General features: G+C 69.7%; 95 protein-coding genes and 1 pseudogene (1 of these 96 running past the window's edge). 22 read left to right on the top strand and 74 right to left on the bottom strand.

From position 1 onward, the window contains the following. The 3 genes from ACX938_RS03530 to ACX938_RS03520 all read left to right on the top strand — a co-directional run. Positions 1-431 carry the 3' portion of a metal-dependent hydrolase gene (locus tag ACX938_RS03530; RefSeq protein WP_459430003.1) on the top strand. The gene continues 262 nt to the left of window position 1, outside the view, so 431 of the gene's 693 nt are visible here — the last part of the coding sequence; its start codon lies off the left edge, out of view; the stop codon is at positions 429-431. 238 nt (positions 432-669) lie between these two features. Continuing rightward, entirely contained in the window at positions 670-1674 is a 1005-nt protein-coding gene (locus ACX938_RS03525) for a hypothetical protein (protein ID WP_459430002.1), read from the top strand. 72 nt (positions 1675-1746) lie between these two features. After that, positions 1747-3030 carry an O-acetylhomoserine aminocarboxypropyltransferase/cysteine synthase family protein gene (locus ACX938_RS03520; RefSeq protein ID WP_459430001.1) on the top strand — a complete coding sequence of 428 codons (1284 nt, stop codon included), beginning with the start codon at positions 1747-1749 and terminating at the stop codon, positions 3028-3030. A 127-nt stretch (positions 3031-3157) separates the two neighbouring features. Here the strand turns inward: ACX938_RS03520 and ACX938_RS03515 are convergent, their stop codons facing one another. The 4 genes from ACX938_RS03515 to ACX938_RS03500 form a co-directional block, all read right to left on the bottom strand. Further along, a complete protein-coding gene (locus ACX938_RS03515) occupies positions 3158-4060 on the bottom strand; it encodes a fructose bisphosphate aldolase (RefSeq protein WP_459430000.1) in 903 nt (300 codons plus the stop codon). 83 nt (positions 4061-4143) lie between these two features. Continuing rightward, complete coding sequence (locus ACX938_RS03510; RefSeq protein ID WP_459429999.1) at positions 4144-5514, bottom strand: cytochrome P450; 1371 nt, start codon at positions 5512-5514, stop codon at positions 4144-4146. Next, positions 5511-6740, bottom strand: a complete 1230-nt coding sequence (locus ACX938_RS03505; RefSeq protein ID WP_459429998.1) for a hypothetical protein — start codon at positions 6738-6740, stop codon at positions 5511-5513. Before ACX938_RS03505 ends, ACX938_RS03510 begins: the two co-directional genes overlap by 4 nt. A 142-nt stretch (positions 6741-6882) precedes the next feature. Next, a complete protein-coding gene (locus ACX938_RS03500; RefSeq protein ID WP_232754960.1) occupies positions 6883-7638 on the bottom strand; it encodes a cytochrome c biogenesis CcdA family protein in 756 nt (251 codons plus the stop codon). A 140-nt stretch (positions 7639-7778) separates the two neighbouring features. Between ACX938_RS03500 and ACX938_RS03495 the strand changes: the two genes are divergently transcribed. Next, complete coding sequence (locus ACX938_RS03495) at positions 7779-8000, top strand: sulfurtransferase TusA family protein (protein WP_232754959.1); 222 nt, start codon at positions 7779-7781, stop codon at positions 7998-8000. A gap of 325 nt (positions 8001-8325) precedes the next feature. Here ACX938_RS03495 and ACX938_RS03490 read toward each other — a convergent pair whose 3' ends face one another. Together ACX938_RS03490 and ACX938_RS03485 are read right to left on the bottom strand one after the other, a co-directional pair. After that, positions 8326-11199 carry an Rne/Rng family ribonuclease gene (locus tag ACX938_RS03490; protein WP_459429997.1) on the bottom strand — a complete coding sequence of 958 codons (2874 nt, stop codon included), beginning with the start codon at positions 11197-11199 and terminating at the stop codon, positions 8326-8328. Between the two features lie 455 nt (positions 11200-11654). After that, positions 11655-12527, bottom strand: coding sequence for an NAD(P)-dependent oxidoreductase (locus tag ACX938_RS03485; protein ID WP_232754957.1), 873 nt, complete (start codon positions 12525-12527; stop codon positions 11655-11657). A gap of 135 nt (positions 12528-12662) precedes the next feature. On the opposite strand from ACX938_RS03485, the gene ACX938_RS03480 reads away from it, so the two are divergent. Continuing rightward, positions 12663-15125, top strand: a complete 2463-nt coding sequence (locus tag ACX938_RS03480; protein ID WP_459429996.1) for a penicillin acylase family protein — start codon at positions 12663-12665, stop codon at positions 15123-15125. Positions 15126-15613: 488 nt separating this feature from the next. Here ACX938_RS03480 and hflX read toward each other — a convergent pair whose 3' ends face one another. The 9 genes from hflX to dusB form a co-directional block, all read right to left on the bottom strand. After that, positions 15614-16888: a GTPase HflX gene (gene hflX / locus ACX938_RS03475; RefSeq protein ID WP_459429995.1), complete on the bottom strand. Its 1275-nt coding sequence runs from the start codon at positions 16886-16888 to the stop codon at positions 15614-15616. Continuing rightward, complete coding sequence (gene hfq / locus ACX938_RS03470; RefSeq protein WP_232754954.1) at positions 16885-17127, bottom strand: RNA chaperone Hfq; 243 nt, start codon at positions 17125-17127, stop codon at positions 16885-16887. The genes hflX and hfq overlap by 4 nt, the downstream gene beginning before the upstream one ends. 128 nt (positions 17128-17255) lie before the next feature. Next, on the bottom strand, positions 17256-18770 hold the full coding sequence (locus ACX938_RS03465; RefSeq protein ID WP_232754953.1) for a potassium transporter TrkG: 1515 nt from the start codon (positions 18768-18770) through the stop codon (positions 17256-17258). Positions 18771-18779: 9 nt separating this feature from the next. Beyond that, positions 18780-20156 (bottom strand): Trk system potassium transporter TrkA, encoded by a 1377-nt coding sequence (trkA, locus tag ACX938_RS03460; RefSeq protein ID WP_232754952.1) that lies wholly within the window; start codon positions 20154-20156, stop codon positions 18780-18782. Between the two features lie 324 nt (positions 20157-20480). After that, positions 20481-21914 (bottom strand): nitrogen assimilation response regulator NtrX, encoded by a 1434-nt coding sequence (ntrX, locus tag ACX938_RS03455; RefSeq protein WP_232754951.1) that lies wholly within the window; start codon positions 21912-21914, stop codon positions 20481-20483. Positions 21915-21931: 17 nt separating this feature from the next. After that, on the bottom strand, positions 21932-24160 hold the full coding sequence (locus tag ACX938_RS03450; RefSeq protein ID WP_459430066.1) for a sensor histidine kinase NtrY-like: 2229 nt from the start codon (positions 24158-24160) through the stop codon (positions 21932-21934). Positions 24161-24314: 154 nt separating this feature from the next. Beyond that, a complete protein-coding gene (locus tag ACX938_RS03445) occupies positions 24315-25685 on the bottom strand; it encodes a response regulator (protein WP_232754950.1) in 1371 nt (456 codons plus the stop codon). Next, the gene (locus tag ACX938_RS03440; protein WP_232754949.1) at positions 25685-26770 is read right to left on the bottom strand and encodes a two-component system sensor histidine kinase NtrB; all 1086 of its coding nucleotides are present in this window, start codon (positions 26768-26770) and stop codon (positions 25685-25687) included. The genes ACX938_RS03445 and ACX938_RS03440 overlap by 1 nt, the downstream gene beginning before the upstream one ends. After that, positions 26767-27744: a tRNA dihydrouridine synthase DusB gene (gene dusB, locus ACX938_RS03435; protein ID WP_459429994.1), complete on the bottom strand. Its 978-nt coding sequence runs from the start codon at positions 27742-27744 to the stop codon at positions 26767-26769. Before dusB ends, ACX938_RS03440 begins: the two co-directional genes overlap by 4 nt. A gap of 189 nt (positions 27745-27933) precedes the next feature. On the opposite strand from dusB, the pseudogene ACX938_RS03430 reads away from it, so the two are divergent. The 4 genes and pseudogenes from ACX938_RS03430 to ACX938_RS03415 all read left to right on the top strand — a co-directional run bounded on the left by ACX938_RS03430 (position 27934) and on the right by ACX938_RS03415 (position 31387). After that, positions 27934-29065 (top strand): annotated as a pseudogene (locus ACX938_RS03430) (bifunctional 2-C-methyl-D-erythritol 4-phosphate cytidylyltransferase/2-C-methyl-D-erythritol 2,4-cyclodiphosphate synthase). Further along, complete coding sequence (locus ACX938_RS03425) at positions 29062-29550, top strand: phosphatidylglycerophosphatase A family protein (RefSeq protein WP_459429993.1); 489 nt, start codon at positions 29062-29064, stop codon at positions 29548-29550. The pseudogene ACX938_RS03430 and the gene ACX938_RS03425 overlap by 4 nt, the downstream one beginning before the upstream one ends. Beyond that, positions 29547-30014: a CinA family protein gene (locus ACX938_RS03420; RefSeq protein WP_459429992.1), complete on the top strand. Its 468-nt coding sequence runs from the start codon at positions 29547-29549 to the stop codon at positions 30012-30014. The genes ACX938_RS03425 and ACX938_RS03420 overlap by 4 nt, the downstream gene beginning before the upstream one ends. A 194-nt stretch (positions 30015-30208) precedes the next feature. Next, positions 30209-31387 (top strand): ammonium transporter, encoded by a 1179-nt coding sequence (locus ACX938_RS03415; protein ID WP_459429991.1) that lies wholly within the window; start codon positions 30209-30211, stop codon positions 31385-31387. 211 nt (positions 31388-31598) lie between these two features. On the opposite strand, the gene ACX938_RS03410 is transcribed toward ACX938_RS03415, so the two are convergent. Next, positions 31599-32042, bottom strand: a complete 444-nt coding sequence (locus ACX938_RS03410) for a type II toxin-antitoxin system RatA family toxin (RefSeq protein WP_459429990.1) — start codon at positions 32040-32042, stop codon at positions 31599-31601. Between the two features lie 68 nt (positions 32043-32110). Between ACX938_RS03410 and hpt the strand changes: the two genes are divergently transcribed. After that, positions 32111-32650, top strand: a complete 540-nt coding sequence (gene hpt / locus ACX938_RS03405) for a hypoxanthine phosphoribosyltransferase (protein ID WP_459429989.1) — start codon at positions 32111-32113, stop codon at positions 32648-32650. Positions 32651-32652: 2 nt separating this feature from the next. Further along, the gene (locus ACX938_RS03400) at positions 32653-32832 is read left to right on the top strand and encodes a hypothetical protein (protein ID WP_459429988.1); all 180 of its coding nucleotides are present in this window, start codon (positions 32653-32655) and stop codon (positions 32830-32832) included. Between the two features lie 132 nt (positions 32833-32964). Here the strand turns inward: ACX938_RS03400 and ACX938_RS03395 are convergent, their stop codons facing one another. From ACX938_RS03395 to ACX938_RS03340, 12 genes are all read right to left on the bottom strand, one after another. After that, the gene (locus ACX938_RS03395; protein WP_459429987.1) at positions 32965-34131 is read right to left on the bottom strand and encodes an NAD(P)/FAD-dependent oxidoreductase; all 1167 of its coding nucleotides are present in this window, start codon (positions 34129-34131) and stop codon (positions 32965-32967) included. After that, positions 34128-34904, bottom strand: a complete 777-nt coding sequence (locus ACX938_RS03390) for an SDR family NAD(P)-dependent oxidoreductase (protein ID WP_459429986.1) — start codon at positions 34902-34904, stop codon at positions 34128-34130. The genes ACX938_RS03395 and ACX938_RS03390 overlap by 4 nt, the downstream gene beginning before the upstream one ends. A 720-nt stretch (positions 34905-35624) precedes the next feature. Further along, positions 35625-37526, bottom strand: a complete 1902-nt coding sequence (locus ACX938_RS03385; protein WP_459429985.1) for a beta-galactosidase — start codon at positions 37524-37526, stop codon at positions 35625-35627. 41 nt (positions 37527-37567) lie between these two features. Continuing rightward, positions 37568-38173, bottom strand: a complete 606-nt coding sequence (locus tag ACX938_RS03380; protein WP_459429984.1) for a 2-dehydro-3-deoxy-6-phosphogalactonate aldolase — start codon at positions 38171-38173, stop codon at positions 37568-37570. Further along, positions 38170-39081 (bottom strand): 2-dehydro-3-deoxygalactonokinase, encoded by a 912-nt coding sequence (locus ACX938_RS03375; protein WP_232754937.1) that lies wholly within the window; start codon positions 39079-39081, stop codon positions 38170-38172. The genes ACX938_RS03380 and ACX938_RS03375 overlap by 4 nt, the downstream gene beginning before the upstream one ends. Next, complete coding sequence (locus tag ACX938_RS03370; RefSeq protein ID WP_232754936.1) at positions 39081-39851, bottom strand: SDR family NAD(P)-dependent oxidoreductase; 771 nt, start codon at positions 39849-39851, stop codon at positions 39081-39083. The genes ACX938_RS03375 and ACX938_RS03370 overlap by 1 nt, the downstream gene beginning before the upstream one ends. Next, a complete protein-coding gene (locus ACX938_RS03365) occupies positions 39851-41566 on the bottom strand; it encodes an IlvD/Edd family dehydratase (RefSeq protein ID WP_459429983.1) in 1716 nt (571 codons plus the stop codon). Before ACX938_RS03365 ends, ACX938_RS03370 begins: the two co-directional genes overlap by 1 nt. A gap of 170 nt (positions 41567-41736) precedes the next feature. Further along, positions 41737-43077: an alpha-galactosidase gene (gene melA / locus ACX938_RS03360; protein WP_459429982.1), complete on the bottom strand. Its 1341-nt coding sequence runs from the start codon at positions 43075-43077 to the stop codon at positions 41737-41739. Between the two features lie 16 nt (positions 43078-43093). Then, positions 43094-43942, bottom strand: coding sequence for a carbohydrate ABC transporter permease (locus ACX938_RS03355; RefSeq protein ID WP_232754933.1), 849 nt, complete (start codon positions 43940-43942; stop codon positions 43094-43096). Continuing rightward, positions 43942-44304 (bottom strand): MmcQ/YjbR family DNA-binding protein, encoded by a 363-nt coding sequence (locus tag ACX938_RS03350; protein WP_459429981.1) that lies wholly within the window; start codon positions 44302-44304, stop codon positions 43942-43944. The genes ACX938_RS03355 and ACX938_RS03350 overlap by 1 nt, the downstream gene beginning before the upstream one ends. A 1-nt stretch (position 44305) precedes the next feature. Further along, positions 44306-45166, bottom strand: coding sequence for a carbohydrate ABC transporter permease (locus ACX938_RS03345; RefSeq protein ID WP_370634982.1), 861 nt, complete (start codon positions 45164-45166; stop codon positions 44306-44308). A gap of 180 nt (positions 45167-45346) precedes the next feature. After that, complete coding sequence (locus ACX938_RS03340) at positions 45347-46639, bottom strand: ABC transporter substrate-binding protein (protein ID WP_459429980.1); 1293 nt, start codon at positions 46637-46639, stop codon at positions 45347-45349. A 138-nt stretch (positions 46640-46777) separates the two neighbouring features. Here ACX938_RS03340 and ACX938_RS03335 point away from each other — a divergent pair, with 138 nt between their 5' ends. From ACX938_RS03335 to ACX938_RS03325, 3 genes are all read left to right on the top strand, one after another. Continuing rightward, the gene (locus ACX938_RS03335; RefSeq protein ID WP_232754929.1) at positions 46778-47575 is read left to right on the top strand and encodes an IclR family transcriptional regulator; all 798 of its coding nucleotides are present in this window, start codon (positions 46778-46780) and stop codon (positions 47573-47575) included. 13 nt (positions 47576-47588) lie between these two features. Continuing rightward, complete coding sequence (locus tag ACX938_RS03330) at positions 47589-48650, top strand: ABC transporter ATP-binding protein (protein WP_459429979.1); 1062 nt, start codon at positions 47589-47591, stop codon at positions 48648-48650. Positions 48651-49068: 418 nt separating this feature from the next. Beyond that, complete coding sequence (locus ACX938_RS03325) at positions 49069-49617, top strand: hypothetical protein (RefSeq protein ID WP_459429978.1); 549 nt, start codon at positions 49069-49071, stop codon at positions 49615-49617. Positions 49618-49746: 129 nt separating this feature from the next. On the opposite strand, the gene ACX938_RS03320 is transcribed toward ACX938_RS03325, so the two are convergent. From ACX938_RS03320 to ACX938_RS03250, 15 genes are all read right to left on the bottom strand, one after another. Next, positions 49747-50589 (bottom strand): CE1 family esterase, encoded by an 843-nt coding sequence (locus tag ACX938_RS03320; RefSeq protein WP_459429977.1) that lies wholly within the window; start codon positions 50587-50589, stop codon positions 49747-49749. A gap of 50 nt (positions 50590-50639) precedes the next feature. After that, complete coding sequence (locus tag ACX938_RS03315; RefSeq protein ID WP_459429976.1) at positions 50640-51161, bottom strand: YHS domain-containing (seleno)protein; 522 nt, start codon at positions 51159-51161, stop codon at positions 50640-50642. A 963-nt stretch (positions 51162-52124) separates the two neighbouring features. After that, complete coding sequence (gene mdoH / locus ACX938_RS03310; protein WP_459429975.1) at positions 52125-54011, bottom strand: glucans biosynthesis glucosyltransferase MdoH; 1887 nt, start codon at positions 54009-54011, stop codon at positions 52125-52127. Further along, on the bottom strand, positions 54008-55555 hold the full coding sequence (locus ACX938_RS03305) for an OpgD/OpgG family glucan biosynthesis protein (RefSeq protein ID WP_459429974.1): 1548 nt from the start codon (positions 55553-55555) through the stop codon (positions 54008-54010). Before ACX938_RS03305 ends, mdoH begins: the two co-directional genes overlap by 4 nt. Before the next feature lie 7 nt (positions 55556-55562). Next, the gene (locus ACX938_RS03300; protein WP_459429973.1) at positions 55563-56786 is read right to left on the bottom strand and encodes an OpgC family protein; all 1224 of its coding nucleotides are present in this window, start codon (positions 56784-56786) and stop codon (positions 55563-55565) included. A gap of 22 nt (positions 56787-56808) precedes the next feature. Continuing rightward, a complete protein-coding gene (locus tag ACX938_RS03295; protein WP_459429972.1) occupies positions 56809-58167 on the bottom strand; it encodes a tetratricopeptide repeat protein in 1359 nt (452 codons plus the stop codon). A 115-nt stretch (positions 58168-58282) separates the two neighbouring features. Next, a complete protein-coding gene (locus ACX938_RS03290; RefSeq protein ID WP_459429971.1) occupies positions 58283-59497 on the bottom strand; it encodes a CaiB/BaiF CoA transferase family protein in 1215 nt (404 codons plus the stop codon). Then, positions 59481-61094 carry a thiamine pyrophosphate-binding protein gene (locus ACX938_RS03285; RefSeq protein WP_459429970.1) on the bottom strand — a complete coding sequence of 538 codons (1614 nt, stop codon included), beginning with the start codon at positions 61092-61094 and terminating at the stop codon, positions 59481-59483. The genes ACX938_RS03290 and ACX938_RS03285 overlap by 17 nt, the downstream gene beginning before the upstream one ends. Positions 61095-61363: 269 nt before the next feature. Beyond that, complete coding sequence (locus tag ACX938_RS03280; RefSeq protein ID WP_459429969.1) at positions 61364-62365, bottom strand: ABC transporter substrate-binding protein; 1002 nt, start codon at positions 62363-62365, stop codon at positions 61364-61366. 41 nt (positions 62366-62406) lie between these two features. Then, entirely contained in the window at positions 62407-63252 is an 846-nt protein-coding gene (locus tag ACX938_RS03275) for an ABC transporter permease (RefSeq protein WP_459429968.1), read from the bottom strand. 103 nt (positions 63253-63355) lie between these two features. Beyond that, positions 63356-64357 carry an ABC transporter permease gene (locus ACX938_RS03270; RefSeq protein WP_232754916.1) on the bottom strand — a complete coding sequence of 334 codons (1002 nt, stop codon included), beginning with the start codon at positions 64355-64357 and terminating at the stop codon, positions 63356-63358. Continuing rightward, on the bottom strand, positions 64354-65136 hold the full coding sequence (locus tag ACX938_RS03265; protein WP_232754915.1) for an ABC transporter ATP-binding protein: 783 nt from the start codon (positions 65134-65136) through the stop codon (positions 64354-64356). The genes ACX938_RS03270 and ACX938_RS03265 overlap by 4 nt, the downstream gene beginning before the upstream one ends. A 45-nt stretch (positions 65137-65181) precedes the next feature. Beyond that, entirely contained in the window at positions 65182-66642 is a 1461-nt protein-coding gene (gene hydA, locus ACX938_RS03260; protein ID WP_232754914.1) for a dihydropyrimidinase, read from the bottom strand. 77 nt (positions 66643-66719) lie between these two features. Beyond that, entirely contained in the window at positions 66720-66944 is a 225-nt protein-coding gene (locus ACX938_RS03255; protein ID WP_232754913.1) for a hypothetical protein, read from the bottom strand. Continuing rightward, positions 66941-68191: a Zn-dependent hydrolase gene (locus ACX938_RS03250; protein ID WP_459429967.1), complete on the bottom strand. Its 1251-nt coding sequence runs from the start codon at positions 68189-68191 to the stop codon at positions 66941-66943. The genes ACX938_RS03255 and ACX938_RS03250 overlap by 4 nt, the downstream gene beginning before the upstream one ends. A gap of 184 nt (positions 68192-68375) precedes the next feature. On the opposite strand from ACX938_RS03250, the gene ACX938_RS03245 reads away from it, so the two are divergent. Together ACX938_RS03245 and ACX938_RS03240 are read left to right on the top strand one after the other, a co-directional pair. Further along, positions 68376-69053: a TetR family transcriptional regulator C-terminal domain-containing protein gene (locus tag ACX938_RS03245; protein ID WP_459429966.1), complete on the top strand. Its 678-nt coding sequence runs from the start codon at positions 68376-68378 to the stop codon at positions 69051-69053. A gap of 36 nt (positions 69054-69089) precedes the next feature. After that, a complete protein-coding gene (locus ACX938_RS03240; protein WP_459429965.1) occupies positions 69090-69326 on the top strand; it encodes an N-(5'-phosphoribosyl)anthranilate isomerase in 237 nt (78 codons plus the stop codon). A 329-nt stretch (positions 69327-69655) separates the two neighbouring features. On the opposite strand, the gene preA is transcribed toward ACX938_RS03240, so the two are convergent. The 3 genes from preA to ACX938_RS03225 all read right to left on the bottom strand — a co-directional run bounded on the left by preA (position 69656) and on the right by ACX938_RS03225 (position 72755). Then, entirely contained in the window at positions 69656-70963 is a 1308-nt protein-coding gene (gene preA / locus ACX938_RS03235) for an NAD-dependent dihydropyrimidine dehydrogenase subunit PreA (protein ID WP_459429964.1), read from the bottom strand. A gap of 24 nt (positions 70964-70987) precedes the next feature. After that, entirely contained in the window at positions 70988-72316 is a 1329-nt protein-coding gene (locus ACX938_RS03230) for an NAD(P)-dependent oxidoreductase (RefSeq protein WP_232754908.1), read from the bottom strand. A 289-nt stretch (positions 72317-72605) separates the two neighbouring features. Further along, the gene (locus ACX938_RS03225) at positions 72606-72755 is read right to left on the bottom strand and encodes a hypothetical protein (RefSeq protein ID WP_232754907.1); all 150 of its coding nucleotides are present in this window, start codon (positions 72753-72755) and stop codon (positions 72606-72608) included. An 88-nt stretch (positions 72756-72843) separates the two neighbouring features. Here ACX938_RS03225 and ACX938_RS03220 point away from each other — a divergent pair, with 88 nt between their 5' ends. Further along, entirely contained in the window at positions 72844-73344 is a 501-nt protein-coding gene (locus ACX938_RS03220) for a toxin-activating lysine-acyltransferase (RefSeq protein ID WP_459429963.1), read from the top strand. 285 nt (positions 73345-73629) lie between these two features. On the opposite strand, the gene ACX938_RS03215 is transcribed toward ACX938_RS03220, so the two are convergent. The 20 genes from ACX938_RS03215 to ACX938_RS03120 form a co-directional block, all read right to left on the bottom strand. After that, positions 73630-74736, bottom strand: coding sequence for a TauD/TfdA family dioxygenase (locus ACX938_RS03215; protein ID WP_459429962.1), 1107 nt, complete (start codon positions 74734-74736; stop codon positions 73630-73632). Between the two features lie 477 nt (positions 74737-75213). After that, complete coding sequence (locus tag ACX938_RS03210) at positions 75214-75579, bottom strand: response regulator (RefSeq protein ID WP_459429961.1); 366 nt, start codon at positions 75577-75579, stop codon at positions 75214-75216. Then, the gene (locus tag ACX938_RS03205; RefSeq protein WP_459429960.1) at positions 75557-77635 is read right to left on the bottom strand and encodes an ATP-binding protein; all 2079 of its coding nucleotides are present in this window, start codon (positions 77633-77635) and stop codon (positions 75557-75559) included. Before ACX938_RS03205 ends, ACX938_RS03210 begins: the two co-directional genes overlap by 23 nt. Further along, on the bottom strand, positions 77619-78560 hold the full coding sequence (locus ACX938_RS03200) for a response regulator (RefSeq protein WP_459429959.1): 942 nt from the start codon (positions 78558-78560) through the stop codon (positions 77619-77621). The genes ACX938_RS03205 and ACX938_RS03200 overlap by 17 nt, the downstream gene beginning before the upstream one ends. Before the next feature lie 3 nt (positions 78561-78563). Beyond that, a complete protein-coding gene (locus tag ACX938_RS03195) occupies positions 78564-79979 on the bottom strand; it encodes a hypothetical protein (protein ID WP_459429958.1) in 1416 nt (471 codons plus the stop codon). Continuing rightward, a complete protein-coding gene (locus tag ACX938_RS03190) occupies positions 79976-81865 on the bottom strand; it encodes a glycosyltransferase family 2 protein (protein ID WP_232754900.1) in 1890 nt (629 codons plus the stop codon). Before ACX938_RS03190 ends, ACX938_RS03195 begins: the two co-directional genes overlap by 4 nt. Positions 81866-81869: 4 nt before the next feature. Next, positions 81870-83864, bottom strand: a complete 1995-nt coding sequence (locus tag ACX938_RS03185) for a cellulose biosynthesis cyclic di-GMP-binding regulatory protein BcsB (protein ID WP_459429957.1) — start codon at positions 83862-83864, stop codon at positions 81870-81872. After that, positions 83861-84193, bottom strand: a complete 333-nt coding sequence (locus ACX938_RS03180) for an Hpt domain-containing protein (RefSeq protein WP_459429956.1) — start codon at positions 84191-84193, stop codon at positions 83861-83863. Before ACX938_RS03180 ends, ACX938_RS03185 begins: the two co-directional genes overlap by 4 nt. A gap of 153 nt (positions 84194-84346) precedes the next feature. Further along, a complete protein-coding gene (locus ACX938_RS03175; protein ID WP_459429955.1) occupies positions 84347-85927 on the bottom strand; it encodes an ATP-binding protein in 1581 nt (526 codons plus the stop codon). Positions 85928-86321: 394 nt separating this feature from the next. After that, positions 86322-87242 (bottom strand): sensor histidine kinase, encoded by a 921-nt coding sequence (locus ACX938_RS03170; protein ID WP_459429954.1) that lies wholly within the window; start codon positions 87240-87242, stop codon positions 86322-86324. A gap of 544 nt (positions 87243-87786) precedes the next feature. Beyond that, complete coding sequence (locus ACX938_RS03165; protein ID WP_459429953.1) at positions 87787-89118, bottom strand: MmgE/PrpD family protein; 1332 nt, start codon at positions 89116-89118, stop codon at positions 87787-87789. Further along, a complete protein-coding gene (locus ACX938_RS03160) occupies positions 89115-90836 on the bottom strand; it encodes an acyl-CoA dehydrogenase family protein (RefSeq protein ID WP_459429952.1) in 1722 nt (573 codons plus the stop codon). The genes ACX938_RS03165 and ACX938_RS03160 overlap by 4 nt, the downstream gene beginning before the upstream one ends. A gap of 17 nt (positions 90837-90853) precedes the next feature. Then, complete coding sequence (locus ACX938_RS03155) at positions 90854-91825, bottom strand: NAD(P)H-dependent flavin oxidoreductase (protein ID WP_459429951.1); 972 nt, start codon at positions 91823-91825, stop codon at positions 90854-90856. Further along, positions 91822-92670, bottom strand: coding sequence for an HTD2 family dehydratase (locus tag ACX938_RS03150; RefSeq protein WP_459429950.1), 849 nt, complete (start codon positions 92668-92670; stop codon positions 91822-91824). The genes ACX938_RS03155 and ACX938_RS03150 overlap by 4 nt, the downstream gene beginning before the upstream one ends. Further along, positions 92667-93491, bottom strand: coding sequence for an HpcH/HpaI aldolase/citrate lyase family protein (locus ACX938_RS03145; RefSeq protein ID WP_459429949.1), 825 nt, complete (start codon positions 93489-93491; stop codon positions 92667-92669). The genes ACX938_RS03150 and ACX938_RS03145 overlap by 4 nt, the downstream gene beginning before the upstream one ends. A 7-nt stretch (positions 93492-93498) precedes the next feature. Continuing rightward, positions 93499-94662 (bottom strand): acyl-CoA dehydrogenase family protein, encoded by a 1164-nt coding sequence (locus tag ACX938_RS03140; protein ID WP_459429948.1) that lies wholly within the window; start codon positions 94660-94662, stop codon positions 93499-93501. 98 nt (positions 94663-94760) lie between these two features. Then, positions 94761-95447 (bottom strand): 3-oxoacid CoA-transferase subunit B, encoded by a 687-nt coding sequence (locus ACX938_RS03135; RefSeq protein ID WP_459429947.1) that lies wholly within the window; start codon positions 95445-95447, stop codon positions 94761-94763. Next, positions 95444-96109 (bottom strand): 3-oxoacid CoA-transferase subunit A, encoded by a 666-nt coding sequence (locus ACX938_RS03130; protein ID WP_459429946.1) that lies wholly within the window; start codon positions 96107-96109, stop codon positions 95444-95446. Before ACX938_RS03130 ends, ACX938_RS03135 begins: the two co-directional genes overlap by 4 nt. A gap of 11 nt (positions 96110-96120) precedes the next feature. Further along, positions 96121-98097: a TRAP transporter permease gene (locus ACX938_RS03125; protein ID WP_459429945.1), complete on the bottom strand. Its 1977-nt coding sequence runs from the start codon at positions 98095-98097 to the stop codon at positions 96121-96123. 75 nt (positions 98098-98172) lie between these two features. After that, positions 98173-99300, bottom strand: coding sequence for a TAXI family TRAP transporter solute-binding subunit (locus ACX938_RS03120; protein WP_459429944.1), 1128 nt, complete (start codon positions 99298-99300; stop codon positions 98173-98175). A 179-nt stretch (positions 99301-99479) separates the two neighbouring features. Here ACX938_RS03120 and ACX938_RS03115 point away from each other — a divergent pair, with 179 nt between their 5' ends. Together ACX938_RS03115 and ACX938_RS03110 are read left to right on the top strand one after the other, a co-directional pair. Next, positions 99480-100406 (top strand): LysR family transcriptional regulator, encoded by a 927-nt coding sequence (locus ACX938_RS03115; protein WP_459429943.1) that lies wholly within the window; start codon positions 99480-99482, stop codon positions 100404-100406. Between the two features lie 150 nt (positions 100407-100556). Further along, a complete protein-coding gene (locus ACX938_RS03110; RefSeq protein ID WP_459429942.1) occupies positions 100557-101747 on the top strand; it encodes a CaiB/BaiF CoA transferase family protein in 1191 nt (396 codons plus the stop codon). Here the strand turns inward: ACX938_RS03110 and ACX938_RS03105 are convergent. From ACX938_RS03105 to ACX938_RS03070, 8 genes are all read right to left on the bottom strand, one after another. Further along, positions 101725-103179 (bottom strand): hypothetical protein, encoded by a 1455-nt coding sequence (locus ACX938_RS03105; RefSeq protein WP_232754883.1) that lies wholly within the window; start codon positions 103177-103179, stop codon positions 101725-101727. The two genes, ACX938_RS03110 and ACX938_RS03105, sit on opposite strands and share 23 nt — an antisense overlap. Positions 103180-103196: 17 nt before the next feature. Further along, a complete protein-coding gene (locus ACX938_RS03100) occupies positions 103197-103958 on the bottom strand; it encodes an enoyl-CoA hydratase/isomerase family protein (RefSeq protein ID WP_459429941.1) in 762 nt (253 codons plus the stop codon). Further along, positions 103955-104821: a MaoC/PaaZ C-terminal domain-containing protein gene (locus ACX938_RS03095; protein WP_459429940.1), complete on the bottom strand. Its 867-nt coding sequence runs from the start codon at positions 104819-104821 to the stop codon at positions 103955-103957. The genes ACX938_RS03100 and ACX938_RS03095 overlap by 4 nt, the downstream gene beginning before the upstream one ends. 1 nt (position 104822) lies before the next feature. After that, on the bottom strand, positions 104823-106919 hold the full coding sequence (locus ACX938_RS03090) for an acetate--CoA ligase family protein (protein ID WP_459429939.1): 2097 nt from the start codon (positions 106917-106919) through the stop codon (positions 104823-104825). Continuing rightward, positions 106916-108076: a thiolase gene (locus ACX938_RS03085; protein ID WP_459429938.1), complete on the bottom strand. Its 1161-nt coding sequence runs from the start codon at positions 108074-108076 to the stop codon at positions 106916-106918. The genes ACX938_RS03090 and ACX938_RS03085 overlap by 4 nt, the downstream gene beginning before the upstream one ends. Next, a complete protein-coding gene (locus ACX938_RS03080; protein ID WP_232754878.1) occupies positions 108073-108453 on the bottom strand; it encodes a Zn-ribbon domain-containing OB-fold protein in 381 nt (126 codons plus the stop codon). Before ACX938_RS03080 ends, ACX938_RS03085 begins: the two co-directional genes overlap by 4 nt. Positions 108454-108807: 354 nt before the next feature. Beyond that, a complete protein-coding gene (locus ACX938_RS03075) occupies positions 108808-109239 on the bottom strand; it encodes a PaaI family thioesterase (protein ID WP_232754877.1) in 432 nt (143 codons plus the stop codon). A gap of 2 nt (positions 109240-109241) precedes the next feature. After that, positions 109242-110408, bottom strand: a complete 1167-nt coding sequence (locus ACX938_RS03070) for an acyl-CoA dehydrogenase family protein (protein ID WP_232754876.1) — start codon at positions 110406-110408, stop codon at positions 109242-109244. A gap of 89 nt (positions 110409-110497) precedes the next feature. Here ACX938_RS03070 and ACX938_RS03065 point away from each other — a divergent pair, with 89 nt between their 5' ends. The 3 genes from ACX938_RS03065 to ACX938_RS03055 all read left to right on the top strand — a co-directional run bounded on the left by ACX938_RS03065 (position 110498) and on the right by ACX938_RS03055 (position 113417). After that, positions 110498-111295 (top strand): IclR family transcriptional regulator, encoded by a 798-nt coding sequence (locus tag ACX938_RS03065; protein ID WP_459429937.1) that lies wholly within the window; start codon positions 110498-110500, stop codon positions 111293-111295. Positions 111296-111324: 29 nt separating this feature from the next. Further along, positions 111325-112245: an SDR family NAD(P)-dependent oxidoreductase gene (locus tag ACX938_RS03060; RefSeq protein WP_232754874.1), complete on the top strand. Its 921-nt coding sequence runs from the start codon at positions 111325-111327 to the stop codon at positions 112243-112245. Positions 112246-112583: 338 nt separating this feature from the next. Continuing rightward, positions 112584-113417, top strand: coding sequence for a bifunctional allantoicase/(S)-ureidoglycine aminohydrolase (locus ACX938_RS03055; protein ID WP_459429936.1), 834 nt, complete (start codon positions 112584-112586; stop codon positions 113415-113417). Positions 113418-114097: the final 680 nt, after the last annotated feature.

The following is a 114097-nucleotide window of genomic DNA, read 5'->3' as shown; positions in this document are numbered from 1 at the left end:
ACACGCTGGGCTTCAACAAGGGCGGCACGGTGGATCTCGACGGCGTGAAGATCACCATGGTGCATGCGGTGCACAGCTCGACCATGCCGGGCGAGGGCGTGCTGCAATCGGCGGGCTCGGAATGCGGCTACATGATCGAGGCCGAGGGCCGGGTGATCTACCTCTCGGGCGACACCGACGTCATGGCCGACATGAAGGTCTTCAACGACCTGCACGCCCCGGAGATCGGCATCCTCTGCGCCGGCGGGCATTTCACCATGGACATTAAGCGCGCGGCCTATGCGGCCAAGACCTTCTTCGACTTCAAGACGGTGATCCCCTGCCATTACAAGACCTTCCCGCTTCTTGAGCAATCTGCCGAGGCGCTGGTCGAGGCGCTGCCGGGGGTGGATGTGATCGAGCCCGAGGTGATGCGCGCGATCGAGCTTTGAGCTAGGCGAGTGGCAGGCGCACCCTGCCCGCGGACAAAGGCAACGCCCCGTCGGTTTCGGCGGGGCGTTGGTATTCGCGCGGTGCGCCCAAGCGCACCCACCCCGGCACTCTGCGCCTTTCAGGGCTCCAGCCACCCCACCCCAAACCGACACGCTCCCTCTCCCCGCCAGCCCTTCCCCTCGCTCACCGCTCTCGTCTAGGCTCGCACCCAGAAAACGCGGCAGGGACAGCGGCAGGATGGCCGGAACAGGCAGCGACCCCGACCGGGTCAATCTTCTCATCGTGGGCCAGGAGGGCCGGCTCGGCTACGAGGCCGCGCTCTTTGCGCTCTCGCTCAATGCCCGCACCACCGGCACACGCTTCCGGCTCTTCGTGGCCGAACCGCAGCCGGGGCCGCTCTGGCCCGATGATCCGCGCATCAAGGAGCCCGCGCTGCGCGAGCTGATCGAGGCCCAGGGCGCGACCTTCCTGCCCTTCGAGAGCCGCCACTTCGGCGCCGATTACCCCTATGGCAACAAGATCGAGGCGCTTTTCGCCCTGCCACCGGACGAGCCCTTCGTCTTCTTCGACACCGACACGCTGGTGACCGGCGACCTCGCGCGGGTGCCCTTCGATTTCACCCGGCCCTCGGCCTCGCTCCGGCGCGAGGGCACCTGGCCGGTGATCGAGCTTTACGGGCCGGGCTATACCGCCACCTGGAAAAGCCTCTACGACCGCTTCGGGCTCGACTTCGAAAGCTCGCTCGACAGGGGCCAGCCGGACGAGCACTGGCGGCGCTACCTCTATTTCAACGCGGGCTTCTTCTACTACGCCGCCGCCCGGCCCTTCGCCGAGCGTTTCCTCGAGACCGCGCTGTCGATCCGCGACGACCCGCCGGCGGAGCTGGTCTGCCAGAGCCTCGACCCCTGGCTCGACCAGGTGGCGCTGCCCCTGGTGATCCACGGGCTCGGCGGCGGGCGCGACACGCTGGAGCCCGGCTGGCTCGACGGCGAGACCACCTGCCACTACCGGCTCCTGCCGCTCCTTTACGCCCGCGAACCCGACTACGTGGTCGAGACGCTGGAAGAGATCACCGCGCCCAACAAGGTGAAGAAGGTGCTCAAGGGCTCCGAGCCGATCAAGCGCATGGTCTACCAGGGCCGCGGCGCCAAGGTGCGCGCGCTCTTCGACCGGGACGACCTGCCGCGCAAGGAACAGGCGATCCGCAACCGCATCAAGAAGCACGGCTTCTGGATGCGCTAGGACCCAAAGCACCTTCCCTGTTCCGGGCAGTTCCCCTAGCGTCGGGGCCAACCCAGACGAGGAGGGATTTCCATGAGCGATTACGGGTTCGACACGCTATTGATCCACGCCGGCGCCCGGCCCGACCCGGCCACCGGCGCGCGGCAGACGCCGATCTACCAGACCACGGCCTATGTCTTCCGCGACGCCGACCACGCGGCGGCGCTCTTCAACCTGCAGGAGGTGGGCTTCATCTACTCGCGGCTGACCAACCCCACGGTCGCCGTCCTGCAGGAGAAGATGGCCACCCTCGAGGGCGGCGCCGGGGCGGTCTGCTGCTCCTCGGGCCATGCGGCGCAGATCATGGCGCTGTTCCCGCTCATGGGGCCGGGCAAGAACGTGGTGGTCTCGACCCGGCTCTACGGCGGCTCGGTCACCCAGTTCAGCCAGACCATCCGGCGCTTCGGCTGGTCGGCGACCTTCGTCGATTTCGACGACATGGCGGCGGTCGAGGCGGCCATCGACGAGGACACCCGCGCGATCTTTTGCGAATCGATCGCCAACCCGGGCGGCTATATCACCGACCTCGACGCCGCCGCGAAAGTGGCCGACAAGGCGGGCCTGCCCTTGATCGTCGACAACACCTCGGCCACCCCCTATCTCTGCCGCCCGATCGAGCATGGCGCCACGCTGGTGGTGCATTCCATGACCAAGTTCCTGACCGGCAACGGCACGGTCACCGGCGGCTGCGTGGTCGACTCAGGGAAATTCGACTGGTCGGCCTCGGGCAAGTTCCCCTCGCTCAGCGAGCCCGAGCCCGCCTATCACGGGCTGAAGTTCCACGAGACCTTCGGGCCCCTGGCCTTCACCTTCCACGGCATCGCCGTTGGGCTGCGCGACCTCGGCATGACGCTGAACCCGCAGGCGGCGCATTACACGCTCCTGGGTATCGAGACGCTGTCGCTGCGGATGAAGAAACACGTCGAGAACGCCGAGCGCGTGGCCTCCTGGCTCGAGGGCCATGACGCCGTGGCGGCGGTGACCTACGCGGGCCTGCCCTCCTCGCCCTACCACGACCGGGTGGCGCAGATCTGCCCCAAGGGCGCGGGCGGGCTCTTCACGGTGACGCTGAAGGGCGGCTACGCGGCCTGCGTGAAGCTCGTCGACAGCCTCGAGCTCTTCAGCCATGTCGCCAACCTCGGCGACACCCGCAGCCTGGTGATCCATTCCGCCTCGACCACCCACCGCCAGCTCACCGAGGAGCAGCAGAAGGCCGCGGGCGCCGCGCCGGACGTGGTGCGGATCTCGATCGGGATCGAGGACGCCGAGGACCTGATCCGCGACCTCGACCAGGCGTTGGCCAAGGCCACGGGCTAAGCGCGGCCCGTCCGCGCAGGGCGCGACATATCCAGAACCGAAACGGGCGGCCCCGAGGGGCCGCCCGTTTCATGTCCTGCGCGCGGGGGGCCGCAAGGGCCCGCGCGCTCCGCCGGATCAAGGTCGATCAGGAGGAGGCGGCGTAGATCTTGTCGATGTTCGATCCCAGCGCGCGGCGGAACTCGAGGTCCGACTGGTCCTTCGAGAGCCCCTCGGTCAGCGCGCGGCTGAAGCTCGCGATCATCTTGGGGTTCTTCGAAAGCCGCTCGCAGGCCTCGTCGGTCGAATAGCCGCCCGAAAGCGCCACCACGCGCAGCACCCGGGGATGATCGGCCAGCGCGTCGTAGAAGCCGGGCTCGGTCGGGATCGTCAGCTTCAGCATGACGTCCTGGTCCTCGGACAGCTCGGAGAGCCCCGAGAGAATCTCGTCGCGCAGCATGGCCTCGGCCTCGGCCTTGGTCTCGGAATGGATGTCGACCTCGGGCTCGAGGATCGGCACCAGCCCCGCCGCCATGACCTGGCGGCCGATCTCGAACTGCTGGGTCACGATCTTGGCGATGCCACCCGCGTCGGCGTGCTTGATGACCGAGCGTTCCTTGGTCCCGAAGATACCGTAGCCGCGCGCCTCCTTCAGCAGGTCGTCGAGCCCCGGCATGGGCTTCATCAGCTGCACGCCCTCGGCCTCGTCCTCGAGGCCCTTGTCGATCTTCAGGAAGGGCACCACGCCGCGTGCGCTCCAGAGCGCCTCCGAGGTGGGCCGGTCCTCGACCTCGCCGCGCATGGTCTTCTCGAAGAGGATGGCGCCGAGGATCTTGTCGCCGGTGAACTCGGGCGCGGTGATGATCCGGGCGCGCATGGCGTGGATCTCGGCGAACATCTCGTCCTCGCCGTCATAGGCGCTTTCCTCGACGCCGTAGAGGCGCAGCGCCTTGGGGGTCGAACCGCCCGACTGGTCGAGCGCGGCGATGAAGCCGGCGCCCTCGCCCATGCGGGTCTTCTGTTCCTGGAAGGTGCTGTCGTTCCGTGCCATCCGCATCCTCGCATCTTTCGGAATTTATCTGGTGATAGCCGGAAGCCGCCCGGGAAGATAGATGCGCGCCCAGGAGGTTAGCGCTAAAACTGGGGGCGCGCCCGGGCGTCCCGTGGCGTCAGCCGCAGGTGGATGCCGTCGCGGGCACGCACGGTCAGATGCGCCACCGGCTCGGGCAGGCGGCCGGCGACCGGGGTGATCTCGAAGTCCCGCGCGATCAGCGACAGCAGGAGCGGCCCCTCGACCATGGCAAAGCCCGCCCCGGTGCAGACCCGCGCCCCGGCGGAGAAGGGAATATAGGCCTCGCGCGTGCAGGCCTTGCCGTTCTCGGTGCCCCAGCGGGCGGGGTCGAAGTCGTCCGGCGCCTCCCAGAGCCGCTCGTGGCGGTGCAGGTGCCAGGGGCTGAGGACCAGCTGGGAGCCCTTGGCGATCTCGCGGTCGCGGAAGCGCTCCGGGCAGCTCGCCTCGCGCACGATCATCGGCACCGGCGGATAAAGGCGCAGCGTCTCGCGGAAGACGTCGCGGCTGACCTTCAGGCGCGAGACATCGGCGAAATCGCCGGTCAGCGCATGGGCCTCCTCGGCGAGCCGCGCCTGCCACTCGGGATGCGTGGCCAGCAGATACAGCGCCCAGGCCAGGGCCGAGGCCGAGGTCTCGTGCCCGGCCAGGAAGAAGATCGCCACCTGGTCGACCATCTCGGCGGGGGTGAAGGTCTCTCCGGTCTCGGGGTCGCGGGTGGTCATGATCTTGGTGGCAAGGTCGTCCGGCGCGGTGCCCGCCTCGATCTCGGCCTGCCGCGCCTCGCAGAGCCCGGTGATCAGCGCCCGGATCCGCCGGGCCGCGGCCTTGGTGTCGCGCCGGAAGAAGCGCGGCAGGAAGCGCAGCCGCGGCAGGAAGGCCGCGAGGTTCAGGATCGGCTGGCTGCGCTGGTAGGCGCGGAACTCCTCGAAAACCGCCTGGGCGGTCTGATCCTCGATCGGGATCGAGAAAAGCGTGCGGAAGATCACGTCGGCGGCGGCATGGCTGGTCTCGGCCTCGATCTCGAGCGGCGCGCCGCTGCGCGCCTCAAGCCGCGCCAGCATGGCCTGCCCCGCCGCCCACATCGGCGCCCAGGTGTCGCGCAGCCGCCCGCCCTCGAAGGCCGGGTCGATGATCCGCCGCTGCCGCTCCCAGGTGGCGCCATTGGTCAGGAAGACGCTTTCGCCCAGGAGCGGGCGCAGCCCCGCGCCGATGCGGTCGGACTTCGGGAAGTCGCGGGGGCGATCCTTCAGGACCAGCTTCACCAGCTCGGGCTGGTTCAGCAGGTAGGAGCGGAAGAAAGGCGTGCGGAACTCGGCCATCCAGGCGCGGTAAAGCCGCGCCGGCTGGGCCGAGAGGATGTCGGCGCGAAAGAGCTTGGCGTAACGCCAGAGCGAGACGCGCGCCGGGCGCGAGGGCGGCTTCGGCGGCCTCATGCCGCCATGGAGGTGAATTTCGACACCGCCGCGTCGATCCGGCTCATCGAGGGCGGCCGGTCGGCGTAGCGGCTGGCCAGGCTCACCGGCCCGGCGGTGATCTTGAAGTAGTCGTAATCGAGCGGTCGGTCGAAGGCGCAGAGATACTGGAAATGCAGCCGGAAGAAGCGCCAGCGCAGGGCGCGCCAGCGCTCGGCGCTGAGCGAGCGGGTGAACTGCGCCGAGAAGACCAAGGGCCAGCGCTTGCCCTCGGGCGCCACGCCCGAGACCGAGACCGGATCGCAAAGCGCGAAGGCGCAGCCGTCGCCCGGCGCGGTGACATCGACCCAGGTCAGCTCGTCCCGGGCGGCCAGGTAGTGCAGATCGGCGCGCAGCCGGTGCGCATCCGGCAGGAAGGAGACCATGGGCACCACCTGCCCCAGCGACAGGAACGCCAGGCGCGGGCCGTCCTTGGGCACGCGCCCTGCGCGGATGAGGTCCGCCAGGACCGAGACGCCGAGATGCGCGCCCGAGGAATGGCCGACCACCAGCACCTCGTCGGCATGGCTGTCGAGCGCCCCGGCGATGGCCTCGCCGAACTCCGCCAGCCGCGCCTCGAGGTCGGGCGGCGTGGCGCCGCGGTGGCGCGCGGAATAGGAATAATCGTGCATCAGGTAATAGGCGAAGAACTTGCCGTCCTGGCGCTTGAACCAGCGCAAAAGCGCCACGGCGAGCGCCAGCCCGGCCAGCGCGCCGATCAGCGTCGCCAGAAGCCCGGGCCCCGGCAGCAGCATCTGCGCGCCGCGCAGGATGCCCCAGCCCGCCAGCACCGCGATCAGCGCCTGCAGGAGCAGCATCCCGATCGGATAGAGCGCCGCGATCACCGGCCCCTTGCGCAGCCGCATCAGCCGCCAAAGCGCGCCCGAGCCGATATAGGCCCAGGCGGTGCGCACAAGGTTCAGATAGGTCGCGGGGATCGAGTCGGACATGCTGCTGCGCACGATGTCGGACCAGACCAGCACCTCGATGTCGGTGCCGGTGACCTCGCCGTCGAAATCGCTGTCGACATGCCAGCCGTAGGGGCCGTCCGTGGTCTTGGGCCGCAGCGTGATCCCGTAACCCGAGATCGCCGCCTGGGCCGCGCCCTCCTTGCGGTAGAGCTCGCGGTAGCGGCGCGGATGGATCGGGTCGTAGCCGGGGATATAGAACACCCGCCGGCGGCGCACCTCCTGTCCGGTCAAAGCCATGGCTCCACTCCTCTCGCCCAAGGGGGAGGCTAGCCCGGCTTTCCGGCAGGTTTAAGGCGAATTTCGGGACAGTTCCGGCGCCTGTGGCGCGATTGTCCCCGTGCTGTCCGGGGGCACGGCGGTGTGGCCCGCACGCGGGGCCTCAGCCCAGCAGCGCCAGCGCCGGGAAGGTCTCGAGCAGCCAGAAGGAGAAGGCGGTGAAGGCCCCGGTCACCAGCGCCAGGCCCACGGCCACCAGAAGCCCGCCCATGATCCGCTCGATCAGCGTCATATGCCGCTTCATCCGGTTCATCAGCCCCATCGCGCGGGTCAGGAAAAGCGCGGCCAAGAGGAAGGGAATGCCGAGGCCCGCCGCGTAGACGCCGAGAAGCGCCGCGCCCCGGCTCGCATCGGCCTCGGAGGCCGCCAGCGACAGGATCGCGCCCAGCTGCGGGCCGATGCAGGGGGTCCAGCCGAAGGCGAAGGCGAGCCCGAGGATATAGGCGCCAAAGGCCGAGCCGCCGCGCTCGCCAACCTCGAAACGCGCCTCGCGGTCGAGGAAGGGGATGCGGAAGACGCCCAGAAAGTGCAGCCCGAAGACGATCACCACCACGCCCGAGATACGCGCCAGAAGCACCTGGTTCTGCAGGAACAGCGTGCCGAGCCAGGAGGCTGTGAAGCCCAGCAGAATGAAGACCGTCGAGAGCCCCAGCACGAAGAACAGCGCCGCGAGGCCCGCCTTGCGCCGGGCCGCGCCCGCGCCCTCCTGCATCTCGGAGATGCTGACGCCCGACATGAAGGCCAGGTAGGGCGGCACGATGGGCAGGACGCAGGGGCTGAGGAAGGACAGCCCGCCCGCCAGCAGCGCCACGAACATGGCCGGCATCAGGCCCGCGTCGATGATCTCGATTCCGAACATGCCCCCTGCCTAAGCCATCGCGCGGGCACCGTCACCCAGCGGGGCTCTCACATGCGCGTGGCGATGGTGAAACAATCTGGCGCAGCCCGGCGCGGCGGCGGGCGCTGGACAGCGCCTGGGCCTCCGATTAGGCAGCGGATATGGATCACGAGCTCGATGCCCGGGGCCTTTTGTGCCCCCTGCCCGTCCTGAAGACCCGCAAGCGCCTCTCGGCGCTGGAGGCCGGGGCGCGCATCCACGTGATGACCGACGATCCGGCAGCGGTCGTGGACATGCCGCATTACTGCACCGAGAGCGGCCACGCGCTGGTCGAACGCCGCGAGGACGGCGCGGTGATGCACTGGGTGATCGAGAAGCGGTGAGGGCTGTGGGGCGGCGGGTGTCGTGGCGGTTTGGCTGAAGCGCTGACGGCTCTAGGTCGGCGGGCCGTGCACCCACTATTCCCGAGACTTCTGTTGCCGAGCAATGGAGTGCGCCTTTCGTCCGCGCAGGTCGCAGGTCGAAGGTCGAAGGGTCCGCTGGCGCTTCACGCGCCACTAACCGCCTTTTCTAAGAAAACCTGACAGCCGTTTGCGCGACGCACTTATCGGCGCGCAATCTTCTGCGTTCAACACCTGCCCCCCGCAAAAGAAAAGCGGCGGATGTCGCTCTGACACCCGCCGCTCTCAATCTGCAAAGTCGGAGAGATTACCGACCGAGGTTCCACCAGCCGCGCCGCTTGGGCTTGGGCTTGTCGTCCTCGGCGCCGCTGCCGGTCTCGGCGGGCTCGAGCGGACGCTCGGCCTCGGGTTCCGGCGCGGGCTCGGCGACCGGGGCTTCCGGCTCGGGCGTCACCGCCACCTCGGGCTCGGGCGCGGGCTCCGCCGCAACCTCGGGCGTCACCTCGGTGGCGGGATCTGCCGCCGTCTCGGTGCCGGTCTCGGTCGCCTCGGGCTCGGGTGCCGCCGGGGTCTCCTCGATCTTCTGATCGACCGGGGCCGCCGCGGGTTCCTCGGAAGGCTGGGCCTCCGCCGCCTCGTCCGAGGCTTCCTCGGCCAGCTCCGGGGTCGGCTTCTTGCGCGACCGCGAGCGGGTGCTGCGCTTGGGCTTCGGCGCGGGCTCCGCCTCGGCCTCGGCCTCGGCCGGCGCGGCTTCTGCGGCCTCACCTTCACCCTCGACCGCCGGGGTCTCGGCGGCCTCGGCAGGCTCGGGCTTCTTGCGCGAACGCGAGCTGCGGCTGCGGGTGGGCTTCTTCTTCGGCGTCTCCTCTTCGGCTGCCGGGGCGGGCGTCTCGCCGCCTTCGGTCACCTCGGAGGATGCGGGGGCCGTCTCGGCCTCGGTCGGAGCGGGTGTGCCCTCGGCCTCGGCGCCCTCGGCGGGCGTCTCCGCCGCGGCGTCCTCGCCGTTGCCGTTGCCGTTCTGCTCACCGTTGCCCTCGCCCTTGCCGGACTTCTTCGACCGGCGGCGGCGGCGGCGCTTCTTCTTGGGCTTCTGGTCGCCCTCGCCCTCCTCGGAGGCACCCGGCGCCGGGGGCGCCTCGGCGGGATCCGGCGCGGCGGCGGCTTCCGCCTCGGCCTCGGCCTCCGCGGCGGCATCGGCGTCGGCGTCGATCGCGGCCATGATGGCGTTATCCGCCGAGACCACGGGGCTCGTCGCCTCGGGCACCGCGCGCGAGGCGGTCTTGAACTTCTCGAGCGAGAAGTCCGGCGAGACCAGCGAGGGGTCGCCCTCGATCTGCACGGCCATGCCGTAGCGCAGCTCGATCCCGGCGATATGCTCGCGCTTCTGGTTCATCAGGAAGTTGGCGATGCCGACGGGGCATTTCACCAGCACCTCGCGCGAGCGGCGGCGGGTGCCCTCCTCCTCGATCTGGCGCAGGATCTGCAGCGCCATGTTGTCGTCCGAGCGGATCAGCCCGGTGCCGTGGCAGGCCGGGCACGGCTGGGTCGTCGCCTCGATCATGCCGGGGCGCAGACGCTGGCGCGACATCTCCAGAAGGCCGAAGCCCGAGATCCGGCCCACCTGGATGCGGGCGCGGTCGGTCTTGAGCTTCTCCTTGAGCTTCTTCTCCACGGCGGCGTTGTTCTTGCGCTCGTCCATGTCGATGAAGTCGATCACGATCAGACCCGCGAGGTCGCGCAGACGCAGCTGGCGGGCCACCTCCTCGGCGGCCTCGAGGTTGGTCTTCAGCGCGGTCTCCTCGATCGAGCCTTCCTTGGTGGCCCGGCCGGAGTTCACGTCGATCGCCACCAGCGCCTCGGTCACGCCGATCACGATGTAGCCGCCCGACTTCAGCTGAACCGTCGGGTTGAACATCGAGGACAGGTAGGACTCGACCTGGTAGCGCGCGAAGAGCGGCATCGGGTCGACGTAGTGTTTCACGTTCTTGGCATGGGACGGCATGATCATCTTCATGAAGTCCTTGGCGATGCGGTAGCCGCGGTCGCCCTCGACATGCACCTCGTCGATGTCGCGGTTGTAGAGGTCGCGGATCGACCGTTTGATCAGGTCGCCTTCCTCGTAGATCTTCGCCGGCGCGATCGATTGCAGGGTCAGCTCGCGGATCTGCTCCCAGAGGCGCTGCAGGTATTCGTAGTCGCGCTTGATCTCGGTCTTGGTGCGCTTGGCGCCCGCGGTGCGGATGATCAGCCCCGCGCCCTTCGGCACGTCGATCTGGCCCGCGATCTCCTTGAGCTTGGAGCGGTCCGCGGCATTGGTGATCTTGCGGCTGATGCCGCCGCCGCGCGCGGTGTTGGGCATGAGCACGCAGTAGCGGCCCGCCAGCGACAGATAGGTGGTCAGCGCCGCGCCCTTGTTGCCGCGCTCTTCCTTGACGACCTGCACCAGGAGGATCTGGCGGACCTTGATCACTTCCTGGATCTTGTAGCGCCGGGTGCGCGACTTGCGCGCCGGGCGAATGTCTTCCTCGGTGTCGTCGTCGGCGACGGATTCGATCGAGTCGTCGTCGGCCTTGGCCGCGCGGGCGCCCTCGTCGGCGTCGTCGTCGCTGTCCCCGGAGGCCTCGGAGCCGCCGCTGCCGGCGGGCTCGTCCTCGCCCTCGGAAGGATCGGCGACCGGGGTCTCGCCAACGGTCTCCATCGGCGAGAGGCCCTCGCCCTCGGCGCCGGCCTCGCCTTCGTCCTCGTCGAGGTCGATGGTCTCCATGCCGGCGGGGCCGGCCTCGGTCGAGGTCACCTTGTCGCCGGTCTCGGCGCTTTCCGCCTCGGTCTTGCGGCGCGAGCGCGACCGCGAGCGGCGCTTGGGCTTCTGTTCTTCCTCGGCCTCGGCGCGGGCCTGGGCCTCTTCCTCTTCCATCAGGGCCTGACGGTCGGCGACCGGGATCTGATAGTAGTCGGGATGGATTTCCGAGAAGGCCAGGAAGCCGTGGCGGTTGCCGCCGTAGTCGACGAAGGCCGCCTGCAGCGAGGGTTCGACCCGGGTTACCTTTGCGAGATAGATATTGCCGGCGAGCTGCCGCTTCTTCTCAGACTCGAAGTCGAATTCCTCGACCTTGTTTCCGTCGACCACCACGACGCGGGTTTCCTCCGCGTGGGTGGCGTCGATGAGCATCTTCTTTGCCATAGTGTCCGTCTGCACGGGGCCAGCCCGCCGGCCCGACCGGGCGGGCAGGCAGACCCTCGTGTTTCTTTGCTGGGCGAGACGCGGAGATGGGGGTCAGCGGCGGCCGCATGGCGGCCCGGTCCCGTCTGCCTCTCAATCGTGGCGCGCGTCATCGCATTCGGTCTCCAACGCGGAGCACGCTCGACTTCAGATGCCAAGGGCGACCGCGTCAACGAAAAGTCCGGCGCTGCGTGTGGCTCGGACGAGGTGGGGTGGCCCGAAGGCCGCATCGGTCCGTCGGGGCGGTGCGGTCGGAAGGCGCAATTGCGGCGGCCTTCGTCGCGGACACCTGCCCGTCTCGGCGAATTCGGGGCCGGAACGCGTTCCGGCAGTCCGCTCACCTTACGCTGGGAAGACGGGAAAACACAATGCCGAAAAACGCGGCTCCACATGCGCCCCGCGGGCCTGGCACGGCCCTAGCCCGCGTTGCGCAACCGCTTGAAAAGACTGGAAGTATCCCAGCGCCCGCCGCCCATCTTCTGCACGTCCTTGTAGAATTGATCCACAAGCGCGGTGACCGGCAGGGAGGCGCCGATCTCGTCGCCGGTCTTGAGGCAGATGCCCAGGTCCTTGCGCATCCAGTCGACCGCGAAGCCATGTTCGAAGTGATCCTCGAGCATGGTCTCGTAGCGGTTCTGCATCTGCCAGGAGCCCGCGGCGCCCTGGCTGATGACCTCGACCACGGCGCGACCGTCGAGGCCCGACTTCTCGGCGAAATGCAGCGCCTCGGAGAGCCCCTGCACAAGCCCCGCGATGGCGATCTGGTTGCACATCTTGGTCATCTGCCCGGCGCCGCTCTCGCCGATGCGGCGGCAGAGCTTGGCATAGACCTCCATCACCGGCAGCGCGCGGTCGAAGGCCGCCTGGTCGCCGCCGCACATGATCGAGAGCTGGCCGTTCTCGGCGCCCGCCTGGCCGCCCGAGATCGGCGCGTCGACGAAGGCCACGCCGCGCTCCTTGGCGGCGGCGTAAAGCTCGGCGGTGACCTCGGCCGAGACGGTGGTGTGATCGACGAAGACCGCGCCTTCGGACATGCCGGCGAAGGCGCCCTCCTCGCCCAGGCAGACCGCGCGCAGGTCGTCGTCATTGCCGACGCAGGCCATCACGAAGTCCTGGCCCTGGGCCGCCTCGCGCGGGGTCTTCTTGGCCTGGCCGCCGTGTTCCTTGGCCCAGGCCTCGGCCTTGGCGCCGGTGCGGTTGTAGACCGTGACCGCGTGCCCCTTGGCCTGCAGGTGCCCGGCCATCGGATACCCCATGACGCCCAGTCCCAGAAATGCGCAATTGGCCATGATCCTACTCCCTCATCTCGATGTCGTTACGTCCGTTTGTGACCGCAGGCCGGTACACTTGGCAATGCATGTCATTGGGTTTAGTCCCGAAAGCCAGGCGCGCCAATGGCGCGAGGACTGCCCCGTGGAGGATCGATGCGCGTTCTGTTCCGTTGGCTCGTCAGGCTCGTGAGCCTCGGCATCCTCTTGTCGGTGCTGGCCGTGGCGGTGGTCTACTACCTGGGCTCGCGCTCGCTGCCGGACTACGACAAGCGCCTCGAGGTCGCCGGGCTCGAGGCCCCGCTCGAGATCGTGCGCGACAATTCCAACGTGCCCCACATCATGGCCGAGGCCGATGCCGACGCCTTCTTCGGGCTGGGCTATGCCCATGCCCAGGACCGGCTCTGGCAGATGATGCTGCTGCGGCGCACCGCGCAGGGGCGGCTCTCGGAGCTGTTCGGCGCCCGCACGGTGGAGACCGACAAGCTCCTGCGGCGGCTCGATCTCTACACGCTCGCCCGGCAGAGCGTCTCGGCCCAGGATGCCCGCGCCAGCGAGGCGCTCAGCGCCTATGCGGCAGGCGTCAACGCACGGATCGACGAGATCAACCAGGAGAGCTTGGGCCGCGGCGCGCCGGAGTTCTTCCTCTTCGGGGCACAGATCGCGCCCTGGCAGCCGGCGGATTCCATCGCCATCGTGAAGATCATGGCGCTGCAGCTCTCGGGGCATCTGTCCGAAGAGGTGCTGCGCGCGCGGACCTCGCTGGCGCTCGAGGACACCGACCGGCTGGCCGACATCCTGCCCGACATCCCGGGCTCGGGTGTGGCGGCGCTGCCGGAGTACGCGAACCTCGCGCCCGGCGCGCCGCAATACGCCCGCTCCGAGGCCGCTAAGGGGGCGCTCTGGCCGGTGCCCGCGCGCGGGCTCGCCGGGGCTTCCAACGCCTGGGCGGCGGATGTCTCGCGCTCGGCCTCGGGCGGGACGCTTCTGGCCAATGACCCGCACCTGGGCTTCTCGGCACCGGCGATCTGGTATCTCGCGCGGATGCAGCTTTCGACTGGCGGCGTGATCGGCGGCACGATCCCCGGCATCCCCGCGATCATGGCGGGCCGCTCGGAGCGGCTGGGCTGGGGCATCACCTCGTCTTATCTCGACGACCAGGACCTGCACCTGGAGAAGCTGAACCCCGACAACCCCGAGGAATACCAGGGCGTCGACGGCTGGCAGCGCTTCCGCACCAAGCGTTCGATCATCGAGATCAAGGACGCCGCCCCGGTCACCGTGACCCTGCGCTGGACCGAGAACGGCCCGGTCTTGCCCGGCACCCAGTTCGACCTCGGCGCGATCACGCCGCCGGGGCATGTCATGTCGCTCTCCTGGACGGCGCTGTCGCCGCAGGACACCTCGATCACCGCGGCGGTGAACACCATGTTCGCGGGCACCATCGACGAGGCACTGGCGGCGGGCGAGGATTACATCGCCCCCTCGCAGAACCTGACCGTCGCCGATTCCGAGCGGGTCGCCATGAAGCTCGTCGGCGCCATGCCGCGCCGCGACGCCGATCACCAGAGCCAGGGCCGCCTGCCCGCCCCCGGCTGGATCGAGGCCAACCGCTGGCAGGGCCGCCTGCCCTATGCCCGCAACCCCGAGTTCACCGACCCCGCGGGCGGCATCGTCGGCAATACCAACAATAAGGTCATCGACCGGCCCTTCCCCAACCATGTCAGCTTCGAATGGGGCGACAGCCAGCGGGTGCGCCGCTGGCGTGCGCTGATGCAGGGCCGCGAGGTGCACACCCGCGACAGCTTCATCGAGTTCCAGCTCGACACCGTTTCCGAGGCCGCCCGGACCCTGCTGCCGCTGATCGGCGCGGACCTCTGGTTCACCGGCGAGGCCGCGCCCGAGGGCACGCCCGAGCGCCGCCGGCGCATGGCGCTGGACCTGCTGGCGGAATGGAACGGCGAGATGAACGAGCATCTGCCCGAGCCCCTGATCTACGCCGCCTGGCTGCGCTTCCTGCAGGACCGGCTGATCCGCGACGACCTGGGGCCCTTGGCCGAGGAATACACCCGCGTCGAGCCGCTCTTCATCGAGCGGGTCTTCCGCGACGTCGGTGGCGCCTCGGCCTGGTGCGACATCAAGCGCTCGGCCGCCGAGGAAAGCTGCACCGACATCGCGCGGCTGGCGCTCGACGACGCGCTGGTCTGGCTCGAGGAGACCTATGGCACCACGCTCGCCTCGCTGCGCTGGGGCACCGCGCATGAGGCGGTGCACGAACACCAGGTCCTGGGCGAGGTGCCGGTGCTGCGGTATTTCGTGAACATCCGCCAGTCGACCAGCGGCGGCGATTTCACCCTGCAGCGCGGGGCGACCAAGGGCACCCTGCCGAACCCCTTCATGAACGTGCACGGCGCGGGCTACCGCGGGGTCTATGATTTCGCCGATCCCGACAGTTCGGTCTTCATCATCTCGACGGGGCAGTCGGGGCACTTCCTGTCGCGGCATTACGACAACCTCGGCCAGCTCTGGCGGCGCGGGGAATATATCCCGATGTCGCTCGACCCCGAGCTCGCCCGCGCCGCCGCCGTGGGCGTGACGGAGATGACGCCGGTGGAGTGACGGGGGGTGTTGCCGGGCGCGTTTTCTTGCGCCCGAACAGCACCGAAGGTGCCGGGCGCGCGCTGTCTTGCGCCCGAATAGCACCGAAGGTGCCGGGCGCGCGCCGGACCGGCCCGATGGGCCGGCGCTCCTTGGGATGGCGCGCTTAGATCGTCGCTCGTCCTGACCTTGCTGGGATAAAGTGCCTAACTCAGAGGGCAGCAGCGCCGGCCCCCGGTCCGGCGCGCGCCCTCTCACCTAGGGCAGGTTTCTCGGCACAGCAGGCGTCACGTCCAAGCGAGTTCCCCGACAACTCCGGCCGCACAGCCCCGCCAGCACCGGCGCTCAAGCGCCGCCAACAGCGCCCCGTGCCCAAGCGCTTAAGCCAAAGCCCTGGCCCGAGCGCCGCGAACAGCCTCCCGCGCACAAAGGCTCAAACCAGAGCCCAAACGCCGCGAACAGCCTCCCTCGCTCCAGCACGCAATCCAAAGCCCAAACGCCCCAGCGCCTCAAACCTTCTCGAAACGCGCGGCATCCTTCGCCGACCAGCGCACAGTGAGCAGGTAGCCCTCCTCGTCCTGCACCTCGCCCTCGACCAGGCCCTTGTCGAAGAGCCAGGCGCGCTTGCGGCCGTCGGCGAAGGGCAGCCGCAGTTCCTCGGTGCGCATGTCGCCCTCGAGCTTGCCGGCAATCGCCTCCAGCACCGGGCCCATGCCGGAGCCGGTCAGGGCCGAGACCGTGTGGATGTCCTCCTCGCGCGCGGCGCGTTCGGCGAAGCCCGCCTGCGCCTCGGGATCGAGAAGGTCGGTCTTGTTCCAGAGCTCCAGCTCGGGCGTCGTCTCGCGCACCCCGAGCGAGGCCAGGATCGCGCGCACATCCGCCGCCTGCTCCTCGGAGTTGGGGTGGCTGATGTCGCGCACATGCAGGATCAGATCGGCCTCGAGCACCTCTTCGAGCGTGGCGCGGAAGGCCGCCACCAGCTCGGTCGGCAGGTCCGAGATGAAGCCCACCGTGTCCGAGAGGATCACGTCGATGCCATTGTCGAGCCGCACCCCGCGCATCGTCGGGTCGAGCGTGGCGAAGAGCATGTCCTTGGCCATGACCTCGGCGCCGGTGAGCCGGTTGAAGAGCGTCGACTTGCCGGCGTTGGTGTAGCCCACCAGCGCCACGATCGGATAGGGCACCTTGGCCCGCGCCGCGCGGTGCAGCGTGCGGGTCTTGACCACCTTGTCGAGCTGCCGGCGCAGCCGCACGAGCTGTTCGTCGATGGCACGCCGGTCGGCCTCGATCTGGGTCTCGCCGGGGCCGCCGACGAAGCCCAGCCCGCCGCGCTGGCGCTCCAGGTGGGTCCAGGCGCGGACCAGCCGCGTGCGCTGGTAGGAGAGATGCGCCATCTCGACCTGCAACACGCCCTCCCGGGTCGCCGCGCGGTCCGAGAAGATCTCGAGGATCAGCCCTGTCCGGTCGAGCAACTTCACCTTCCAGGCCTTCTCGAGGTTGCGCTGCTGCACCGGGGTCACCGGACCGTCGATCAGCACCAGCTCGATCTCTTCCTCGGCGAGGCGCTGTGCGATCTCGGCGATCTTGCCCTTGCCAAACAGCTCGCCCGGCTGCGGATCGCGCAGCGGCACGACCTCCTGGCCTACGACCTCGAGCCCCGGCAGGGCTTCGGCCAGGGCCACGGCCTCGGCAAGCGCGATCTCCGCATCGCGGCGGTCGCGGTCGGTCTTGATGTCGGGATGCAGCACCCAGGCGCGGGTGTCGCGGGTATCGTCAGTCGTCAAGACGCGCCGGTGTCCCCGTCATAGAGGTTGATCGGCTGGGCCGGCATTATGGTCGAGATCGCGTGCTTGTAGACGAGCTGCGATTGACCGTCCCGGCGCAGCAGGACACAGAAATTGTCGAACCAGGTGATCACCCCCTGCAGCTTCACGCCGTTGATCAGGAAAACGGTCACCGGGACCTTGGTTTTGCGAACGTGATTAAGAAATGCGTCTTGCAGATTCTGCTTATCCGAAGCCATTGAACGAGCCTTTATTCTTGTCAGAGCGTGCCGCAGGCCGCCGCTTGATTTCGGCCGAGTATGGTCTGCGATTTTGCGAGTTTCCAGAGCGAATCCGAATCTTACCCCGCGGGTGTGGGCCTATGCCCTCAATCGCGCCAGAGATCGGGCGTCAAGGTCACGATGATGGCCAGCACTTCGAGCCGCCCGAGGATCATCGCCGCCGCCAGGACCGCCTTCACCCCGTCGCCGTATTGCGCGATCACGATGGGCATTTCGGTCGCCAAGGACACGATCGGGCCGGTGTTGGTCAGCCCCGCGAGCGCCAGGACAAAGGCGCCCTCGAAGCGGATGCCGAAGGCCGCGAAGGCCAGCACCATGACCGCGAGCGTCAGCGCGAAGATCATGAAGAAGACCCAGGCGATGAAGGCGCCCTCGCGCCGGGTGCGCCGCGACAGAAGGCCCGAGCGGCCGACGGAGCTCGGGTGGATCAGCCGCTCCAGCTCGCGCCGCCCGTTCAGGACCAGGATGAAGACCCGCAGGAGCTTCACCCCGCCCGCCGTCGTCGCCACGCCGCCGCCGACCAGCGCCAGCGCCATCAGGATCAGCCCCGGCGTGTTCAACCCCGACCAGCCCTGCGTCCGGGCCCAGTCGGTGCTCTCGAAGCCGGTGGTGGTCAGGAAGGACAGCGTGGTGAAGGCCGCGCCCCAGAAGGCGCGCAGCGCCTGGGCCATGTTCTCCTCGGTGCCGACGTCGAAGGAGGCGAGCCAGTGGCGCAGGAAGAGCATGAGCGGCACCGCCCCGGTGATCAGGATGCCCATGCGGAACTCCGGGTCATACCAGAGCCCCTGCCGCCGCGCCGCCGAGGTGTCGTTCGAGAAGGTCAGCCGCGAGAGCGAGAACAGCAGGAACAGGAAGATCAGCGCCTCGCCCGCATGGCCCGCCTGCGACCCCTCGAGCCCGCCCACCGGCGAGATCGCCGAGGTCGCCAGCGTCGACATGGCGTGGCAGAGCGCCACGAAAGGCGTCTCGCCCGCCGCCATGAGCCCGAGCCAGAGCGCCAGCGTCAGCCCCGCGTAGACCGGCACCAGCGCGTGCACCACCCGCGCGAGGCGGAGCCGCGGGTCGGCCTGGTCACGGTGGGCCGCGCCCGGGGCCGCGGACTGGCCGGGCTCCGAGACCGCGGTGACCTCGAAGCCGCCGAGCGTCAGCGGCGCCAGGATCGCCGCCGCGGCGATCCACATCAGAAGCCCGCCGAGCCAGCCGACCTCGGCCCGCCAGAGGTGTTCCGCATCCGACAGCCGCTCGGGCGCGAAGAGCGTGAGCCCCGTGGTGGTCATGGCCGAGACCATCTCGAGGTAGGCGTTGAGGAAGCTCGTGGTCCGCACCGCCTGGTGGAAGGGCACCGCCAGCATCGCCGGCAGGACGATGAAGGCCAGGAGCAGCGCCAGGAGCTGGCGCAGCGCCCGGCGGTTGTGGTTGCCCCCGGCCAGCGCCAGCGCCACCAGCGTGATGCAGATGCCCGACAAGAGGCTCGCGTAGAAAAACGCCCGGGCGTCGTGGAAATCCTCCTGCGCCAGCGCCAGAACCGCCGGGGCCAACATGGCCAGCGCCCCGGCCCCGGCCAGGAGCAGCATCAGCGGGATGGACAGGAGCCGCGCCATGGGACCGGGTCAGAAGAAGTCGATGGAGACTTGCAGCAGCGTCTCGACCGCGGCGACATCCTTGGAGAGCGCGAAGATCACGATCTGGTCGCCCTCGTCGACGCGGGTGGCGCCGGTCAGCTTGACCACCTTGCCGCCCTTGCGCAGCGCGCCGACCAGCACGCCCTCGGGGAAGTCGATGTCGCGGATGCGCTGGCCGGTGATCGGCGAGGTCGAGAGGACCTCGGCCTCGATCACCTCGGCCTCGGCGTCGCCGATGGAATAGACCGCGCGCACCCGCCCGTGGCGGATGTGGCGCAGGATCGAGGACACCGTGGTGGCGCGCGGGTTGATATAGGCGTCGATCCCGAGCGGCTCCATCATCGCGGTCAGCGTCGGGTCGTTGATCAGCGCGATGGCCATGGGGCAACCCGCCGCCTTTGCGCGGACCGCGGCCAGCATGTTGGTCTTGTCGTCGTCGGTCACGCAGAGGACCGCGTCGGCCCGGCCGATGTTGGCCTCGGCCAGAAGCGCGGTGTCGAGCCCGTCGCCATGCAGCACGATGGTCTTTTCCAGCTCCTCGGCGGCGCGTTCGGCGGTCGGGCGGTGACGCTCGATGATCTTGGCGCGGATGCGCTCCTCGCGCTCCTCGAGGTTGCGGGCGACCATGCGCCCGACGTTGCCGCCGCCGATCAGCACGACGCGCTCCTGCTTGCGGTGCGGCTTGCCGAAGATCTCCAGCGTGCGGATCGCGTCTTCCTCGTGGACCATGACGTAGACGCTGTCGCCGATGAAGATCTGGTCCTCGGGTTCGGGGGCGAAAAGCGTGCCCTCGCGGCGCACGCCGACGACCACCGCGCGCAGCGTCGAGAAGAGGTCCGAGAGCTGCCGCAGGGGCGTGTTCACCACCGCGCAATCCTCGTCGATGGCCAGGCCCAGGAGCTGCGCGCGCCCGTCGAGGAAGGTCTCGGTGTCGAAGGCCGAGGGCGAGCCCAGCCGTTGCAGCGCGGCGTCGGCGACCTCGCGCTCGGGGCTGATCACCACGTCGATTGGCAGGTGGTCGCGGCGGTAGAGGTCGGAATAGATCGCGTCGAGGTAGCTTTGCGCCCGAAGCCGGGCGATCTTGCGCGGGATGGCGAAGATCGAATGGGCCACCTGGCAGGTGACCATGTTGACCTCGTCGGAATGGGTCGCGGCGATGATCATCTCGGCGTCCTGGGCGCCCGCGCGGTCAAGCACGTCGGGGTAGGAGGCGAAGCCCGCGATGCCCTGGACATCCAGCGTGTCGGTGGCGCGCCGCACCAGGTCGGGGTTGTTGTCCACGACCGTGACGTCGTTGCGCTCGCCCGAGAGATGGCGGGCGATCTGCCAGCCGACCTGGCCCGCCCCGCAGATGATGACCTTCATGGGACATCCCGAAAAGATGATCGACTGAAGAGAGGGTCTGACACGGGGCGCCCCCGCGGTCAATCACGCCGGGGCTGACGCAGCGGCAGGGGTGTGGCGCTGCCGGGACTTTGGGCGCGGGGTGCCGTGGACGGGCGAGACGGGCGCGGGCACCGCGCGCGGGCGGAAAGGGCGCAGGCGCGGCGCGCGGGCGGTGTGTGGGAAGCCCGTGCGCGCGGGATGGGCGCGGGCACCGTGCGCAGGGGCTAGCGGGCCGAATGGGCGCGGGCTCCGCGCGTGAGCGCGGGCGGGACTAGACCCGCCGCCGCGCGCCGCAGGCCCCGCTCAGGCGGTCTGCCGCGCGGGGGTCTCGGCCTCGTCCTCCTCGTCGACATGGGCGATGCGCGCGCCGCCCTTAGCCGAGGTCACCACGCCCAGCGACTTCAGCTTGCGGTGCAGCGCCGAGCGCTCCATGCCGACGAAGTTCGCGGTCCGCGAGATGTTGCCGCCGAAGCGGTTGATCTGGGTCAGCAGGTATTCCCGCTCAAAGGCCTCGCGGGCCTCGCGCAGCGGCATGGTGGCCAGCGTGCCCGAGAGCACCACCCGGCCCTCGCCCTCGGCGCCCGGGGTGGCCTCTTGCGGCAGCTCGGCCGCCTCGATCGGGCCGGTGCCGTCGCCGAGGATCAGCACCCGTTCGATCAGGTTCTTCAGCTGCCGCACGTTGCCCGGCCAGATCATCGTCTGCAGAAGCGCCACCGCATCCTCCGAGAGCGCCCGGCGCGGCAAGCCCTGGGCGCGGTTGCAAAGCTCGATGAAATGCGTGGCGAGCCCGGGGATATCCTCGCGCCGGTCCTCGAGCGAGGGCACCGGGATCGGCACCACGTTCAGCCGGTGGTACAGCTCCTCGCGGAAGCGGCCGGCGGAAATCTCGGTCTCCAGGTCGCGGTTCGTCGAAGAGATCACCCGCAGGTCGACGCGCACCTTGTCCTGCCCGCCGACGCGGGTGAACTGCTGGTCGACCAGCACGCGCAGGATCTTCGACTGGGTGCCCGAGGGCATGTCGGCCACCTCGTCGAAATAGACGATGCCGCCATGGGCCTGCTCGAGAAGGCCCGGCTCGACACCCCGGTCGGGGGTTTCGCGGCCGAACAGCACCTCTTCCATCGACTCGGGCATGACGCCCGCGCAGTTGACCGTCACGAAGGGCCCCTGCGCGCGGTTCGAGCGCGCGTGGATGTAGCGCGCGGCGACCTCCTTGCCGCAGCCCGCGGGGCCGGTCAGCATCACCCGGCCGTTGGATTTCGTCACCTTGTCGAGCTGGCTCACCAGGTTGCGGAAGGCCGGGCTGTCGCCGATCATCTCGGCCACCTCGGTCTCGCGGCGCTTCAGCTTCTGGTTCTCGCGGCGCAGCCGCGCGGTCTCCATGGCGCGGCGGATCACCACCAGGAGCTGGTCGATGTTGAAGGGCTTCTCGATGAAGTCATAGGCGCCCTGCTTGATCGCGGCCACGGCGATCTCGATATTGCCATGGCCCGAAATGATGACCACGGGAATGTCGGGATTGTCGCGCTTGACGGTCTTGAGGATGTCGATCCCGTCCATCTTGCTGTCTTTCAGCCAGATATCGAGGATGATCAGCGCCGGCGGCTCGCCGTTGATCTCGCTCATCGCCTCGTTGGAATTGCCGGCCAGCCGGATGCTGAAGCCCTCATCCTCGAGGATGTCCCCGATCAACTCGCGGATGTCCCGCTCGTCGTCCACGATCAGAATGTCGCCCATCGTTCAATTCCCTTCCTTCAAACCGTTTCTTCCGCGCGTTCGCCGGAGCCCTCGCTCGGCCCCTGCCCCGGCGCTTCGGAGGCAGGCAGGCGGATGACCGCCATGGCGCCCCGGTGCCCGTCCCCGCCAAAGGGGTCGGCATCCTCGAGGGCCAGCGTGCCGCCATGCTCCTCGATGATCTTCTTGACGATCGGCAGGCCCAGCCCGGTGCCCTTGTCGCGGGTCGTCACGTAGGGCTCGAAGAGCCGCGCGCGGTCCTCGGGCAGGCCGATGCCGTTGTCGGCAATGGTGATCTCGGCGCGGCCCTCGGGCCCGAGCCGCATGGCGACGCGGATCTCGGGCGCCACCTCGTCGGGCAGCGCGCCCGCCTCGCGGCGGCTTTCGATCGCCTCGCCGGCATTCTTGATCAGATTGGTGAGCGCCTGCGAGATCATCGTCGCGTCAAGCTCGGCCTCGATCGGCATGTCGGGCAGATCGGCCTCGAAGCGCACCTCGGGCTGGCCGGTCTCCTGCAGAAGGACCGCGCCGCGCAAGAGCTCGGTGAGGTTCTCGGGCCGGCGCTCGGGCTCCGGCATCCGGGCGAACTTGGAGAACTCGTCGACGATCCGGCGCAGGTCGCCGGTCTGGCGGATGATCACTTCGGTCATCTGCTCCAGCCGCTCGGCCTCGGGCGGCTCGAGCCCGCGCGAGAACTTGCGCCGGATGCGTTCGGCGGACAGCTGGATCGGCGTCAGCGGGTTCTTGATCTCATGGGCGATGCGCCGGGCGACATCGCCCCAGGCGGCCATGCGCTGCGCCGAGACGAGGTCGGTCACATCGTCGAAGGCCACCACGTAGCCCTCGAGGCTGCCGTCGTCGCGGCGCCGGGTCGACATCCGCACCAGCAGGTTCTCGAGCCGTCCGTCGCGGCTGACCTTGATCTCCTCCTGCACCACCTCGGAGCCGCTGTCGATCAGCCGGTCGAACAGCGGGCCGAACTCGGGCACGGCGACATGGATCGGGTAGCGCGCCTTGTCGTCGCCGACGTCGAGCAGCCGCTCGGCGGAGCGGTTCACGAAGGTCATGCGCCCCTCGGCATCGAGCCCCGCGACCCCCGAGGTCACATTGGTCAGCACGCTGTCGAAAAGCCGCTGACGGCGCTCGATCTGGCGGGTGTTCTCCAGGAGCCGCTCGCGCTGGCCTTTGAGCTGCCGGGTCATCTGGTTGAAGTAGCGCCCCAGCATGGCGATCTCGTCGTCGGCCTCGTCCTCGCGGACCTGCACGTCGAGGTCCCCTGCCCCGACCCGCTGCGCCGCGCCGGTGAGCTGGCCCACGGGCCGCGACAGCCGTTCGGCGAACCAGAGCCCCAGCCAGACCGCCGCGAGGATCAGAAGGACCGCGAAACCCAGGTAGAGAAGCGCGAAGTCGAAGACCCGGCGGCCGCGTTCGCTTTCCTGCTGCTGGTAGAAGCGCGCGGTCTCCTGGGTGTCGTCCAGAAGGTTGAGGATGCCGCCGTCGACCTCGCGGCTGACATAGAGGAAACGGTCCACGAAGGCGCCAAGCGGCACGAGGGCGCGGAACTCGTTGTTGTTCCAGTCCTCGATCACCGCCACCCCGTCGCGCCGCGCGGCCACCAGCGCCTCGGGCGGCGGAGCCTCAAAATCGAAAAGATAGGAGCGGTCGCCGCGGGCCAGGATCTCGCCCTCGCCGTCGATCACGAAGGCCTCGCGCAGCCCGCGCTGGATCTGCGCCTGCCCCGCGCCCAGAAGCTGGCGCAGCTCGCCGTCGTCCATGAAGGCCTGCGCCCGGCGGTTGGCGTCGAGAAAGCGCGCCAGCGCCTCGGCGTCCTCGATCAGGTCGCCGCGGTGTTCCTCCTCGTAGGCGACCGCCGCCGAGAGCGAGGCTCCCACCACGTTCTGCACCCGGGTCGAGAACCAGGTCTCGAGACCGATGTTGATGGTCAGCACCGCAAAGACCGCCACGGTGATCGTCGGCAGAAGCGCCATGAGCGCGAAGACCCCGGTCAGCCGCAGGTGCAGCCGCGAGCCCGCCGATTTCGCCCGCCGCGCCGCGATCAGCGCGGCGACGCGGCTCAGGACCAGCGCCGCCAGAAGCAGGACGTAGACAAGATCGGCCAGAAGCACGAGGCGCAGCGACAGGTCGGTGTCGTCGCCCTGCATCGGGCCCAGCACGAGATAGGTCAGAACGGCGAGGACGGGCCCCAGAAGAACCAGGCCCAGGGTTGCCGCGTTCTGCACGCGGCGCATCCGCCTTAGCTGGGCCATACGCGCCCAGCTCCAGTTCCGTGCCCGAGTGGCCACAGCCGCCCCTCGTGATTTACGGCCGATCTGCTCGGCCAACCGCCATATCTTGTGGTCTGACCGCTGCCAGGGGCAGCGCCGCCACGGTTATGTTGCTGGTTTACATCAATTTGCGGCGGCGTGTCACGCGGATATCGAGGTCGGTGATCTTTTTGCGAAGCGTATTTCGGTTGATTCCGAGCAGGTCGGCGCATTTCGCCTGGTTGCCGCCCGTGGCTTCCAGCGCGATCTCGATCAGCGGCGCCTCGACCTCGCGCAGGATGCGGGCGTAGAGCCCCGGCGGCGGCAGCATGTTGCCGTGCAGGTCGAAGTAGCGCCGCAGGTGCCGCGCCACCGAGGTGCCAAGCTTCTCGCCCTCGCCGCTTTTCAGGATCGGGCCGGTCTCGGGCTGGTTGCCCAGCACCGCCTCGACCTCGGTGCGGGTGATCTCTTCGGCGCGGCTGGTCAGCGACAGGCGCCGCACGGTGTTCTCGAGCTGGCGCACGTTGCCGGGCCAGGAATAGGCGCGGAAGATCTCGCCCGCCTCCTCGGAGAGCCAGCGCTGGGTGCCGCCCTCGCGTTCGATGCGCGACAGGAAATGCTCGCTCAGAAGGGCGATGTCATCGACCCGCTCGCGCAGGGCCGGCACCTGGATGGTCGCGCCCGAGAGCCGGTAGTAGAGGTCGCGGCGCACCTTGCCCTCCTCGACCTCGATGCCGAGGTCGCCCTGGCTCGTGGCCATGAAGCGCGGCGCGTGATCGCCGGGCACATCCATCATCCGCACGATGCGCGCCTGCACCTCGTCGTCGATGTCGCCCACCTCGTCGATCAGGAGCGTGCCGCCCTTGACCCGCGCCAGCACCCGCGCCGGGCCTTCGAGGTCGGACAGATCCGCCCCGGTCACGGTCACGAAAGGCAGCGTGCGGCGGTCCGAGAAGTCGTGGATCGCCCGCGCGATGAGGCTTTTCCCGGTGCCCGACTCGCCCGAGATCAAGACCGGCAGGTCGGTGTTCATCACCTTGGCGACCAGCCGGTAGAGCGCCTGCATGGCCGCTGTCTTGCCCACCAGCGGCAGCTCGTCCGGCCCGTCGGCGTTCTCGGCCGGCTCGTCGCGGCGCGGCGCGCGGTTGCGGTTGTCGAGCGCCTTGGCGGTGCGCTTCATCAGGTCCGGCAGGTCGAAGGGTTTCGGCAGGTAGTCGTAGGCCTCGGCCTCGGCGGCCTGGATCGCGGTCATGATGGTGTTCTGCGCCGAGATCACGATCACCGGCAGGTCGGGCCGGTCCTGGGCGATCTTCGGCAGCATCTCGAGCCCGTTGCCGTCGGGCATGACCACGTCCGAGATCACCACGTCGCCCTTGCCCTCGGCCACCCAGCGCATCAGCGTCGTCAGCGAGGAGGTCGCATGGACCTTGCAGCCGGCGCGGGTCAGCGCCTGGGTCAGAACCGTGCGGATCGTGCGGTCGTCGTCCGCGACCAGAACCGTGCCATCCATCACTCACCTTCCTTTGCGTGTTTGGGGGCCAGCGGCAGCGAGATGCGGAAGAGCGTGCGGCCGGGCACGCTCTCGACCGAGATCCAGCCGTCGTGGTCCGAGACGATCTTGGAGACCAGCGCCAGGCCCAGCCCGGTGCCGTTCTCCTTGCCCGAGACGAAGGGGTCGAAGATGTCGCCCTTGATGTCCTCGGGCAGGCCCGGGCCGTCGTCGATGATCTCGATCTGCAAGGGCAGAAGCTGGCCCGAGCCGTCCGAGCGCCGCAGCCGGAAGCTGTGCTCGTAGAAGGTATGCAGCCGGATGCGCCCGCCCTCCTTGGGGTCGGCGGCCTCGGAGGCGTTCTTCAGAAGGTTCAGCACCACCTGCAAAAGCTGGTCGGGGTCGCCATGGGCCAGGGGCAACGAGGGGTCGTAATCCTCGATCATGGTCATATGCCCGCCGAAGCCCAGAAGCGCCGAGCGCCGCGCCCTGTCGAGCACGTCGTGGATGTTGACCGCGCGCCGTTCCGGCAGCGAGAGGTTGCCGAACTGCTCCACCTGTTCGAGCAGCTTCACGATGCGCCGGGTCTCGCTGACGATCAGGTCGGTGAGCTCCAGGTCCTCGGCTTCGAGGTTCATCGACAGAAGCTGCGCCGCTCCGGTGATGCCGGCGAGCGGGTTCTTGATCTCATGGGCCAGCATCTCGGCCATGCCGATCGCCGATTTCGCCGCGGATTTCACCGAATGGCTCTGGGTGATCCGGCCCGCCAGCTCGCGCGGGGAGATCAGCACCACCATCCAGTCGGGCTGGCCCGCCAAGGGCGCGATATGCAGCGAACAGACCAGCGGCGGGCGCGAGCCGGTGCCCACGTCGACGTCGTTGACGAACAGCGGCGTGCCGTTGCGGCGGGCGCGCAGGAAGCTTTCCTCGATCGGGGCGTCGACGGCGAGCCGGTCCCAGATCGGCTGGCCGACGATCCATTTCGCCGAGTTGTTCATGAAGCCCTCGGCGGCGGGGTTCATGTCGGCGATATTGTCCGAGGCGTCGATCAGAAGCGCCGGCACCGGCAGCGAGGACCAGAGCGAGAGGGCGAGCGCGGTGTTCATGCCGCGACCCGTTCGGCGCCGAGCAGCGCCTGCGGCAGGCCCGAGAGCACCTCGTCGGGGCTGCGGGCGGTCAGGATCTCGCGACGCAGCGCCCCGGGCGTGCCCGCGTGATCCATGTACCAGCCCAGGTGCTTGCGCGCGACGCGCAGGCCCAGGTCGGCGCCATAGAAGCTCAACATCGCCTCGTAATGCTCTGATACCATGTCGGAAAATTCCTGCCCCTCGGGGCGTGCGGGCCGCGGTTGGCCCTCGAGGTCGGCGGCGATCTCGGCCAGGAGCCAGGGCCGGCCTTGGGCGCCGCGGCCGATCATCACCCCGTCGCCGCCCGAAAGCTCCAGCGCCTGCCGCGCCCGCGCGCTGTCGGTGATGTCGCCATTGGCCACGACCGGGATCGAGACCGCCTCTTTCACCGCGCGGATCGCGCCCCAGTCGGCGGCGCCCTTGTAGAACTGGCAGCGGGTGCGGCCGTGGATCACGATCATCCGCACGCCTGCCCCTTCGGCGCGGGCGGCCAGATCGGGGGCGTTCAGGCAGTCGTGGTCCCAGCCGAGCCGGGTCTTCAGCGTCACCGGGATCGAGACCGCCCCGGCCACCGCCTCGATCAGCCGCAGCGCGTGGTCGAGATCGCGCAGGAGCGCCGAGCCCGAGTAGCCGCCGACCACCTTCTTGGCGGGGCAGCCCATGTTGATGTCGACAATCCGCGCGCCCGAGGCCTCCACGAAGCGCGCCGCCTCGGCCATCCAGTAGGGATCGCGGCCAGCGAGCTGCACCGAGGTGTTCTCGAGCCCGAAGCCCAGCTCGGCCTTCTCGCGGGTGGCCCATTTGCCCTGCACCAGCTCCTGGCTCGCGACCATCTCGCTGACCACCAGCCCGGCGCCGAACCGCGAGACCAGCGCGCGGTAGGGCAGATCTGTGATTCCCGCCAGCGGGGCGAGGAACACGGGAATGTCGATGCGGGTCTCTCCGAGGTTCACGCCGGATGCCTATTCGTTGTGCATGGATCTGGGCTAAACCCGCCACGGCGCTTATTCAACGCCTGCGGGGGGCCTGCGGGGGGCGGAGCCGCCGCAAAACCGGGCGAGCGCCCAATTTTTGGGCAATTGCGCTGGCGTTGCGAAGCAACGGGCTGTCTCTTAATGAAGGCCTTGGGGAAAAGGAAGCGCATGGACTACGCCGTGATCATCGTGGCCGCGGGACGCGGCGCCCGCGCCGGGGGACCGGTGCCGAAGCAGTGGCGCGCACTGGCGGGCCAGAGCGTCGCGCGCTGGACCGTCGGGCGCTTCGCAGCCGCCGCGCGGCGCATCGTGGCGGTGCATATCGAGGACATGGACCAGGCCGCGCGCGAGCTTGCGGGCCTCGGCGCCGAGTTGGTCGCGGGCGGCGAAAGCCGCGCCGCCTCGGTCCGCGCCGGGCTCGAGGCGCTGGCTGCGGACCCGCCCGACCGGGTGCTAATCCATGACGTGGCGCGCCCCTGCGTCACCTCAGAGGTGATCGACAACGTTCTGGCCGCGCTCGATTTTTCCGACGGCGCGGCCCCGGCTCTGGCGGTCACCGACGCGCTCTGGACCGGCGCCGAGGGCCGGGTCACCGGCACCCAGCCGCGCGACGGGCTGTTCCGCGCGCAGACGCCGCAGGGCTTCCGCTTCGCGCCGATCCTGGCGGCCCATCGCGGCCACGACGGCACCGCCGCCGACGACGTGGAGGTGGCCCGCGCCGCCGGCCTCAGCGTCGCCATCGTCGCGGGCGCCGAGGACAACCTGAAAATCACCGCGCCCGGCGATTTCGACCGCGCGCGCGACATCCTGGAGAGGCAGAATGGACATCCGGCTCGGTAACGGCTTCGACGTGCACCGCTTTCGCGAGGGCGACCACGTCATGCTCTGCGGGGTGCGGGTGCCGCATGACCGCACGCTCGACGGGCATTCCGACGCGGACGTGGGCATGCATGCGGTGACCGATGCGATCTACGGCGCGCTGGCCGAGGGCGACATCGGCCGGCACTTCCCGCCCTCGGACCCGCAGTGGAAAGGCGCCGAGAGCGAGATCTTCCTGCGCCACGCGGTCGAACTGGCGGCTGCGCGCGGCTACCGGATCGCCAATATCGACGTCACGCTGATCTGCGAGCGCCCGAAGATCGGCCCGCATGGTTCTGATATGCAAGCGAAAATGGCGGAACTCATGTCGCTCGACGCAGCCCGCGTCTCGGTCAAGGCGACAACCTCCGAGCGGCTCGGCTTCACCGGCCGCGAAGAGGGCATCGCAGCCCTCGCCACCGCCGCGCTGGTGGCGGCATGAGCGCGCTGATCGCCACGCTCTTCGGGGTCGGCCACCTGCGCCCCGCGCCGGGCACCTGGGGCTCGCTGGCCGCCCTGCCGCTTTACTTCGCGCTCTATGAGCTGGGCGGGCTGGCGCTGACGCTGGTCGCCACGCTGCTGCTGGTGCCGCTTGGCACCTGGGCCATCGCCCGCGAGACCGCGGACCGCGAGGACCACGACCCCTCCGAGATCGTGATCGACGAGGTGGCGGGCCAGTGGATCGCCCTCTTCCCAGTGGGTTACGGGGCATTCTTCACCGGCGCGGACGTGCTGGCGCTTTGGCCCGGCTGGGTCGCGGGGCTGGTCTTCTTCCGGCTTTTCGACATCTGGAAACCCTGGCTCGTGGGCCGCGCGGACCGCATGGGCACGCCCTTCGGCGTCATGCTCGACGACCTGATCGCCGGGGTCTTCGCGGCGCTCGCGACCTTCGCGCTTGGCGCGGCCTGGCACCTGGTGCTGCTATGAGCGCCGCCGAGGAGCTTCTGACCCGCGCCCGCGCCGAAGGCCGGGTGCTGGCCACCGCGGAAAGCTGCACCGGCGGGCTGATCGCCGGGGCGATCACCGATGTGGCGGGTTCCTCGGCGATCTTCGACCGGGGCTTCGTCACCTATTCCAACGCCGCCAAGACCGAGATGCTGGGCGTCCAACCCGCCACGCTCGAGGCGCATGGCGCGGTCTCCGAGCCGGTCGCGCAAGAGATGGCGGCGGGCGCGCTGGCCCGCTCGGGCGCCGACCTCGCGGTCTCGGTCACCGGCATCGCGGGGCCCGGCGGCTCCGAACACAAGCCCGAGGGCCGGGTCTGCTTTGGCCTGGCCACGCCCAAGGGCACCCGGAGCGAGACGGTGGACTTCGGCCCCCTGGGCCGCGCCGAGGTGCGTCGCGCCACGGTCGCGCACGCGCTGCGGCTCCTGATCGCCGCGCTCGACTGACCACGCCGGCGCCCGCGCGGAACCCTTCGCAAACCGCCCATAAAACGGGCGCCTGCCCATGATTTGCGCTCAAATTCGGCGCATTTCGCAAAATGACCGTGTTTTCAGCGCCCCCTGGGCCCCCTGCCGCTTTTTCGCGCAGCGCTTTTCCGCTTTCTCCGCCGCCACCGAGGTCAACGGAGGAAGAGGGACCAATGAACGGAGCGGATACCGCCTGGATCATCACCGCCACCGCGCTTGTCTTGTTCATGACGCTGCCGGGGCTGGCGCTGTTTTACGGAGGGCTCGTGCGGGCCCGCAACGTGCTCAGCGTCTTCATGCATTGTTACGCCATCGCCTGCCTGATGAGCGTCTTGTGGTTCGCCTTCGGCTATTCCATCGCCTTCGGCGACGGCGGCGCGCTCTGGGGCGGCTTGGGCAAGATCTTCCTCAGCGGGGTCACCGCCGACAGCCTGTCGGGCACCCTGCCCGAGGTGCTGTTCTTCGCCTTCCAGATGACCTTCGCAATCATCACGCCCGCGCTGATCGTCGGCGCCTACGTCGAGCGCGTGGGCTTCGGCTTCGTACTGCTGTTCTCGGGGCTCTGGATGCTCCTGTGCTACGCGCCGGTGGTGCATTGGGTCTGGGGCGGCGGGATGCTGGCCGATGGCGGCATCTTCGGCGAGACCGGCGTGCGCGACTTCGCCGGCGGCATCGTGGTGCATGAGACCGCGGGCATCGCGGCGCTGATCCTCGCGGTCTTCCTGGGGCCGCGGAAGAAGAACACCATCCCGCCGCACAACCCCGGTTACACGATGATTGGCGCGGCCATGCTCTGGGTCGGCTGGTTCGGCTTCAACGGCGGCTCGCAGCTCGCCGCCGACGGTGGCGCGGCCATGGCCCTGACGGTGACGCATATCTCGGCGGCCACCGCCTCGCTGACCTGGGCGCTCTGGGAGAAGCTGAAGTTCGGCAAAGCGAGCCTCGTGGGCATGGTCACCGGCACCATCGCGGGCCTGGCCTCGATCACCCCGGCCTCGGGCTTCGTGGGCCCCGTCGAGGCGCTGATCATCGGCGCGGTCGCGGGCATCCTCTGCCAGGAGGCGGTGAACCTGATCCGCAACCGGTTGAAGATCGACGACACGCTCGACGTCTTCGCGGTGCATGGCGTCGGCGGCATCTTCGGCACGGTGATGATCGCGGCCTTCGGCGCGGGCAGCTGGGCCGCGCAGCTCGGCAGCCTGGTGATCGTCGGGGTCTTCACCCTGGTCGTGACGCTGGTGCTGGTCATCGTCTGCCGGGCGATCACGCCGCTGCGCGTCACCGAGGAGGACGAGCACAACGGGCTCGACATCTCGGTGCACGGCGAGCGGGCCTACGACGTGGCGAGCTGAACGCGCCCACGCAACAGACGACAGAAAGGCGGGTCCAAGCGGCCCGCCTTTTTCTTTGGCTCTGGGGGAGATCGGTGGGGTCTTGCAGCGTGGTGGCCGTCAGTCCCCTCGGCCTCTCTTCTCAGTCAAGGCTGCCCGGCGCCACCCTGCCCTGGACACCTCGCGGGCCCAAGCGTCCACCTCAGCCCAGCCGCAAGACCAAGCCCCGGCGCTAGCCGTAAAGCTCGGCCGCCCGGCGCTCGAAGGCGCGCACGATGCGCTGCATCGCCTCGTAGAAGAACATCCCCGCCGCGCCCTGCAGGATGCGGTTCTTGAACTCGAAATCGACGTGGAAGCTGACCTCGCAGCCGCCGTCCACGTCGCGGAAGGCCCAGCGGCTCTCCATGTAGCGGAACGGCCCGTCGAGATACTCGGTGTCGATCTTGCGGTCCTCGGGGAACAGCGTCACCCGGCTGCCGAAACGCTCGCGGAAGACTCGGAACGAGATCACCAGGTCGGCCAGCATGACCTTTCTGTCGGCTTTCTCCTCGGTCGACCGGATGCGCGCGGCGGCGCACCATGGCAGGAAGTCCGGGTAGGATTCGACATCCGCGACGAGCCGGTACATATCGTCCGCCGCATAGGGCAAAGTCTTGGTTTCGGAATGCTTTGGCACTGCCTCGCTCCGCTGGTGACAACCGCTCGTCATGTCGTATAGAGGCGAGACAAAATCAAGGGAACGAGATGTCCCAACCTAGTTACGTGATCGACGAGATGATCTCGGCCAAGGCCATCGCGGCGCGCATCGAGGCGCTGGCGCAAGAGATCGAGAAGGACTTCAAGGACACCAACAAGCTGGTCGTGGTCGGCCTCTTGCGGGGGTCTTTCGTCTTCATCGCGGACCTCGTCCGCGAGCTTGGCCTGCCGGTGGAGGTGGATTTCCTCGAGGTCTCCTCTTACGGCGATTCGATGGAATCGAGCCGCGAGGTGCGGATCCTGAAGGACCTGCGCACCGGCATCGAGGGCCGCGACGTGCTGGTCGTCGAGGACATCGTCGACACCGGCTACACGCTGAGCCACGTCATCAAGCTTCTGGAAAGCCGCGCGCCCCGGCAGCTGCGGACCATTGCGCTGCTCGACAAGCCGACGCGCCGCGAGGTGGACATCCGCGCCGATTGGATCGGCTTCGAGATCCCCGACGAGTTCGTGGTCGGCTACGGCATCGACTACGCGCAGCGCAACCGCAACCTGGGCTTCATCGGCAAGGTCCGCTTCACGGAGTGAGCATGCGCTGGCTTCTGAGGATGCGGCTCTGGGCGCAACGCCCCAAGAGCGAGACGCAGGTGAAGATCCTGCTGGGCATCGTCGGTCTCTGCCTGGCGCTCTACGCGGTGGAGCGCTGGATCGGCTGGCCCGAGGCGCTGACCTTCGAGGCTTATTCGCCGCCGAACCGGGTGTCGCGCTAGGCGCGCGGGTGTGGAGGGGCTTGGCTCGCGGGCGTCGTTTGGCGGCCTTCGGGACGCTTGGGGATTAAGCTCGCACGGCGTGACCGCCGCCCCCCCCCTGCCCCGAACCTCACCGCAAAAAGCGATCCGCCCTCAGAACACCATGCCTTCGGAGAGCGGCTGCCCGTCGCGGATCCGCGCCCAGCCCAGCGGGCCGAGATCGAGGCTGCGGTAGGCGCCATGACGGATCCATTCCGCCACGCCCCGCCCCGCCGCGGGCGCGTGCTGCACGCCGTGGCCCGAGAAGCCGGTGCAGAAGACCAGGTTGCCGAAGCGGTCATGCGGGCCGATCACCGCGTTCTGATCTAGCATGTTCATCTCGTAGTGCCCTGCCCAGGTGCGGTCGAGCCGAAGCTCCTCCATGGCCGGAACCCGGTGCGCGAGGTTTGGCCAGAAGAGGTCGAGCAGCAACTCGTGGTCGGGCTCGAGGTCCTCGGGCGGGTGGTCGTCGCGCTCGGGCGGGGGCTGGATGCCGCCGATGAAGCCCTGCCCCTCGGGACGCAGCCAGAAGCCCGAGACATCGCAGGTGAGCGGCAGCCCCGCCGGATCGACCGGCGCGCGGAAGGCGAAGGCGGTGCGCTTCTTGGCCACGACCGGCAGGTCGATGCCGAGCCCGGCGACCAGCGGCGCCGAATGCGCGCCCGCGGCCAGCACGCACCAGTCGCAGGGCAAGGTCGTGCCGTCTTTCAGGACCACCTGGGTCACCGCGCCAGCCTGGGCTTCGAGCCCCGTGACCTCGCCGGTCAAATAGTCGACGCCGGCCTCCCGCGCCCGGGCCCGCGCCTGGGTCAGCATCGACCAGGCGTCGAACCAACCCTCATTGCGGGTGCCGAGCGTGCCGCAGGCCAGGTCCTCGGTGTTCAGATGCGGAAAGCGCCGGGAGAGCTCGGCGCGGTCGAGCAGCGCCACCTCGGCGCCTGTGGCATTCTGCATCTCGGCCAGCCGGGCGCGGTGCTCGGCCCCGGTCTCGTCGGCGAGGACCAGGTAGCCCTCCTCGCGGAAGGCCATGATCTCGCCCGCCTGGCGCAGGTAGTCGGCGCCGAAAAGCGACATCTCGACCAGGAGCGGCGTGTCGAACTGGGTGCGGATCCCCGCCGCCGAGAGCGCCGTCGAGGCGCGGGCATAGCTCGGGTCGCGCTCGACCACGGTGATCGGGCCGGCAAAGCCCTGATCCCGCAGCGACATGGCGCAGAACGAGCCCATGGCCGCGCCGCCGAGGATGACGACGCGGGAGGCCTCGGGGCTCCGCGCCGCGCTCACTCGGGCACGGGCACGGTGTAGTTCAGCACCATGCGCCCGCCGTCGGGATAGATCGTCTGGCCCACCACGTAAGAGGCATCCGGGCCGCAGAGGAAGGCTGCGACCGAGGCCACCTCGGAGGGTTCCCCGCAGCGCCCCGCGGGCGTCCGCGACAGGATGGTGTTGCGCGCCGCGTCGGACTGCATGACCGACTGGCGCACCATGTCGGTCAGGATCGTGCCCGGCCCGATGGCGTTGACGCGGATGCCGTGCTTGATCAGCCCGATCGACATGACCGCGGTGAGCTGCTTCATGCCGCCCTTGGAGCAGGCATAGGCGACGGTGTTGGGGATCGCGAGTTCGGCGTTGACCGAGGACATGTTGACGATGGCGCCGCCTTCGCCCTGGTCGATCATCGCCCGCGCGGCGGCCTGGCCCAGAAGGAAGGGCGCCTTGAGGTTGACCGCCATAGTCTGGTCGAAGCCGTCCTCGGGGAAGTCGACGAAATCGGCCTGGACGATGATGCCGGCGTTGTTGATCAGCACGTCGCAGCGCCCGAAGGCCTCGCGGCAGGCGGCGACGATCTCCGCGGCGCCCTCGGCGTTGAGCGTCGAGAGATCGGCCGCATGGGCGACGGCGTTCGCGCCGAGCCGATCCGCGGCGGCGAGCAGCGCCTCTTCCTTGACGTCGACCATGAGCACCCGGTCGCCGTCGGAGATGAAGCGTTCGGCACAGGCCAGCCCGAGGCCCTGGGCGGCCCCTGTCACGATCACGGCGCGGTCGGTCTCTCGCATATGGCGGCTCCTTGATGGGGGGATTTTGCGCCACTGTGACAGGCTCGTCCCGGGGCGCAAGCCCGGGATTGGGGGGCTTGGGGTGGGCAGGTGGCGGGCGGCTGGGGGAGCTGCCGGGGGTCGGTCTGGGGTGTCTCCCGCAGAGGCCACCCCGGCACCCTCTCAACACGCCCCACCCGAGGGCGCGCGCCGGACCGGGGGCCGGCGCTACTGAGTTCTGAGCGAGGCGCTTTATCCCGGCAAGGTCAGGACTAGAGAAAGGCTGAGCACGCCACCCCAAAGAGCGCCGGCCCATCGGGCCGGTCCGGCGCGCGCCCGGCACCCTCAGTGCTGTTCGGGCGCAAGAAGGCCGGACTTCAACCGATCTCTCTCACATGCACAGGCCGGTTTGTTGTGTCACACGCAGACACCGCGCCCACCAACCTCTCAACACGCCCCACCCGAGGGCGCGCGCCGGACCGGGGGCCGGCGCTGCCGACCTCCGAGCTATGCGCTTTATCCCGGCAAGGTCAGGACGAAAGAGACGCTAAGCACGCCACACCAAGGAGCGCCGGCCCATCGGGCCGGTCCGGCGCGCGCCCGGCACCTTCGGTGCTATTCGGGCGCAAGAGGAGCCAGCTTCCCCCGATCGCACTGATGCAAAGGACAGTCTTGGGGGGTCTTCCGCAAAAAGCGCGTCCCCCCCTTCACCAAAGGCCCAAGCTGAGGGCGCCAACATCCCTACCCCAGCTCCTCCACCAGGAAATCCGCCGGCCCGATAACACCAACCTCGGTCTCCACCGCCTCGGCGTTGTGGTTGAACCAGAAGCGCTCGGTCGCGGTCTCGCGGCAGCGCACGCCCTCGGGCAGAACCCGCAGCGCCACCCCGGCCCTGTCAGCCATCCAGGCCACCAGCCGGTCGAGCGCCGCGGCATCGCCCCAGCCGCCCATGTAGAGCAAGCGTCCGCCGCGCATGGCGACGGGCTGGCCCGCCTCCGTGGCCAGCACCACCTCGGCCCCGCCCTCGATCTCCTCGAGGTAGCGCGTCGCGGCGCCGCCGCCTTCAAGCGGCAGGGGCATGTCGGGGCGCAGGCTCTCGACACGGGAGACCCGCAGGTCGAGCCCGGGCATCGCGGGCGGCAGCGGCACGGGGATGGAGAACTCGCCGTCCCGCGCGCCGCTTCGAGGGCCGATCAGCACCTCGGCGCCGCAGCCGCTCAGCCGCGCCTTCAACTCCTCGGGCATGTGGTTCAGCCCCGGCGCCAGCACCATGGCATAGCCCGAAAGGTCGCCCTCGGGCGGCAGGATGTCGATGCTGAGCCCGGCCCGGCGCAGCGCCCGGTAGTGATCGAGCACCAGGTCGAAATAGGACAGTCCCGCGCCATGCGGCTGCACCTCCCAGGCCCAGGCCGCGTCGAAATCGAAGATCAGCGCGACCGGCGCGCGACCCGCCGTCACCTCGGAACGCGCGGAGAGCTCGCGGGCCACCTGCTGCGCCTCGCCATAGGCGGGCGCCTCGGCGCTGTCGGGGCGCAACATGCCGGTGTGGAGCTGCTCCTGGGCGAAAGGCGCCTGGCGCCAGCGGAAGTAACAGACCGCCTCGGCGCCATGGGCAAAGGCCTCCCAGGTCCAGAAGCGCACCATGCCCGGCAAGGGCGAAGGATTGTGCGGCGCCCAGTTCACCGGCCCGGGCTGCTGCTCCATGACCCACCAGCGCCCCCGCCCCGCGGCGCGGTAGATGTCGTGGTGGAAAGCCTGGAAATCCGGCTCGCCCTGGCGGGCGTAGCGGCGCTGGGTCTGGGCATCCGCGCCGACCCGGTCCTCGAGAAAGCCCAAGGGATAGGAATCCCAGGTCACGAAATCGAGGTCTTCGCCGACCTTGTAGTGATCGAAGCCGGTCTCGCGGCCCATGTAGTTGTGCGAGATCGGCGCCTTGGAGCGGGCGCGGATGATCTCGACCTGGGCGCGGTTGAAGCGCACCACCTGGTCCGAGGAAAAGCGCCGGAAGGCCAGGCTATGGGCCGGGTTGGGCTCGGTCACGGTTAGATGGGGCAGCTCGATCTGGTCGAAGCTGTCGTAGTCCATCGACCAGAAGACATTGCCCCAGGCGCGGTTCAGCGCCTCGACCGACTGGTAGCGCTGCGCCAGCCAGTCGCGGAAGGCGTCGCGCGCCGCCTCGGAATAGGAGACCGCGGTGTCGTGGCAGCCGTATTCGTTGTCGGTCTGCCAGGCCGCGAGATGCGGGTGATGGCCGTAGCGATCGGCCAGGGCGGTCACGATCCGGCGGCATTCGGCCAGGTAGCCTTCATGCGAAAAGCAGTAGTGCCGCCGCGAGCCGTAGCCGCGCGCACGGCCGTCGACGTCGCGGGCCAGCATGTCGGGGTGTTTGTCGACCACCCAGCGCGGCGGCGTGGCGGTGGGCGTGCCGAGGACGACCTTCAGCCCCGCCTGCCCCAGGACATGCATGGCGGTGTCGAGCCAGTCCCACTCGAATCGCCCCGGCGCGGGCTCGAGCCGCGACCAGGCGAACTCGCCGATGCGGACCCAGGTGAGGCCCGCTTCGACCATGCGCCGGGCGTCCTCTTCCCAGATTTCGCGGGGCCAGTGTTCGGGGTAATAGCAGGTGCCAAGCGTGCGGCGCATCGGGGGCTCTCGCGGTCAGGGAATGTGGGGGAGACGACGGATCAGCCGGGCAGCGCGTCCCAGGCCGTGACGACCTGGGCGGCGCGCCGGGCGACCTCCTCGGGGGTGAAGCCGGGCTTGTAGAGGCTGGTGCCCATGCCGAAGCCGGTCACGCCCGCGGCGCGCCAGTCGGCAAAATCCTCGGCCCCGACCCCGCCCACGGCATAGGTCTCGGCCTCGGGCGGCAAGACGGCGGCAAGCGCCTTGAGCCCGTCGGTGCCGAGCTTGAAGGCGGGAAAGAGCTTCAGCCCGTCGGCCCCGGCGCGGAGCGCGGCAAAACACTCGGTGGCGGTAAAGACGCCGGGGTAGGATTGCATGCCCGCGGCTTTCGTGGCGCGGATCACCTCGGGGCAGCAGTCGGGCGAGACCACCATTCCCGCGCCGATCCCCGCGAGCCTGTCGACCGCCGCGGGATCGAGCACCGTGCCCGCGCCGATCAGCGCGCGGTCTCCGCAGGCGCCGACCATGCGGTCGATGCTGTCGAAGGGATCGGGCGAGTTCAGCGGCACCTCGATCCGGTCGATGCCCTGCTCGAGCAGCGCCTCGCAGATCGGCACGGCCTCGTCGGGGGTGATCCCGCGCAGGATGGCGATGACCTTGCGGCTCATGATGCGGCCTTTCTGAGTTGGGCCCGGGCGGCGGTCAGCCCGGCAAGCGTGATGTCCTCGGCGTCGAGCCGGTCGACGGCGGCGCCCTGGGCTTCGAGCGCGCGGGCATAGGCCTCGGCCTGGCCGCCGTTGCCGGCGACGATCACCGGCTGGCCCAGCCAATAGGCGCGCGCCCCGGCAAGCTCCATGCCGATGAGCTGCCCGGAAAGCCGCGCCAGCGCCGTCTCGGGTGGCAGATCGGCCAGCAGCGCCTCGGCGCGCAGCGAAAAGAGGTTGGCGGCCAGCGGCGCGGGCCGCGACATGGCATCCGAGACCGCGGCGTCGAAGGCCGCGGCGTCCCAGCCCTCGGTGCCGAGCGAGTGGCGCAGCACCGAGGCGTCGCGCAGGAGCGCGAAAATCTCGCCGGTCATATAGGTGCGGAAGCTCACCACCTCGCGGGCCGAGCATTGCACCCACTTGGTATGGGTGCCGGGCAGGCAGATGGTGCCGTCGAACTCGGGCCGAGCGGCGAAGATCCCGGCGATCTGGGTCTCCTCGCCGCGCATGACGTCGGCGGGCTGGGCCTGCTTGATCCCGGGCAGGATGCGCACCGCGAGGCGCGGATCCTCGGTCGCGACCTCGGTCGCGGCGTCAAGGCCCGGCGGCGCGCAGGGCACCGCGCGGTAGGGCGCCTCGGCCCAGCCCTGGCGCGAGCCCGCCATGCCGCAGACCACCACGGGCACCGCCCGGTCGGCGGGCAAGGCATCGCCCACGAGGTCCAGGAGCGCCGGCTCGAAACCCGCCCGGTCGAGCCGGTTCATCCCCTGGTCCGAGCTGCGCCGGTCGGCCACCGCGCCGTCCTGGCCGATCAGCCAGGCGCGCAGGTTCGAGGTGCCCCAGTCGACCGCGATCCAGTCGAGCGCCGCCATCAGCCCGTCACCACCACGCCGCCGTCGACCACCAGCGCCTGGCCGGTCATCATCCGGCTGGCCGCGGAGGACAGGAAAAGCGTCGGCGCCACGATGTCCTCGGGGCCGAGGTGGTCCTTCAGGCACTGCTTGCCGAGATGCGCCTCGAGCGCGGCGGGCTCGGCCCATTTGTCGAGCTGCTTCTGGGTCAGAACCCAGCCCGGCGCCAGCGCGTTCACGGCGATCCGGTCGGGGCCGAACTCGCGGGCGAGGCTGCGGGTCATGCCGTTGATGCCGGCATTGGCGGTCGTATAGGCGGGATAGCCCGCGTTCCCCATCATGTAGCTGATCGAGGTGAAGTTCACGATGCGCCCGCCGCCGGCCTTTTGCATGCCCGGGATCACCGCCTGGCAGGCGAAGAAATAGGCCTTGAGGTTGATGTCCTGGGACCAGTCCCAGAACTCCTCGGTGACCTCGAGCGCGCTGTGGCGCTGGTCGTTGGCGGCGTTGTTGACCAGCCGGGTGATCGGGCCATGCGCCTTGGCGGCGGTCTCGATGGCGGCTTTCAGCGCCGCGACATCGGTGATGTCGCACTGGATGAAGAGCGGCCGGTTGCCGGTCGAAGCCGTGACCTCCTCGACGAACTCCGAGGCGTCGGAGCGGCCGACGAAGGCGACCTTGGCGCCCTGGCGCAGGAAGCCCTCGGTCAGCGCGGCGCCGATGCCCGAACCGCCGCCGGTGATGAAGACCGAGGCGTCCTTGAGGTCGGGATAGGTTGCGGTGTCGCTCATCAGTGGCTCTCCCTGGTGACGGGCCGCGTGTCCTTGCCGACGAGGAAGTCGAGATCCGCCCCCCGGTCGGCCTGCAGCACGTGGTCGATATAGAGTTTCGCGTAGCCGCGCTCGTAGCGCGGCGGTTCAGGCGCCCAACGCGCGCGCCGGGCCTCGAGTTCGTCCTCGGCGACCATGAGCTCGAGCTGCCCTTTCGAGGCGCTGACGCGGATGCGGTCGCCGGTCTGGACCAGCGCCAGCGGGCCGCCGGCCTGGGCCTCGGGGCTGACGTGCAGGATCACCGTGCCGAAGGCGGTGCCCGACATGCGCGCGTCCGAGACCCGGATCATGTCGCGCACGCCCTCTTTCACCAGCTTGCCCGGGATCGGCATGTTGCCGACCTCGGCCATGCCCGGGTAGCCCTTGGGCCCGCAGCCCTTGAGCACCAGGATGGTCTCGGGCGTGACCGGCAGGTCGTCGCGGTCGATATTGGCCTTCAGCTCCTCGATGTTCTCGAAGACATAGGCCTCACCCTCGTGCTCCAGCAGGTGGTCCGAGGCCGCCGAGGGCTTCACGATGGCCCCGTCGGGCGCGAGGTTGCCGCGCAGGACGCGCAGCCCCGCCGCCGGTTTCACCGGGGCGTCGAAGCTGTGGATCACGTCGCGGTTGTGGCATTCCGCGCCGGTCCCATAGGCCGAGATGTCCTGGCCCAGCACCGTCTGCGCGGTCTCCAGAAGGCCCTTCTGCATCAGCTCGTTGAGGATCACCGGCATGCCGCCGGCGTAGCAGAAGTCCTCCATCAGGTATTTGCCCGAGGGCATGCAGTTGGCCAGAAGCGGCACCTCGGAGCCGTCCTCGAAGGCCGAAAGGTCGAGGTCCACCCCGACCCGGCCGGCGATGGCCAGAAGGTGCACCACCGCGTTGGTCGAACCGCCGACCGCGGCATTGGCGCGGATCGCGTTCAGGAAGGCCTCGCGGGTCAGGATCTGCGAGGGGCGCAGGTCCTCCTCGACCATCTCGACGATGCGCTTGCCGGTCAGATGCGCCAGCGCCTTGCGCCTGGCGTCGACCGCGGGCAGCGCGGCATTGGTGGGCAGCGACAGACCCATCGCCTCGCAGAGCGAGGCCATGGTCGAGGCGGTGCCCATGGTCATGCAGACCCCGACCGAGCGCGACATGCCCGATTCCGCGGCCATGAAGTCCTGCAGCGTCATCTCGCCCGCGCGGACCGCCTCGGAGAACTTCCAGACGTCGGTGCCCGAGCCGATGTCGCGGCCCTTCCACTTGCCGTTCAGCATCGGCCCCGAGGAGACCACGATCGAGGGCAGATCGACCGAGGCCGCGCCCATGACCTGGCCCGGCGTGGTCTTGTCGCAGCCGCCCAGGAGCACGACGCCGTCCATGCCGTAGGCGCGGATCGATTCCTCCACGTCCATCGACAGGAGGTTGCGGAACAGCATGGCGGTGGGCTTCATCTGGGTCTCGCCCAGCGACATGACCGGGAATTCCACCGGGAAGCCGCCGGCCTCCCAGACGCCGCGCTTCACCGCCTCGGCGAGGTCGCGCAGCCCGGCGTTGCAGGGGGTCAGCTCGGACCAGGTGTTGCAGATCCCGATCACCGGGCGGCCGTCGAAGGCGTGGTCGGGGAAGCCCTGGTTCTTCATCCAGGAGCGGTGGATGAAGCCATCCTTGTCGAGCTTGCCATACCAGTTGGCGGAGCGGCGGGTCTTGGTCATCTCTGTCCCATCATTTGCTCTTCTATGGCGGCGGCAGCCCCGGTCCGGGGCCCCACGGCCTGTCGTGTCTTGCCCGCCCGGACCTCGGGCGCGGGCGGAATGTCACTCGGCCGGCCAGGCCCGGGGGGCGTCGCCCCCTGCCCGGACCCTCGCGCCGCAGGCCGCGGGCCTCAGGCGGCCCGGCGCCTCCGGGCGAAGGCCGGAAGCATCTCGCCATGGGCGGCCAGCAGGTCGTCGACCAGCGCGCGGATCTGGCGCAGGTCCAACTCGGCGGCGGTATGCGGGTCCATCATGGCGGCGTGATAGACGTGTTCGACGTTCTCTTCCATCAGCGCCCGGACCACCAGCTCCTGCACGTTGATCTGGCTGCGCATCAGCGCCACGAGCTGCGGCGGGATGTCGTCGATCACGGTGGGCTGCACGCCGTTGGCATCGACCATGCAAGGCACCTCGACCGCCGCGCCATTGGGCAGCTGCGGCGCCTGGCCCCGGTTCGGCAGGTTGCCGTAGATCGGATAGGGCGTGTCGGTGACCATGGCGTTGATGATCTCGGAGGCGAACTCGTGGCTCTTCTCGAAGGCGATGGTCTCGGTCTCGCGGTAGGCTTTGGCCTGGGCGGACCAGTCGGCCATCTGCTCGACGCAGCGCTGGGGGTATTCGTCGAGCGGGATCTTGAACTCCTCGATCAGGTCCTCGCGGCCCGACTTGATGAACCAGGGCACGTATTCGGCGAAATGCTCGGAGCTTTCGGTGCAGAAATAGCCCAGGTGCTCCATCGCCTCGTAGCGCACCTTGTTCCAGCAGCGCGGCATCAGGAGCGGCGGCTTCGGCAGCCGCCCGGCGCGGTAGCCCTCGCGCAGACGCGGGTAGAGGTCCTGCCCGCCATGGGTCAGCTCGAGGAAGAAGGCGACGTGGTTCACTCCGGCGACGCGGTAGCGGATCTCGTCCTTCGGCAGCTCGAGGTCATGGGCCAGCTCCTCCACGGTGTTCTGCACCGAATGGCAAAGCCCGACCTGGCGCAGCTTCGGGAAGGCCTCGGCGAGCGCCCAGGTGTTGATCGCCATGGGGTTCACGTATTGCAGGAGCGTCGCCTCGGGGCAGAGCTCGGCCATGTCGCGGGCCACGTCCCAGAGGTGCGGCACGGTGCGCAGCCCCCGCATGATGCCGCCCACGCCGAGGGTGTCGGCGATGGTCTGGCGCAGCCCGTATTGGCGCGGGATCTCGAAGTCGATCACCGTCGAGGGCTTGTAGCCCCCGACCTGGAAGGCGGTGACGACGAAATCCGCCCCGTCGAGCGCCGCGCGCCGGTCGAGCGTGGTCTCCACCCGGGCCTGGCGGCCCGAGGCGGCGATCAGCTTGCGCGCGACCAGCGCGCTTTCCTCGAGCCGACCCGCGTCGATGTCCATCAGCGCGAAGGTCACCCCTTCGAGCGCGGGGAAATGCAGGCAGTCCCCGAGGATGTTCTTCATGAAGATCGTCGAACCGGCGCCGATGAAGGCGATACGTGTCATGGTCTCTCCGGGTGTCTTATTTCACCGCGCCCAGCGTCAGGCCGGCGATGAAGTGGCGTTGCATGAGGAAGAACATCGCGACCGGCGGCAGGGCCGCGACGATCGAGCCGGCGCTCATCAGGTGATAGGCGGCGCGGTATTGCGCGTTGAACGAGGTGATGCCGGCGGTGACGGGCTGGCTCTCGGCGCCCTGCGTCAGCACCACCGCCCAGAAGTAGTCGTTCCAGATGAAGGTGAAGATCAGCACCGAGAGCGCCGCGATCGCGGGCTTCATCAGGGGCAGGACGACGAACCAGAAGATCCGCCATTCGGCCACGCCCTCGACCCGGGCGGCCTCGATCAGCTCGAAGGGCAGCGCGCGGATGAAGTTGCGCATGAAGAGCGTGCAGAAGCCGGTCTGGAAGGCGACGTGGAACAGCACCAGCCCCATCTTGGTGTTGTAGAGCCCCAGGTCCAGCGTCAGGTCGCGGACCGGCACCATGAGGATCTGGAAGGGCACGAAGTTGCCCGCGACGAACATGAAGAACAGCCAGAGGTTGCCGCGGAACTTGTAGACCCCCAGCGCGAAGCCGGTCATGCAGGACAGCGCCACCGCGCCGATCACCGTGGGCACGGTGATCAGCACCGAGTTCATCAGGTAGCGCGGCATGTCGCTTTCGAAGAAGACCTTGCCGTAGTTCGCGAGCCCCTGGAAGCTCGAGGGCCAGCCCCAGTAGTTGCCGGCGGTGAAGTCGGTGTCGGGCTTGATCGAGAAGATCGCCACGGCCACGAGCGGCAGGAGCCACATCAGAAGCGCCACGGGGATCAGCGACTGGTAGGTGATCTGGGCCGGCCGCGAGGCCTGCTGGATCGGTCTCGGGAACATCAGGCGTCCTCCCGGTTTGGCAGGGTGGCGCGCAGGGCCTTGCTGAGGCCCGCGCGCACGGTGTCATAAGAGACGGTGAGCCGGTGGCGCGCCTCCTCGGGCGCGGTCCGGTCGTAGGGAAGCCGCACCCAGGAGCGGTGGAAATAGGGCGCGCGCTCGGCGGCTCCGGCCTCGATCAGCATCTCGGCGGTGTCGAGGTCGGGGCATTTCACCGACACGCCGCCGGTGTCCTCGAAGTCGCCGAAACAGGCGAACATCTTGCCTCCGACCTTCCAGCTCAGAAGCTGGCCCGGCGGTTCGGCCAGCACCGCGCCGGGCAGCGCGGCGCAGATGCCGTCGATCTCCTGGCGGGTCACGGCCATCTCAGCGCCCCCGCTCCTGGCGCCACATCGACCAGAGGAAATAGGCGATGAAGCAGAGCATGATCAGGAAGAGCACCACCGCGATGGCCGCCCCGTAGCCCATGCGGAAGCCGTATTCCGACAGCGCCTTCTCGAACATGTAGAAGGACAGCACCCGGGTGGAGCCGAAGGGCCCGCCGTTGGTCATGATCGAGATCAGGTCGAAGGAGCGCAGCGCGCCGATGATCGTCACCACGAAGGCGATGAAGGTCGCCGGGCGCAGCTGCGGCAGGATCACGTGCCAGAGCATCCGAAGCCCCTTGGCCCCGTCGAGCCGCGCGGCCTCGATCTGCTCGGGGTCCACGGCGTTCAACCCGGTGAGATAGAGGATCATGCAATAGGCGATCTGCGGCCAGAGGCCCGCGGCGATGATCCCGTAGGTCGCCAGCGTCGGGTCGCCGAGGACGTTGATCGCCGGCAGGCCGATGCTTTCCAGCAGCGTGTTCAACAGCCCGAAGGTCGGGTCGTAGAACCAGGTGAAGACCAGGCCGACCACCACCTGCGAGATCACGAAGGGGAAGAAGAACAGCGACTTGTAGATGCGGATGCCCGCGACCGTCTGGTTCAGGAAGAGCGCGATGAACAGCCCGCCGGGGATCGCCAGCAAGTAGAGCACCAGCCATTTCATGTTGTTCCAGAGCGAGACCTCGAAGGCCCGGTCGGTGGCCAGCTCCTGGTAGTTCTGCAACCCGATGAACTCGGGCTGACCGAGGCCGTCCCAGCGGTAGAAGGAGACCTGGAAGCTCTGGAAGATCGGGAAGATCACGTAGACCAGGAAGAACAGCACGCCCGGCGCCAGGAACAGCAGGGGCGCCAGCGTCATGCGGTGGCGCCGGAGAAAGCCGGGCCCGCCGCTGTCGGCATGGGTGTCGGGAAGGGTGGCCGTGGTCATGGAAAGCCGCTCCGCTCGTTCAGGGCGTCGTCGGGGCCGGGCCCGGCGCGGGGCCCGGCCGCCCGAAGGTGCGGGCGGCCCGCGAAGGGCCGCCCGGATGGCGCGTCGGGATCAGTAGATCCGCTGGCGCGCCTGCTCGAGGCGTTGGAGGATATCCTCGAGGTTGTCGGGGAAGACCATGAACTCCTGGAAGCCTTCCATGGCGACCGAGGCCATCTCGGCGGGCGCGTCGCGGTCGAAGAACTGCGCGATGCCGCCGGGGCTGTTCGAGGAAAGCATCTCGAAGCCCTGGTTCAGCATCTCGTCGTCGTCGACCGAGCTCTGCGCGTTGACCGGCAGCTGCCCGAGGCCGGGCTTCACAATCTCGCCTGCATCGTTGCGCTCTTCCGGGCCATTGATGAGGGTCTGATTTTCAGCCGACACGATGAACCGCAGAAAGGCGCGCGCGGCTTCCTTGTTCTCCGCACCCGAGGGGATGTGGAAGGTGTCGGTCGGCGCGTCCTCGGCCAGCTCCACGTCGGGGTTGATCGCCGGGAACTGGTAGAAGTCGAGCTGGTCGTCGCCCAGCCCCGCCTCGCGCAGCGGCGCCACGGCGAAGTTGCCCATCAGGTAGGCGGCGGCCTCGCCGTTCACCATGAAGGGCAGCGCCTCCTGCCAGGAGTAGGACTGGTGGTTGTCGATATAGGCGCCCATGTCGATCAGCTCGCGCCAGTTGGCGAAGGTCTGACGGACGCGGTCGTCGGTCCATTCCACCTCGCCCTGCGTCAGGGCCATGTGGAAGTCATAGCCGTTGGTGCGCATGTTGAGGTAGTCGAACCAGCCGGCGGCGGTCCACAGGAACTTCGAGCCGATGGTGAAGCACTTCTTGCCCGAGTCGAGGATCGCCTGGCAGTTGGCCTTGAACTCGTCCCAGGTGGCGGGCTCGCTCAGGCCGAGCTCGTTGTAGATGTCCTCGCGGTAGTACACGCCCCACTGGTAGTAGGTATAGGGCACGCCCCACTGCTTGCCGTCTATGGTCATCGCGCCTTTGGTCGAGGCCAGGTTCTCGGCGATCTCGGGCTCGGCCCAGAGGTCCGAGACATCCTCGAAGAGGCCCGCGTCGACATAGGGTGCCATGCGGTTGGCGGCATACCAGTTCGCCACGTCGGGCGGGTTGGCGGTCAGGAAGTTGCGGATCTGGGTCTTGTAGGCCTCGCGGTCGATGACCGTCAGCTCGACGTCGAGATCGGGGTGCATCTCGTCGAAGCGCTGCGCCATGCCCTCCATCACGGCGCGGGGCGCCGGGTTCGACATGTCCGAAAAGATCGTGAGCGTCCCGCTGAGCGGGGTCTCATGGGCGGCCGCGAAGGCGCCGCCCGCGGCCAGCGACAGCGCGGCTGCCGCGGTGAGTTGCGTTCTGAGCATGAAGTCCTCCCTTAGCTCGGAACCCTTGTCTCATTATTTGAAACTTGAGTCCAACTATTGAAACTATGCGGGATTCGTCGTATCGCTGTCAACAGGCCATCCGGGACGTGCTGGCCGCATGCGGGAGGAGACAGGGGCATGAACGCGATCTCACCGAGGCAGGGCGACGGCACCGTCGGCAAGGCGCTGGACGTGCTCGACCTCGTGGCCGCCCATGGCGCGCCGATCCGCTTTGCCGAGCTGCAGGCGCTCTCGCCGCTGCCCAAGGCGACGCTCTACCGGCTGGTGCAGACGCTGGTGAACCAGGGCATGCTGCGCCTCGACGCCGAGACCGGCGCCTATGCGCCGGGCTTGCGGCTGGTGCGGCTGGCCCATGCGGCCTGGGCGCGCTCCTCGCTGGCGCCGATCGCGCGGCCCTTCCTCGACCGGCTTTCGGCCGAGGTCTGCGAGACCATTCACCTGGCCCAGCTCGACCGCGGCCAGGTGCTTTACGTCGACAAGCGCAACGCCAGCCAGCCGCTCGAGATGTTCTCGGCCGCCGGCAAGGTCGGGCCGGGCTATTGCACCGGCGTCGGCAAGGCCATGCTCGCGCATCTGCCCGAGGAGGAGCGCGCCGCCGCCCTGCCCCTGCAGGCCTTCTTCCGGCACACCGCGCGCACCATCACCAGCGCCGAAGCGCTCGAGGAGGAATGCGCCGCGATTCGCGCCGAGGGCATCGCCTACGACCGCGAGGAACACGAGCCCGGCATCATCTGCATCGCCGCCCCGATCCTGTCGCCCGGCGGAAGGGTCATGGGGGCGCTCTCGATCACCACGTCGACCGAGCGGCGCGGGCTCGAGGATCTGGCCGGGCTGAAGCCCCGGCTGATCGAAACCGCGCGGGAGATCGCCGAGGCCACCGCGGCCTGGCAGTTTCCCGACAAAGCCGAGATTTGAGGAGGAGGAGCCGATGAGCGGCGTCACACTGGAAAAGGCCGTCAAGAAATACGGCGAGGTCGAAGTCATCCACGGACTCGACCTGGACATCAAGGAAGGCGAGTTCTGCGTCTTCGTCGGCCCCTCGGGCTGCGGGAAGTCGACGCTTCTGCGGATGATCGCGGGGCTCGAGGAGACCTCGGACGGCACCATCCGCATCGGCGCCCGCGACGTGACCCGCGTCGATGCCGCCGACCGCGGCGTCGCCATGGTGTTCCAGAGCTACGCGCTCTACCCGCATATGAGCGTGGCCGAGAACATGGGTTTCGGGCTGAAGATGACCGGCCATCCCAAGGCCGAGATCCAGGAGAAGGTCGCCGAGGCGGCGCGGATCCTGAAGCTCGGCGATTACCTCAAGCGCAAGCCCAAGGCGCTGTCCGGCGGCCAGCGCCAGCGGGTGGCCATCGGCCGCGCCATCGTGCGCGGGCCCGAGGTTTTCCTCTTCGACGAGCCCCTGTCGAACCTCGACGCCGAGCTGCGCGTCGACATGCGGGTCGAGATCGCGCGCCTGCACAAGGAGATCGGCGCGACGATGATCTATGTCACCCACGACCAGGTCGAGGCGATGACCCTGGCCGACAAGATCGTGGTGCTGCGCGCCGGCCATATCGAGCAGGTCGGCTCGCCCATGCATCTCTACAACGACCCCGACAACCGCTTCGTGGCGGGCTTCATCGGTTCGCCCTCGATGAACTTCCTCGAAGGCGTGGTGACCGGCGGCAAGGTGGCCTGCCCGCTTCTGGGCGATGCGCCGATCGATACCTCGGTCGCCCTGCCCGCCGAGGGCGCCCGGGTGCTGGTCGGCCTGCGCCCCCAGGCGCTGTCGGTCGAGGAAGGCTCTTCGCCGCTGCGTCTCGACATCCGCGAGCGGCTGGGCGGGGTGGCCTATGACTACCTCGTCGACGGCAAGGACGCCCGGATCGTGGTCGAGACCCGCTCGGACGAGGACATCCCCGAGGGCACCGAGGTGCGGCTGGTCTTCGACCCCGCCGAGGCGCTGTTCTTCGACGGAGAGAGCGAGCAGCGGCTGCGGTGAAGAGGGCGGCGGTGGCGCGGGGCTCTGGGGGTGCCGCGCTGCCGTTCGGGGCTGTTGGGGCGGGGATGCTGCTGGGCCACTGCTGCAACCGCTCACCACAGGCCCACCCACCTCTCACCACACACACCAGAGGGCGCGCGCCGGACCGGGGGCCGGCGCTTCTGACCTCGGAGCTATGCGCTTAATGGCAGCAAGGTCAGGGCTGGCGTTGATCTAAGCACGTCACCCCAAGGAGCGCCGGCCCAAGGGGCCGGTCCGGCGCGCGCCCGGCATCTTCGATGCTATTCGGGCGCAAGGGGGGGCCTGGCGGTAACGGGGAGGCCAAGTTCACGAGCAGGGTGACCGCGGCAAAGCCCCCTCTTGCAGCACCCCGCAAAACCGGCCACTCCTGAGCCAGCCCCCTGCCCCGGAGCCCCCCATGCCCCGCCTCGCGCCGCTTTTCCTCCTGCCGATCCTCGTGCTCCTGACCGCCTGCGCGGGCGCGCCCGAACCGGACCGGAGCGAGATCCCGAAGCTTGCCGCGGAGATCGCGGCGCTCGGGCCGGGCGTCGCCCCCGAGGAGGCGCAGCGCGCCGCGCGGATCGCTTATGAACACCCCTTGCAGCTCGCCGAGGACTGGCAGGTCACCGCTTCGCCGCTGGTCCATAACGCCAAGGTGCGCAACGGGCTGCGCGAGAAGGGCCTCTGCAACGACTGGGCCGAGGCGATGATCACCCGGCTCCGCCAGGAGGGCTTCGAGACGCTGGAGCTGCACTGGGCGACCTCGCCCGCCGAGGGTTTCCGGGTGATCCATCATTCCGCGGTGATCACGGCCCGGGGCGCGCCGCTCGAAGCGGGCGTGCTGCTCGATCCCTGGCGGCACGGCGGGGTGCTCTACTGGGGCGCCCCGGGCGCGGATCCGCGCTACGACTGGATGCCGCGGATGCAGGCGCGGGCGCTGAGGGCGGGCGGCGCGGTCACGGAGTGAGCCGGGCGGGCGGAGCGAAAGTGGCGCATATGGTCTGAGAGAGCCTCCTGCGCCAGCGCCGCGCCTTTTCTCACCGGGCGCGCGCCTCTGGAGCGTGAGCCAAAGGGCCCCCGCCCCGACGGCCCTCGCCTACTCCGCCAGCCCCTCGAACCAATCGAGCGCCATCTCCGCCCAGCCCGGCGGGATCCCGTGACCGCCGTCGAACAGCGCCATCTCCAGCGGCGCGCCGCTGCAGTTGGTCCAGCGCTTCCGCCAATAGGTCTCGTCGCTCTCGAAGGCCCCGGCCTGCAGCCGACAGCCGTTGGCCGCGCGCCAGAGCGTCATGGCGTGCCAGACGTCGCCCTGGACCACCGCGCCCGGGGCCTCCGGGCTTTCGCCGCGCAGGAGCCGGCCTTCGAGCGGCACCGTCCCGTCGCGCCAGCCATGGGTGTGCAGAAGCGGCGCGGGGCCGGCGCAGCCCTCGGGATGCGGGCGCCAGAAGCTGCCCGCGACCGGGGCGTAACCCGCGAAGCTCCCGGGCGCGTCGCAGGCGAGGTAGCTCACCATGGAGCCGCCGATAGAGAAGCCCGCGAGCAGCATGCCCTCGGGGTCGAGCCCGAAGCGCGCGGCCGCGTCGTCGCGGACCGCGCGCAGGAAGGCGCCCTCGTCGCGCGGGCCGGGGCGGTCGGGGTGGAAGGCCCAGGTCCGCCCGCCGCGCCCCTGGCGCGGGATGCCGTCGGGGGCGATCACCGCGTAGCCGCGCGCCAGGGCCGCCTCGACCATGCCGCGCATCGTCAGCGTGCCTGCGCCGGTCGAGCCCCAGCCGTGCAGAAAGACCAGCGCCGGGGCGCCTTCGGCAAGATCCTCGGGCAGCTCGGCGTGGTAGCTGCCGCCCGGGATCTCGCAGGCGGGCTCCGCCCCGCCGCAGAGCGCGAACGCGGGGGATGCAGCGAGGCTCAGGCCAAGGGCCAGCGTCGCGGTCTTGAGGTTCATGGGCGGGCTCCCGGGCTGGCTGTCATGGGCGGGAGGCTAGCGCGCCCCGCTCAGCGCGCCAGCGGCGCGGAAGAGCTGAACTGCGGGATCGCCCGCGACGAGGCGCCCTGCGGCTCGATGCCCGGCCAGTTGCCCTGGGCGAGGTCGATGTTGCCGGGGATGTCCTCTTCCCAGAAGCCCACCACCGCCTCGGTGATGTTGAGATAGAGCTTGCCGTCGACGATGCGCCAGAGGTTGGGATTGCCCGGCACCTTGCCGCCCTTGGCGACGCCATAGGCGCAATGGCCGTCGTATTGCGGGACATAGGCCGCGGGGTCCGCGAGGAAGCGCGCGCGGTTCTCCTCGGAGGCGAAGGCGAAGGTGGCGCCGTTGTGCTCGGCGGTGATGCCCGCGCGGCCCGGGACGGCCTCGGGCTGGGGTGTGCCCGGCGCGGCCTGCGGCAGGTCGAAATAGGCCACCACGTCGTAGCCCGAGACGGCGAAGCCGGTGGGGTCGACGTATTGCTCGCCCGCGGCGGCGAGGCCGGGGGCGGCGAAGGCGAGAGCGGCGATCAGTGTGGCGGTCGGGCGCATGGCGTGTCTCCTCCTGGACTGCGTGGGAGCGAGGCTAGCGGCGGGCGCGCGCTCCGGGCAGCCCCCCTCCGCGCTTCGTGAGGGTCCGTGGGGCGGTGGTGTGGTTTGTTTCAGGGGGGTGTGGGGAAGGAGGGGAGGTGTGCGGTTTTTGGGAGGCGGTCTTGGGGGTGTTGGGTCGCGGTGTTGGGGCGGCGGGGAAGACGCGTGCGGTGTGGGCGTGGCGGTGATGGGGATGAGGATGAGGATGAGGATGAGGATGAGGATGAGGATGAGGATGAGAGGCGCTGGTCGGCGGCATTGACTTTGGCAATACACGCCGACGTTTCAGCCGGAGCACCGCAACACTTCCCTCCTGCCCGCCCGCCTGGCCTCTTGGCGCAACGCCTCCCACTTGCGCCCGAATAGCATCGAAGATGCCGGGCGCGCGCCGGACCGGCCCCTTGGGCCGGCGCTCTTGTGGGCGAGGCGTATAGATCGCCGCTAGCCCTGACCTTGCGTGGATAAAGCGCCTTGCTCAGAGGTCAGCAACGCCGGCCCCCGGTCCGGTGCGCGCCCTCTGTTGCGCGGGTGGAGAGGTGGGTGGGTCCTGCCGTCTGAGCCGAGGGGGCATGTTGCGTGCCGTTATCAGGGACTCTTCTGCACGGAGCGCGGCGGCGCTTCACCCGAGGCACAGACACGCTTGATCCCTTGCCCGCCCGCTTGGCCTCCAAGCGCAACACCTCCCACTTGCGCCCGAACAGCACCGAAGGTGCCGGGCGCGCGCCGGACCGGCCCTATGGGCCGGCGCTCCTTGGGGCGGCGTACTTGGTTTAAAGCCAGTCCTGACCTTGCGTGGATAAAGCGCCTCGCTCAGAGGTCAGCAGCGCCGGCCCCCGGTCCGGTGCGCGCCCTCTGTTGCGCGGGGTGAGAGGTGGGTGGGGCCGGAACAACCGCCGCACCCAGCAGCCCCAGCCCCAGCCCCCCTCACTCCGCCGCCATGGCGGCGGGCTCAGGGGTCTCCAGCGCATCGCGCAGCGCGGCGCGTTCGGCGCGGGCGCGGGTCTGCACCCGGGGCTCGCGCAGCGACAGCGGGGTCTCGAGCCGCAGCGGCGCGAGGCTCAGGTCCGCCACCCGCGCCGAGGAGAGCCAGGACAGGACCGGCGCCGCCGCCAGGCTCACCGCCACCGGCATGAGCCAGAGCGACAGGAGCCCCGAGGCCATCCCGAGGATCATCCCCGCGCCCAGCACCGTCTCGAGCCAGTGGAACCGCAGGAGCACCCGCCAGCCGTAATGCGTGGTCCCGCGCCGCTGCGGCGACCAGGCGTTGGGCGCCCCGGCCAGCGCCCGCAGCACCGCGGTGGTCTGCTGCACCATGAGGATCGGCGCATAGAGGATCGCCAGCGCGATCTCGTAGCCGGTGGTCAGCGCGAAGCGCGTCGCCCCGCCGTAAAGCCGCACCACCCCGCGCGAGGCCGCCAGCAGCCCCGCCGCCACGATCTTCGGCAGAAGCAGCATGGTGTAGATGAAGACCAGGAACCACAGACCGTCGATCTGGCTGACCTGCGGCCAGACCGGGTGGAAGGGGTTTGAGGGGTGGAAGTAGATCACCTGGTCCTGCTGCGCGAGCGGCAGGAAGGCCGACCAGATCACCAGGAGCACGAACCAGGCCGGCGACAAGAGGTAGGCGAAGGCCCCCTGCAACAGGTGGAACCGCGAGATCGGGTGGAAGCCGCGGGCGCCCAGGATGCGCAGGTGCTGCAGGTTGCCCTGGCACCAGCGCCGGTCGCGCAGCACGTAGTCGATGAGCGAGGCCGGGGTTTCCTCGAAGGAGCCGCCGAGCCGCGGCAGGAAGCGCACCGCCCAGCCGGCGCGGCGCAGCATGCCGGCCTCGACGAAATCATGGCTCAGGATCAGCTGGTCCTGGCCGCCCCGGCCCTTGAGATGCGGCAGCTGGGCGCTGTCGGCGAAGGCGCGGGTGCGGATGATGGCGTTGTGGCCCCAGTAGTTGCCCTCGCTCTGGGACCAGAGCGCCAGGCCCTCGGCCAGAAGCCAGCCGTAGACCGAGGTGGCGAACTGCTGCATCCGGCCAAAGAGCGTCTCGGCCGAGATCAGCACCGGGAAGCTCTGGATCAGCCCGGCGGCGGGATCGCGCGAGAGCGCATCGGCGAGCTGCCGGATGCCCGCGCCCGTCATCAGGCTGTCGGCATCGAGCACCACCATCGCATCCCAGGCCGCGCCGTATTCGGCGATCCAGCCGTTGATGTTGCCGACCTTCTTGTCGGTGTTGCGCGCCCGGCGGCGGTAGTAGACCGGGATGTCGTGGCCGGTCGCGGCCTTGAGGTGGCGGAAGGCGCGGGCCTCGGCCTCGGCGATCTCGGGGTCCTGGGTGTCGGACAGGATGAAGAAGGCGAAATCGTCGGTCCGCCGGCCCTGTTCGAGCTCGCGGCGCATGGCGGCGACATTGCCCATCACGTCGCTCGGGCTTTCGTTGTAGACCGGCACGAGAAGCGCGATCTTCTGCGCCGCGCCGCGCGGTCGGGTCTCGGCGCGCTTGCCGAGGATCAGCCGCAGCACCGCCAGCAGCACCGCCGAGACCGAGAGCGAGACCCAGACGAAGGTCAGCCCGATCAGAAGGGTCACGAGACCTTCCTGCAGGGTGAAGCCGCCGGCGTCGAACCAGCGGATGATGCCGACGATCAGCGAGACGGTGATCAGGAGCGCCGGCCCGAAGGCCCCGGCCCGCCAGAGCGCGTCGCGCCAGGTCAGCCGCCCGGGCCCCTGGCGCGGGATCTCGCAGGCACCGAAGCTCTGCTTGCGCAGCGGCATCGGCGCGCGGGGCGGCATCATGGTCTCGGGCTCGGATAGGCTCATGCGGTCCACCTGTAGAGCCAGACCTCGGAGAGGCCGGCTTCCTCGGATCTCAGTTGCGCGCGCATCTCGATGACCTGGGCGTCGCCCGGCAGGAGCTTGAAGCCCAGCCGCACGCCGCCGGTCTCGGGGTTGCGCTCGACGATCGGGGCGACGACCTCGCCGGCGCTGGCGCGCACCAGCGGCACCAGCTGGTCGAGATCGAGCGGTTCCTCGGGGTCGGGAGCGAAATCGATGGTGAAGCGCAGCCCGCCGCCCCGGTCCTTGCCCGAGCGGGTGTTGATCACCGCGAGCCCTTCGCCATGCACGCCCCGTGCGCCCCAGCTCATGTCGTAGCTGAAGGCCGCCGACTGGCCCGGCTCCAGCGGCACGCGCGGGCGCCAGTAGGCGACGATATTGTCGTAGATCTCGTCATCGGTGGGGATCTCCACCAATGTCACCTCGCCCGGCCCCCATTCCTCGCCCGGCACGATCCAGAGCGAGGGGCGGCGGTGGTAATGCGCCTCGAGGTCGCCGAAATCCTCGAAACCGCGGGCCCGCTGCATGAGGCCGAAGCCGCGCGGGTTGTTGTCCTGGAAGCCGCTGATCTGCAGCTGCGCGGGGTTGGCGAGCGGCCGCCAGATGGTCTCGCCGCCGCCGTTCAGGATCAAGAGCCCGTCGCTGTCATGCACCGCCGAGCGGAAGTCCGAGAAGCGGTGGCGGTTGGTCTCGTCGAACTGGAACATCGAGGTCAGCGGCGCGATGCCGTAGTGGCGCAGCCGCGTCCGGGCGAAGACCTCGGCCTCGACCCGGATGTCGAGCCGCTCGCCGGGGCGGATGCGGAAGCGGTAGGCGCCGCTGGCCGAGGGCCCGTCGAGCAGCGCATGCACCACGATCTCGGCGTCGCGGGCGGCGGGGCGCTCGATCCAGAAGCGGCGGAATTCGGGGAACTCCTCGCCCGAGGGCTCGGCGGTGTCGATAGCGAGCCCGCGCGCCGACAGCCCATAGGTCTGCCCGGCCCCGATGCCGCGGAAATAGCTCGCGCCCTGGAAGACCGCGAACTCGGTGAAGATACCCGGCGTGTCGAGCTCGGCCCGGAGCCGCAGGCCGGAATAGCCCAGGCTCTCGTCGACCGGCAGATCGGGAAAGCGGTCCGAGGTGTCGAAGACGCCCATGTCGAAGAGCACCGGCCGCGCCTCGCCGCCGTCGACGACCGAGACCTCGATGGGCGTCGGGAAATAGAGCCCCGGAGCGAAGAAATCGACGCGGAAGGGCAGCTCGCCCTCGGGCTCCCAGAGCGCGTTGCGGTGGTCGAACCAGATCGCGCGGTAGTCGTCGTAGCTGATGTTGGTCCAGGCCTCGGGGATGCGCGCGGGCACCTCATAGGGCTTGGCGGCCAGATCGCGGGCCATGCGGGTCACATCGGCGCGCGAAAAGGAGCTGGGCGCGCCCAGCTGCATCCCGGGCTCGGCCTCGGGCGCAGGTGCGCCTTCGCCCGTGCCGCCCTCGGCCGCGGCCCGGGTGGCGACCAGCCCGGCCAGCCCCATCAGCAGTTCCCGTCTCAGCATAGGTTCCTCATCGTCTCGCGCGCCGCCAGGGCTGGGATTTGAACCATCCCGCCCCATAGGCGGTGGCCACGAGCAGCGCCATTCCGGTTGCGTTAACAAGCAATGTGGTCAGAGGGTTCCGCTCGAAAAGGTCCAGTGCGGCCCCCATCAGCCGCGCCAGGAACATCGAGGCGATGAAAACGGCGAGGGATTGCTGACCGACCTTCATGATGACGGCGAGAACCCGCCGCCAGACCTCGGGGGCGAGGCCCGCGCCCTCTCCGGGCAGGAGCCGGGTGCCGCGCGCGCCGGCGGCGACCCAGGCCAGATAGGCCAGCGCCAGGAAGTGCACGTAGCGCAAAAGCCCGAAGTCGGTCTTGGCGATCAGCAGCGCGTAGTCCGAGCGCCATTCGCGGATGAAGGGCACCGCCCCGATCACCCGGAAATAGGCGAAGGGCAGGATCACCAGCACCAAGGCCGCGGCCAGGATCACCAGCCGCCGGTCGACCGGCGGCGCGGGCAGGAGCCCGGACATGAAGGCGAAGCCGGTGAAGAATATGAGCTGCCAACCGAAGGGATTGAAGAACCACTCGCGCTCGGACCAGGGCTCGGCGGGAAAGGCCAGAAGATCCGCCTGCGCCAGCCCCCAGAGGATGAGCACCCCCGCCGCCGCAAGCGCCCGGTGCACCCCGGCCAGCGCCACGAAGACCGGCATCATCGCCAGGATCACCAGGTACATCGGCAGGATGTCGAAGTAGTTCGGCACGTAGCTCAGCGTCATCAGGCCCAGGAGGTTGGTCTGGGGATCCTTGAAGAACGGATAGAGGTTGAGCTGGCCCACGTAGTCGCGCTCAAGCGTGCCGATGGCGTTCAGCGCCACCATGGCCGTGGCCACCGCGAGGAACAGCCCGATATGGGCCCAGTAGACCTGCCAGCAGCGATAGGCGACGCGGGCCGTGCCCATGCGCCAGCTCTGCTCGCGGAAGACCTTCCCGAAGGCGATGGCCGAGGCCATGCCCGAGCAGAAGACGAAGATCTCGGTCGCGTCGGAGAAGCCGAAACGCGCCGGGATCCAGAGCGTCCAGGCGTTGCCGGGCACATGGGCGATCAGGATGATGAACATCGCGATGCCGCGGAAGAAATCCAGCCGCGGGTCGCGCAGGCCCGTGGTCCGGTCCCCGAGCGCGGTCGTGGTCCGGGTCGCTGCCGTCCTGTCCGTCTGTGCCGTCATCGGCGGTTCGATCGTACTCATAACGGAGCGGTTCCTGCCCCGGTCACTGGGCGGCGTAAAGCGCCGCGGTGCGGCGCGCCTCGTCGATGGCGGATCGCCGCGCATCGGCAAAGGCATCTGGCAGACCGGCACGCAGCCGCGTGCGCTCGGAGAGGATGCGCGCGCAGGCGTCGAGCCGCCCGGCCCTGAGGCCCGCATCCACGGTCATGCGCTCGAAGATGTCGCGCTGCGCGTGGCTGCCGCCGATGGTCTGCATATGCGCGCGCGCGGCGTTGAGGTCGGCGAAAGCCTCGGCGTAGCGGCCCTCTCCGAAGGCCGCGAGCCCGCGCGCGGCGGCGGCGCCGGGATGGGCCGCGACACGGCCGGGCTCGTTCCGCTCCTGCCCGGTCAGGGCGATGCGCCCGGCCAGCCGCCCCGCCGCCTCGGGCCGGCCCGCGCCGGTCAGCGCCAGGAGGTAATGCAGGTCCGCGAAGACCAGCACGCCGTCGTCGCTGCGCGCCTCGGAGAGGTCGGCAAGCTCGTCCCAGCGGGCGCCGCAGGCCACGCCTTCCAGCTCGAGCCGCATCAAGAGCGAGGAGGCATTGGCGATGTCGCGGTAATCGTCGGTCTTCTCGGCGCGGATCTTGTCGTCGTAAAGGGCCAGCACCGCGTCGATCTCGCCCCGGTCGAGGTGCAGGAGCGCCTTGTGCCACCAGACGTGGTAGCGGAAGTTGTTGCAATGCCCCCAGGCCGCGCCGTTCTCGTCGATGAGCGCGATGCCCCGGTCGGGCCGATGCGTCATGTCGTAGACATGGGCCACGGCGTGCAGCCCCCAGGCGTCGTCGGGCGCAAGCTCCAGCGCGCGCAGGCCCGAGGCTTCGGCCCCGTCGTAATCGCCGGTCTCCTCGAGCGCGAAGGCGCGGCAGCCAAAGGCGAAGCCCGCCAGCGGGTGCTCGGCGTCATGCGCCGCGATCACCCGGTCGAGCGAGCACCGCATGCCGCCCGCATCGCCCAGGATGAAGCGGATGCCATGCACGATCTTCATGGTCAGCGTGTCCTCGGGGGTCCGCACCAGCACCCCTTCGAGGTGGAAAAGCGCCCCCGAGGGCTGGCCCGACAGCCAGGCCTCGAGCGCGGCGAGCCAGGCGGTGACGCGGGTGGGCAGCCCCTCGCCCGCGCGCAGCCGCGCGGCGCGGGCCGCCTCATGGGCGGCGGTGACCGTCTCGGCGCGGCCCAGCATCAGGCAGAAAAGCCCCTTGGCGGCCAAGGGCAGCACCGCGTCGGGCGCGCGCTCCAGCACCCGGGCCAGGTAGTCCGGCGCCTCGGCGCCATGGGCCAGGAACGAGCGCGTCATGGCGTTCCAGGCCGCCAGGGCCTCGGGGTCGGAGAAATCGACGGCGGCGCGGCAGATATCGTGTCGCATGAAATTCCCTGGACGATGTGCAGAAGTCTCGGGGCCCACTCTACGTCCAGGGGGCGCGCATCCCACGTCAGTTCGGCGTGAAAGCGCGCGTTTGTGACCGCCCGTCAGACCCCGCTCAGCGCCTTGGGCGTCGCGCGAGGATCCGGTCGAGGAGCCCCCTGACCGCCCCGGTATGTTCGCCCATGCGCGGCGGCGGCTGCCGGTAGGCCACCGGGGTGCGCGAGAATTTCAGAGGGTTTCCAAGGAGTTGCACGGCACCCTTCAGGGCGCCCCCGCGGGCCATCTCGATCACGCCGCCGCGCGCCTGCGCCTGGTCCGAGCCAAGCGCCTCGGCGACCGAATGGATCGGCCCGGCGGGCACGCCGACCTCGGACAACTGCTGCAGAATCCGGCGCGCGGGCTGCCCCGCGAGCATTTCTGTAATAATTTCCGTCAGCTCTTCCCGGTGCGCCAGCCGCTCGGGGTTGCTGGCAAAGCGCGGCTCACTGCCCAGCTCGGGCCGGCCCATGGCCTCGGCGAAGCGGCGGAACTGGCCGTCGTTGCCCACCGCCAGGATCACATGGCCGTCGGCGCAGGCGAAGACGTCATAGGGGCAGATGTTCGGATGGGCGTTGCCGCGCCGCTCGGGGTCGCGGCCCGAGGTGAGGTAATTGGTGCCCTCGTTGATCAGCCAGGCCATCTGGGCGTCGACCAGCGCGAGGTCGATGTGCTGGCCCTCGCCGGTGGCGTCGCGGTGGCGCAGTGCCGCGAGGATGCCGATGGTCGCATACATGCCGCACATGACGTCGGCGATGCCCACGCCGACCTTGTGCGGCGCGCCCTCGGCCGGGCCGGTCAGCGACATGATCCCGCCGTAGCCCTGGGCCATGAGGTCATAACCCGCGAGATGCCGGTTCGGCCCGGTCTGCCCGAAGCCCGAGATCGAGCAATAGACGAGCCCGGGATGCGCCGCGCAGAGCGTGCCGTGATCGAGCCCGTATTTCTCCAGCCCGCCGGGTTTGAAGTTCTCGATCACCACGTCCGAGGCGGCGGCGATCTCGCGCACCAGGGCCGCGCCCTCCTCGGTCGAGATGTCGGCGGCGATGCTGTATTTGTTGCGGTTGGCGGCCATGAAATAGGCCGAGAGGTCGCGGGTGCCGTCCTCGGTCTCGGCATAGGGCGGGCCCCAGGCGCGGGTGTCGTCGCCGCCGGATTTTGGGTTCTCGATCTTCAGGACCGTGGCGCCGAGGTCGCCCATGAGCTGGGTCGCGGTCGGCCCCGCGAGGATGCGGCTGAGGTCGCAGATCGTGATCCCGTCGAGCGGCCCCTTGGTCTCAGATGCGTCCGTCATATGCCCTCCGGTCGATCTCGGCGGCGATCAGGGTGAAGGTCGGCGCCTCCAGCGCCTCGGTCAGCGCGGCCTCCAGCTCGCCTGCGTTGCGCACGCTGCGCCCGGCCCCGCCCATGGAGCGCGCCAGGGCCGCGAAATCCGTGCCGATGAAATCGACGCCGGCGTTGCCGAGTTGCCTTTCGCGCTGCTTCTTCTCGATCAGCGCCAGCGAGCGGTCGGCGAAGACCAGGAAGATCGGCCGCACGCCCAGTTCCGCCGCGGTCGCCAGCTCGCCCGCGACCATCATCAGGCCGGCGTCGCCCGAGAAGGAGATCACCGGGCGGTCGGGTTCCGCGAGCGCCATGCCGATCGCCAGCGGCACCGCGCAGCCCATGGTGCAGAGGCCCGAGCTTTGCACCAGCCCGCGCGGCGCCTCGCAGCGCCACATCTGGCTGAGGAGGATGCGATGCGCCCCGCTGTCGGCGCTGGCGAGCGTGCCGGGCGGCAGCACCCGGCGGCAGGTGTCGATCACCACGCCGGGGCCCCAACCGGCTTCCGGCGCGAAGGCCCGGGCGAGCGCCTCCTTGGTCTCGCCGATGCGCGCGCCCCAGCCGTCGCTCAGTCCCGCCCCCTCGGTCAGCGCGGTGAGCGTCGGGCCGAGGCTGCCCTGCAGGTTCACGCTGCCCTGGTGCATGTAGTGGCTGTTCGGCACCGCGGAGATGTCGATGACCATCTGCGCCTCAGGGTCGACGGCATCCTGCCAGCCCGGGCGCATCTCGATCGGGTCGTAGCCCGTCAGAACCACCACGTCGGCCTCGCGCACCAGCGGCAGAAGGTGGCGGTCGGCCAGGGGCGAGAGCCCCGCCCCGCCAAGCGCCAGCGGGTGATCTTCGGGCAGCAGCCCCTTGCCCTTGTAGGTGGTGACCAGCGGCGCGCCGAGCCGCTCGACCGCGGCGCGCAGCTCGGGCCCTGCCGCCTGGTTCACCGCGTCGACGCCCGCGACGATCAGCGGACGGCGCGCCTTGGAAAGTGCGTCGCGCGCGGCCGCCCAGCCCGGTCCCGGCGCGGGCGCCAAAGGCAGGGTGTCGCGGCGACGCAGCCCGGGCGCGGCTTTGGCGGGCGCATCGGCCACGCCCACCGGCACGTCGATATGCACCGGGCCGGGCTGGCCCTCGGTCGCGATGGCCACCGCCTTGTCGGCGATGACCTCGGCGGCGCCGGCGGTGAGCGTGAAGCTCGCCTTGCAGACCGCGCCGAAGACCGCGCGCTGGTCGAGCACCTGGTGGGTGTAGCGCTGCGCCTCGTCGGCATCGACGCAGCCGGTCACGAGGATCAGCGGCACCCGGTCCTGGCGGGCGTTCTCGGCCACGTTGACGGCGTTGAGCGCCCCCGGCCCCACGGTCGCCAGCAGCACCCCCGGCGCGCCGTCGCGGTGGTGCACGCCCTCGGCCATGAAGCCGCCGGCGTTCTCGTGGCGGACGAGGTGGAAGGCCAGGCCCGCGGCCTCCAAGGCGTCGAGCAGGGTGAGCACCTCGCCGCCGGGCATCCCGAAGGCATGGCGGCAGCCGGCGTCGGCCAGGCGGCGGGCGAGGATGTCGGCGGTGCGGGTCTCGGTCACGGGCGGGCCTTTCCTGCGGCAGAGGGATGCGGGGCGTCGGGCGTCGGGCGTCGGGCGTCGGGCGTCGGGCGTCGGGCGTCGGGCGTCGGGCGTCGGGCGTCGGGCGTCGGGCGTCGGGCGTCGGGCGTCGGGCGTCGTGCCAAGAGGGGAAGCCCGCGGGCGCCCGAATGACAAGGCCCGCCGCGCGCCGTTCACCCCTTCGTCAACGAAAACCGCCGCCGGGGCGAACCCGGCGGCGGCGAAGATCAGCCCTTGTCAGGCCCGGGCGCTCAGTTCAACGCCTGGTCGGTGATCGCATGGGTCCAGGCGCCCTCGGGCTCCTCGGTGATCGCCGGGTTGTCCTCGGAGACCGCCGAGAGCAGCGTGTCCACCGTCTGCCGGTAGTCCTCTTCGCGCAGCGCGCCGTTCGAACCCGCGGTCAGCTTGGCGACCTCGCCCATCATGTAGACCTGGTGGTCGATGGTCTGCGCGCCGGTCATGTCGTTGTCGACGACGATCTGCGCGGCGTCCTCGGGGTTCTCCTCGGCGTATTTCCAGCCTTTCATCGAGGCGCGCACGAAGCGGACCATCTTGTCCTGGAAGGCCTCGTCCTCGAGGTTCTCTTCCATGACGTAGAGCCCGTCCTCGAGCATGCCGACGCCTTCCTCGAGGTAGTTGAAGTTCACCAGGTCATCGGCGGTATAGCCCGCGTCCAGCACCTGGCCGTATTCGTTGTAGGTCATGGTCGAGATGCAGTCCGCCTGCCCCTGAAGGAGCGGATCGACGTTGAAGGCCTGCTTCAGGACCGTCACCCCGTCCTCGTCGGCACCGTCGGTGTCGACGCCGAGCTGCGCCATCCAGGCGTAGAAGGGATATTCGTTGCCGAAGAACCAGACGCCCAGGGTGCGGCCGGGGAAGTCCTCGGGGCTCTCGACGCCGGTCTCCTTGAGGCAGGTGAGCTGCAGCCCGCCGGTGGCGAAGGGCTGGGCGATGTTGACCAGCGGCACACCGCGCTCGCGCGCGGCGAGGCCCGCGGCCATCCAGGTCACGATGACATCGGCGCCGCCGCCGGCGATCACCTGCTCGGGCGCGATGTCCGGGCCGCCCGGCTTGATCGTCACGTCGAGGCCCTCTTCCTCGTAGAAGCCCTGCGCCTCGGCGACGTAATAGCCGGCGAACTGCGCCTGGGTGACCCACTTGAGCTGCAGGGTCACCTCGTCGAGGTCCTGGGCCTGGGCCATGGGTGCCGCGAGGCCGAAGGCCAGGGCCGCACCAATCAGTTTCGTTTTCATTGCGTTACCTCCATGTCGGTCCTGTCTTCCGCCCGGCGTCTTTAGCGCCGGTGCGACGGGTGCCAGAACGTGACCCGTTTCTCGAGCGCGGCGACCGCGCCGTAGAAGAGCGTGCCCGCGAGCGCGGCGACCACAATCTCGGCCCAGACCATGTCGAGCGCAAGCTGCCCGACCGATGTGGAGATGCGGAAGCCGACCCCGCGGATCGGGGAGCCGAAAAACTCGGCAACGATGGCACCGATCAGCGCCAGTGTCGTGGAAATCTTCAAGCCGTTGAAGATGAAGGGCATGGCCGCGGGCAGCCGCAGCTTCACCAGGGTCTGCAGGTAGCTCGCCCCGTAGGTGCGCATCAGGTCGCGCTGCATGGGGCCGGTGTCGGCCAGCCCCGCGACGGTGTTCACCAGCATCGGGAAGAAGACCATGACCACCACGACCGCGGCCTTGGAATGCCAGTCGAAGCCGAACCACATCACCAGGATCGGCGCGGTGCCGACGATCGGCAGGGCCGCCATGAAGTTGCCCACCGGCAGGATACCCCGGCGCAGGAACTCGGTCCGGTCGGCCAGGATCGCCACCGCGAAGGCCGCCGCGCAGCCGATCAGGAAGCCCGAGAGCGCGCCTTTCACGAAGGTCTGCACGAAGTCCTGCCAGAGGGTGCCGGCCTGGGCCGCGAAGGTCGCCGCGATCACCGTCGGCGCGGGCAGGATCACCCCGGGCACCGACAGGCCGCGGACGATCAGCTCCCACATGGCGATGAGCGTCAGGCCGAAGATCACCGGCACCGCCAGTTGCACCAGGGGCAGCCCGGCCTGCGGCCCGTTGGCCAGCCGTGCGTTGAGCGTCCAGCCAATCGCCCAGAGGACAAGCGCCGCGATCACCAATGCCATGCCCTGCCCTCCTTCGATGCGGTCATTCGGTCTGTCTTGCGGCCCGGGCGGCGCGCCGAAGCGCCAGCCCCGAGAAGGCCGCGCGGGGTTGTCATGGCGCCGCTCATCGCCGCATCCCCATCCGGGCCAGCAGCCCGCGCTCGAGCGCGCCGATCACGCCGACCGAGAGCGCCGCCAGGATCGCCGCGGCAAAGAGCGCCGACCAGATCTGGATGGTCTGCCCGTAGTAGCTGCCCGCCAGGAGCCGCGCGCCCAGGCCCGCGGTCGCCCCGGTCGGCAGCTCGCCGACGATGGCGCCCACCAGCGAGGCAGCGAAGCCGATCTTCAGCGAGGCGAAGAGGTAGGGCATCGAGGACGGCAGCCGCAGCTTCCAGAACATCTCGCCCCGGCTTGCCCCATAGGTCCGCAGGAGGTCGATCTGCATGGCGTCGGGCGAGCGCAGCCCCTTCACCATGCCGACCACCACCGGGAAGAAGGACAGATAGGCCGAGATGATCGCCTTGGGCACGAGCCCCTGGATTCCCACCGAGTAGAGCACCACGATGATCATCGGCGCGATGGCGATGATCGGGATGGTCTGCGAGATGATCGCCCAGGGCATGACGCTCATGTCCATGACCCGGCTGTGCACGATGCCCACGGCGAGAAGAATGCCCATGACCGTGCCGATGGCGAAGCCGAGGCCGGTCGCCGAAAGCGTCACCCAGCCGTGGTAGATCAGGCTGCGCGGCGAGGTCGGCGCCGCGCCCGCAAGCCCGGTCCAGAGCTCGGCCGCCACCTGGTGCGGCGCGGGCAGCTTCGGGCGGTCCTGCACATAGGCGTTCGACAGCGCCACCCCGGGGTTCTGCAAGGCCAGCGCCGTGCCCGACATGCCGCGCCGGTCGCTCGGCGAGGCCGGGGTGACCTCGATGCCCGCGCGGCTCGCGTCGAGCACCGATTGCGAGGCGTTCATCGGGATGCAGGCGAGATACCAAAGCGCGACCAGCGCCGCGACCACGGTCAGGACCGGCGCCAGCCCGCCGCCAAGCGACCGGGCCCAGAGCGCCACCCGCCCCGACCGGCCGACGCCCGCCCCCTGGGCGGCGATGGGAGCGGTGTCACTCATGCCGCTTCCATCCCCGCCCGCAGGCCCTCGCGGACCCGGTGGGCGACCTCGATGAACTCGCGGCTGTCGCGGATGTCGAGCGGCCGCTCGCGCGGCAGCGGGCTCTCGATCACGTCCGAGATCCGCCCCGGACGCGGGCTCATCACCACGATCTTGGTCGAGAGATAGACCGCCTCGGGGATCGAATGGGTGACGAAGAGCATGGTCTTCTCGGTCCGCGCCCAAAGCGCCAGGAGCTCTTCGTTGAGACGGTCGCGCACGATCTCGTCGAGCGCCCCGAAAGGCTCGTCCATCAACAGGATCGGCGCGTCGAAGCTCAGCGCCCGGGCGATCGAGGCGCGCTGCTGCATGCCCCCCGAGAGCTGCCAGGGAAACTTCTTCTCGAAGCCTGCAAGATCAACGAGTTCGAGGGTGTTCTTGACGCGCTCGGCCTTTTCCTCACGGGAGTAGCCCATGATCTCTAGCGGTAGGCGGATGTTGCCGCCGATCGTCCGCCAGGGATAGAGCCCGGCGGCCTGGAAGACATAGCCGTAGGCGCGCGCCTTGCGGGCCTCCTCGGGGCTCATGCCGTCGACGCTCAGCTCGCCGCCGGTCGGGGTCTCCAGCCCCGCGACGCAGCGCAGGAAGGTGGTCTTGCCGCAGCCCGAAGGCCCGATGAAAGAGACGAATTCGCCCTTCGAGACGTCGAGGTCGACATCCTTCAGCGCATGGACCGGACCGTCATTGGTCTGGAAGGTGAGATTGAGACCCTTGGCACGGATCACGGGACTGGCTGTCACAGGGCTGGTCCTCCGGGACTGGCTGCGTGAGGGGCTGGGGCGGGCTCAGACGCCCGCCGGAATGTTCATCGGATCGCGGTGGATCTGCTTGGGCGCGGTCAGCGCCTTCCACTTCGACAGCGCCTCATGCGCCGAGGGGAAGGCCGGGCGCGGCACGAAGCGGCCCCGTCCGGGCTGCGGCTGGGAGTTCTGCCCCCAGGCCCAGATCACCTCGCCGCGGCTCAGCGTGTAGCGCGGCTGGGCCTTCACCTCGAAACCCTCGAAGACGTTGTAATCGAGGATCGAATGGTGGTTCGAGGCCGAGATGGTCTTGGTGATCTTCGGGTCCCAGACCACCAGGTCGGCATCCGCGCCTTCGACGATCGCGCCTTTCTTGGGGTAGATGTTGAGGATCTTCGCCACGTTCGAGGAGGTCACCGCGACGAACTCGTTCATGGTCAGACGGCCGGTCTCGACCCCGAAGGTCCAGAGCACCGCGAGGCGCTCCTCGAGGCCGTTCGAGCCGTTGGGGATCTTGGTGAAATCGCCGACGCCCATGCGCTTCTGCTCGGTCGAGAAGGCGGCGTGGTCGGTGGCCACAACCTGCAGGCTGCCGGCCTGGAGACCCGCCCAGAGGCTGTCCTGGTGTTCCTTGTTGCGGAAGGGCGGCGACATCACCCGGCGCGCGGCGTGGTCCCAGTCCTTGTTGAAATACTCGCTCTCGTCGAGGGTCAGGAACTGCGCCAGCGGCTCGCCGTAGACCCGCATGCCCTTCTGGCGGGCGCGGCGGATGGCTTCATGCGCCTGCTCGCAGGAGACATGCACGATATAAAGCGGCACGCCCGCGGCATCGGCGATGGTGATCGCGCGGTTGGCGGCCTCGCCCTCGAACTCGGGCGGGCGCGAATAGGCGTGGCCCTCGGGGCCGGTGATACCCTGCTCGAGCATCTGCTGCTGCATGTCGGCCACCAGATCGCCGTTCTCGGCGTGCACCATGGGCAGCGCGCCCAGTTCCTTGCAGCGCTTGAAGGAGGCGAACATCTCGTCGTCCTCGATCATCAGCGCGCCCTTGTAGGCCATGAAGTGCTTGAAGGAATTGACGCCCATGTCGACGGCGTCCTTCATCTCGTTGAAGATGGTCTCGTTCCAGCCGGTCACCGCGACGTGGTAGCCGATGTCGGAACAGATTTGCGGCGCCGACTTGCGGTGCCATTCGTTGATCGCGTTCTTGATCGACCCGTCGGCGCCGGGCAGCACGAAGTCCACGGTCATGGTGGTGCCGCCGCAGGCCGCCGCCCAGGTGCCGGTCTCGAAGGTCTCGGCGGCGGTGGTGCCCATGAAGGGCATCTCCATGTGGGTATGCGGGTCGATGCCGCCGGGGATGACATAGGCGCCTTCGGCGTCGATCACCTCGTCGCCCTTCAGGTCCTCGCCGATCTGCTTGATCGTCTCGCCCTCGATGAGGATGTCGGCCTTCCAGGTGCGGTCGGCGGTGACGATCGTGCCGTTCTTGATGACCTTGGTCATGTGAATACTCCCTGTTGTCTTGTCTGCCGGGGTGGCCCCGGTCGTTGATCTTCGGCGCGCGCGGCCCGGAGGCGGGCTCAGGCGCAGACCTGGTTGCCGTCGGCGTCGGTGACCGGCTCGGCCGGGCCGCCGCTGGCGGGCACGACGCTCTGGCAGCCCCGCGCGTCGACGATGAGCTGGGCGTCGCTGGTGTCGTTCAGGATCGCGGTGCCGTCGGGCAGCACCCGCAGCGCATCCCCCACCCCGCCGCGTCCGCAGGCCGCGGCGCCAAGGGCAAGGAGGAGGATGAGCGCGGGTCTCACTCGACGATCCCCGCGGTTTCGACCACCGCATGCATGAGCACATCGGCCCCGGCGCGCGCCCAGTCCTTGGTGATCTCCTCGGCCTCGTTGTGCGACAGCCCGTCGACGCAGGGGCACATGATCATCGCCGTGGGCGCGACCTGGTTGATCCAGCAGGCGTCATGGCCCGCGCCCGAGATGATGTCCTGGTGCGAGTAGCCGAGCCGTTCCGCGGCGTCGCGCACCGCGGTCACGCAGGTCTTGTCGAACTCGACCGGGTCGAAGCCGCCGACCTTCTCGAAGGCGATCTCGAGGCCCATGTCCTTGGCGATCTGGCCGCCCTCGTCGCGCAGGCGCTGTTCCATGTCCTCGATCACCGACAGGTCGGGCGAGCGGAAGTCGACGGTGAAGACCGCCTTGCCGGGAATCACGTTGCGCGAGTTGGGGTAGATGTCGATATGGCCCGCGGCGCCCACCGCATGGGGTTTGTGCGACCAGGCGATCTCGTCGACCTTGTCGAGGATGCGCGCCATGCAGAGCCCGGCGTTCTTGCGCATTGGCATGGGCGTGGAGCCGGTGTGGCTCTCCTTGCCGGTCACGGTGACCTGGGTCCAGGAGAGGCCCTGGCCGTGGGTGACCACGCCGATGTCCTTGCCCTCCGCCTCGAGGATCGGGCCCTGTTCGATGTGCAGCTCGAAGAAGGCATGCATCTTGCGCTGGCCGACCTCTTCCTCGCCGCGCCAGCCGATGCGCTTGAGCTCGTCGCCGAAGCGCTTGCCCTGGGCATCCTCGCGCTCGTAGGCCCAGTCCTGGCTGTGGACGCCCGCGAAGACGCCCGAGGAGAGCATTGCCGGGGCGAAGCGGGTGCCCTCTTCGTTGGTAAAATTCGTGACCACGATCGGGTGGCGGGTCTTGATGCCCAGGTCATTGAGCGTGCGCAGGATCTCGAGCCCGCCGAGCACCCCCAGGACACCGTCGTATTTGCCCCCCGTCGGCTGGGTGTCGAGGTGGCTGCCGACATAGACCGGCAGGGCCTCGGGGTCGGTGCCTTCGCGGCGGGCGAACATGTTGCCCATCTGGTCGAGCCCCATGGAACAGCCCGCGGACTCGCACCAGGACTGGAAGAGCGCGCGCCCCTCGCCGTCCTCGTCGGTCACGGTCTGGCGGTTGTTGCCGCCCGCGACCCCGGGGCCGATCTTGGCCATCTCCATTATGCTCTCCCAGAGCCGATCCCCGTCGATGCGGAGGTTCTCTCCCGGTGCTGCCATGTCACATCCCTGTCTTTTGTCGCGCGCGGCCTTCTTGACCTTTCTCGCGTCGGTTTTTTACCATTTGGTCAAGTCACGATTGCAACGGGTCGCGCCCCTGTCAAGCGAGCGTCGTCCCCAAGCGCCGGATCATCGCGAAAACCACCCCCTTGCTGCACAGTAAGGCATCGACGGGACGACGCCTATGGCCGAAGACGGGACTGCCCCGATCCCTGCCCGCTCCGGCAAGCGCCGCAGCCGGATCCAGGAGAAGAACCGCAAGCGCATCCTCGATGCCGCGCTCGACGTCTTCGCGGCCGAGGGGTTCCGCGGCGCGACGCTCGACCAGATCGCCGCGCGGGCGGAGATGTCGAAGCCCAACATGCTGTATTACTTCGACAGCAAGGCGGCGATCCACGTGGCGCTTCTGAACGCGCTGATGGAAAGCTGGGTGGCGCCGCTGCGCGCGCTCGGGGCGGATGATCCGCCGCTCGAGGCGCTGATGGGCTATGTGCACAAGAAGCTCGAGATGAGCCGCACCATGCCGCGCCAGAGCCGGCTCTTCGCCAACGAGGTGCTGCAGGGCGCGCCGCGCATGGGCCCGCATCTCGAGCGCGGGCTGAAGCCCCTGTTCGAGGAGAAATGCGCGCTGATCCGCCAGTGGATCGAGGCCGGCCGGATCGCGCCGGTGGCGCCCGAGCACCTCCTGATGACGATCTGGGCGGTGACCCAGCATTACGCCGACTTCGAGGCGCAGATCGCGGTGCTGATGCCCGAGGAGCGGCCGCGCTGGACCACCGCCACGACGCATGTGGACGCGATGTTCCGCCAGATGCTGACGCCGCCCGATGTGACTGCGCCCCCGGCGACGCCCAAGGCTTAACGCAATATTCACCCTGCGCGCGGCAGGATCGCGGGCATGGACATGCCCCGTATCAGCGCGCATCCCACGCGGGACCAATGGCTGGCGCAATTGTTTGGCGCCAAGGCGGTCGCCAAGGGCGGCGTGGTGCGCCGCTCGGTCCGGGACGTGCAGCGGATGATCGGGCGGGAGGCGTTTTTGCGCGAGGTGCGGATGCGGGGATTTCACCTCGTGGAATGCGGCGGGCAGTTCATCGTGATCTGCAACAGCGGGAAGGTGAAGCTGCATGTGTGAGGGGTGAGAGGGATGGTTGGCCCGGGGCGTGCGCGGTCCTGGGGTGGCAGGCTATAGGTCAGGGCTCAGGCAAGGCAGATTGCGATCCGGACGGGGCCCGTCTTCCTCTGCCCAGCTGAATAGACCACGATGTTATCTAACATCGTGGTCGAGAAAATTATCTAATTTTCTCGACTTAAGGGCGCGAAGATGCGTGCGCGCCCAAGCAAAAATCCACAAGTGCGGGGTAGAGCCGATCACCGCAGCCCAATCAAAACCCACACCCAACGCACCACCAAACCCCAGCCAAAAAAAACCGGCGCGACCACCGCCGCGCCGGCCCTCATCGCTCACTCCGCCGCAGCCACCGCCGCGGGGTTGTTCGGATGCGTCGTCCAGTTGGCGTATTCCTTCTCGACCGTCTTGCCGGTCCGCGGATCCACCGCCCCGGGCGCCATCTCGACCATGGTGATGCAATCCTCCACCGGGCAGACGTCCACGCAGAGGTTGCAGGCCACGCATTCCTCGTCGATCACCTCGAAGACCCGGCCTTCCTTCATCGCGATCGCCTGGTGCGAGGTGTCCTCGCAGGCCGCGTAGCAGCGCCCGCACTGGATGCAGGCCTCCTGGTCGATGCGTGCCTTGGTCACGTAGTTGAGGTTCAGATACTGCCAGTCGGTGACATTGGGCACCGCGCGGCCGACCACCTCGGAGACCGAGCTGTAGCCCTTCTCGTCCATCCAGGCCGAGAGCCCGCGCGCCATCTCTTCGACGATGCGGAAGCCGTAGGTCATGGCCGCGGTGCAGACCTGCACGTTGCCCGCGCCCAGCGAAAGGAACTCCGCCGCGTCGCGCCAGGTGGTCACCCCGCCGATGCCCGAGATCGGCATGCCATGCGTCGCCGGGTCCCGCGCGATCTCCGAGACCATCGAGAGCGCGATGGGCTTCACCGCCGGCCCGCAATAGCCGCCGTGGCTGCCCTTGCCGTCGATCGTCGGCTGCGGCGCCATCAGGTCGAGGTCGACCGAGGTGATCGAGTTGATCGTGTTGATCAGCGACACCGCGTCCGCCCCGCCGTTCCGGGCCGCCGCCGCGGGCTTGCGCACATCGGTGATATTGGGCGTGAGCTTCACGATCACCGGCCGGTCGTAGTACTGCTTGCACCACCGGGTGACCATCTCGATGTATTCCGGCACCTGGCCCACGGCCGAGCCCATGCCGCGCTCGGACATGCCGTGCGGGCAGCCGAAGTTCAGCTCGATCCCGTCGGCGCCGGTCTCCGCAACCCGCGGCAGGATCGCCTTCCAGGCGGCCTCCTCGCAGGGCACCATGATCGAAGCGATCAGCGCCCGGTCGGGGTAATCCGCCTTGACCCGCGCCATCTCCTCGAGGTTCACCTCGAGCGGCCGGTCGGTGATGAGCTCGATGTTGTTCAGCCCCAGGAGCCGCCGGTCGGCGCCGTAGATCGCGCCGTAGCGCGGCCCGTTGACGTTGACCACCGGCGGGCCCTCGGCGCCGAGCGTCTTCCAGACCACCCCGCCCCAGCCGGCCTCGAAGGCGCGGCGAACGTTGTACTCCTTGTCGGTCGGCGGCGCGGAGGCGAGCCAGAAGGGGTTCGGGCTCTTGATGCCCACGAAATCGGTTTCGAGATTGGCCATGTCGCTGATCTCCCTTGTCCTGGCTCAGGCGCCGCTCAGCGCGCTGTGAATGTCCTCGGCCGCGTCGCGCCCCTCGGCGACGGCGACCACGGTCAAGTCCTCGCCCGGCGTGCAGTCGCCGCCGGCCCAGATGCCCGCCTCCGAGGTGCGGCCCGCGCCGGTGACGCGGATCTTGCGGCCCTCCATCTCGAGTCCCGCAACCGGCACCAACGTCTGGCCGATGGCGCGGAAGACCTGGTCGGCCTGCAGGCGCAGGCTCTCGCCGGTGCCCTTCAGCCCGCTGCCGTCATCGGCGGTATATTCGAGCTCGAGCTCCACCGCCGCGCCGTTGCCATGCACCGCCTTGGGCTGGACGTTGCAGAGGATGCGCACCCCCTTCGAGGTCGCCAGGTCCTGTTCGAACTCCGAGGCGCCCATGCGGTCCTGCGACCGGCGATAGGCGATGGTCACGGTCTCGGCGCCCAGAAGCTTCGACTGCACCGCGGCGTCGATGGCGGTCATGCCGCCGCCGATCACCACCACGTTGCGGCCCACAGGCAGGCTCGCGAGATCCGAGGCCTGGCGCAGATCGGCAATGAAGCGCACCGCGTCCTCGACCCCGTCGCGATCGTCGCCGGGAATGCCAAGCGCGTTCACATCGCCCAGCCCCAGCCCCAGGAAGACCGCGTCATATTCGGCCTTCAGCCCGTCGAGCGTGATCTCCCGGCCAAGCGCCTTGCCGTAGTCCAGCGTGATGCCGCCCACCTGGACCAGCCAGGCGACCTCGCGCTGGGCGAAATCCTCGACCGACTTGTAGGCGGCGATGCCGAACTCGTTGAGCCCGCCCGGCTTCTCGCGGGCCTCATAGACCACCACGTCGTGGCCCTTCATCGCCAGGCGATGCGCACAAGCGAGGCCCGCCGGGCCCGCGCCGACCACGGCCACGCGCTTGCCGGTCTCGGCCGCCCGCGCATAGGGGTGGCTCTGCCGCGCCATGAGCGCATCGGTGGCGTGGCGCTGCAGCCGGCCGATCTCCACCGGCTTGCCCTCGGCGATCTCGCGGACGCAGGCGCCCTCGCAGAGATCCTCGGTCGGGCAGACCCGGGCGCACATGCCGCCCAGGACGTTCTGGTCGAAGATCGTCCGCCCCGCCGCCTCGGCCTGGCCGGTGGCGATCTGCCGGATGAAGAGCGGGATGTCGATCTCCGTCGGGCAGGCGGTGACGCAGGGCGCGTCGTAGCAGAAATAGCAGCGATCCGCGGCGACGGACGCCTCGTGCGGATCGAGCGGCGCGTGCAGATCGGCAAAGTTCTCCGCAAGCGCCGCGGCCGGCAGACGGCCGGCGGTGATGCCCGGTGTCAACGGGTCGGCCATGGTGTTCCCTCCTGTTGGTCTCTTTTTCGGGAAGCTTGGCACGGATTATTTTTTTATCAAACGGTAAATTTTATCCCGGGGCATTTTCCGCCTCACACCCCGCCGCGGAAGACCGTGCTGCCCGGAAAAGAGGCGCTGGCCGTATCTCCCTCTCACAGCCCCGCCCGGGACAGAGGCAAACCCCCGCCAACACCCCGCCCGGAAACAAAAAAGGCGGGCCCAAGGCCCGCCCGTCACCATCACCGCCGTGCAGGGCAGATGCCCGCCCGGGTCACCTGGCCGGCCGCCCTCAGGCGCGACCGGTCATTCCGAGAAGCTCGGACCGCTGTTCCGCCGTCAGCCCGGTCTCGATCCGGGCTTCCTTCTTGGGAAATGGAAAGGCCAAAGGTTTGTTGAGAATTTCCAGGTAGGCCTCGCTGCGCGATGTGCTGTCAGACATGAAAGTATCCCCCCTTACTTCTGAACATGGATCGCGCGGGCAGTTTGGCCTAGAATGGCCGCAAAACAAAGTCTTTTGAACTTCACCCATGTCGCTCACGGCGCTTTCCCCGGATCCGCGGGGCTCGCTCGCGGACTACGACCGGACCCTCGGTCAGCTGGCGCTTCTGGCGGCCACCACGGAAAGCTTCGGCCGTCACAGGCTCGATCACGCGATCTCGATCCTGCACGGCGCGATGATGAGCGGGCAGTTCCGGCTCTATGCCGACGGCCGAGGCCGCCCCGCCGCCGCGCTGATCTGGGCCCGGCTCGACGCCGAGATGACCGAGGAATACCTCGAGAACGGCCGCCTGCCGAACCTCGCCGCCTGGACCTCGGGACCGGATCTCTGGCTTCTGAGCATCATCGCCGAGGGCCCGGCGCTGAAACCGGTCCTGCGCGACATCCGCGGCCCGCTTTTCGCCGGCGATGCCCGGGTGCATGTCCTGCGCCCCTCGCCCGGCGGCGAGCGCCGCGTCGTGGCCTTCACCCGCGAAGGCGTGCGCCTCCTGCGCAAACTGCCCCCCGCCCGCGACGCCACGCCCGCCTGACGGCCCGCCGCCCGACACAGACGCCCAGGAACGCCCCAAGCCCCGAAGACCTGGCGCCGCCCTTCTGCCTCCCACGGCTCCCACGGCCAGCATCCCCCGCACAGAGCCCGCCGAAAAAGCGCAGCCCAATACAGGCCTGACCGGGCCCAAAATACTCCGGGAGCGCGAGGGCGGCCCCCTCGCACGGGTCGGCCCGGCCGCCAGGCCGGGCCGATCCTTCTCACCCCGGCGACGCATCCCCGCCGCCGGAGCGCAAAACCCCGATCAAAGGGACGAACCAAAACCTTACCGCGACAAGACCCGCAGCCGGCTGTCCCATTCGCCGCGATCGACGTAGCAGCCGTGCAGGTGGCGGAAGCCGGTGCCCGGGTCGAAGGCTTCGCGGCCGTGCAACACCCGGCGGTTGTCGAAGACCACCATCTCCCCGCCCGAGAGCTTCAGCGAGACCGAATAGGCCGGGTCGCGGGTCAGCTCCATGAAGCGGCGGTAGGCGCGGTAGAAGGGCGCCATGTTCTTGGGATCGAGGTCGAGGATGTCCGCGAGATGCGCGTTGAAGCAGATCTCCGAGACCTCGCCACGGGCATCGAGCGTGATCACCGTCTTGCGGCCCCGGATGTCGGTCTCCGCGTCGTGGAAGCGGAAGGGCACGGTGACGGTGCTCAATACCTCGAAGGCCTCGGGATCTTCAGCCTTGAGGTCCTCGGCCACGGCGCGGCCGTCGCAGAAGACCGAGCCGCCGCCCTCGGCCTCATTCGCCAGGCAATGCAGGAACTGGTAGCCCGGGGGCAGCTCCTGGTTGGTCAGATCGGTGTGCAGCGGCAGCGCGTCCGAGGTATAGGCCAGGTTGTTCGGATCGGGCTTGGAGACGACCTCGAAGGTGCGCCCGAAGTTGGTCTCGCGCAGGAAGCCGACGCGGCGGGCGACATCCATGCCCGCCTCGGTGGTGTCGGCGAGGCCCGTCACGATCGAGAGCCCGTAGCGCTTGGTCTCGGCCAGCCAGTGGGCCAGCCCCTGCTCGGTGGTCAGCACCTCCTCCGCGGAGATCCGCGGGATGCCCGCGGCACCAAGGTCGCGGCGCCAGATCACCGGCGCGAGATCGGCGGGGTCTGCGCGGCGCTGGCCGGGGCGATGGGCCTTGATCCAGTCGAGGTCGAAGCGGCTCGGCGCCTCCTGGCCGGGCCAGGTCAGGACCAGCGCGTCGGGCGCCAGCTCGGCGCTCTCGGGCGCCACGTCGAGCGGCACGCTCGTCAGATCAAAGGCACGTTCGCCGGTCTGCGGGTGGAAGCCCGCGGGATCGGTGTCGCGCAGCCAGATGTAGGGGAAAAAGCCCGCGGTGCCGTCAGGCCAGACGAGGTCGAGGCCCTCGGCCCCGGTGGTGAGAGTCGGTTGCATGATTTGTCCATTTGTCTGTGAGTGCGTTCAGGGCGCGTGAAGACGGGCCGCGCGCGGGGGCGGCCACCACTCGTGGGCCTTCGCATGCGGATGGCCCGGACATCTTCCCAAAACGGTGCACATGGCAAATCGCGTGGTCGTTTCTCGTCCGGCGCAAATAGAGCACAGGCGCCGGGGCGGCTGCAACCAAACGCGGCGGGGCTGCGGGGAGCGGCGAGGTCGCACGGCGTTGCGGATCGCTTATGGCGCGGGGTGCGAACGACGGACACGGCGCCACGGGTTGCGCATGGCGCGGGGTGAGACGGCGGTGCGCGGTGCGCCGGCCCCGCATCGCGCGGCGGCGGGGCGTGCGTGATTTTCTCAGAAAATCAGCCACCTCCGGGGCAGCCGGGGCGCCTCACGGCGAGTCGCCGCGCGCCTCACCGAATCCGGGAGAGGCAACCGCCCTGCCCGCCCCTCTTCGGCCCGGCCCCGACCTCAGCCCGCCACCACCGAGCGGATCACATCGGCCAGCCGGCGCGGGTCGAAGGGCTTGGGCAGGATCTTCGTCGCCCCCGCCGCCTGCAGCTCGGCCGAGGCATGGGCCTCGGACTTGGCGGTGCAGATGATCACCGGGCGGTCGGCGTTCAGCTCCGAGGCCCGCACGCCCGCCAGCAGGTCGTGGCCGTCGGGCTTCGGCATCATCAGATCGAAGAGGAACCCGTCGAAGCGCTGCGCCTCTATCAGCGCCAGCCCCTCGCGGCCTGAGGTGGCGGTGGTCAGCTCGATGTCGTCCTCGATCTCGAGCGCGATCTCAACGAGCGAGATGATGTCGCGTTCGTTATCGACCAACAGGATCTTCATGGCGTGCCTCGTCAATCTCGGGGGTGTCCGGCGCGGCGGCGGGAAAGACCAGCCGGAAGGTGGAGCCCTGGGTCTCGGTCGATGCGCCGTCCTCGGCGTGGCGGGTGTCAAGTTCGACCGCCCCGCCCTGCCGCTCGACCAGCTCGCGGGCGATGGCCAGGCCCAGACCGGTGCCGGTGACCTGCACGCCGGGGGCATGGGCGGGCCGGGCGAAGCGCTCGAAGATTGCGGCGCGGGCGTGGTCTGGAATGCCCGGCCCCTGGTCGCGCACCCAGAGCGCCAGCGCGCCGCCCTGCCGGGCGCTGGCGCCCAGCACCACCTCGCCGCCCGGCGGGGAATACTTGATGGCATTGGTCACAAGATTGACCAGCGCCTGCTGCACCCGCCGGCGGTCGACGGAGATCAGCCGTCCCTCGGCACCGGGCTCGACGCGCAGGGTGACGCTGAAGTTCTCGGCGTAGCCCGCGAGCGCGGCGGCCACATCGGTGACGATCTCGGTCGCGCGGGTCGGGGCGGGCTCAATCACCAGCTGGTTCTGGTCGATGGCCTGCAGCGTCAGGATGTCGTCGACCAGCATCAGCATCCGGTCGGCATTGCCCTTGGAGAGCTCCACCAGCTTGCGCCCGCTCGGGGCCAGCTCGCCGCCGAAGCGGGTCAGGAAGAGGTCGAGCGAGCCCGCCATGGCGGTCAGCGGCGTGCGCAGCTCGTGGTTGATCGACTGCACGAAACGGCCCCGCGTGCGCGCCAGCCGCTCCTCGGCGGTGACATCGCTCAGGACGCAGTAATAGGCGTCGCCCTCGACGTTGCCGACATGGCTGATGCGGCAGCGCAGCTCGCGCGTCTGGCCCTCGACCCGGCGCGAGAGCGCCACGGTGGTGCGCTTGCGGCCCTGGCCCGCGGTCTGGCCCGCGTTCTGGCCCGAGGCTTGGCCCGCGTCCTGGCCCGGTCGGTGCGGCTTGACCAGCGCCACGGCGGCCTCGGCGTTCCTGACGCCCAGAAGTTCCCGCGCGCGGCGGTTCGCATTGGCCACGGCGCCGGCCTCGTCGAAGACCACGATGCCGTCGTCGACGTTCTGGAAGATCGCCTGGAACTGGTTGCCGGCGGCCACCGCGCGGGCGGCCTCGTCGCGGAGCCGCGCCAGCGCGCGGGCCAGGGCCACGGCGCGTTTCTCGGCGATGAAGGCGGCGGCGAGCGCACAGGCGTAAAGCGACAGCGCGATGGCCGCGAAGGACACCGAGCGCAGCCAGAAGCCCTCGAGCGCCTCGCCGCGCGGCACCGCGACCCGGGTCGAAAGGTCCGATCCCGGGATCCCGCGCTGGCTTTCGATCAGCGCCGCGCCCTCGGGGGCGGTCTCGGGCCCGGCCGAGGAGAAGGCGATGGGCCCCTGCGCCGAGACGATCTCGACCAGCATCTCGGGGTCGAGCCGCGTGCGCGCCAGGAGCGCCTCGAAGTAAGCCGCGTCGAGCGAGGAGGCGATGACCCCGCGCAGCCCGCCGTCGGGCGAGCGGATCGGCCAGGCGACCGGCGTCACCTGGGTGTCGAGCGTGCGCGCGGTGATCGGCACCCCCAGCGTGTGCCGCCCGGCGGGCAGCGCGGTGGCGTCGCGGAAATAGGCCCGGTCGCCCACGTCGACGCCGATGAGCGGCGCGGTGCTGGCCCAGACCACCCGGCCCTCGGGGTCGGCGATCAGCATCTCGTCGATCTGCTCGGAACTGGCGGCGATGGCGCGCAGCCGGCCGCCGAATTGCGCCTCGACGTCCTCGGGGCTGCCGATCGGCGCGCGGGCCAGCTCCCCCGCCACGCCCGAGATCTGCGCGCTCGCCAGTTCCATCGAGGAGGCGAAGGTCTGGTTGAAAAGCGTCGCCACATGCGCGAGCCGCGCCCGCCCGCTGTCGAGCGTGCGCTGGTAGTCGACATAGACCACCAGCCCCACGAAGAGCACCGTCCCCACCGTCAGGAGCGCGCCGCCCAGGAACATCCGACGCGAGCGCCGGAGGGCGGCATAGGCGACGCCGCCGACCTCTACGAAGAACTGCGGATCAATGAGACGGGCCATGGCGGCTCGCGAGGTGGATGCGGCCCCGCGCCGGGGCCTCGCCGGCTTCGAGCGCCCGGAAGGCATTGCCCAGCACCTCGGAGGGGCCGAGGCTGCCCGCGCTGTCGGCCAGCGCGCCGCGCACCGATGGCTCGGCGCCCTTCAGCGCCTCGGGCATGGCGGCAAGCACGGCCTCGGCGCGGTCGGCCAGGGCCTCGACCATCTCGAGCACCTCGCCGGGGCTGCGCCCCAGGGCCGCGCCGCAGAAACACTCGCCCTCCCAGCGCACCAGGAGGTCGCCCGCGGGCATTGGCGCCGCGGCGAGGCTGCGCGAGACCGCGCCGATCAGCGCCTCCTGCTCGGCCTCGGAGAAATCCGCCGCATTGGCCGAAAGCGCGTTGATGGTCAGGGTGAAGACGCTCAGCCGTTCGCTCTGGTCCACCGTGGTCAGCGCGTCGAGAAGCGTGTTCTGGTCGCCCAGGAGACCCGGCACCCGCTTGCGCCGCGGCTCGGCCCCGCGCGCCCCGGCGCCCGGCGCGGCGGGCGTCTTGCGGCGGTCGAGCTCGGCCTTGAGCCGCAGCTGCGCCTTCAGCCGGGCCTGGAACTCCACCCGGTCGAAGGGTTTCATCAGGTAGTCGTTGGCCCCGGCCATGAAGGCCCGCGACAGCGCCGCCTTGTCGGTGCGGCTGGTCAGCATGACGATCGGCACGTCGCGCCAGGCCGCGAGCTGCCGCAACCGGGCGCAGAGCTCGATCCCGTCCATCTCGGGCATCATGATATCGAGCAGCACCAGGTCGGCGGTCTCGGGCTGGGCCGAGAGCGCCTCGAGCGCGGCCCGGCTGTCCGAGAAGGTCTCGACCGTGTCGTAGCCGAAGTCCGCCAGGGTGGCGACGATCAGCTCTCTCGCGATGTCGGAATCGTCAACGGCGACGATCTTTCTAGCCATGCGTCAATCCTGTCCCACGATCTCAAACACCCGCCAGCCGCCGCGGTCATAGCGCAGTCGGAACGGCGGCGGAGCCCCCTTTTCAAGTTGCGGATAGGCCCGGAGCAAACGGTCCCTCGGGATCTCGCCCGCCTCGGGGAGCCGCACCGCGATATACTGTCCGCGCGGGCGCCCGCCCAGCACGGTGATGTCATATGCCGGCTGGCCCGCGACCAGGAAACCCTCGACGTCTCCGAGCGCGGCCACCAATCCGGGGTTGCGCTCTACATCGGCGAGAATCCCGCTGCGGTTGTCAAGAAATTCGGCCAGTTCCGCGTCGGCGGCATGGGGGCCTGTCACCCTTTCGCCGCGCGCGATGTCGAGAAGCGCGCGGGTGCCGGGCCCGCCCGCGGCCTGCATCGAGAAGAGCGCCAGCGGCACCGAGGCGAGAAGCCCCAGCACCACCATGGGCACCCGGAAGCGCCCCGGCGGCCAGGCGCGGATCGCCACCACCGCAAGACCCAGGCTCGGCAGGGCGACGACGGCGGCATCGCCCTCGAAGCCGTATTGCGCGTTGAGCCAGGCCCCGCCCAGAAGGCTGCCCGCCCCTGCGAGGATCGGCAGCGCCAGCCGGGCCCGCCACATCAGCCGCAGAAGCGCCAGCCCCGCGACCAGGAGCCCGCAGAGCGTCGGCAACAGCGCCCAGGCCTCGGGCCCCGCGCCGCCCTGAACCACCTGGGCCGAGATGAACTCGGTCTTCAGCACGGCGTTCACGAAGAGCAGCGAGCCGATGGCCGCAACCACCGGGAAGAACATCGACATGAGGTAGCCGAAAGACGAGGCCGCCAGCATGCTCGGCCGCGCGGCCAGCACGATGAAGGGCAGCGTCCCCAGCGCCAGGAGCATCCCGTAGGCATGCGACAGCGGCAGGATCAGCAGCCCCACCGCGACCTTCATCATGTCGGGCGCCGCCCCGTTCAGCCGCAGGTTCAGAAGCCCCCGCGCGTAGATCCAGAAGCCCAGAAGCAGGAGCACCGCGCTTGGCCCCTCGGCCAGGGCGCGCAGGAAGAAGGGGTTGAGCGCCAGGAGCACCACCAGCAGCCCCGCCGAGCCCCGGTCGTAGGCGCCGCGCTCGCGCAGGTTCAGATACCAGGTGTAGAGCAGCAGCGCCGCCGCCGCCGCCCCGATCAGGAGCGGCAGCGCCACATCCGCCTCGGGGGCGATCATCTGCAGGATCAGCGCCACCGAGAAGGGCAAGGGCGGGTAGAAGGCATCGCTGGCGCGGAAGACGCCCGGCCCCTCGATCTGGACGATGGCCTTGGCCCACATGTCGATCACCGCGCCCGAGAGGAAGCCCTGCGCCTCGACCCAGGCAAGCGGCACCAGCAGGAGCGCGAAAAGCGGGATCAACACCGTCGCGGCGCGGGTCAGCGCGGTCATGCCAGGGCCTCGCTTTCCGACTTGGCGGCGTCAAGCTCGTCCGCGGTGTGCTTGGAAAGCCCGTGCTGCGTCTTCTCCCAGTAGAAGGGATTGCTGATCAGCTGTTTCAGCGCCTTGTAGGAGGCGATGGTCATCAGCACCCAGTAGCCAACCACGCTGACGCCCCAGGGCGCCAGGTCGGTCCAGCGCCGCCGGAAGGGCGCGACCATGGTCAGGTAGATCAACAGGCTGTTGCCCGCGAGCAGGTTCAACAGCGACAGATACAGAAGGATCGGCGGGAAGAAGGGCTCGATCAGCGCCGCTCCGAAGAGCATCCAGACGATGAAGACGCCCCAGAAGATCGGGTTCAACAGACCCGAAAGGAAGGTGCCGCCAATGAAGAAGACGAAGCCGATCACCCCGGCCAGGCCGACGCTGCGCACCAGGTGCACCGGGCGGCGGGTGTGCACCAGGAAGGTCTGCATGTAACCCTTGATCCAGCGCGAGCGCTGGCGGATCCAGTTCGGGATCGAGACGTTGGCCTCTTCGAAGGTGGTGCTGTCGATCACCCCGACGCGGTAGCCCTTCTGGGTGAGCCGGATGCCGAGGTCGGCGTCCTCGGTCACGTTGAAGGGATCCCAGGCGTTCAGCTCGCGCAACACGTCCATGCGGAAGTGGTTCGAGGTGCCGCCCAGCGGGATCGGCACGCCCAGGTATTCCAGCCCGGGCAGCATCAGGTCGAACCAGAGCGAATAATCCAGCGTGAACATCCGCGTCAGCCAGTTCTCGCGGGCGTTGTAGTAGTTCAACCGGCACTGGATGCAGGCGGTGTTCTCGGGGCGCTGGCGGAAGGCGGCGAGCACCTTCTTGAGCTGGTCGGGCTCGGGTTTGTCCTCGGCGTCGTAGATCACCAGGAAATCGCCGCGGGCATATTGCAGCGCGTAGTTGCAGGCCTTCGGCTTGGTCTGGGGGTGCGACTGCGGCACCTCGACGATCTCGAAGACGCCCTCCAGTTCCAGCGCCCGCGCGGCGGCGATGGTCTCGTCGTCGGTCTCCTCGAGGACGATCTTGATGTCGAGCTTGGCCAGCGGGTAGTCGAGCTTGCGCAGCGCGGCGGTCAGGATCGGCAGCACCTCGGGCTCGCGGAACATCGGCACCAGCACGGTGTAGACCGGCAGGTCGTCGTCGCGCATGGCCGCCGCTTCCGCCGCGATGGCGCGGGAGGAACGTTCCTGCACCTCGCCGCCGACCCAGACCAGCACCGCCTTGAACAGGAAGTTGCCGGTGTAGAAGACCGTCATGAAGAGGTTCAGCACGATCAGCGTGGTCACCGGCGCCGTCGCCATGCCGGCCAGGAACAGGCTGCCGAGCAGGTAGAGCACCACGATCTGCGGCGGGGTGATGACGCTTTTCGCCGACATCACCGGGTCGGTGTCGGCGAGCCCGAAGACCGCCTGGCGGGATTGCTCCTCGCGGAAGGCCTTCTGCAGCGCCAGCGAGATGTCGAGCTGCGGGGCGACCGCGATCTCGACCTGGCCGGGATAGGTGTCGAGGATGTGCAGAAGCGTGCTGGGACCGGGCCGCGCCGTGGCCACCAGAAGCGCGCCTTCGGGCGTGCGCCTGACCGGCACGGTCAGCGCATCGGTCATGGCGCCCACGTCCTGGGCGCGGATCAGCGCGCGGTCGGGCGGATCGGCGATCAGGTCGATCTGCGGCAGGTCGTAGTAATAGCCGAGCTGGCGGTAGAGCTCACCGGGCTTCAGCCAGCGGCGGCTTTGCAGGACGTCAATCAGCCCGACGTTCCACTCCTCGGCCAGGGCCACCGCCTCGTCGAGCTGGGCCGCCGACAGCAGGCCCCGGTCGAGCAGAAGCTCGCCGATTGCCATGCTGTCGACGTCGAGTGCCATGGGATCAGCCCTCTTGGGTGCCGCGCGACCGGCGGTAGATGCCGCTCAGCACGCGGATGATGACCAGGGTCAGCGCCAGCCAGAGCGCGCCGACGATCCAGGGGCGGTATTTCGCCGCCACCTGCCAGAGGTCCATGCGGTCGGGGTAGCGCACCTCGACAAGATCATTGCGCGCGGTCGAGGCGGCGAGCGCCAGCCCCTCTCCGTCCAGGAAGGCCAGATCGCCCCGGTCGAGCAGCAGCGGCTGCGCCTGGCTCGGGCTCGGCGCGGGGCCGCGCCCGGGGCGCAGCCAGACGCCCGGCCGGCCCTCGGCCTCGACGATCTGGACGAGCCCCACCTCGTCGAGCGCTGCACCGGCAAAGATCACCTCTCCGGCGCTGTCGCGCAGCTCCACCCGGCCGCGGTCGAAGCGCAGGCCCGGGTCGCTGCCCTCGGGCGCCTCGGCACCGATATAGAGGAAGGGCCGCGGGGTCGCGGTCTCTTCCGCGCCCTCCTCGGGCAGCGATGCCTCGAGGCTGCTTGCCAGCCGCACCTCGGCGCTGTCGGGCAGCAGCGCGCCCGCCACCGGCAGGAGCCAGGGCAGGAAGCCTTGAAGCGTCTCGCCTTCGCCCAGGATCACGTCGGCGCCCTGGCCGAAGGCCTGGCGCATCAGGAAGAAGTCGCTTTCGGGCGCGGGGGCCTCGGCGGTGACGAAGCGGCTCTGCGGCAGGATCTGCACCGGGTAGCCCTGCGGCGCAAAGAGGCAGTTGCCGCCCTCGGTCTGGCGCTGGACCACCACGGTCATCAGGTTGTCGCGGCCCACGAGCCCCTCGGGGATCGGGAAATCCATCCAGACCGGCACGTCGCTGTCGAGCGGCCGGCTGCCGAGAAGCGTGTTGTTGAGATAGGCCGAGACGGTCACGCCCCGCCCGTTGACCGAACGCGCCGCGCCGATCAGCAGCTCCACCTCCGAGGGCAGGCGCCCCGGCGCGAAGGCATCGGCGGGCACCGAAAACTCGAAGGTCGAGCTGCCCACCACGTCCTGGCGCAGCTCGGGCGCGCCCAGGGTGGCAAAGCTCACCCTGTCGTCGTCTCCGCCGATGTCCGGGCTCACCGCCTGGGCGGCGATGGTGCCGCCGCCAAGCGCACGCCAGCGACTGGTGGCCAGCGCCAGGCCCAGGCCCGGCTCCGCGCCGCCGAACTCCAGGCTCGGCGCGGGGCCCGCGCCCAGCGACACGGTGCCGGTCTCGGCGGTGTCGGGCCGGCCGTTGAGCCCCAGGGTCACGGCCTCCCAGGTCTCGCCCGCGGGCAGGCCGCCCTGCCCGGCCTGCAGCAACCCGTATTCGGCATCAAACAGCGCCGCGGCGCGCAGCGCGAAGGGCAGCGCGCGGGCGGGATCGCTGTCCGCCCCGGCCTCGAGCACCTTCAAGGGCGGCATGACCTGCGCCACCCGGTCCACGGTGTCGAGCGCCGCGCGGTCGAGCTGCAGCGCCAGCGCCGACTCCGGCAGCACGGTCAGGAAGTCGCCCGAGGCGCGTTCGTCGATGCAGATGTTGTCGGAGCTGGCCCCGGCGTATTCAAGCCCGAGCTTCACGAAGCCGCCCTGCGCCGCTTCGGGCGGCACCGGCAGGCTGACCTCGAGCGCCTCGCGGCCTGCGTCCAGGCGCTCGACATGCACGACCCGGTCGTTGATCCGCAGCTTCAGGTGGCGCTCGACCGGCATGGCCTCACCGTGGCGCAGCCGCAGGGTCAGGGTCATGCCCCGGATCGCCTCCTCGGCGCCGACCGGGAAGAAGGCCACCGCGCTGCCCGAAAGCTGTTCGAACTCGAAGCCCGCGGCAAAGCCGATCTCGGCCAGGTCGATCTCGCGCAGGACCGCGCCGGCGGGGGCCTCGGCGGGGGCGCCCTCCTCCGCGGCGGGGGCGCGCACCTCGACGGCCGGCGTGACCGCCTCCTGCGCCCACAGATAGCCGGGAGCCAGCGCCGCCAGCGCCAGCGCGATCGGGACGTGTCGTGTCATTCCGAGGTCTCGCCCTCTGTCTTCAATTCCCTGATCCGCGCGATCGAGGACCGCACGATGGCCGTGGCCTCGGGGCTGTTGCCCGACGCCTCGCCGTAGCCGTTGTCGATCGCATCGAGACCGCGGCGGGCCTCGCGCGCCATGCCGTCGAAGCCCAGCATCGCGGCATTGCCGCTCAGGTCATGCAACCTGAGGTGCAGCTCATCCGCCGCGCCGGGGGCGCCCGTCTCCACCTGGCGCAGCACCGAGTCGATGTCCCCGACCCGGGCGTCGAGCGATTCGAGGAACCGCCTGCGTATGTCACGCACCTTTTGTGAATAATCAGCCAAGACTGCTCTCCATTTTTGTCCAGAACCTGCCGCCAAGGCGGCTCTCCGTCGAGTTGTGTTCCGTCCTGCACCCGTTCCGCCGCGTCGCTTCCGCGCCGGTTGTCACCGCCGGGCCACAATTGCCCTTACGTCACGCGCCGCGGGCGCCCCAGATCAGCCCGGGAAGCGGACCCGGAAGGTGGTGCCCTGCCCCTCGGCGGTGGCGAAGTCGATCTCGGCATCGTGCTGATCGAGGATCGCCTTGACGATGCTCAGCCCCAGCCCGGTGCCGCCGCCGAAGCGGAAGCTCTCGGCGTCGCTGCGGGTGAAGCGCTCGAAGAGCACCGGCTGCAGCTTCTCGGGAATGCCGGGTCCGGCGTCGCGCACCCAGAAGCCGCCCTCGGTCAGAAGCCCCAGCTCGACGCTCGCGCCCTTGGGCGAGGCTTTGATGGCATTGGTGGTCAGGTTGTCGATCACCTGCTGGATGCGCGAGGCATGGCCGCGCACCAGCACCGGGGCCTCGGGCGTGTCGCTGACCGCGACGCCGACCCCGTGTTCCTCGGCGAAATGCCGGGCGTCCTCGGCGCTTTGGCGCAAGAGGTGGCCGAGGTCGAGCTCGGCGAAATCCATCGCCGACTGGCCCGATTGCAGCCGCCCGGAATCGAGGATGTCGTCGATCAGCCGCCCGAGCCGTTCGGCGTTGCGGCCCGAGACCTCGAGAAGCTCGCGCCCCCGCTCCGGCAGCGCGGCGGAGAAGCGGCCGAGAAGCTGCAGCGAGCCCGCGATCAGCGAGACCGGCGTGCGCAGCTCGTGGCTGACCACCGAGATCGCGTGGTCGCGCTGGCGCTCGACGCGCTTGCGGCGGGTGATGTCGCGGATCACCGCGAGATAGCCCAGCGGCACGCCGGCGCGGGTCTTGAGCCGGGTGGCATTGGTCTCGCCGATGAAATCCTCGCCGTTGCGGCGGCGGTAGCTCATCTCGTAGGCATCGAGCGCGCCCGAGGCCGCGGGGTTGTAGCGCGTGGCCCCGGTCTCGCGGAACTGCTCGAAATCGGAATAAAGGACCGAGGTCTGCCGGCCCTCGAGATCCTCGGCGGAATAGCCGAACATCTCGGTCATGGTCTCGTTTGTCATGGTGATGCGGCGGTTGAGGTCGGCCACGATCAGCGAGCCCGGCATGGCGTCGAAGATCGCCTCCAGAAGCGCGGTCTTCTTCTCCAGCTCGCGCGCGTCCTCGGCGCGCTCCCATTCCTTGGAGATCCAGCGCCCGAAGAATCGCACCAGCTCGTGCTCCTTCTCGCTGAAGGGCTGGCGGCGCGCCTCGGCGGCCGAGAAGTTGAGCGTGCCCAGCACCTTGCCGCGCACGACAAGCGGCGTGCCGATGTAGCTTTCGAGCCCGAAGCTCTGGTAGCAGGGATGGGTGGCGATGCGCGAACGGCCGGCGTGGTGGAAGCTTTCCACGTCCTCGGCGGCCAGCGTGTGGCAGCAGTAGGTCTGCGCAAGGTCGAAGATGGTGCCCGGATCGGGCGCGCCCGGCCCTTCGGAATGCACCACCATGTAGCGCCCGGCCTCGACCCGGCTGACGATGCCGAGGCTCAGGCCGAGGCAGTCGAGCCCGATGGCCAGAAGCTCGTTCGCCTTGTCCTCGAAGGCTTTGTCGGGATCGGCGGCGACCAGGTAGAGCTGGCGCAGGGAGCGGTCGATCACCCTGTCGGTATCGGAATTATCCGTCACCTCGAGCAAGGCCTTCAACATCGCGTTCCCTCCGGAAGTACTCACACACACCCGGCGCAGGGTCCAAAACATGGGGGCCGTCCCCGTCGCCGTTCGACCCGAGTGCAGCATCTGCTGGGAATCTGCAATATGATGTAATTGTGGTGAAAATGTGTGCGATTGGCGGGGGGTGTCGGGGGTGTTGCGTGGGTGTGGCGCTGGGTTGTGCGGCGCATTGTTGCCGTGAGAGGCGCCCCAGGCCGCTCTGGCGTAGTTCCGGGGGCCTTCGGGGGCGTTTAGGGGGTGGTTTGGGGCGTGGCCTCGGGTTCTGAGGCGGGGACGTCGGGGGCGATACCCCACCCCGGCCCCACCTCAACTCTGCCGCGCAACCTCTTACCTGCGCACGCTATTGTGATCCCCGCGGTGGCTCTCGGGCCTAACCCAGCCGCCCGCCCGCGCGGCGGCGCGCGGGGCCCGGCGCGTCGGCGGCCCAGCTGCCCCGCGGGCCCGGGATCAGCACCCCGATCGAGGTCCCCCCGCCAGGCCTATCGCTGACCGTCACCTGCAGGTCGTGCCGCCGGGCGAGGTCCATGACCACCGCCAGCCCCAGGCCCTGCCCGCCCTGCGCCCCCTCGCTGCCCGCCAGCCGCACCGAGCGCGCGCTGGCCCGTCGGAAGGCAGCGGCGTCGAGCCCCGCGCCGGTGTCATGCACCTCGACCCGCACCCCGCTGGCGCGCCGCCGCACGCCCAGAAGGATGCGCCCGTGGTCGGTGAATTTCACCGCGTTGGACACCAGGTTGGCCGCGATCCGCATCATCGCGAGCGGCGGCAGCTCGGGCCGGGCGCTGGTCGGCACGTAGTCGAGGCGGAGGCCCTTGGCCTCGGCCTCGGGCAGGAACATCTCGTGCACGGTGGCGAGGATGTCGGGCAGGCCCATGTCGGCGCCTTCGGTCTGCGTATTGCCGGGCCCGGTCAGGTCCGGGCCGGGGCGCGCCTCGGGCGTGGCAGGGCCGAGCAGCGCCTCGATCCGGGCCTCGAGCCGCTGGAGCCGCGGGGCCAGCGCCTCGGCCTCATCACCCTCGGGCCCCGCCGAGACGGCGCGGCGCAGGGCGTCGAGCTCGGGCGTCAGCGCCTCCAGCGCGTTCCGGGCAGAGAGGTCGCGGCGCATGGCGGTCTTCCAGGCCAGCTCGTAGCGCGCCTCGATGCTGCGGAGCCGCCGCCGCAGGGCCGGATCGCCCGCGGGGCGCGGGGCCTCGGGTTCCAGGGCGGCGGGCGCGGGTGTCGCGGCGCGCTTCGGACGGCGCTTGATCCGGCTGCCGAAGGCCAGCGCGAGCACCGCCAGCACCAGGAGCGCCATGAGCAGGAGGCCCGGCCCGCGCGAGCCGAGCAGCGGCTCGGTGCCCTGCGCGAGGGTCGGCAGAGGCAGGAGGCAGAGGGTTGCCGCAAGGGCGGGTGTCAGTGCCTTGGGGAAAGGCTTGGGGGTGCGACGCCGCGCGCCGGTCTTGCGCCTACGTGTCTCGGTAGCCTGCCGAAGCCCCAGGATTCCGTGCGAAGACGTCTCGGCCTCGCGCCCAAGCCCCCGGCCCCCGCGCCAGAGCCTTTCAGCCCCAGGCAACACCGCCCGTAACACGCGCCAAAGCCCCCCGGCCCTGGGCCGATTGCCCGGGCCGCCTGGCCCTCGATGCGCAAGCTCGGTGTGCATTCCACCGCAACCCTGATGAATAGGGTCGCCGCGCCGGGCCTGATGACCCGGCGGTGCCCCCTCCCAATCTTTATCGGCGCAAATTGACGCGGAGTAAATTGCTTAGCGAACACGTCATGGTGGTTTCCGTCCCGCGCGGGCGTCAGGCCCGCGCGACACCGCGCCTGGTAACATCAGCTGTGGCGCGTAACCGCTTGCCTCAGCGAGGAAAACCTGGACCCTGCCCGCTCAGCCCCCCCATACGCGCGGCAAGCCCCGAAACATCCCCCGCGCCGGGCAGATCCTCCACCGCCTGCCAGAGCGCCCCGGCGCCCTCGGCGCCCAGAAGCGCCTCGGCCTTGGCGCGGAGCCGCGGCGCGGTCTCCTCGGGGCGCGCATCGGTCAGAAGGTCGTGCCGCGCGGTCCTCTCCGTCCCGCCCGAAAGCCGCAGGCGCAGATGCGCCTCGGTGTCGCTCAGGCCCTCGTCGGTCCGCACCTGCACCCGGTCGCGCAGCGCCCGAATGTCGGGCCGCTGGCAGGTCTCGGCGGAATAGCTCTCGAGCGCCGCGGTATCGACGCCCGCCAGCGCCATGGCGGCGGTGACCCGGTAGCTGAACTTCGCGCCAAGCCCGGTCTCGGGCGCGGGCTGGTTGCAGACCTTGAGCCAGCGCGGATGGGTGGTGACCTCCAGCGCCTCGACGGACCCGGCGTCCAGCCCCGGCGTCAGCTCGCGCAGCGCCTCCAGCATGGCGTGCAGCCCGTGGCAGCAGGCGTGGAACTTGTAGGAGACCGCCGGGAAGACCCAGCGCGTTCCCAGCTCCTCGAAGGCCGCGCCCCGCGCCTCGCCCGCATGCGTCGGCCCGAAGCCCTGCGGCCCTTCCAGCGCCTCGGTGGCGGAACCCGCGCCGGCCTCGGCCAGGAGCGCGCAGGTCACGCCGACCTCGGCGGCGAAGCCCGCGTTCAGCGGTTTGCCCATGGTGCCGAACTGGCTTTTCAACCCCGCCGCGCGGGTCGCGGTCAGCGCCAGCGCCGCCTCCATGCCCGCCGCGTCGAGCCCGATCAGCCGGCCCGCCGCCACCGCCGCGCCGAAGGCGCCCGAGGTGCCGGTCTGGTGGAAGCCCGCCTCGTAATGCGCCCGGCCCAGCCAGTCGCCGATGCGGCAGGCGGTCTCGAGCCCGTATCCCAGCGCCGCGAGCAGATCGCCCCCCGAGGCGCCGCGCGTCTCGGCCAGGGCCAGCGCCGCGGGCATGACGGCGACGCTCGGGTGGCCGATGTGGCCGAAATGCGTGTCGTCGTAGTCGAGCGCATGGCTCACCGCGCCATTGGCCAGCGCCGCGGCGCGGGGCGCGGCCCCGCCGCCGCCGAAAAGCGTGGCACCGCCGGGCTCGGTGCCGGCGAGCCTCAGCGCCGCGCGGGCGACCGGCTCGTCGCGGCCCGCAAGCCCCACCGCCGCCCAGTCAAAGAGCGACAGCGTGACGATCCGGGCGAGGTCTTCGTCCCGGGGCGCGGGGCCTGTGGCGAAACGGGCGAGGGTCTGGGCAAGTGATGTCATTCTGCAGCCATGGCCTGGTCTTCGGGGTCGATGCCGGCGCGGGCCAGGAGCCCCGCCAGCGCGGCGTCTTCGTCCTCGCGCGGGGCGAGCGGGTCGCGGGGCGTCAGCCGGTGCGCCAGCACCAGCCGCGCGAGCGCGGCGCGGTCCTGGGCGGGCTGGCCCGAAAGCTGCGCGGCCTCCCAGGCCATGAAGCTCGCCGAGGTGCCGTGATAGAGCGCCGAGGCCGCGCGGCGGGCCTCTCCGCCCGAGCCGTCCTCGGCGACCTCGGAGGCCAGCGCCGCGGCGCGGGTCAGCGCCGCCTCCAGCTCCGCCGCCAGCGCGGGCTCGGCCTCGGAGAGCAGTTCGCGCAGGTAGTCCGTCAACGCCTCCAGCGCGCCTTCGCGCTTGATCGCGCGGGCCACGTCGAGGGCGATGATGTTCGAGGTGCCCTCCCAGATCGAGCCAAGATGCGCGTCGCGCAGGACCCGGGCGTCGGAGAACTCCTCAATGTAGCCGCAGCCGCCGCGCACCTCCATGGCGTCGCCCGCGACCTTGCGCGCGTCCCGGCAGGTGCGGAACTTCACCAAGGGCGTGAGGATGCGCAGCACGCGGGCCATGGTGGCCTCGCCGCCGTCGGCGGCGGCCAGCGCGCGGGCGGTGTGGAAGACCATGCTGCGGCCCTGTTCGGCGGTGACCAGCATCTTGGCGAGCTGCCGCCGCATCAGCGGCATGTCGACCAGCGCCCGCCCGAAGGCCGAGCGGTGCCGCGCGATGAACAGCGCCTCGGCGACCGAGCGGCGCATGAGACCGGCGCTGCGCACGCCGTTGGCGAGCCGCGACATGTTGATCATGTCGGTCATCTGCTTGAAGCCCTGCCCGGCCTCGCCGACGAGATAGGCGGTGGCGCCTTCGAGCGAGATCTCCCCCGAGGCCATGGAGCGCGTGCCCATCTTGTCCTTCAGCCGCAGGATCCGGTAGGCGTTCAGGCTGCCGTCGGGCAGATGCCGGGGCAGCAGGAACAGCGAGAGCCCGCGCGTGCCCTCGGCCCCCTGCCCTTCGGGCCGGGCGAGGACCATGGCCAGCTCGGCGTCGGGGTTGGAACAGAACCACTTGTCGCCGGTCAGCCGCCAGGCGTCGCCTTCCGGCCGGGCGGTGGTCTCGATCGCGCCGACATCCGAGCCCGCCGCCTGCTCGGTCATGAACATCGCCCCCTGGAAGAGGCTCTCCATGTCCTGGCTGGTCAGCCGGTCGATGTAGCGCGCGACCAGCGCGGGATCGCCGAATTTCACCAGCGTGCGGGTCAGGCTGTCGGTCATCGAGAGCGGGCAGCAAAGCCCGAACTCGGCCTGCACAAACAGATAGACCAGCGCGTATTTCGCCAGCGGGTGCAGCTTGTCCTCGGCGCCGAAGACGCCGGCGCGATGCGACATGGCGGCCAGGCCGAACTCCGAAAAGGCGTAGCGTTCGAGCTCTTGGTAGGCGGGGTGTTTCTCCACCGTCTCGGCGCGGGCCCCGGTGCGGCTGCGCAGCTTCAGGCTGGGCGGGTTGTGATCGGCGGCGAGCGCCAGCTCTTCCAGCCTGTCGCCCACCAAGGCGCCCATGCGGTCGAGCTCGGGGGTGATCCGGGCCTGCAGCGCGCGCGGCAGGTAGACCTCGATCAGCGCCGCCAGCGCCGGGTCGGCGCGATAGGCGTTCACGCCGCGGCTGTCGGGGATGTTGTTCTCGCTCGCGCCGGCCATGGGGCCCCTCCTCGCTGTCAGCTTGTCCCGGTGATCGCCGCGCGGGCCGCGCGGTATTCGCGCGCCAGCCGGTCGACGATCTCGCCCGCGGGTTCGACGCCGCGCGACTGGGCGACCGCCTGGCCCGCCGAGAAGACGTCCTTCCAGGCCTTGGGCCGGTCGGGGTCGTCCTTGGACTTCATCTTGCGCGGCTCGGCGCGGCGGGCCTCCTCGGGGTCGACGCCCACCAGGCTCACGCTTTCGGCCAGGTAGTTGGCATGGGTGCCCGAGAAGAGCGGCGTGTAGACGATGGCATCGGCCTCGGCGCGGGTGATCATCTCCTTGTGGGGGTCGGGCGCGATGGCCTCGGCCGAGGGGATGAAGACCGTGCCCGCATAGGCGAAATCACAGCCCAGCACCTCGGCGGCCAGGACCGAGCGGCCGTTGGCCACCGCGCCCGAGAGGACCAGCGGCCCGTCCCAGAAGGCGCGCACCTCCTCGACGAGCGCAAAGGGGCTGAGCGTGCCCGCGTGCCCGCCCGCGCCCGCGGCCACGAGGATCAGACCGTCGACCCCGGATTTCGCCGCCCGGCGCGCGTGGCGCGCCTTGATCACGTCGTGGAAGACCAGCCCGCCGTAGCCATGCACCGCCTCGACCACCTTGTCGGGCGCCGAAAGCGAGGTGATCACCAGCGGCACCTTGTGGCGCACGCAGGTCTCGAGGTCGCCCTCCAGCCGTTCGTTGTACTCGTTCACGATGAGGTTCACGCCGTAGGGCGCGGGGGTCTTGCCGGTCTTCGCCTCGAAGGCCGCGAGGCGGCGCTCGATCTCGGTCAGCCAGCGGTCGAGCTCTTCGGCGGGCCGGGCGTTCAGCGAGGGGAAGGTCCCGATGATCCCCGCGCAGCACTGGGCGACCACGAGGTCGACGCCCGAGGCCAGGAACATCGGCGCCCCGATGAGCGGCAGGGAAAGCCGGGACTTGAGCGCGGCGATGGCGTTGGGATCTGTCATGCCTGTCCTTTGTCTGTCTCGGAGGTGGCGCGGGCCTCGAAGGTCACGGTGCCGTCGGTCTTCTCGAGCCAGAAGCGCGCGCCCTCGCGGTGGAGCGTCACCGGCTGGCCCGCGATCAGCGGCGCGAGGCCGCGGTAGGCGACCGTCAGCCCGGTGGTCCCGAAGGCCCGGGCGGCGGCATTGATCAGGAGCGTGCCCTGGATCGGGCCGTGCACCACGAGCCCGGCATAACCCTCGGTCTCGGTCACATAGGGATAGTCGTAGTGGATGCGGTGGCCGTTGAAGGTCATCGCCGAGTAGCGGAAGAGCGTGACCGGATCGCCGGTGAAGCTCTCAGGGCTTGCCGGGCCGTCGCCGCCCGCGCCCTTGGGCGTGACGCTGGAGGTGGCGGGGCGGTAGACGATGTCCTGGCGCTCCTCGATCGCGGTCTCGCCCGCGACCGAATAGAGATGCCGGACGGCCACGAACACGAGCGGGCCCGAGCGGCCCTCCTTGGGTTTCAAGCTCTCGATCCGCGAGCTGCGCGTGACCTCGTCGCCCGCGCGCAGGGGGGCGCGGAAGGTGACCTCGCCGCCCGCCCACATGCGGTTCTGGAAGGGCACCGGCGGCAGGAAGCCGCCGCGCTTGGGGTGGCCGTCGGGGCCCAGCCCTGCATGATCCACGGCGGGCTGGGCGAGGCACCAGTGCAGCCCGGGCGCGACGCCATCCTCGGGCGTCCTCACCCAGTCGCCGAAGGTCGCGCCGAAGCGCGCGACCAGCGCCGGGGTGAGGATGTCGGTCATCACCTCCTCGCGACCGATCCAGGCTTCGAGCGCGGGAATGTCGAGATCGTCGAGCGCGCTCATGCCAGGGCCCTCGCGCGGTCGAGGATGCGGCGCGCCTGCTTCAGGACCGGCGCGTCGATCATCGCGCCGTCGACCAGCCCTGCCCCGCCGTGCACCGAGGCCGCGACCACGCGCTCGGCCCAGTCCACGGTCTCGGGCGCGGGCCGGAAGGCGGCGCGGGCGGGCTCGATCTGCACCGGGTGGATCAGGAGCTTGCCGCCGAAGCCCATCTCGTGGCTGTGGCGGGCGTCGCCGGCGATTACCTCGGGGTTGCGGGTGGCGGTGGTCACCCCGTCCAGAGGCGCCGGCCGTCCGGCCAGCCGCGCGGCCTGCACGATCTGGCTGCGGATCGGCAGGAAGGCGGTCTGGGTGTTCTCGCAGCCGAGATCAGCGGCCAGATCGATCGAGCCGAAGGCCAGCCGGTCGGCGGCCTCGGCCAGCTCGGTCATCCGCGCCACCCCGCGCACCGTCTCGATCAGGCCGAGCACCTTCTGCCCGGGGTCAAGTGCCGCGCGCAGCTCGGCGATCTGCTGGGCGCTCTCGGCCTTGGGCAGCACCACGGCGTCGAAGCCGATGGCGCGGGCGAAGGCCACATCGTCGCGATACCACTCGGTGCCCGGCGCGTTGACCCGCAGCATCAGCGTCACCTGCCGGTCGGCGGGCAGCGCGTCGCGCGGGATGCGCCGCACCGAGGTCTTGAGGTCCGAGGCGACCGCGTCCTCGAGGTCGATGATCACGCTGTCGGTGCCCGCCGCGCAGGCCTTGGCGAAGCGCTCGGGCCGGTCGGCGGGCACGAAGAGCGGGAAGCTCAGCGTGGCGAAATGATCCTTGATTGCGTCCATCGGCCCCTCAGAAACTGCGCGGCATGCCGAGGATGTGCTCGGCCACATACGACAGGATCAGGTTGGTCGAAATCGGCGCCACCTGATAGAGCCGCGTCTCGCGGAACTTCCGCTCGATGTCGTATTCCTCGGCGAAGCCGAAGCCGCCGAAGGTCTGGATCGTGGCATTGGCCGCCTCCCAGGAGGCATCGGCAGCCAGGAGCTTGGCCATGTTGGCCTGGGCGCCCGAGGGCTCATGTGCGTCGAAGCGGCGGCAGGCCTCGAAGCGCATCAGGTTCGCCGCCTCGAGGTTCACGAAGGCCCGCGAGATCGGGAACTGGATGCCCTGGTTCTGCCCGATCGGCCGGCCGAAGACCTGCCGCTCGCCGGCGTATTGCGCCGCCTTCTCGACGAACCAGTAGCCGTCCCCGATGCATTCCGCCGCGATCAGCGAACGCTCGGCGTTGAGCCCGTCGAGGATGTAGCGGAAGCCCTTGCCCTCTTCGCCGATCAGCGTGTCGGCGGGGATCTCGAGGTCGTCGAAGAACAGCTCGTTGGTCTCATGGCCGACCATGTTGGGGATCGGCTTGACCTCCATGCCCTTGCCGATGACCTGGTCGAGCTCGACCAGGAAGACCGACAGCCCTTCGGACTTGCGGTTCACCTCGGCCAGCGGCGTGGTGCGCGCCAGAAGGATCATCAGGTCGGAATGCTGCACCCGGCTGATCCAGACCTTCTGGCCGTTGACGACGTAGCGGTCGCCCTTGCGCTGCGCGGTGGTCTTCAGCTTGGTCGTGTCGGTGCCGGTGGTGGGCTCGGTCACCGCCATGGACTGCAGCCGCAGCTCGCCCGAGGCGATCTTCGGCAGGTAGCGCTGCTTCTGCGCCTCCGAGCCGTGCCGCAGGAGCGTGCCCATGTTGTACATCTGGCCGTGGCAATGCCCGGCGTTGCCGCCGCAGCGGTTGATCTCTTCCATGACGATCGAGGCTTCCGTGAGCCCGAGGCCCGAGCCGCCGTATTCCTCGGGGATCATCGCGGCGAGCCAGCCGGCCTTGGTCAGGGCGTCGATGAACTCCTCGGGGTAGGTCTCGGCGGCGCCGTGCTTGCGGTGGTATTCCGCCGGGAACTCGGCGCAGAGCGCGCGCAGCGCGTCGCGTAGGTCGTCATGGGTGTCGGGGGCACTGGTCTTCACGGTCTCGTCGTCCTTCGTCGTTGGCCGGGAGCAAGGGGGCGCCCCGGCCGCCGCGGCGCGAAATTGCGCCGGGGCGGCGGGCGGGGCCCGCTCCGGTCTCAGGTCAGAATCTTGGCGCCGGTCAGCGCCTGCACCGCCTCCAGGTCGTTGCCGGGGGTCAGCTCGACCAGGCGGAAGCCCTCGGGGGTGACGTCGAGGACCGCGAGGTCGGTGTAGACGCGGCTCACCACGCCCAGCCCGGTCAGCGGGTAGGTGCAGCGCTCCAGGAGCTTCGGGCTGCCGTCCTTGTTCACGTGGCGCATCATCACGAGGATGGTCTTCACCCCCGCGACGAGGTCCATCGCACCGCCGACGGCGGGCGGGAACTTCTCGTCGAGCGTCGCCCAGTTGGCGATATCGCCGCTTTCGGCCACCTGGTAGGCGCCGAGGACGGCAATATCGATATGGCCGCCGCGCATCATGGCGAAGCTGTCGGGATGGTCGAAATAGGCCGCGCCGGGGGCGGCGGTGACATAGCGCTTGCTGGCGTCGATCAGCTCGAGGTCTTCCTCGCCCTCGGGCGGGGTCGGGCCGACGCCGATGATGCCGTTCTCGGAGTGGTAGATCACCTCGCGGCCCTCGGGCACGTAGCCCGCCACATGGGTGGGCTTGCCGATCCCGAGGTTCACGTAGGAGCCGTCGGGGATGTCCTGGGCCACGCGGGCGGCCAGCTGGGCGTCGCTCAGCCGGGTCAGCCCGTCGGCGGCACCGGCTTGCGGTTTGGTCTGGGTCTGGCTCTGGGTCATGGGCGCGCTCCGTATTCGACGACGCAATCGACGAAGATGCCAGGGGTGACGACGCTTTCGGGATCGAGCGCCCCGGTCGCCACCTGCCGCACCTCGGCGATGGCGTGATCGGCGGCCATGGCCATGACCGGATTGAAGTTCCGCGCGGTGGCGTGGAAGCTCAGGTTGCCCCAGCGGTCGCCCGCCTCGGCGCGCACCAGCGCGAAATCCGCCGAAAGCGGCATCTCCATGACGTAGCCCCGGCCCTCGATCTCGCGGGTCTCCTTGCCCTCGGCGAGCCGCGTGCCGTAGCCGGTGGGCGTCAGGAAGCCGCCGATGCCCGCGCCGGCCGCGCGGATGCGTTCGGCCAGCGTGCCCTGGGGCACCACCTCGAGGTCGATCTCGCCCGCCTCGTAGCGCTTCTCGAACCAGATCGAGCCCGGCGAGCGCGGGTAGGAGCAGACGACCCGCGCCACCCGTCCCGCCTTCAGGAGCTTGGCGATGCCGGTCTCTCCGGCGCCGGCGTTGTTCGAGATCACGGTGAGCCCTGTGGCCCCCTGTTCCAGCAGCGCGTCGATCAGCCCAAAGGGAATGCCCGAGGAGCCGAAGCCCCCGATCATGATCGATGCCCCGTCGGTGATGGGCGCCACCGCGGTGGCCAGATCCCCTACCCTCTTGTCCAAAGAAACCTCCCTTAGGCCTCGGCGTCGCGCCCGCGGCGCTGCACCATGAGATTGATGGCGATGACCGCGACCAGCAGCCCGGCCCCGATCAGGCTCGTCAGCAGCTCCGGCACGATGATCAGCAGGCCGCCGGCGCCGAAGACCACCCGGCTCAGCAGGTCGATGCGGCCGACCTTGTAGATCCAGCTCTCGAAGGCCGAGGTCACCGCCCAGAGCGCAACCAGCGTGATCCCGACGCGCTCGGCGATGGAGAGCCAGTCACCCACCATGATCAGCGCCGGGTCGTAGACGAAGATGAAGGGCAGCACGAAGAGCGGCAGGCCGAGCCGCATCGAGGTGAAGCCCGTCTGCATGGGCTTCGAGCCCGCCACATTCGCCGCGGTGATCGCGGCCAGCGCCACCGGCGGGGTGATGTAGCTGAGCATGCCCCAGTAGAGAATGAACAGGTGGCTGGCGATCGGGTTCAGCCCGGCCTGCACCAGCGCCGGCGCGAGCAGGATCGACAGGAAGATGTAACAGGCGGTGACCGTCATCCCCATGCCGAGGACGAAGCTCGTCACCGCGCCCGCGATCAGCATCAGCGCGGTATTGCCGCCGGCATAGAGCAGAAGCTCGCGCGAGAAGGCCCCGGCGACCCCGGTGTAGGACAGCCCGCCCACCACCAGGCCGATGCCGCAAAGCACCGCGACCAGATTCGAGACGTTCTTGGCCACGTCGAAGACCAGCTCCTTGGCGCGGGAGAGCGTCAGCCGGGTCTCGCGGTTGAAGGCGGTCGCCACCAGCATCACCAGCGAGGCGTAATAGGGCGAGCGCGCCTCGAGCCGCAGGCCCATGAGGACGAAGATCAAGACGCCCAGCGACAGCAGGTAAGGCCAGCCGCGCTTCAAGACCGGCCAGATGTCGGGCGTCTCGCTTTTCGGCAGGCCGTGCAGCCCGCGACGGGCGGCGAACATGTCCACCTGCAGAAGCAGCGCGGCGTAGAACAGCAGCGCCGGGATGATCGCCGCGATGACGATGGTGGAATATTGCACGCCCAGGAACGAGGCCATGACGAAGGCCACGGTGCCCATGACCGGCGGCATCAGCGTGGCGCCGGTGGAGGCGCAGCTCTCGATCGCGGCGGCATAGGTGGCGGGATAGCCCACCCGCCGCATGGTCGGGATCGAGAAGGGCCCCGAGGTCAGGATGTTGGAGATCACGCTGCCCGAGAGCGAGCCCAGGATGCCCGAGCCCATGACCGCCACCTTGGCGGGCCCGCCGCGGCTGTGGCCCAAGAGCGCCGAGGCGAGCTCCATGAAGAAGTCGCTGCCCTTGGTGATGACCAGGACCGAGCCGAAGATCACGAAGCCGATGACCAGTTCGGCCACGACCTGCATGGGGATGCCGATGATGCTCTCGACGCCCAGCACATGGGCGCGCACGGTCTCGATCGGGGCAAACTGGGTGCCCCAGAGAAAGCCCGGCATGTGGCCCGCGTAAAGCGGGAAGGTCCCGAAGAGAAGCGCGGTGGCCAGCAGGATCGGCCCGCCCGCGCGGCGCACGCCCTCGAGGACCAGCACGATCAGGATCGAGGCCATGATGTCGGCGGTCAGCGGCGCGTCGTATTCCCAGCCCTTCTGGATGATGTCGAGCCCGTGGTGGCCCAGCCAGCCCGCGCTGACCAGCGCCAGGAGCGCCAGGATCACGTTCAGCCAGATCAGCTTTCCGGTCAGCGCCGTGGAGATCGGCAGCGTCAGGAAGGCCGTCGCGAGGAAGATCCCGATCAGGTAATAAAGGTAGGAATTGCCCAGCGGCTGGAAGCCGAAGAGGTTCAGCAGGAACTGCTGGTTCACCGCCAGAAGGACGCCCAGCACCCCCAGCACCATGATCGCGATGCGCAGGGCGCGGTGGCGCGCCGGCAGGGGGTGGTCGTCTTGGGCCTCGGCAAGATGCCCGGGGGCTGCAAGGGGCGCCTTCTCGGCGCCGTCGCGGTCGCTCTCGGCACTCATGGGACGGTCCTGGGCTGAAGGTGTCAAAACGCCCCCGGCGCGGGTGCAACGCCGGGGGCAGAGAAGCGCGGCGGCTTAGTTCAGGGAGGCCAGGACCTCGCCGCGGCGCGCCATCCAGGCCTCAGCGAAGGCCTCCTCGGAGAGCTCGCCGTTCTCGGCCTTGAAGCTGTCCCAGGCCTCGGTCAGCGCGTCCATGCGCGCCTGCCGCTGCTGGTTCCAGGCTTCATCCTCCTCGGTCCAGACGCCGATTTCCTCGAGGTAGCGCACGGCGCCCTCGTGGAAGGGAATGTCGATCGCGGGCTTGCCCGAGCGTTCGAGCGTCCAGCGCGACATGGCGGCGGTGCCGTCCTTGTACATGTCGAAGGTCTCGTCGAGCGCCTTGATGAAGGCATAGACCTCGTCCGCGCCCTTGTTCGAGGTGGTGGTGATCACCGGGTAGCGGTAGGCGGCCATCTTGGCGGTCTCGCCTTCGGCCAGGCCCGCGGCCACGTCCTCGTCGGAGGGGCTCATGATCGGCAGCACCTTGAGCAGCTGGTCCCAGCCCTGCTCGTTGTCGGCCTGCAGCGGCGCATAGTGGATGCCGCGCGGGCTTTCGGCCAGTTCGTAGAGCTGGCTGGTGGTCGGCGTGGTGCAGGTCGCATCCGATTCGTTGCGCGTCATGGAGGACATGGCGGCGCTGTAGGTCGGGAAGGTGATCACCTCGACGTCGTCGAGCGTCAGCCCGCCGAAGGCCAGGATCGCCTCGCATTTCACGTTGACCGAGGGGTTGCCCGCCACGAAGGCGATGCGCTTGCCGCGCGCGTCCTCGACGGTCTCGATGCCCGCGTCACCGGCGGCGATGAGCGTGATGCCCGCCGGGCGGCCGGCCACGGCGCGCAGCTGGTGCGGGCCCCAGTCGGGGGTGGCGAAGTCATAGGCGCCCTCGCCGAGGAAGAAGGCCTCGGTGGCGAGGAAGGCGTAATCCGCCCGCCCCTGCAGGAGCGGCTGAAGGCGGCCGATGCCGCTGCCCGAGGGCTGGATGCGCACGCGGGTGCCGTATTCCTTGCCGAAGGCGTCGGCGATGGCCGAGGCTTCGGCGTAGCCGGCCGAGCCCACGTCGTAGCTTGTCCAGACCATCGTGCCCGGCAGCTCCTGCGCCTGCGCCGTGCCCGCGAAGGCCATGAGCGCCGCGGCGGCGACGCCGAGTTTCTTGCTGAAGACCATGGTAGTTCCTCCCAAATGTCCAAGGGTCCGGTCCCCCGCGCGGCGCCCGGCCTCCTCTGCCGGGCCGTCTCCGAAGGAACGCGCCTCCGGGCGGGTTTGCCCTTGACGGGAGCCTGTCGGGTCGGCGCATATGTTGCAAATGCATTATAAATATATCAGCGATACCGAAACGGCATGATATGGACATCCGGCAGCTTCGCAACTTCATCCAGATCGTCGAGCTGAGCAGCATCACCGCCGCGGCCGAGCGGTTGAACATCGCCCAGCCGGCGCTCAGCCGCCAGGTCAAGGCGCTGGAAGAGGCCCTGGCGGTGCCGCTTCTGCGCCGACACGGGCGGGGCGTCATGCCCACCGAAGAGGGCCTGAGGTTGGCCGCCCGCGCGCGGGTGATCCTCGAGGATATCGACGATCTCGCCACCGATGTCTCGGGCGCGCAGAAGACCCTTTCGGGCACCGTGACCCTGGGCCTGCCGCCCACCGTGGCCGAGGTGCTGGCGACCCATCTGATCGAGCGCACCATGCAGACCCACCCGCAGGTCAAGCTGCGCATCGTCTCGGGGTTCTCGGGCCATGTGCAGGACTGGCTGCAGCGCGGGACCATCGACCTCGGGGTCGCCTACGAGGGCCAGAAATCCTCGGCCATCAAGAGCCAGGCCATTATTATCGAACAGCTTTTCCTGATCCAGCGCGGCGGCGAGGGCGCCGTGGCCGACGGCACGCCGATCACCTCGGAAGAGGCGCTGAGCCTGCCCCTGATCCTGCCCAACCCCGAACACGGGCTGCGCAAGCGCATCGACCACATCTCGGAAAGCCAGGGCATCCCGCTCGACGTGCGGCTCGAGATCGACATCCTGCCGACCATGCTGGCCTTCGTCGACCGCGGGCTCGGATCGACCATCCTGCCGCTCATGTCGGTCAACGAACAGGTGGCCTCGGGGCGGCTGATCGCGCGGCCCATCGTGCGCCACCCGATCGACCGGACGCTGATCCTGATGAGCCCGCTGAACCGGCCGACCTCGCGGCTGACCTCGGGCTTCTCGGACTTCCTGATCTCCGAGGTGCACCGGCTCTCGACCTCGGGCGCCTGGCCGGGGACGACCATGTAGGCGCGCGCCTGGCCCGACGCCGGCGTGAGCCCTCTCCGCGACATGCCACAAAAGCATGACTGAAATACCGCCATAGCCTTTGCGGCATGACAGGCGGCGCGCTAGCGTGCCCTTCAAGGGGGCGGTCAGGCCCCGCGAAGGGAGGATATCATGTCAGGCAGACCACTCGAGGGCCTCCTGGTCGTCTCGATCGAACAGGCCGTCGCCGCACCCTATTGCACCTCGCGGCTGGCCGATGCCGGCGCGCGGGTGATCAAGGTCGAACGGCCCGAGGGCGATTTCGCCCGGGGCTACGATGGCGTCGCGGGCGGCGAGAGCAGCTATTTCGTCTGGCTGAACCGAGGCAAGGAATCGCTGGCGCTGGACCTCGGGCAGGAGGAAGACCGCGCGCTGCTTCTGGCGCTGACCGACCGCGCCGATGTCTTCGTGCAGAACCTCAAGCCCGGCGCGCTGGCCCGCAAGGGGCTGGGCCCCGAGGTCCTGCGCCAGCGCAACCCCCGGCTCATCACCTGCGGGATCAGCGGCTACGGCGAGACCGGTCCTTACGCGCAGCGCAAGGCCTACGACCTGCTGATCCAGGCCGAGTCGGGCCTCTCGAGCATCACCGGCGGTCCCGAGGCCCCGGCCCGCGTCGGCATCTCCATGGTCGACATCGCCACCGGCGCGGCGGCGCAGTCGGCGATCCTCGAAAGCCTGATCCAGCGCGGCGTGACCGGGCGCGGCTGCGACATCCATATCTCCATGTTCGACGTCATCGCCGACTGGCTGGCGGTGCCCTATCTGCACGCCGCCGCGGGCAAGCCGCCGAAGCGCATCGGGCTCGCGCATCCCTCGATCTCGCCTTACGGCGTCTTCGAGAGCGCCGATGGCGTGCCGGTCCTGATCTCGATCCAGAACGACCGCGAATGGGCGATCTTCGCCCGCGAGGTGCTGGCCCGGCCCGAGCTGATCGAGGCTCCCGAGATGGCCACCAACACCGACCGGGTCGCGCATCGCGCCGAGGTCGACGCCGCCGTGGCGCAGGTCTTCGCGGGCCTCGAGGTGGCGCGGATCACCGAGCGGCTCATGGAAAGCAACATCGCCTTCGCGCGGGTCAACGACCTCGACGGGCTGATCGCCCATCCGCAGACCACCACCGCCGAGGTGTGCGTGCCGGGCGGCGCGCGCATCCCCCTGCCCGCGCCGCCGGCGCTGGTCGACGGGGCGCGGCGGCTGGAGGCGGGCGAGAGCCCCGCGCTGGACCAGCACGGCGCAGCGATCCGCGCCGAGTTCGACCCCGAGGTCCGCAGCGCGGCCGAGGCGATGGATGGCCCGCCCCTCAGACAAGCCCGGACCCCATGAGCACCGCCATGAAGACCAGCCAGACGACGAGGATCGTCGCGCAATAGGCCCCGTTCCAGCCCGGCCCCACGCGCCAGACCGAGCGGCCGACGATGGTCGAGGCGAGGATGATCGTGGTGATGAAGGGCGACAGCCCGATCACCGCGGTCCAGCCGCCGATGGCCGCCAGCGCGATGGCCTGGGGCCCGAGCCCCGCGACCTCGAGCTGCAGCGCCATGGAGCCCAGGACCGAGGTCGAGACGATCGGATTGATGCCGATCAGCGCGAAGACCAGGATGCCGACCGAGACCATCATGGCGATCGGCACCGCGCCGAGCCCCAGCAGCGCCACCTGCGCCTGGATGGCCTCGGTGGGGATCAGCGCCAACAGCAGGACCGGCAGGAAGCCCGCCGAGGCGAAGACCCCGACTTCGGCCCCCATGAGCGGCAGCCGCCCGCGGTAGTCCCGGATCGCCGCCCGCGCGCCGCCAAGCGCGCCGCCGCCGGTGCGCAGCCCCGAGGCCGCGGCCCAGATCAGCGCGTAGCTCGGCACCACCAGGATCAGCGATTCCTGGAAGGTCACGGGCGAAAGCGCGTGCAGCAGGAAGACCGATCCACCCACCACAAGCACATGGCCCACCAGCAGCGCCGCCCCGCGCCAGGCGCCCTCGGGTGGGCTCGGGCGCGGCAGCGGCAGGTTGCGGTAGCGCCGCCCGGCGAAACGGTCGAAGAGCCAGCCGATGCCCACGAAGACGAAGGACATGGCAAAGCCGATCGGCCCGAACTCCAGGTAATCGAGCCCCGGCAGGGTGATCAGCAGCGCGTTGGTGGCAAAACCCAGCGGCGACCAGAGCGAAATGAGCCCGAAGCCGCGCACCACCGCCAGCGACATGCGTCGCAGCTTCACCTCGCGGATCTCCTCGGGCAGCGCGCGGGTGGCGGCGCTCTCCATCGAGCGCTTGGTCAGATCGAGCAGGAGCGCCAGCCCGCCGAAGTTGATCAGCACCCCGAAAAGATGCCCGCCGAGGACCAGCGAGATATAGCGCCGCGAGGCCGGCTGGCCGGTCAGGAAGGCGCCCGCCCGCGCCACCTCGGGGGCGATCAGCGCCGCCGAGCGCAGCGCGTTCAGGACCGCGATCAGCGCGGCGAGGAAGATCATCCGCTCGACCGCGGCGATCAGCACCTCGGTCGGCACCTCGCGCAGGAGCGCCGTGACCAGCGCCCCGAGCGACAGGATCAGCGGCACCCAGGTGCCGACGCTGAACTGCCGCCAGCCCAGCACCAGGAAGCCCGCCAGCGCCACCGCCCCCAGCGCGTCGAGCCAGAGCGCATCCACGAAGACCAGGAGGATCGCCGTGGCGATCACCAGGCCCATGAGACCCGCGCGCAGGCCCCGGTGCCGCACCTCGGGCCCCGGGCGGTCCGCCGCGCGCGCAGCCGTGCTGTCGGTCATATGGCTCCTTTCCGGCCTCAGCGGCCCGTGAAGGCGGGCTTGCGCTTCTCGAAGAAGGCGGCGCGGCCCTCGGCGGCATCGGCGCTGTTCAGAAGGTCGGGCTGCACCTGCCGCTCGTAGTCGAGCGCGGCGTCCACCTCGCGGGCGAACCAGTCGATCACGTAGTGGCGCGGCAGGGGGGCGGCTTCGGCCTCGGCGCGGACCTGGGCCAGCGCGGCCTCAAGCGCCCCGCCCGGCTCGGCCAGTTCCTCGACCATGCCGAGGCGCTCGGCCTCCTCGGCGGTCACCGCACGGTTGTTCAGGATCAGACGGCGCGCGCGGGCCGCGCCGATGCGCGCCGGCAGGGTCGCGAGAAGCCCCATGTCGGGGATCAGCCCGATCTTGGTGAAGCTCGCGACGAAGCGCGCCTCGCGGCTCGCAACCACATGCGGGCAGGCCATGGCCAGGGCCATGCCGCCGCCCGCGGCCCAGCCCTCGACCGCCGCGGCCAGGGGCTTGGAGAACCGCACCATGCGGCCAACCATGTCCTTGATCACCGCGAAACGTTCGCGGTGTTCGGCGGCGCTGCGCTCGCCCTGGTCGCGGATGTCGCCGCCGACGCAGAAATGCCCGCCCGCGCCGGTCAGGACGACACCCCGCACCGCGGCGTCGCCCTCGGCCTCGGCCAGGGCGCGGGCCAGCTCGATGCGGACCGCGTGGCCAAGGGGGTTGCGGCGGTCGGGGTCGCTCAGGGTGAGGACGCGGATGCCGCCCTCCTCGGTGGTGATCTTCAGGCTCATCTCGTCTCCTGTCGGGGTTGGAACAGCCCGTTGCCGATCACCTGCTTGTCGCGTTCGACCGCGATGGTGCGGAAGGAGCCGTCGGTCCAGATTTCCGTGCGCAGCGTCTCGCCGGGGAAGACATGCGCGGTGAAGCGGGCGTCCATGCTGCCGAAGCGCCGCGCGTCGTAGCCGCAGAGCACCGCCAGCAGCGCATGGGCCGCCGCGCCGAAGGTCGCGAGCCCGTGCAGGATCGGCCGTTCGAAGCCCGCCTTCTCGGCCACGGCAGGGTCGAGGTGCAGCGGGTTCGGGTCGGCGTTCCAGCGGTAAAGCAGCGCCTGCTCGGGCCGGGTCGGGGTCTCGAAGGCATGGTCGGGCGGGGTGTCGGGCAGGACATGGGGTTTCTTCACCGGCCCCTCTGGCCCGCCGAAGCCGCCGTCGCCGCGCAGGAAGGTGGTGCCCCGGCAGGTGGCCAGATGGGTGCCGGTCGCCTCGTCGTGCAGGGTCTTCTCGTAGTAGAGAAGCGCGCCCTTGCCCTCGCCCTTGTCGACCAGCCCGGTCACCCGGGTCTTGCCGATCACCGTCGCGGCCTCGGGCAGATCGGCGTGGATCGTCATGCCCTGCTCGCCGTGCACCAGCTTCAGCGCGTCGACGCCGGTGGCCGGATCGCTGAGCCAGAAGCCCGGGTGGCCCAGCACGTTGACGAGCGCCGGCATGACCCGCGCGTCATCGGAGAGAGCGCCGGCATAGGCCAGCTGCGCGCGGTCCATCGGGTCCTGCCCCATGCCCACCGACAGCGCGTAGAGCGCCCAGTCGCGGGGACCGTAGCCCTGCCGCACCTCGGGGATGTCGAAGTTCATCAGGTGGTCGTAGTCGATCGCCATCTCAGCCCTCCTCGATCTCGATCACGGCGTCGAGCGCGTATGCGCCCTGACCCTCGGGCATGGCGACGACGGGGTTGAGGTCGATCGAAGTGAGCCGCTCGCCCGCGCCCGCCGCGAAGCGCGACAGGTCCGAGAGCATCCGCGCCAGCGCGGGGATATCGACCGCCCCCTGCCCGCGCGCGCCCGTCAGGATCTCCGCGCCCCGGATCGAGAGGATCATCTCGCGCGCGGTCGCCTCGTCGAAGGGACAGGGCTTCAGCGCCACGTCGTTCAGGATCTCGACGTAGATGCCGCCCAGCCCGAAGACCGCCACCGGCCCGAAGGTCGGGTCGCGGCTGATGCCCATGAGGCATTCCACCCCGCCCGAGAGCTGCTTGGCCACCAGCGTGCCCTCGATCCGCGCCTCGGGTGCCCTCTGTGCCACCGCCGCCGCGATCTCGGCATAGGCGGCGCGGACGGCGTCCGCGTCGGAGAGGTTCAGCTTCACCGCGCCGATGTCGGATTTGTGCAGGATGTCGGGCGAGAGCACCTTCATCACCACCGGGTAGCCCATGGCCTCGGCTGCCGCGACGGCTGCTTCGGGGTCGCGCACGGCCTCCTGCGGGGCGGCGGGCAGGCCCGCCTCGCCCAGAAGGCGCTGCGCCTCGGCCTCGTTCGGGGTGCGCGCGGGCAGCGTGACCTTGGCCGGCTCCGGCAGCGCGCGCCGGGGTTCCGCGCGGGCCGCGCCGAGGCGGCAGGCCATGTCGAGCGCCCGGGCCGCGCGGCAGGGGTCTTCGAAGACCAGGATGCCCGCCTCGTCGTAGCGGCGCAGCACCTCCGGGTCGCCCAGCGCGCAGAAGGCGATGATGCGGTCGGGATAGGCCTCGCGCAGGGTCTTCGTGGCCGCCAGGATCGTGTCACAGAGCGCCGGGCTGCCCGCGACATAGGTCAGGAAACTCAGGATCGCGCCGTAACCGCCCTCTTCCAGCGCCGCCCGGGTGAAGGTCTCGAGCAGCGTCGGGTCGTTCAGCGCCTGCGCCGTGCAATCGAGCGGATTGGCGGGCGAGGCATAGGGCAGCACCTCCTTCAGCCGCGCCTGCGTCGGCGCGGGCATGGCGGGCATGGGGAAGTCGATGCGCTCGGCCTCGTCCGAGATCACGATGCCCGCGCCGCCGGAGATGGTGATCACCCCCAGCGAATGGCGGTCGGGAAAGACCTTCTTCGAGGCGACATAGGCGTAGTCCATCATGGTCTCGGGGTCGCGCACCACGATGGCGCCGTGATCCTCGAGCACCGCGTCGGCCACCGCCGCGTCGCCGGTCAGCGAAGCGGTATGCGAGGCCGCGGCCCGCGCCCCCACCGCCGAGCGCCCGGCCTTCAGCGCGAAGACCGGCTTGCCCGCGTCCCGCGCCGCGTCGAGCGCGGAAAGGAAAGCCGGCGCGTCGTTGATCGCCTCCATGTAGGCGCAGATCACCTCGGTGGTGTCGCTCTCGGCCATCCAGCGGATCGCCTCGGCGACCGAGATGTCGGCCTCGTTGCCGGTGGTCATCAGGATCGAGGAGCCGAGCCGCCGGTCGCGCGCCAGCGCGCCGAGATGCGCCCCGAAGGCGCCGGACTGGCTGGCGATGCCGATGTTGCCGGGCCGCGGGTGGCCGGTGTCGAGCGAGGAGGAGAAGGTGCCGTAATAGCCCAGGTCGACGTTGTAGACGCCCAGCGTGTTGGGCCCCAGCAGCCGCACGCCCTGGGCGCGGGCCAGATCCAGGAGGTCGCGCTGCGCCGCCTCGCCGTCCTCGCCGGTCTCGGCGAAGCCCGCCGAGAAGAGCGTTGCGGCCTTGCAGCCCTTGGCGCCCAGCGCGGTGATCGTCTCGGGCACCAGCTTGGCGGGCACGGCGATCAGCGCGGCATCCGGCGCCTCGGGCAGATCGGCGACCGAGGCGAAGCAGGGAATGCCCTGCACGCTGTCGCGCTTGGGGTTCACCGGCAGGATCTTTCCGGCGTAACCCGAGCGCAGCATCGCCGCGATGGGCCGTCCGCCGATGCGGGTCGGGTCGTCGGAGGCGCCGATGATCGCCACGCTCCGGGGGGCGAGCAGCCCGTCGATGTCGGGAAGCGAGGTCACAGCGCGGCCTCCGTCCCGAGGATCGCGGTGCACTGGCTCGAGAGCGTCCCGCCGTTGCCGTGGCACAGCGCCAGCGTCGCGTCAGCCACCTGCCGGTCGCCGCCCGCGCCGCGCAGCTGGGTCACCGCCTCGGCGATCAGGAAGAGCCCATACATGCCGGGATGCACGCAGGAGAGCCCGCCGCCATTGGTGTTCACCGCCAGCTCGCCACCCGGCGCGATGCGGCCGTCCTGCACGAAGCGCCCGCCCTCGCCCTTGGGGCAGAAGCCCAGGTCCTCGAGGAAGAGGATCGTGTTGATGGTGAAGGCATCGTAGAGCATCACCACATCCATGTCGGCGCGGCTGGCCCCGGCCATCTCGAAGGCGCGGTTGCCGCTGTCCACGGCGGCGGTGGTCGCGAGGTCCGGCATCTCCACGATGGAGCGGTGATAGTTCGCCGCGCCCACACCCATCACATAGGCGGGCCGGTCGTGGTGGTCCTTGGCGCGGTCGGCGCGGGTCAGCACCACCGCGGCGGCGCCATCGGTGACCAGGCAGCAGTCGGCCTTGGTCAGCGGGTCCGAGATCATCCGCGCGTCGAGCACCTCCTCCTTGGTCAAAGGCCCACGCGCAAAGGCCTCGGGGTTGAGGTTCGCCCAGTCCCGCGCCGCCAGCGCCACATCGGCGAGATCCCCACGCGTGGTGCCGTATTCCGCCATGTGCCGGCTGGCCGCGAGACCATAGGCGGTGATCGGGTGGCGCGGCTTGTAGGGCGTCTCGTGCCACTGCGGCTCGGACATGGAGACAAGCTTGCCGCCCGCGGTGCGCTGGTTCGAGCCGTAGCAGACCAACGCCACGTCGCAGAGCCCGGCCTCGAGCGCCATGGTCGCCTGCAGCAGGTGCATCTCGAAGCTCGAGCCGCCGACATTGGTGCCGTCGAAGAAGCGCGGGCGCAGCCCGAGGTATTCCACCACGCTCATGGTCGGGAAGGCATGCGAGGAGGTCGCCGCGAAGACGCCGTCGACGTCCTTGAGGCCCAGCCCGGCGTCCTTCAGCGCGCCCACGGCGGCCTGGCCCAGAAGCTCCATGGCGGAGAAGCCATGCGCCTCGCCCATGCCGGCGGTCGCCATGCCCACGATCGCGGATTTGCCGCGCAGATCCTTGCCATTCGCGCTCATGCCGCACCTCCTTCCGCGATGTCGAAGACCACCCGCGGGCCGGCCTCGGCCTCTTCGATGCGGGCGGTGAGCCGGGTGCCGATCTCTGCGGTCTCGACGCCGGGCAGGGTCGACATCATGCGCACGCCCTCGTCGAGTTCGACCAGCGCGACGTTGTAGGCGCCCTGGCGCGAGCGGTTGACGGTGATCGCGTAGAGCGTGCCAGTCCCCTTGGCCTCGACCCACTCGAGGTCGGTGGCGCCCTCGGGCGTGACCACCCGGGGGTAGAAGACGTATTCGCCGGTGCTCGGCGCGTGCTGGATCATGAAGCGGCCCTCGGCGAGGAAGGCGTTGTAGGTGGCTTCGGGGCCGGATGCCCCGGTCTCGGGCGCGGTCATCGCGTGTCTCTCTCCCTTGGTTTCGGTTCGTCTCGTGTCCCGGCCTGCGGGCCGGGCAGAAAGTGGTGGGCGGCGCGGGGCCTTGGGGTGGCGCGGGGCGGAGCGGTGGCGGGGCGGCGTCTCCTCCTGTGCGTCTTAGCCCCACACGCCGAGCCCTCTGCCGGTCGGCCCTTTCCTCAGCCTGCCTCCCCGGTTGTCTCAGCGCGTCGCCGTGGGTCTCCCCCCTCTCTCGGCGCTGCGCTTGCCCCGGCTGTCTCAGCGCCTCCCTATGGGTCTCCCCCTCGCGGCGCTCTCAGCCCATGTCCGCGCCCCTCTTTCCCAAGCCGGGCAGCGCAATTCGCCCTGCCCCGCCCCTCAGCCGTTCCAGTCGAGGATCAGATGCGTCTGCGTGGTCACCGCCGCCTGCTTGCCGTCGCCCCGGGTCATCACGACCTGCAGGACCATGGTGGTCCGCCCCCTGTGCAGCGCGGTGCAGGTGGCGCGCACCGTGTCGCCGACCTTCACGCCGCGCAGGAAGTTGGTCTTGGCCTCCACCGTGGTGTTCGACTTCGAGGCGGGGATGTTGATGAAGGCCACGCTGCCCGCGGCGTTGTCGGCCAGGGTCATCATCGCCCCGCCGTGTAGCACGCCGTTGCGGTTGGTGAGCTGCGGCGTCACCTCCATCTCGCAGATCACCCGGTCGAGCGTCGCCTCCACCAGCCGGATCCCGGCGAGCTTGGCGAACTCGGACTGCGGCGGCAGGTCGGCGGGCCCGCGCGGGGCATCGTCCTCGGGGGCTCCCTCCATGCTCAGGCCGCCCGATCCGCGAGGGTCCGGCGCGCGATGATCAGCTGCTGGATCTGCGAGGTGCCCTCGTAGATCCGCAGAAGCCGCACGTCGCGGTAGAAGCGCTCGATATCGTATTCCGACATGTAGCCCGCGCCGCCATGCACCTGCAGCGCGCGGTCGGCGATGCGCCCGGCGGCCTCGGTGCAGAAATACTTGGTGCAGGAGGCCTCGAGGATCGCCTTGCCCTCGCGGTCGAAGGTCTCGGCGGTGGCGCGCACCAGCGCGCGGGCGGCCTGCAGGTCGGCCTGGCAGTCGGCCAGGAGGCCCTGCACCAGCTGGTGCTCGCCGATCGGCTTGCCGAACTGCTTGCGCTCGAGCGCGTAGTCGGTGGCGATGTCGAGCATCCGCTGCCCCTGCCCCACCGCCATGGCGCCGACGTGGATGCGGCCCCGGTCGAGCACCTTCATCGCGGTGCGGAACCCCTTGTTGAGCTTGTCGGGCCCGCCGATGATCGCGCTTTCGGGCACCCGGACGTCCTCGAAGATCACATCCGAGGTCTTGGTCCCGCGCTGGCCCATCTTGCGGTCGGGGGTGGCGACCGTGATGCCGGGGGTGTCGGCGGGCACCAGGAAGGCCGAGACGCCGCTCGCGTCGCGGCTCTCGGGATCGGTGCGGGCGAAGACGGTGAAGACCCCGGCATAGACCGCGTTGGTGATGTAACGCTTGGTGCCGTTGATCACGAAGTCCGAGCCGTCGCGGCGCGCGGCGGTGCGGATGCCCGCGGCGTCCGAGCCGTTGTCCGGTTCGGTCAGCGCGAAAGAGGCCACCGTCTCGCCCGAGGCGATGCCCGGCAGCCAGCGGTCCTTCTGCGCGTCGGTGCCGTCCATGACGATGCCCTGCGCGCCGATGCCGACATTGGTGCCGAGCAGCGAGCGGAAGGACAGCGAGGCGTAACAGAGCGCCTCGACGATGCGCGCCTCCTGCGAGGCAGAGAGACCGATGCCGCCGTAGGCCTCGGGCGTCGACAGGCCGAAGAGCCCCATCTCACGCATCTCGGCGACGATCTCGGCGGGCACCTCGGCGTCCTCCTCGACCTTCCGTTCAGCCGGGATCAGCCGCTCGCGAACGAACCGCTCCACCGTCGCGACGAGCTGCCCGAAGACATCCGCATCCACATCCTTCGCCATGAAACCTCTCCCTTGTCCGGCGGGGCGACCGCCACTTGTGCGCTCGGCGCCATTCTGTATATTGAATGCAATTTCGCAAGGAAAATATCATGGCCGATCAGCCGCGTCAAAAATCCGTGCCCGCCGTCCAGAACGCGACCGCCATCCTGCGGCTCCTGGCGGCGCGCGGCGCGCCCATGGGGGCCACGCAGATCGCCCGCGAGACCGGGCTGAACGTCTCGTCTGCCTTCAACATCCTGCGCACGCTGAGCCACGAGGGGCTTCTGAGCTTCGACCCCGAGGACAAGACCTACCGGATCGGCATGGGCCTCATGGAGGTCGTTGCGCCGATCCTCGGGGCCAATCCCGCGGACCTGATTCGCCCGCTGATGAACGAGATCGCCCAGAGCCAGCAGGTCATGCTGGCGCTCTGGCAGATCACCGCCTCGGAGCGGATCGTGCTGATCGACCGCTTCACCGCGCCGCGCATCGTGCAGGCGATGATGTCGCAGAACAGCCGCCTGCCGGTCTTCGCGGGCGCCATCGGGCGCTGCTATGCCGCCGCGCTGGATCTGTCAGAGGCCGAGGCGCGGCGCGGCTACGACAGCGTGCGCTGGCAGAAGGCCCCGGGTTTCGAGAGCTACTGGGCCGATGTCGCGCAGGCCCGCGAGAGCGGCGCCGCCTTCGACCACGGCAACCTCTTCCGCGGGCTCGAGATCGTCGCCGCCGTGGCCCGCGACGCCGAGGGCACGCCGCGTCTCGGGATGAGCAGCATCACCATCACCGGCCAGCACGAGCCCGCGGACCTGACAGCCGTCGCGGCCCAGCTGGTCGATGCCGCCGGCCAGGTCGAACGCAACATCTTCGGCCGCCGCGCGCCCCCGCGCGCGGGCCAGGCCGCCGAATGAGCCTTTTGCAGGACGTCCAGGGAGGAACCATGTCCAATCAACTGCCGCTGACCGGAAAGGTCATCCTCATCACCGGCGCGGGCGCCGGGATCGGCCGGGCCTTGGCCACCGAGGCCGGCAAGGCCGGCGCCAGCGTGGTGGTCAACGACCTCGGCGCCTCGCTGACCGGCGAGGCCGAGACCAGCGCCGCCGACGAGGTGGTCGCCGAGATCGAGGCCGCCGGCGGGCGCGCGGTCGCCAATGGCGACGACGTCTCGGACCCCGAAGGCGCGCAGGCCATGGTCGCCCAGGCCACCCAGGCCTTCGGGCGGCTCGACGCGGTGATCAACAACGCCGGGATCCTGCGCGACGGCTTCTTCCACAAGATGACCTACGAGAATTTCGACGCGGTGGTGAAGGTGCATCTCTACGGGGCCTTCAACGTCAGCCGCGCCGCCTCCGAGGTCTTCCGCGAGCAGTATTCCGGCTCGATCATCAACATGACCTCGGCCTCGGGGCTGATCGGCAACTACGCCCAGGCGAATTACTCGGCCGCCAAGCTGGGGGTGGCGGCGCTCTCCAAGAGCATGGCGCTGGACCTCAAGCGCTGGAATGTGCGCTCGAACTGCATCACGCCGTTTGCCTGGAGCCGGATGACCTCTTCGATCAAGGTCGACAGCCCCGAGCAGGAGGCCCGCGTGGCCAAGCTGCGCGAGATGGTGCCCGCGAAGATCGCGCCGCTCGCGCTTTATCTCGCCTCGGATGCCGCCGAGGATGTCACCGGGCAGATCTTCGCGGTGCGCAACAACGAGATCTTCCTGATGTCGCAGCCCCGGCCGATGCGCTCGGTGCATGCGGGCGACGCGGGCTGGGACATCGACAGCGTCGGCGCCCGGGCGATCCCGGCGCTCCGGTCGAACTTCCTGCCGCTGGATGTCTCGGCGGATGTGTTCTCCTGGGATCCGGTCTGAGGGGTTTTGCGCGCCCGGGGGGAGCCTCGGGCGCGCGGTTTGATTGGTGCGGGCGGGGAGCGGTCGCTTTCGGCAGGCAAGGAGTTGGTGGGCGTTAAGTTTTTTTGCGTCTGAAGTTCGCCGCCATCGGCCGCTTGGTCGGCTGACCGACTGAATTTCAAAGCACCTCACGCATTCAAAGCCCCCCTCGCCGCCCCACCCACATTCTTAGGCGTCGAAAAAGAGCCGCCCGCCATTATCAAAACTTCCCGAAAAGACTTCCCGCCCCGCGCCGGGTGGCAGCCCGCGCGCGCGGGGGCCATTATCACCCTCATCCATCCCCCATGCCCGGAGCCGCGATGAGTGCCCCCTATTACGCCCCGACCGGCGGCCACCCCGGCCAGGACCAGCTCCTGACCGACCGCGCGGTCTTCACCGAGGCCTATGCCGTGCTGCCCCGCGGCACCATGCGCGACATCGTGACGAGCTTCCTGCCCGGCTGGGAGGGCACCCGCCTCTGGGTGCTGGCCCGCCCGATGAGCGGCTTCTCCGAGACCTTCTCGCAATACATCATGGAGGTCGCCCCGGGCGGCGGCTCCGACGCCCCCGAGAGCGACCCCGAGGCCGAGGGCGTCCTCTTCGTCGTCGAAGGCAGCGCGCTTCTCGAGGTCGGCGGCGAGACCCACGAGCTGACCCCGGGGGGCTACGCCTATCTGCCGCCCTCCTCGGGCTGGACGCTCCGGAACCGAGGGACGGAGACGCTGCGCTTCCACTGGATCCGCAAGGCCTACGAGTCCGCGCCGGGGCTCTCGGCGCCCGAGCCGCTGGTGCTGAACGAGGCCGACATCACGCCCGCGCCCATGCCCGGCACCGAGGGCCGCTGGGCCACCACGCGCTTCGTCGATCCGACCGACCTGCGCCACGACATGCATGTGACCATCGTCACGCTGCAGCCCGGCGCGGTGATCCCCTTCCTCGAGACCCATGTGATGGAGCACGGGCTCTACGTGCTCGAGGGCAAGGCGGTCTACCGGCTGAACCGCGACTGGGTCGAGGTCGAGGCGGGCGACTTCATGTGGCTGCGCGCCTTCTGCCCGCAGGCCTGCTACGCCGGCGGCCCGGGGCCGTTCCGGTATCTGCTCTACAAGGACGTGAACCGGCACATGCCGCTGCGGCCGCGCGGCGGGCGGTGAGGGGGGGTTAGTCACTTGCGGAACCGTCGCAGCCCGCGCCCGGCATCTTTGATGCCTTTCGGAGGGAAGGGGCAAGTCGGGCGAAAATTCAGGGACATGACATGGGGTGTTGGTAAGCCAGCTCCTGAGAACGCTTGATCGATCAAGACAGCGACGCCGCAGAGCTCCCGCCTCACTTCTCAACCAGCACCCCTGCCCGGTCGACACCCCGCGCAACAGAGGGCGCGCGCCGGACCGGGAGCCGGCGCTACTGACCTCTGAGCAGAGCGCTTTATCCCAACAAGGTCAGGGCTAGGGATGAGTTAGGCGCACCACTCACAGGAGCGCCGGCCCATCGGGCCGGGCCGGCGCGCGTCCGGCACCTTCGGTGCTATTCGGGCGCAATGGGGGCGAAAGTGCAGGGATGTGACAGGCGGTGGTGGTGAGCCCGCTCCTGAGAACGCTTGCACGATCTAGACAGCGACACCGCAGAGCTCCCGCCCCACATCTCAACCAGCCCCCCTCCCCGGTCGACACACGGCGCACCAGAGGGCGCGCGCCGGACCGGGGGCCGGCGCTGCCGACCTCCGAGCGAGGCGCTTTATCCCGGCAAAGTCAGGGCTAGAGGCGAGTTATGCGCTTCGCCCACAAGAGCGCCGGCCCAAGGGGCCGGTCCGGCGCGCGCCCGGCATCTTCGATGC

The sequence above is a fragment of the Roseivivax sp. genome (assembly GCF_054552075.1).
The sequence above is the reverse complement of the archived record's forward strand: the minus strand, read 5'-3'. Positions and strand labels throughout refer to the sequence as shown.

Bases quoted from the DNA above. Each gene is read 5' to 3' on its own strand.
- ACX938_RS03320 (WP_459429977.1), bottom strand. From the start codon at position 50,589: ATGAACCTCAAGACCGCGACGCTGGCCCTTGGCCTGAGCCTCGCTGCA.
- preA (WP_459429964.1), bottom strand. From the start codon at position 70,963: ATGGCCAATCTCGAAACCGATTTCGTGGGCATCAAGAGCCCGAACCCC.
- ACX938_RS03515 (WP_459430000.1), bottom strand. From the start codon at position 4,060: ATGGCACGGAACGACAGCACCTTCCAGGAACAGAAGACCCGCATGGGC.
- hpt (WP_459429989.1), top strand. From the start codon at position 32,111: ATGTCCCAACCTAGTTACGTGATCGACGAGATGATCTCGGCCAAGGCC.
- ACX938_RS03485 (WP_232754957.1), bottom strand. From the start codon at position 12,527: ATGGCCAATTGCGCATTTCTGGGACTGGGCGTCATGGGGTATCCGATG.
- ACX938_RS03440 (WP_232754949.1), bottom strand. From the start codon at position 26,770: ATGAACACCGCGCTCGCCCTCTCGCTCTGGTCCTCGCTGCCGGTGCCG.
- ACX938_RS03490 (WP_459429997.1), bottom strand. From the start codon at position 11,199: ATGGCAAAGAAGATGCTCATCGACGCCACCCACGCGGAGGAAACCCGC.
- ACX938_RS03125 (WP_459429945.1), bottom strand. From the start codon at position 98,097: ATGAGTGCCGAGAGCGACCGCGACGGCGCCGAGAAGGCGCCCCTTGCA.
- ACX938_RS03275 (WP_459429968.1), bottom strand. From the start codon at position 63,252: ATGGCATTGGTGATCGCGGCGCTTGTCCTCTGGGCGATTGGCTGGACG.
- ACX938_RS03520 (WP_459430001.1), top strand. From the start codon at position 1,747: ATGAGCGATTACGGGTTCGACACGCTATTGATCCACGCCGGCGCCCGG.
- ACX938_RS03210 (WP_459429961.1), bottom strand. From the start codon at position 75,579: ATGAAGATCCTGTTGGTCGATAACGAACGCGACATCATCTCGCTCGTT.
- ACX938_RS03350 (WP_459429981.1), bottom strand. From the start codon at position 44,304: ATGGCCGTGACCCGCCAGGAGATCGACGGCATCTGCGCCGCGCTGCCC.
- ACX938_RS03510 (WP_459429999.1), bottom strand. From the start codon at position 5,514: ATGAGGCCGCCGAAGCCGCCCTCGCGCCCGGCGCGCGTCTCGCTCTGG.
- ACX938_RS03270 (WP_232754916.1), bottom strand. From the start codon at position 64,357: ATGAGTGACACCGCTCCCATCGCCGCCCAGGGGGCGGGCGTCGGCCGG.
- ACX938_RS03165 (WP_459429953.1), bottom strand. From the start codon at position 89,118: ATGACATCACTTGCCCAGACCCTCGCCCGTTTCGCCACAGGCCCCGCG.
- ACX938_RS03245 (WP_459429966.1), top strand. From the start codon at position 68,376: ATGGCCGAAGACGGGACTGCCCCGATCCCTGCCCGCTCCGGCAAGCGC.
- ACX938_RS03155 (WP_459429951.1), bottom strand. From the start codon at position 91,825: ATGACAGATCCCAACGCCATCGCCGCGCTCAAGTCCCGGCTTTCCCTG.
- ACX938_RS03280 (WP_459429969.1), bottom strand. From the start codon at position 62,365: ATGAAAACGAAACTGATTGGTGCGGCCCTGGCCTTCGGCCTCGCGGCA.
- ACX938_RS03525 (WP_459430002.1), top strand. From the start codon at position 670: ATGGCCGGAACAGGCAGCGACCCCGACCGGGTCAATCTTCTCATCGTG.
- ACX938_RS03170 (WP_459429954.1), bottom strand. From the start codon at position 87,242: ATGGCGCTCCTGGTGCTGGCGGTGCTCGCGCTGGCCTTCGGCAGCCGG.
- ACX938_RS03340 (WP_459429980.1), bottom strand. From the start codon at position 46,639: ATGCTCAGAACGCAACTCACCGCGGCAGCCGCGCTGTCGCTGGCCGCG.
- ACX938_RS03190 (WP_232754900.1), bottom strand. From the start codon at position 81,865: ATGGCACTCGACGTCGACAGCATGGCAATCGGCGAGCTTCTGCTCGAC.
- ACX938_RS03365 (WP_459429983.1), bottom strand. From the start codon at position 41,566: ATGACCAAGACCCGCCGCTCCGCCAACTGGTATGGCAAGCTCGACAAG.
- ACX938_RS03300 (WP_459429973.1), bottom strand. From the start codon at position 56,786: ATGAGTACGATCGAACCGCCGATGACGGCACAGACGGACAGGACGGCA.
- ACX938_RS03195 (WP_459429958.1), bottom strand. From the start codon at position 79,979: ATGACCGCGCTGACCCGCGCCGCGACGGTGTTGATCCCGCTTTTCGCG.
- ACX938_RS03115 (WP_459429943.1), top strand. From the start codon at position 99,480: ATGGACATCCGGCAGCTTCGCAACTTCATCCAGATCGTCGAGCTGAGC.
- ACX938_RS03355 (WP_232754933.1), bottom strand. From the start codon at position 43,942: ATGTTCCCGAGACCGATCCAGCAGGCCTCGCGGCCGGCCCAGATCACC.
- ACX938_RS03185 (WP_459429957.1), bottom strand. From the start codon at position 83,864: ATGACACGACACGTCCCGATCGCGCTGGCGCTGGCGGCGCTGGCTCCC.
- ACX938_RS03060 (WP_232754874.1), top strand. From the start codon at position 111,325: ATGTCCAATCAACTGCCGCTGACCGGAAAGGTCATCCTCATCACCGGC.
- ACX938_RS03400 (WP_459429988.1), top strand. From the start codon at position 32,653: ATGCGCTGGCTTCTGAGGATGCGGCTCTGGGCGCAACGCCCCAAGAGC.
- ACX938_RS03225 (WP_232754907.1), bottom strand. From the start codon at position 72,755: ATGTCTGACAGCACATCGCGCAGCGAGGCCTACCTGGAAATTCTCAAC.
- ACX938_RS03415 (WP_459429991.1), top strand. From the start codon at position 30,209: ATGAACGGAGCGGATACCGCCTGGATCATCACCGCCACCGCGCTTGTC.
- ACX938_RS03145 (WP_459429949.1), bottom strand. From the start codon at position 93,491: ATGGACGCAATCAAGGATCATTTCGCCACGCTGAGCTTCCCGCTCTTC.
- ACX938_RS03450 (WP_459430066.1), bottom strand. From the start codon at position 24,160: ATGCGCCGCGTGCAGAACGCGGCAACCCTGGGCCTGGTTCTTCTGGGG.
- ACX938_RS03205 (WP_459429960.1), bottom strand. From the start codon at position 77,635: ATGGCCCGTCTCATTGATCCGCAGTTCTTCGTAGAGGTCGGCGGCGTC.
- ACX938_RS03335 (WP_232754929.1), top strand. From the start codon at position 46,778: ATGAACGCGATCTCACCGAGGCAGGGCGACGGCACCGTCGGCAAGGCG.
- ACX938_RS03230 (WP_232754908.1), bottom strand. From the start codon at position 72,316: ATGGCCGACCCGTTGACACCGGGCATCACCGCCGGCCGTCTGCCGGCC.
- ACX938_RS03080 (WP_232754878.1), bottom strand. From the start codon at position 108,453: ATGACCGCGCCCGAGACCGGGGCATCCGGCCCCGAAGCCACCTACAAC.
- ACX938_RS03215 (WP_459429962.1), bottom strand. From the start codon at position 74,736: ATGCAACCGACTCTCACCACCGGGGCCGAGGGCCTCGACCTCGTCTGG.
- ACX938_RS03390 (WP_459429986.1), bottom strand. From the start codon at position 34,904: ATGCGAGAGACCGACCGCGCCGTGATCGTGACAGGGGCCGCCCAGGGC.
- ACX938_RS03495 (WP_232754959.1), top strand. From the start codon at position 7,779: ATGGATCACGAGCTCGATGCCCGGGGCCTTTTGTGCCCCCTGCCCGTC.
- ACX938_RS03110 (WP_459429942.1), top strand. From the start codon at position 100,557: ATGTCAGGCAGACCACTCGAGGGCCTCCTGGTCGTCTCGATCGAACAG.
- ACX938_RS03380 (WP_459429984.1), bottom strand. From the start codon at position 38,173: ATGAGCCGCAAGGTCATCGCCATCCTGCGCGGGATCACCCCCGACGAG.
- ACX938_RS03375 (WP_232754937.1), bottom strand. From the start codon at position 39,081: ATGGCGGCGCTCGACTGGATCGCGGTCGACTGGGGCACCTCGAACCTG.
- ACX938_RS03070 (WP_232754876.1), bottom strand. From the start codon at position 110,408: ATGGCGAAGGATGTGGATGCGGATGTCTTCGGGCAGCTCGTCGCGACG.
- ACX938_RS03305 (WP_459429974.1), bottom strand. From the start codon at position 55,555: ATGCTGAGACGGGAACTGCTGATGGGGCTGGCCGGGCTGGTCGCCACC.
- ACX938_RS03065 (WP_459429937.1), top strand. From the start codon at position 110,498: ATGGCCGATCAGCCGCGTCAAAAATCCGTGCCCGCCGTCCAGAACGCG.
- ACX938_RS03370 (WP_232754936.1), bottom strand. From the start codon at position 39,851: ATGAGCGACACCGCAACCTATCCCGACCTCAAGGACGCCTCGGTCTTC.
- ACX938_RS03105 (WP_232754883.1), bottom strand. From the start codon at position 103,179: ATGACCGACAGCACGGCTGCGCGCGCGGCGGACCGCCCGGGGCCCGAG.
- ACX938_RS03075 (WP_232754877.1), bottom strand. From the start codon at position 109,239: ATGGAGGGAGCCCCCGAGGACGATGCCCCGCGCGGGCCCGCCGACCTG.
- ACX938_RS03150 (WP_459429950.1), bottom strand. From the start codon at position 92,670: ATGAGCGCGCTCGACGATCTCGACATTCCCGCGCTCGAAGCCTGGATC.
- hydA (WP_232754914.1), bottom strand. From the start codon at position 66,642: ATGACCAAGGTCATCAAGAACGGCACGATCGTCACCGCCGACCGCACC.
- ACX938_RS03135 (WP_459429947.1), bottom strand. From the start codon at position 95,447: ATGACCCAGAGCCAGACCCAGACCAAACCGCAAGCCGGTGCCGCCGAC.
- ACX938_RS03420 (WP_459429992.1), top strand. From the start codon at position 29,547: ATGAGCGCCGCCGAGGAGCTTCTGACCCGCGCCCGCGCCGAAGGCCGG.
- ACX938_RS03120 (WP_459429944.1), bottom strand. From the start codon at position 99,300: ATGGTCTTCAGCAAGAAACTCGGCGTCGCCGCCGCGGCGCTCATGGCC.
- hfq (WP_232754954.1), bottom strand. From the start codon at position 17,127: ATGGCTTCGGATAAGCAGAATCTGCAAGACGCATTTCTTAATCACGTT.
- mdoH (WP_459429975.1), bottom strand. From the start codon at position 54,011: ATGAGCCTATCCGAGCCCGAGACCATGATGCCGCCCCGCGCGCCGATG.
- ACX938_RS03330 (WP_459429979.1), top strand. From the start codon at position 47,589: ATGAGCGGCGTCACACTGGAAAAGGCCGTCAAGAAATACGGCGAGGTC.
- ACX938_RS03480 (WP_459429996.1), top strand. From the start codon at position 12,663: ATGCGCGTTCTGTTCCGTTGGCTCGTCAGGCTCGTGAGCCTCGGCATC.
- trkA (WP_232754952.1), bottom strand. From the start codon at position 20,156: ATGAAGGTCATCATCTGCGGGGCGGGCCAGGTCGGCTGGCAGATCGCC.
- ACX938_RS03325 (WP_459429978.1), top strand. From the start codon at position 49,069: ATGCCCCGCCTCGCGCCGCTTTTCCTCCTGCCGATCCTCGTGCTCCTG.
- ACX938_RS03465 (WP_232754953.1), bottom strand. From the start codon at position 18,770: ATGGCGCGGCTCCTGTCCATCCCGCTGATGCTGCTCCTGGCCGGGGCC.
- ntrX (WP_232754951.1), bottom strand. From the start codon at position 21,914: ATGGGCGACATTCTGATCGTGGACGACGAGCGGGACATCCGCGAGTTG.
- ACX938_RS03290 (WP_459429971.1), bottom strand. From the start codon at position 59,497: ATGACGGACGCATCTGAGACCAAGGGGCCGCTCGACGGGATCACGATC.
- ACX938_RS03160 (WP_459429952.1), bottom strand. From the start codon at position 90,836: ATGGCCGGCGCGAGCGAGAACAACATCCCCGACAGCCGCGGCGTGAAC.
- ACX938_RS03250 (WP_459429967.1), bottom strand. From the start codon at position 68,191: ATGGCAGCACCGGGAGAGAACCTCCGCATCGACGGGGATCGGCTCTGG.
- ACX938_RS03095 (WP_459429940.1), bottom strand. From the start codon at position 104,821: ATGGCGATCGACTACGACCACCTGATGAACTTCGACATCCCCGAGGTG.
- ACX938_RS03055 (WP_459429936.1), top strand. From the start codon at position 112,584: ATGAGTGCCCCCTATTACGCCCCGACCGGCGGCCACCCCGGCCAGGAC.
- ACX938_RS03345 (WP_370634982.1), bottom strand. From the start codon at position 45,166: ATGACGCTGGCGCCCCTGCTGTTCCTGGCGCCGGGCGTGCTGTTCTTC.
- ACX938_RS03240 (WP_459429965.1), top strand. From the start codon at position 69,090: ATGGACATGCCCCGTATCAGCGCGCATCCCACGCGGGACCAATGGCTG.
- ACX938_RS03295 (WP_459429972.1), bottom strand. From the start codon at position 58,167: ATGCGACACGATATCTGCCGCGCCGCCGTCGATTTCTCCGACCCCGAG.
- ACX938_RS03085 (WP_459429938.1), bottom strand. From the start codon at position 108,076: ATGAGCGCGAATGGCAAGGATCTGCGCGGCAAATCCGCGATCGTGGGC.
- ACX938_RS03500 (WP_232754960.1), bottom strand. From the start codon at position 7,638: ATGTTCGGAATCGAGATCATCGACGCGGGCCTGATGCCGGCCATGTTC.
- ACX938_RS03100 (WP_459429941.1), bottom strand. From the start codon at position 103,958: ATGAGCCTGAAGATCACCACCGAGGAGGGCGGCATCCGCGTCCTCACC.
- melA (WP_459429982.1), bottom strand. From the start codon at position 43,077: ATGACACGTATCGCCTTCATCGGCGCCGGTTCGACGATCTTCATGAAG.
- ACX938_RS03315 (WP_459429976.1), bottom strand. From the start codon at position 51,161: ATGCGCCCGACCGCCACACTGATCGCCGCTCTCGCCTTCGCCGCCCCC.
- ACX938_RS03505 (WP_459429998.1), bottom strand. From the start codon at position 6,740: ATGGCTTTGACCGGACAGGAGGTGCGCCGCCGGCGGGTGTTCTATATC.
- ACX938_RS03385 (WP_459429985.1), bottom strand. From the start codon at position 37,526: ATGCGCCGCACGCTTGGCACCTGCTATTACCCCGAACACTGGCCCCGC.
- ACX938_RS03425 (WP_459429993.1), top strand. From the start codon at position 29,062: ATGAGCGCGCTGATCGCCACGCTCTTCGGGGTCGGCCACCTGCGCCCC.
- ACX938_RS03445 (WP_232754950.1), bottom strand. From the start codon at position 25,685: ATGGATGGCACGGTTCTGGTCGCGGACGACGACCGCACGATCCGCACG.
- ACX938_RS03175 (WP_459429955.1), bottom strand. From the start codon at position 85,927: ATGTTGAAGGCCTTGCTCGAGGTGACGGATAATTCCGATACCGACAGG.
- ACX938_RS03200 (WP_459429959.1), bottom strand. From the start codon at position 78,560: ATGGCTAGAAAGATCGTCGCCGTTGACGATTCCGACATCGCGAGAGAG.
- ACX938_RS03220 (WP_459429963.1), top strand. From the start codon at position 72,844: ATGTCGCTCACGGCGCTTTCCCCGGATCCGCGGGGCTCGCTCGCGGAC.